Annotated in this window: 107 protein-coding genes and 1 riboswitch (2 of these 108 only partly in view); of the genes, 30 read left to right on the forward strand and 77 right to left on the reverse strand. The window is 71.7% G+C overall.

The window, feature by feature from the left end:
- Nucleotides 1-729, reverse strand: partial view of an acyl-CoA dehydrogenase family protein gene (locus J3486_RS09605; protein WP_207819781.1) — the 5' portion only. It extends 435 nt beyond the left edge of the window; only the first 729 of its 1164 coding nucleotides appear in the window; the start codon lies at nucleotides 727-729; its stop codon lies beyond the left edge, outside the window.
- Nucleotides 730-1056: 327 nt separating this feature from the next.
- Between J3486_RS09605 and J3486_RS09610 the strand changes: the two genes are divergently transcribed.
- Entirely contained in the window at nucleotides 1057-2298 is a 1242-nt protein-coding gene (locus J3486_RS09610) for a glycoside hydrolase family 18 protein (RefSeq protein WP_207819782.1), read from the forward strand.
- 88 nt (nucleotides 2299-2386) lie between these two features.
- Here J3486_RS09610 and J3486_RS09615 read toward each other — a convergent pair whose 3' ends face one another.
- Entirely contained in the window at nucleotides 2387-3019 is a 633-nt protein-coding gene (locus J3486_RS09615) for a TetR/AcrR family transcriptional regulator (protein WP_207819783.1), read from the reverse strand.
- 63 nt (nucleotides 3020-3082) lie between these two features.
- The gene (locus J3486_RS09620; protein WP_207819784.1) at nucleotides 3083-3268 is read right to left on the reverse strand and encodes an SCO1431 family membrane protein; all 186 of its coding nucleotides are present in this window, start codon (nucleotides 3266-3268) and stop codon (nucleotides 3083-3085) included.
- Between the two features lie 234 nt (nucleotides 3269-3502).
- Here J3486_RS09620 and J3486_RS09625 point away from each other — a divergent pair, with 234 nt between their 5' ends.
- Nucleotides 3503-4990 (forward strand): M1 family metallopeptidase, encoded by a 1488-nt coding sequence (locus tag J3486_RS09625; RefSeq protein ID WP_207819785.1) that lies wholly within the window; start codon nucleotides 3503-3505, stop codon nucleotides 4988-4990.
- A gap of 416 nt (nucleotides 4991-5406) precedes the next feature.
- Here J3486_RS09625 and J3486_RS09630 read toward each other — a convergent pair whose 3' ends face one another.
- From J3486_RS09630 to J3486_RS09645, 4 genes are all read right to left on the reverse strand, one after another.
- On the reverse strand, nucleotides 5407-5712 hold the full coding sequence (locus J3486_RS09630; RefSeq protein WP_207819786.1) for a putative quinol monooxygenase: 306 nt from the start codon (nucleotides 5710-5712) through the stop codon (nucleotides 5407-5409).
- 169 nt (nucleotides 5713-5881) lie between these two features.
- Nucleotides 5882-6337 carry a YdeI/OmpD-associated family protein gene (locus J3486_RS09635; protein ID WP_207819787.1) on the reverse strand — a complete coding sequence of 152 codons (456 nt, stop codon included), beginning with the start codon at nucleotides 6335-6337 and terminating at the stop codon, nucleotides 5882-5884.
- A gap of 37 nt (nucleotides 6338-6374) precedes the next feature.
- Nucleotides 6375-6995, reverse strand: a complete 621-nt coding sequence (locus tag J3486_RS09640) for a glyoxalase (RefSeq protein ID WP_207819788.1) — start codon at nucleotides 6993-6995, stop codon at nucleotides 6375-6377.
- A 116-nt stretch (nucleotides 6996-7111) separates the two neighbouring features.
- The gene (locus J3486_RS09645; protein ID WP_207819789.1) at nucleotides 7112-8491 is read right to left on the reverse strand and encodes a peptidase C39 family protein; all 1380 of its coding nucleotides are present in this window, start codon (nucleotides 8489-8491) and stop codon (nucleotides 7112-7114) included.
- Nucleotides 8492-8768: 277 nt separating this feature from the next.
- Here J3486_RS09645 and J3486_RS09650 point away from each other — a divergent pair, with 277 nt between their 5' ends.
- The 3 genes from J3486_RS09650 to J3486_RS09660 all read left to right on the forward strand — a co-directional run bounded on the left by J3486_RS09650 (nucleotide 8769) and on the right by J3486_RS09660 (nucleotide 12226).
- Nucleotides 8769-9410 carry an AAA family ATPase gene (locus tag J3486_RS09650; RefSeq protein ID WP_307804756.1) on the forward strand — a complete coding sequence of 214 codons (642 nt, stop codon included), beginning with the start codon at nucleotides 8769-8771 and terminating at the stop codon, nucleotides 9408-9410.
- Between the two features lie 433 nt (nucleotides 9411-9843).
- Complete coding sequence (locus J3486_RS09655; protein ID WP_207819790.1) at nucleotides 9844-11709, forward strand: AAA family ATPase; 1866 nt, start codon at nucleotides 9844-9846, stop codon at nucleotides 11707-11709.
- Nucleotides 11710-11815: 106 nt separating this feature from the next.
- A complete protein-coding gene (locus J3486_RS09660) occupies nucleotides 11816-12226 on the forward strand; it encodes a hypothetical protein (protein WP_207819791.1) in 411 nt (136 codons plus the stop codon).
- 53 nt (nucleotides 12227-12279) lie between these two features.
- Here the strand turns inward: J3486_RS09660 and J3486_RS09665 are convergent, their stop codons facing one another.
- The 9 genes from J3486_RS09665 to J3486_RS09705 all read right to left on the reverse strand — a co-directional run bounded on the left by J3486_RS09665 (nucleotide 12280) and on the right by J3486_RS09705 (nucleotide 19653).
- On the reverse strand, nucleotides 12280-13356 hold the full coding sequence (locus tag J3486_RS09665) for a hemolysin family protein (protein WP_207819792.1): 1077 nt from the start codon (nucleotides 13354-13356) through the stop codon (nucleotides 12280-12282).
- A complete protein-coding gene (locus J3486_RS09670) occupies nucleotides 13353-14690 on the reverse strand; it encodes a hemolysin family protein (protein WP_207819793.1) in 1338 nt (445 codons plus the stop codon). Before J3486_RS09670 ends, J3486_RS09665 begins: the two co-directional genes overlap by 4 nt.
- A gap of 243 nt (nucleotides 14691-14933) precedes the next feature.
- A complete protein-coding gene (locus J3486_RS09675) occupies nucleotides 14934-15374 on the reverse strand; it encodes a PH domain-containing protein (protein ID WP_207819794.1) in 441 nt (146 codons plus the stop codon).
- Between the two features lie 11 nt (nucleotides 15375-15385).
- Nucleotides 15386-16234, reverse strand: coding sequence for an ATP phosphoribosyltransferase (gene hisG, locus J3486_RS09680; RefSeq protein WP_207819795.1), 849 nt, complete (start codon nucleotides 16232-16234; stop codon nucleotides 15386-15388).
- A 55-nt stretch (nucleotides 16235-16289) separates the two neighbouring features.
- Nucleotides 16290-16562: a phosphoribosyl-ATP diphosphatase gene (locus tag J3486_RS09685; RefSeq protein ID WP_111665608.1), complete on the reverse strand. Its 273-nt coding sequence runs from the start codon at nucleotides 16560-16562 to the stop codon at nucleotides 16290-16292.
- A 34-nt stretch (nucleotides 16563-16596) separates the two neighbouring features.
- Nucleotides 16597-17082, reverse strand: coding sequence for a 6,7-dimethyl-8-ribityllumazine synthase (gene ribH / locus J3486_RS09690; protein WP_207819796.1), 486 nt, complete (start codon nucleotides 17080-17082; stop codon nucleotides 16597-16599).
- Between the two features lie 50 nt (nucleotides 17083-17132).
- Nucleotides 17133-18413: a bifunctional 3,4-dihydroxy-2-butanone-4-phosphate synthase/GTP cyclohydrolase II gene (locus tag J3486_RS09695; protein ID WP_207819797.1), complete on the reverse strand. Its 1281-nt coding sequence runs from the start codon at nucleotides 18411-18413 to the stop codon at nucleotides 17133-17135.
- Entirely contained in the window at nucleotides 18410-19054 is a 645-nt protein-coding gene (locus tag J3486_RS09700) for a nicotinamide mononucleotide transporter family protein (protein WP_207819798.1), read from the reverse strand. The genes J3486_RS09695 and J3486_RS09700 overlap by 4 nt, the downstream gene beginning before the upstream one ends.
- Nucleotides 19051-19653, reverse strand: coding sequence for a riboflavin synthase (locus J3486_RS09705; RefSeq protein ID WP_207819799.1), 603 nt, complete (start codon nucleotides 19651-19653; stop codon nucleotides 19051-19053). The genes J3486_RS09700 and J3486_RS09705 overlap by 4 nt, the downstream gene beginning before the upstream one ends.
- 158 nt (nucleotides 19654-19811) lie before the next feature.
- A riboswitch (FMN riboswitch) is annotated at nucleotides 19812-19942 on the reverse strand.
- A 188-nt stretch (nucleotides 19943-20130) separates the two neighbouring features.
- Between J3486_RS09705 and J3486_RS09710 the strand changes: the two genes are divergently transcribed.
- Entirely contained in the window at nucleotides 20131-21018 is an 888-nt protein-coding gene (locus J3486_RS09710; RefSeq protein ID WP_307804757.1) for an RNA polymerase sigma-70 factor, read from the forward strand.
- Nucleotides 21019-21110: 92 nt separating this feature from the next.
- The gene (locus J3486_RS09715) at nucleotides 21111-21851 is read left to right on the forward strand and encodes an SDR family oxidoreductase (protein WP_207820264.1); all 741 of its coding nucleotides are present in this window, start codon (nucleotides 21111-21113) and stop codon (nucleotides 21849-21851) included.
- A 60-nt stretch (nucleotides 21852-21911) separates the two neighbouring features.
- On the opposite strand, the gene J3486_RS09720 is transcribed toward J3486_RS09715, so the two are convergent.
- The gene (locus J3486_RS09720) at nucleotides 21912-23075 is read right to left on the reverse strand and encodes an ROK family transcriptional regulator (RefSeq protein ID WP_207819800.1); all 1164 of its coding nucleotides are present in this window, start codon (nucleotides 23073-23075) and stop codon (nucleotides 21912-21914) included.
- Nucleotides 23076-23182: 107 nt separating this feature from the next.
- Between J3486_RS09720 and J3486_RS09725 the strand changes: the two genes are divergently transcribed.
- Nucleotides 23183-24409, forward strand: a complete 1227-nt coding sequence (locus tag J3486_RS09725; RefSeq protein ID WP_207819801.1) for an MFS transporter — start codon at nucleotides 23183-23185, stop codon at nucleotides 24407-24409.
- Here the strand turns inward: J3486_RS09725 and J3486_RS09730 are convergent.
- Entirely contained in the window at nucleotides 24369-24818 is a 450-nt protein-coding gene (locus tag J3486_RS09730; protein ID WP_207819802.1) for a hotdog domain-containing protein, read from the reverse strand. The two genes, J3486_RS09725 and J3486_RS09730, sit on opposite strands and share 41 nt — an antisense overlap.
- 98 nt (nucleotides 24819-24916) lie before the next feature.
- On the reverse strand, nucleotides 24917-26188 hold the full coding sequence (locus tag J3486_RS09735) for an alginate lyase family protein (RefSeq protein WP_207819803.1): 1272 nt from the start codon (nucleotides 26186-26188) through the stop codon (nucleotides 24917-24919).
- Between the two features lie 167 nt (nucleotides 26189-26355).
- On the opposite strand from J3486_RS09735, the gene J3486_RS09740 reads away from it, so the two are divergent.
- Nucleotides 26356-27747: a uracil-xanthine permease family protein gene (locus tag J3486_RS09740; RefSeq protein WP_207819804.1), complete on the forward strand. Its 1392-nt coding sequence runs from the start codon at nucleotides 26356-26358 to the stop codon at nucleotides 27745-27747.
- Here J3486_RS09740 and J3486_RS09745 read toward each other — a convergent pair.
- The 11 genes from J3486_RS09745 to J3486_RS09795 form a co-directional block, all read right to left on the reverse strand.
- Nucleotides 27674-28453, reverse strand: coding sequence for a YafY family protein (locus tag J3486_RS09745; protein ID WP_207819805.1), 780 nt, complete (start codon nucleotides 28451-28453; stop codon nucleotides 27674-27676). The two genes, J3486_RS09740 and J3486_RS09745, sit on opposite strands and share 74 nt — an antisense overlap.
- A gap of 10 nt (nucleotides 28454-28463) precedes the next feature.
- Nucleotides 28464-29441, reverse strand: coding sequence for an alpha/beta hydrolase (locus J3486_RS09750; protein WP_207819806.1), 978 nt, complete (start codon nucleotides 29439-29441; stop codon nucleotides 28464-28466).
- 84 nt (nucleotides 29442-29525) lie between these two features.
- Nucleotides 29526-30080, reverse strand: coding sequence for a UbiX family flavin prenyltransferase (locus J3486_RS09755; RefSeq protein WP_207819807.1), 555 nt, complete (start codon nucleotides 30078-30080; stop codon nucleotides 29526-29528).
- The gene (locus tag J3486_RS09760; protein WP_207819808.1) at nucleotides 30071-31459 is read right to left on the reverse strand and encodes a UbiD family decarboxylase; all 1389 of its coding nucleotides are present in this window, start codon (nucleotides 31457-31459) and stop codon (nucleotides 30071-30073) included. Before J3486_RS09760 ends, J3486_RS09755 begins: the two co-directional genes overlap by 10 nt.
- Entirely contained in the window at nucleotides 31446-32189 is a 744-nt protein-coding gene (locus tag J3486_RS09765; RefSeq protein ID WP_207819809.1) for a hypothetical protein, read from the reverse strand. Before J3486_RS09765 ends, J3486_RS09760 begins: the two co-directional genes overlap by 14 nt.
- Before the next feature lie 84 nt (nucleotides 32190-32273).
- Entirely contained in the window at nucleotides 32274-33203 is a 930-nt protein-coding gene (locus tag J3486_RS09770) for an amidohydrolase family protein (RefSeq protein ID WP_207819810.1), read from the reverse strand.
- Between the two features lie 76 nt (nucleotides 33204-33279).
- Entirely contained in the window at nucleotides 33280-35520 is a 2241-nt protein-coding gene (locus J3486_RS09775) for a molybdopterin cofactor-binding domain-containing protein (protein WP_207819811.1), read from the reverse strand.
- 59 nt (nucleotides 35521-35579) lie between these two features.
- Nucleotides 35580-36305 (reverse strand): GntR family transcriptional regulator, encoded by a 726-nt coding sequence (locus J3486_RS09780; protein WP_207819812.1) that lies wholly within the window; start codon nucleotides 36303-36305, stop codon nucleotides 35580-35582.
- Between the two features lie 28 nt (nucleotides 36306-36333).
- Nucleotides 36334-37836 (reverse strand): nucleobase:cation symporter-2 family protein, encoded by a 1503-nt coding sequence (locus tag J3486_RS09785; protein WP_207819813.1) that lies wholly within the window; start codon nucleotides 37834-37836, stop codon nucleotides 36334-36336.
- A gap of 192 nt (nucleotides 37837-38028) precedes the next feature.
- Nucleotides 38029-39459, reverse strand: a complete 1431-nt coding sequence (locus J3486_RS09790) for an amidohydrolase family protein (RefSeq protein ID WP_207819814.1) — start codon at nucleotides 39457-39459, stop codon at nucleotides 38029-38031.
- Between the two features lie 115 nt (nucleotides 39460-39574).
- A complete protein-coding gene (locus J3486_RS09795; RefSeq protein ID WP_207820265.1) occupies nucleotides 39575-40696 on the reverse strand; it encodes a glycoside hydrolase family 6 protein in 1122 nt (373 codons plus the stop codon).
- A 169-nt stretch (nucleotides 40697-40865) separates the two neighbouring features.
- On the opposite strand from J3486_RS09795, the gene J3486_RS09800 reads away from it, so the two are divergent.
- The 3 genes from J3486_RS09800 to J3486_RS09810 all read left to right on the forward strand — a co-directional run bounded on the left by J3486_RS09800 (nucleotide 40866) and on the right by J3486_RS09810 (nucleotide 43434).
- Nucleotides 40866-41606: a DUF5995 family protein gene (locus J3486_RS09800; RefSeq protein WP_207819815.1), complete on the forward strand. Its 741-nt coding sequence runs from the start codon at nucleotides 40866-40868 to the stop codon at nucleotides 41604-41606.
- A gap of 80 nt (nucleotides 41607-41686) precedes the next feature.
- Complete coding sequence (locus J3486_RS09805; protein ID WP_207819816.1) at nucleotides 41687-42616, forward strand: LLM class F420-dependent oxidoreductase; 930 nt, start codon at nucleotides 41687-41689, stop codon at nucleotides 42614-42616.
- 149 nt (nucleotides 42617-42765) lie between these two features.
- Nucleotides 42766-43434 (forward strand): DUF4232 domain-containing protein, encoded by a 669-nt coding sequence (locus J3486_RS09810; protein ID WP_207819817.1) that lies wholly within the window; start codon nucleotides 42766-42768, stop codon nucleotides 43432-43434.
- 7 nt (nucleotides 43435-43441) lie between these two features.
- Here J3486_RS09810 and J3486_RS09815 read toward each other — a convergent pair whose 3' ends face one another.
- The gene (locus J3486_RS09815) at nucleotides 43442-45151 is read right to left on the reverse strand and encodes an NAD(P)/FAD-dependent oxidoreductase (protein WP_207819818.1); all 1710 of its coding nucleotides are present in this window, start codon (nucleotides 45149-45151) and stop codon (nucleotides 43442-43444) included.
- A gap of 395 nt (nucleotides 45152-45546) precedes the next feature.
- Here J3486_RS09815 and J3486_RS44910 point away from each other — a divergent pair, with 395 nt between their 5' ends.
- On the forward strand, nucleotides 45547-45723 hold the full coding sequence (locus tag J3486_RS44910; RefSeq protein ID WP_307804759.1) for a hypothetical protein: 177 nt from the start codon (nucleotides 45547-45549) through the stop codon (nucleotides 45721-45723).
- A 346-nt stretch (nucleotides 45724-46069) separates the two neighbouring features.
- Here the strand turns inward: J3486_RS44910 and J3486_RS09825 are convergent, their stop codons facing one another.
- Both J3486_RS09825 and J3486_RS09830 read right to left on the reverse strand, forming a co-directional pair.
- Nucleotides 46070-46522, reverse strand: a complete 453-nt coding sequence (locus J3486_RS09825) for an Lrp/AsnC family transcriptional regulator (RefSeq protein ID WP_207819819.1) — start codon at nucleotides 46520-46522, stop codon at nucleotides 46070-46072.
- Nucleotides 46523-46532: 10 nt separating this feature from the next.
- Nucleotides 46533-48029, reverse strand: coding sequence for an amino acid permease (locus J3486_RS09830; protein ID WP_374194711.1), 1497 nt, complete (start codon nucleotides 48027-48029; stop codon nucleotides 46533-46535).
- Between the two features lie 388 nt (nucleotides 48030-48417).
- Here J3486_RS09830 and J3486_RS09835 point away from each other — a divergent pair, with 388 nt between their 5' ends.
- The 7 genes from J3486_RS09835 to J3486_RS09865 are packed head-to-tail and all read left to right on the forward strand — an operon-like array spanning nucleotide 48418 to nucleotide 53136.
- Nucleotides 48418-49302 carry an STAS domain-containing protein gene (locus J3486_RS09835; protein WP_207819821.1) on the forward strand — a complete coding sequence of 295 codons (885 nt, stop codon included), beginning with the start codon at nucleotides 48418-48420 and terminating at the stop codon, nucleotides 49300-49302.
- Nucleotides 49302-49700, forward strand: a complete 399-nt coding sequence (locus J3486_RS09840) for an STAS domain-containing protein (protein WP_207820266.1) — start codon at nucleotides 49302-49304, stop codon at nucleotides 49698-49700. Before J3486_RS09835 ends, J3486_RS09840 begins: the two co-directional genes overlap by 1 nt.
- Entirely contained in the window at nucleotides 49684-50142 is a 459-nt protein-coding gene (locus J3486_RS09845; RefSeq protein ID WP_207819822.1) for an ATP-binding protein, read from the forward strand. Before J3486_RS09840 ends, J3486_RS09845 begins: the two co-directional genes overlap by 17 nt.
- Nucleotides 50139-51155: a SpoIIE family protein phosphatase gene (locus J3486_RS09850; protein WP_207819823.1), complete on the forward strand. Its 1017-nt coding sequence runs from the start codon at nucleotides 50139-50141 to the stop codon at nucleotides 51153-51155. Before J3486_RS09845 ends, J3486_RS09850 begins: the two co-directional genes overlap by 4 nt.
- Nucleotides 51152-52369, forward strand: a complete 1218-nt coding sequence (locus J3486_RS09855; RefSeq protein WP_207819824.1) for a PP2C family protein-serine/threonine phosphatase — start codon at nucleotides 51152-51154, stop codon at nucleotides 52367-52369. The genes J3486_RS09850 and J3486_RS09855 overlap by 4 nt, the downstream gene beginning before the upstream one ends.
- Nucleotides 52366-52758 carry an STAS domain-containing protein gene (locus J3486_RS09860; RefSeq protein WP_207819825.1) on the forward strand — a complete coding sequence of 131 codons (393 nt, stop codon included), beginning with the start codon at nucleotides 52366-52368 and terminating at the stop codon, nucleotides 52756-52758. Before J3486_RS09855 ends, J3486_RS09860 begins: the two co-directional genes overlap by 4 nt.
- Before the next feature lie 21 nt (nucleotides 52759-52779).
- Nucleotides 52780-53136, forward strand: coding sequence for an ATP-binding protein (locus J3486_RS09865; protein WP_229377809.1), 357 nt, complete (start codon nucleotides 52780-52782; stop codon nucleotides 53134-53136).
- 41 nt (nucleotides 53137-53177) lie between these two features.
- Here J3486_RS09865 and J3486_RS09870 read toward each other — a convergent pair whose 3' ends face one another.
- The 5 genes from J3486_RS09870 to J3486_RS09890 form a co-directional block, all read right to left on the reverse strand.
- Complete coding sequence (locus J3486_RS09870; protein ID WP_207819827.1) at nucleotides 53178-54620, reverse strand: GuaB1 family IMP dehydrogenase-related protein; 1443 nt, start codon at nucleotides 54618-54620, stop codon at nucleotides 53178-53180.
- A gap of 139 nt (nucleotides 54621-54759) precedes the next feature.
- A complete protein-coding gene (locus J3486_RS09875) occupies nucleotides 54760-55533 on the reverse strand; it encodes a DUF2877 domain-containing protein (protein WP_207819828.1) in 774 nt (257 codons plus the stop codon).
- Nucleotides 55530-56936, reverse strand: a complete 1407-nt coding sequence (locus J3486_RS09880) for a DUF1116 domain-containing protein (RefSeq protein ID WP_207819829.1) — start codon at nucleotides 56934-56936, stop codon at nucleotides 55530-55532. The genes J3486_RS09875 and J3486_RS09880 overlap by 4 nt, the downstream gene beginning before the upstream one ends.
- Nucleotides 56933-58453 (reverse strand): acyl-CoA synthetase FdrA, encoded by a 1521-nt coding sequence (fdrA, locus tag J3486_RS09885; protein ID WP_207819830.1) that lies wholly within the window; start codon nucleotides 58451-58453, stop codon nucleotides 56933-56935. The genes J3486_RS09880 and fdrA overlap by 4 nt, the downstream gene beginning before the upstream one ends.
- Nucleotides 58454-58547: 94 nt before the next feature.
- A complete protein-coding gene (locus tag J3486_RS09890) occupies nucleotides 58548-60119 on the reverse strand; it encodes a PucR family transcriptional regulator (protein WP_207819831.1) in 1572 nt (523 codons plus the stop codon).
- 169 nt (nucleotides 60120-60288) lie between these two features.
- Between J3486_RS09890 and J3486_RS09895 the strand changes: the two genes are divergently transcribed.
- The 4 genes from J3486_RS09895 to J3486_RS09910 all read left to right on the forward strand — a co-directional run bounded on the left by J3486_RS09895 (nucleotide 60289) and on the right by J3486_RS09910 (nucleotide 64263).
- Nucleotides 60289-61287 carry a carbamate kinase gene (locus tag J3486_RS09895; RefSeq protein ID WP_229377810.1) on the forward strand — a complete coding sequence of 333 codons (999 nt, stop codon included), beginning with the start codon at nucleotides 60289-60291 and terminating at the stop codon, nucleotides 61285-61287.
- Nucleotides 61284-62333, forward strand: a complete 1050-nt coding sequence (locus J3486_RS09900) for an acetamidase/formamidase family protein (protein WP_207819832.1) — start codon at nucleotides 61284-61286, stop codon at nucleotides 62331-62333. Before J3486_RS09895 ends, J3486_RS09900 begins: the two co-directional genes overlap by 4 nt.
- 16 nt (nucleotides 62334-62349) lie before the next feature.
- Complete coding sequence (locus J3486_RS09905) at nucleotides 62350-63600, forward strand: amidohydrolase family protein (protein ID WP_207819833.1); 1251 nt, start codon at nucleotides 62350-62352, stop codon at nucleotides 63598-63600.
- Between the two features lie 96 nt (nucleotides 63601-63696).
- Complete coding sequence (locus tag J3486_RS09910; RefSeq protein ID WP_207819834.1) at nucleotides 63697-64263, forward strand: DUF1097 domain-containing protein; 567 nt, start codon at nucleotides 63697-63699, stop codon at nucleotides 64261-64263.
- On the opposite strand, the gene J3486_RS09915 is transcribed toward J3486_RS09910, so the two are convergent.
- The 4 genes from J3486_RS09915 to rpe all read right to left on the reverse strand — a co-directional run bounded on the left by J3486_RS09915 (nucleotide 64220) and on the right by rpe (nucleotide 66808).
- A complete protein-coding gene (locus J3486_RS09915; protein WP_207819835.1) occupies nucleotides 64220-64537 on the reverse strand; it encodes a barstar family protein in 318 nt (105 codons plus the stop codon). The genes J3486_RS09910 and J3486_RS09915 overlap by 44 nt on opposite strands.
- Nucleotides 64534-64881: a ribonuclease domain-containing protein gene (locus J3486_RS09920; protein WP_207820268.1), complete on the reverse strand. Its 348-nt coding sequence runs from the start codon at nucleotides 64879-64881 to the stop codon at nucleotides 64534-64536. The genes J3486_RS09915 and J3486_RS09920 overlap by 4 nt, the downstream gene beginning before the upstream one ends.
- Nucleotides 64882-64931: 50 nt before the next feature.
- Nucleotides 64932-65915: a sugar-binding transcriptional regulator gene (locus J3486_RS09925; protein ID WP_207820269.1), complete on the reverse strand. Its 984-nt coding sequence runs from the start codon at nucleotides 65913-65915 to the stop codon at nucleotides 64932-64934.
- Between the two features lie 206 nt (nucleotides 65916-66121).
- A complete protein-coding gene (gene rpe, locus J3486_RS09930) occupies nucleotides 66122-66808 on the reverse strand; it encodes a ribulose-phosphate 3-epimerase (RefSeq protein ID WP_207819836.1) in 687 nt (228 codons plus the stop codon).
- A gap of 137 nt (nucleotides 66809-66945) precedes the next feature.
- On the opposite strand from rpe, the gene J3486_RS09935 reads away from it, so the two are divergent.
- Nucleotides 66946-69084 carry an MMPL family transporter gene (locus tag J3486_RS09935; RefSeq protein ID WP_207819837.1) on the forward strand — a complete coding sequence of 713 codons (2139 nt, stop codon included), beginning with the start codon at nucleotides 66946-66948 and terminating at the stop codon, nucleotides 69082-69084.
- 58 nt (nucleotides 69085-69142) lie between these two features.
- Here the strand turns inward: J3486_RS09935 and J3486_RS09940 are convergent, their stop codons facing one another.
- Both J3486_RS09940 and fmt read right to left on the reverse strand, forming a co-directional pair.
- Nucleotides 69143-70600, reverse strand: coding sequence for an RsmB/NOP family class I SAM-dependent RNA methyltransferase (locus J3486_RS09940; RefSeq protein WP_207819838.1), 1458 nt, complete (start codon nucleotides 70598-70600; stop codon nucleotides 69143-69145).
- A 103-nt stretch (nucleotides 70601-70703) separates the two neighbouring features.
- A complete protein-coding gene (gene fmt, locus J3486_RS09945; protein WP_207819839.1) occupies nucleotides 70704-71633 on the reverse strand; it encodes a methionyl-tRNA formyltransferase in 930 nt (309 codons plus the stop codon).
- Nucleotides 71634-71910: 277 nt separating this feature from the next.
- Between fmt and J3486_RS09950 the strand changes: the two genes are divergently transcribed.
- Nucleotides 71911-72459, forward strand: a complete 549-nt coding sequence (locus J3486_RS09950; RefSeq protein WP_207819840.1) for a hypothetical protein — start codon at nucleotides 71911-71913, stop codon at nucleotides 72457-72459.
- Between the two features lie 91 nt (nucleotides 72460-72550).
- Here the strand turns inward: J3486_RS09950 and J3486_RS09955 are convergent, their stop codons facing one another.
- Entirely contained in the window at nucleotides 72551-74692 is a 2142-nt protein-coding gene (locus tag J3486_RS09955; RefSeq protein WP_207819841.1) for a primosomal protein N', read from the reverse strand.
- 71 nt (nucleotides 74693-74763) lie between these two features.
- Between J3486_RS09955 and J3486_RS09960 the strand changes: the two genes are divergently transcribed.
- Nucleotides 74764-75552: a S1 RNA-binding domain-containing protein gene (locus J3486_RS09960; RefSeq protein WP_207819842.1), complete on the forward strand. Its 789-nt coding sequence runs from the start codon at nucleotides 74764-74766 to the stop codon at nucleotides 75550-75552.
- Nucleotides 75553-75618: 66 nt separating this feature from the next.
- Here the strand turns inward: J3486_RS09960 and metK are convergent, their stop codons facing one another.
- From metK to pyrR, 13 genes are all read right to left on the reverse strand, one after another.
- Nucleotides 75619-76827, reverse strand: a complete 1209-nt coding sequence (gene metK / locus J3486_RS09965) for a methionine adenosyltransferase (RefSeq protein ID WP_207819843.1) — start codon at nucleotides 76825-76827, stop codon at nucleotides 75619-75621.
- Between the two features lie 251 nt (nucleotides 76828-77078).
- Entirely contained in the window at nucleotides 77079-78299 is a 1221-nt protein-coding gene (gene coaBC, locus J3486_RS09970; protein ID WP_207819844.1) for a bifunctional phosphopantothenoylcysteine decarboxylase/phosphopantothenate--cysteine ligase CoaBC, read from the reverse strand.
- A 115-nt stretch (nucleotides 78300-78414) separates the two neighbouring features.
- Nucleotides 78415-78687: a DNA-directed RNA polymerase subunit omega gene (gene rpoZ / locus J3486_RS09975; protein WP_005319902.1), complete on the reverse strand. Its 273-nt coding sequence runs from the start codon at nucleotides 78685-78687 to the stop codon at nucleotides 78415-78417.
- Nucleotides 78688-78737: 50 nt separating this feature from the next.
- A complete protein-coding gene (gene gmk / locus J3486_RS09980) occupies nucleotides 78738-79295 on the reverse strand; it encodes a guanylate kinase (protein WP_207819845.1) in 558 nt (185 codons plus the stop codon).
- Nucleotides 79296-79356: 61 nt separating this feature from the next.
- Nucleotides 79357-79680, reverse strand: a complete 324-nt coding sequence (locus J3486_RS09985; RefSeq protein WP_026246651.1) for an integration host factor — start codon at nucleotides 79678-79680, stop codon at nucleotides 79357-79359.
- Between the two features lie 329 nt (nucleotides 79681-80009).
- Nucleotides 80010-80858 carry an orotidine-5'-phosphate decarboxylase gene (pyrF, locus tag J3486_RS09990; RefSeq protein WP_207819846.1) on the reverse strand — a complete coding sequence of 283 codons (849 nt, stop codon included), beginning with the start codon at nucleotides 80856-80858 and terminating at the stop codon, nucleotides 80010-80012.
- Nucleotides 80855-81958 (reverse strand): quinone-dependent dihydroorotate dehydrogenase, encoded by a 1104-nt coding sequence (locus J3486_RS09995; RefSeq protein WP_207819847.1) that lies wholly within the window; start codon nucleotides 81956-81958, stop codon nucleotides 80855-80857. Before J3486_RS09995 ends, pyrF begins: the two co-directional genes overlap by 4 nt.
- Nucleotides 81959-82038: 80 nt before the next feature.
- Nucleotides 82039-85347 (reverse strand): carbamoyl-phosphate synthase large subunit, encoded by a 3309-nt coding sequence (gene carB, locus J3486_RS10000; RefSeq protein WP_207819848.1) that lies wholly within the window; start codon nucleotides 85345-85347, stop codon nucleotides 82039-82041.
- Nucleotides 85340-86482 (reverse strand): glutamine-hydrolyzing carbamoyl-phosphate synthase small subunit, encoded by a 1143-nt coding sequence (gene carA, locus J3486_RS10005; protein ID WP_207819849.1) that lies wholly within the window; start codon nucleotides 86480-86482, stop codon nucleotides 85340-85342. Before carA ends, carB begins: the two co-directional genes overlap by 8 nt.
- Entirely contained in the window at nucleotides 86479-87051 is a 573-nt protein-coding gene (locus tag J3486_RS10010; RefSeq protein ID WP_229377867.1) for a hypothetical protein, read from the reverse strand. The genes carA and J3486_RS10010 overlap by 4 nt, the downstream gene beginning before the upstream one ends.
- Nucleotides 87052-87056: 5 nt before the next feature.
- Nucleotides 87057-88352: a dihydroorotase gene (locus tag J3486_RS10015; RefSeq protein WP_207819851.1), complete on the reverse strand. Its 1296-nt coding sequence runs from the start codon at nucleotides 88350-88352 to the stop codon at nucleotides 87057-87059.
- A gap of 2 nt (nucleotides 88353-88354) precedes the next feature.
- On the reverse strand, nucleotides 88355-89344 hold the full coding sequence (locus tag J3486_RS10020) for an aspartate carbamoyltransferase catalytic subunit (protein WP_207819852.1): 990 nt from the start codon (nucleotides 89342-89344) through the stop codon (nucleotides 88355-88357).
- Between the two features lie 102 nt (nucleotides 89345-89446).
- A complete protein-coding gene (gene pyrR / locus J3486_RS10025; protein WP_207819853.1) occupies nucleotides 89447-90019 on the reverse strand; it encodes a bifunctional pyr operon transcriptional regulator/uracil phosphoribosyltransferase PyrR in 573 nt (190 codons plus the stop codon).
- A 243-nt stretch (nucleotides 90020-90262) separates the two neighbouring features.
- Here pyrR and bldD point away from each other — a divergent pair, with 243 nt between their 5' ends.
- Nucleotides 90263-90763 (forward strand): transcriptional regulator BldD, encoded by a 501-nt coding sequence (bldD, locus tag J3486_RS10030; RefSeq protein ID WP_018534843.1) that lies wholly within the window; start codon nucleotides 90263-90265, stop codon nucleotides 90761-90763.
- An 87-nt stretch (nucleotides 90764-90850) separates the two neighbouring features.
- On the opposite strand, the gene J3486_RS10035 is transcribed toward bldD, so the two are convergent.
- The 15 genes from J3486_RS10035 to J3486_RS10105 all read right to left on the reverse strand — a co-directional run bounded on the left by J3486_RS10035 (nucleotide 90851) and on the right by J3486_RS10105 (nucleotide 106659).
- Nucleotides 90851-92287, reverse strand: coding sequence for an aminotransferase class V-fold PLP-dependent enzyme (locus J3486_RS10035; RefSeq protein WP_207819854.1), 1437 nt, complete (start codon nucleotides 92285-92287; stop codon nucleotides 90851-90853).
- A complete protein-coding gene (locus J3486_RS10040; protein WP_207819855.1) occupies nucleotides 92277-93686 on the reverse strand; it encodes an MFS transporter in 1410 nt (469 codons plus the stop codon). The genes J3486_RS10035 and J3486_RS10040 overlap by 11 nt, the downstream gene beginning before the upstream one ends.
- Nucleotides 93687-93788: 102 nt before the next feature.
- Entirely contained in the window at nucleotides 93789-94223 is a 435-nt protein-coding gene (gene nusB, locus J3486_RS10045) for a transcription antitermination factor NusB (protein ID WP_207819856.1), read from the reverse strand.
- A 2-nt stretch (nucleotides 94224-94225) separates the two neighbouring features.
- Entirely contained in the window at nucleotides 94226-94792 is a 567-nt protein-coding gene (gene efp / locus J3486_RS10050) for an elongation factor P (protein WP_207819857.1), read from the reverse strand.
- Nucleotides 94793-94852: 60 nt separating this feature from the next.
- Nucleotides 94853-95965: an aminopeptidase P family protein gene (locus J3486_RS10055; RefSeq protein ID WP_207819858.1), complete on the reverse strand. Its 1113-nt coding sequence runs from the start codon at nucleotides 95963-95965 to the stop codon at nucleotides 94853-94855.
- A gap of 141 nt (nucleotides 95966-96106) precedes the next feature.
- Nucleotides 96107-96964, reverse strand: coding sequence for a Pro-rich N-terminal domain-containing protein (locus J3486_RS10060; protein WP_207819859.1), 858 nt, complete (start codon nucleotides 96962-96964; stop codon nucleotides 96107-96109).
- Nucleotides 96965-97097: 133 nt separating this feature from the next.
- On the reverse strand, nucleotides 97098-98192 hold the full coding sequence (gene aroB, locus J3486_RS10065) for a 3-dehydroquinate synthase (RefSeq protein WP_207819860.1): 1095 nt from the start codon (nucleotides 98190-98192) through the stop codon (nucleotides 97098-97100).
- Nucleotides 98189-98674: a shikimate kinase gene (locus J3486_RS10070; protein WP_207820270.1), complete on the reverse strand. Its 486-nt coding sequence runs from the start codon at nucleotides 98672-98674 to the stop codon at nucleotides 98189-98191. The genes aroB and J3486_RS10070 overlap by 4 nt, the downstream gene beginning before the upstream one ends.
- A gap of 29 nt (nucleotides 98675-98703) precedes the next feature.
- Entirely contained in the window at nucleotides 98704-99888 is a 1185-nt protein-coding gene (gene aroC, locus J3486_RS10075) for a chorismate synthase (RefSeq protein WP_207819861.1), read from the reverse strand.
- A gap of 211 nt (nucleotides 99889-100099) precedes the next feature.
- Nucleotides 100100-100936, reverse strand: coding sequence for a shikimate dehydrogenase (locus J3486_RS10080; RefSeq protein ID WP_207819862.1), 837 nt, complete (start codon nucleotides 100934-100936; stop codon nucleotides 100100-100102).
- A complete protein-coding gene (gene mltG / locus J3486_RS10085) occupies nucleotides 100917-102590 on the reverse strand; it encodes an endolytic transglycosylase MltG (protein ID WP_207819863.1) in 1674 nt (557 codons plus the stop codon). Before mltG ends, J3486_RS10080 begins: the two co-directional genes overlap by 20 nt.
- Before the next feature lie 127 nt (nucleotides 102591-102717).
- Entirely contained in the window at nucleotides 102718-103182 is a 465-nt protein-coding gene (gene ruvX / locus J3486_RS10090; protein WP_207819864.1) for a Holliday junction resolvase RuvX, read from the reverse strand.
- Nucleotides 103182-105854: an alanine--tRNA ligase gene (alaS, locus tag J3486_RS10095; protein ID WP_207819865.1), complete on the reverse strand. Its 2673-nt coding sequence runs from the start codon at nucleotides 105852-105854 to the stop codon at nucleotides 103182-103184. The genes ruvX and alaS overlap by 1 nt, the downstream gene beginning before the upstream one ends.
- Complete coding sequence (locus J3486_RS10100; protein WP_207819866.1) at nucleotides 105854-106204, reverse strand: DUF6167 family protein; 351 nt, start codon at nucleotides 106202-106204, stop codon at nucleotides 105854-105856. The genes alaS and J3486_RS10100 overlap by 1 nt, the downstream gene beginning before the upstream one ends.
- A gap of 8 nt (nucleotides 106205-106212) precedes the next feature.
- Entirely contained in the window at nucleotides 106213-106659 is a 447-nt protein-coding gene (locus J3486_RS10105; RefSeq protein ID WP_207819867.1) for a DUF948 domain-containing protein, read from the reverse strand.
- A gap of 173 nt (nucleotides 106660-106832) precedes the next feature.
- Between J3486_RS10105 and J3486_RS10110 the strand changes: the two genes are divergently transcribed.
- Nucleotides 106833-109043: an AAA family ATPase gene (locus J3486_RS10110; RefSeq protein WP_207819868.1), complete on the forward strand. Its 2211-nt coding sequence runs from the start codon at nucleotides 106833-106835 to the stop codon at nucleotides 109041-109043.
- Nucleotides 109044-109082: 39 nt separating this feature from the next.
- Here the strand turns inward: J3486_RS10110 and rpsD are convergent, their stop codons facing one another.
- The 4 genes from rpsD to J3486_RS10130 form a co-directional block, all read right to left on the reverse strand.
- Nucleotides 109083-109697, reverse strand: coding sequence for a 30S ribosomal protein S4 (rpsD, locus tag J3486_RS10115; protein ID WP_207819869.1), 615 nt, complete (start codon nucleotides 109695-109697; stop codon nucleotides 109083-109085).
- Nucleotides 109698-110039: 342 nt separating this feature from the next.
- Nucleotides 110040-110744, reverse strand: a complete 705-nt coding sequence (locus J3486_RS10120; protein WP_207819870.1) for an HNH endonuclease family protein — start codon at nucleotides 110742-110744, stop codon at nucleotides 110040-110042.
- A gap of 137 nt (nucleotides 110745-110881) precedes the next feature.
- Nucleotides 110882-112240: a replication-associated recombination protein A gene (locus J3486_RS10125; protein ID WP_207819871.1), complete on the reverse strand. Its 1359-nt coding sequence runs from the start codon at nucleotides 112238-112240 to the stop codon at nucleotides 110882-110884.
- Between the two features lie 45 nt (nucleotides 112241-112285).
- The gene (locus J3486_RS10130; RefSeq protein ID WP_207819872.1) at nucleotides 112286-112933 is read right to left on the reverse strand and encodes a vitamin K epoxide reductase family protein; all 648 of its coding nucleotides are present in this window, start codon (nucleotides 112931-112933) and stop codon (nucleotides 112286-112288) included.
- Nucleotides 112934-113073: 140 nt separating this feature from the next.
- Here J3486_RS10130 and J3486_RS10135 point away from each other — a divergent pair, with 140 nt between their 5' ends.
- Nucleotides 113074-113131 carry the 5' end (the start) of an ABC transporter ATP-binding protein gene (locus J3486_RS10135; RefSeq protein WP_207819873.1) on the forward strand. The gene runs 809 nt beyond the window's last position, so only the first 58 of its 867 coding nucleotides appear in the window; the start codon lies at nucleotides 113074-113076; its stop codon lies off the right edge, out of view.

The following is a 113131-nucleotide window of genomic DNA, read 5'->3' on the forward strand; positions in this document are numbered from 1 at the left end:
GAGCGCGGACAGCGCGATCTGGAAGCCCTGCCCCTCGTCCCCGATCCGCCGCGCGTCCGGGACGCGCACTCCGTCGAAGTGGATCTGGGCCGTGGGCGAGCCCTTCATGCCCATCTTCTTCTCCGGGGCGGCCGCGCTCAGGCCCGCCGCGTCACCCGGCACCAGGAACGCCGTGATGCCGTGCGCGCCCTCGCCGCCGGTGCGGGCGAGCACCGTGTAGAAGTCGGCGACGCCGCCGTGGGTGATCCACGCCTTGGTCCCCGTCAGCACCCAGTCGTCGCCGTCCCGCAGCGCCTTCGTACGCAGCGAGGCGGCGTCCGAGCCGGACGAGGGCTCGGAGAGGCAGTACGCTCCGAGCAGGCCGCCGCCGAGCATGTCGGGCAGCAGCTCCGAACGCTGCTGCTTCGTACCGAAGTTGGCGAGTGCGTGGCAGGCCAGCGAGTGGACGCTGACGCCGAGCCCGACCGTGAGCCGGGCGGCCGCGAGCTCCTCCAGTACCTGGAGGTAGACCTCGTACGGCTGGTCACCGCCGCCGAACTCGGAGTCGTAGGGCAGTCCGAGCAGTCCCGAGGAGGACAGCAGCGCGAATGTCTCGCGCGGGAAGCGGCCCGCTTCCTCGTCCTCGGCCGCGCTCGGCGCGATCTCGCGCTGCGCGATGTCACGGACGAGCCGCAGCAGATCCTGAGCTTCGTCCGTCGGCAGCTGACGCTCTACTCCTGGCTCCGGCATGGCGACGCTCTCCTCCCTGGCGGGCGCTGCGGTGGCGGCACGGGGTCGGGCTTCGCCACCGGGTGGTCACTACCGAGCCGATGCTGCCCTTCCGGGTCTCGAAAGCGGCTGACCAGCGGCTGCGGCGTGTTGAGTATTCCCGATCCGGAGCCTCGCGTCACTAGTTAACGACCGCTTACTCCAAGTTTTTCTCGGGGCGGACGGGACGTGTGCGGAAACCGAGGAAATTGGTTCGGACCATTGACCTCACTGGTCTAGTCCTCCTACTGTCCTGTCCGCAGGTCCAGCACCATCCCCCCATGTCCCCCTCCCCCACGAGGAGACACGATGCGCAGACCGCACCTCCCCCACGCACGCCTCAAAGGGCTCGCCGCAGCGGCGTGCTGCGCCGTCCTCGGCGCCGGACTGCTCGCCTCCGCGGGCACCGCGACGGCCCAGCCGCAGCTCGGCTCCCAGGAAGCGGCGGCCGGCTCGAAGGTCGTCGGATACTTCACCGAATGGGGTGTCTACGACCGGAACTACCACGTCAAGAACGTCGAGACGTCCGGGTCCGCCGACAGGCTGACACACATCAACTACGCCTTCGGCAACGTCACCGGCGGCAAGTGCGCCATGGGCGACTCCTACGCCGCGACCGACAAGGCGTACACGGCGGACCAGTCCGTGGACGGGGTCGCCGACACCTGGGACCAGCCGCTGCGCGGCAACTTCAACCAGCTCCTCAAGCTGAAGAAGCTGCACCCGAACCTCAAGATCCTCTGGTCGTTCGGCGGCTGGACCTGGTCCGGCGGGTTCGGCGAGGCCGCGAAGGACCCGGCCGCGTTCGCCCAGTCCTGCTACGACCTGGTCGAGAACTCCAAGTGGGCCGGGCTCTTCGACGGCATCGACATCGACTGGGAGTACCCGAACGCCTGCGGGCTCAGCTGTGACACCAGCGGGTCCGAGGCGTACAAGAACGTGATGGCGGCGCTGCGCTCGAAGTTCGGCAGCGACGCCCTGGTCACCTCCGCCATCGCGGCCGACGCCTCCGACGGCGGCAAGCTGGACGCCGCCGACTACGCGGGCGCCGCCCAGTACGTCGACTGGTACAACCCGATGACGTACGACTACTTCGGCGCCTGGGACGCGCAGGGGCCGACGGCCCCGCACTCGCCGCTGACCTCGTACGACGGCATACCGAAGGCCGCGTACAACGCGGAGGCGACGATCGCCAAGCTGAAGGCGATGGGCGTCCCGGCGTCCAAGCTGCTGCTCGGCATCGGCTTCTACGGGCGCGGCTGGACCGGGGTCACGCAGGCGGCGCCGGGCGGCACGGCGACCGGACCCGCGGCCGGCACGTACGAGCAGGGCATCGACGACTACAAGGAGCTGAAGTCCACGTGTCCGGCGACGGGCACGGTCGGCGGGACCGCGTACGCGTACTGCGGCAACAACTGGTGGAGCTACGACACCCCGCAGACCATCGCGGGGAAGATGAACTACAAGAACCAGCAGGGTCTGGGCGGCACCTTCTTCTGGGAGTTGTCCGGTGACACGTCGGACGGTGAGCTGATCAAGGCCATCGACTAGCGCGTATCGCGAGGCTGTCGGGCGGGTCCGGTGCCGGGCCCGCCCTCACGCGCGTACCTGCACCGCGCGCACGCTTCACCGCGTACGTTCACGGTGTCCGCGGCGGCGCCGGGCACGACGGGGCGAACTCCTCGATCACGCGCAGGGTTTCACCGAGCAGCCGCACCAACAGCTCTCTGACGGTGTCCCGTTCGAGGTCGGGGCGGCCGATCCAGTCGAGCGTGGCGCCCTCCACCCCGCACAGCCAGCCGAGCAGTGCGAGCCTGGCGACCGGCGGCACCCGCGGCGTTCCGTACGCGCCCCGGGCGATCGTCTCGATCATCACCTCGCGCACGCCGTCTCGTATGGCCTGCACCTCGGCGTCGAAGCCCACGCCGCCCGTGATGATCGCGCGGTACGCGGCCTGGTGGCACTCGGCATAGCGCAGATAGCCGTCGACGGTGCGGTGGACGCGCTCGACCGGGTCGAGCTCGACCGAGCTGCTGGCCCGGTCGACGAGGTCTCCGACGGAGTCCTCGATGATCGCGAGGTAGTAGCCGCGCTTGGACTTGAAGTAGTAGTAGATCAGCCCCTTGGCGACGCCCGCTTGCCGGGCGATGTCGTCCATCGACAGTGCGTCGTAGGACGTGTCGGCGAACAACTTCCGTCCGATGGCGATGAGTTCGGTGCGGCGGGCGACAGAGCGGTCGGTACCGCGCGCCCGCTGTTCACTGAGATTCAATTCCGGCCCTGGTCTCCGACTGCGGCGGACTCCGCAGTATGACACCGAGCCGGGTGACTCAGCTCACATCCAGCCGAGCTGTGTGACGAACATCGCGAGGACGACGACGAAGGTCCAGCCCAGGACGTGCTCGAGCACCTTCGGACCGTCATCCTTCGGGCCGCCGGTGCGGGCGCGGGTGACGAGGGACGCGAGGGCCGCCGACACGGAGGCGGAGGCGGGCGCGCTGGTGGTGGAGCTGGCGGTCATGGGCGTCTCGCTGGGTTCGGATCAGGCACGTGGCCGGGCACGCGCTCGGGACAGGATTCCCCCCGAAGGCGACCGGATCCCCTCCGTCGCCTTCTCCACCATGCCATCGCAGCGACCGGTTTCGACCGAGACCTTGGTCACGCACAACCGACCCGGAATCCTGTGAGTCCTCTACAGAGCCGCTTCGCGCGGCGCGCCAGGAGCACGTTCCGTCCGTCCGCCCGGAGGATCCCGATGCGCACGTACCGGCCGTCCCACCGCAGCACCCGACTCACCCTCGCCGCCGCGATCACCGTCGTCGCCGCGCTCACCGGTCCCGCGGCCGTCTCCCGGGCCGCCGACACCGCCGACACCCCCAGCCCCGGCGCGCCGGGGCTGGGCGATCCGCTCTTCCCGCTCGACGGGAACGGCGGCTACACGGTCCGGCACTACACGCTGGACTTCGACTGGCAGGCACCGAGAACGCCGTTCGCGGCGTCGACCACCATCCGCGCCACCGCCACCCAGGCGCTGTCCCGCTTCAACCTCGACTTCGCGGGCAACGAGCTGCACACGGTCACCGTCGACGGCCGCGCGGCGCAGACCTCGCGCGACGGCGACGAGCTGATCGTCACGCCCAAGTCCCCCATACCCAAGGGCAGTTCGTTCACGGTGAAGGTGGGGTACACCGCCGATCCGACCCAGGTGCGCCATCGTGACGACGCCATCGAGGACTACGGCTGGATACCGACCCCGGACGGGACGGTGCTCTACCCGCAGCCCAACGGCGCGAAGATGATCTTCCCCTCGGACGACCATCCCAGCCGGCGGGCCCCGATCACCTTCCGGGTCACGACGCCCGGCGATCTCACGGCCGTCGCCAACGGCAGGCTGGTGGACCGCACCGCGCAGCCCGGCGGGCGGGTGCGCTGGACGTACGACTCGGAGCAGCCGGTGGCCACGCAGCTGGCCCAACTGGCCATCGGGAAGTTCCGGTTGATCGACAGCAAGGGGCCCGGCGGGCTGCCGCTGCGCGATGTGGTGCCGGACGATCTGGTCGCGCCGACGAAGCAGTACCGCGATCTGACGCCTGATCATCTGGCGTGGCTGGAACAGAAGTTGGGCCCCTACCCCTTCAACCGGTACGGGGTCCTCGTCGGCGACACCGATCTCGGTGTCGCCCTGGAGACGCAGACCCTGTCGCTGCTTCCCAAGGCCGATCTGCTGGGCACCAAGGTCGACGCCGAGCGCAACATGGTGCATGAGCTGGTCCATCAGTGGCTCGGCGACAGCGTCGGCATCGCCCGCTGGTCCGATCTGTGGCTGAGTGAGGGGCACGCCCGCTTCTACGAGCGGATGTACTCCGAGGAGCACGGCGGGGACAGTTTCGAGGCCGCGATGAAGACGGCGTACGAGAACCATGATCAGTGGCGGCACGACTACGGGGCTCCGGCCGAGCCCACCGAGCCGAATCTGTTCAAGCGGATGCGGTACGACGGGTCGGCGCTGGTGCTGTACGCGTTGCGGGAGGAGGTCGGTGCGGGCACGTTCCAGAAGATCGAGCGGGCCTGGATCGGGCGGTACTCGGGGAGGACGGCGTCGACGGCCGACTACATCGCGGTCGCCTCGCGGGTGGCGGGGCGGGATCTTTCCGGGTTCTTGCGGCCGTGGTTGTACGGAGGATCGACGCCGGCGATGCCGGGGCATCCGGACTGGGTGGTGAATCCGGTGGTGACTGGCTGAGGTCCTGGGTCTCGGCCGGCGGGGCCGGGACCAGCCCCGCCAGGGACGCGGGGAACCGCGCGACCGGCCCCGCCTGGCGTGCACCCGGCGACAGTGCGGTCGGGACCGGGCTGAAGGCCGGCTGGAGCGCCCGCCCCGGGCCGGGGTGCCGCCTTGCCCGCCCTGCCGCCCACGACGGCAGATTGCCCAAGGCGGGGCGGGACGGGGCGGCCGGCCGCCCGAGGCTTCGGGGCACTCCCGGCGCTGGTCAGGACGGATGCGGCCGAGGGCGCAGCCAGGTGCCGCTCGTCGCCTCACTTGCTCCGTCGCCCAAGCGAGGGGGGAGGTTCAACGAGCGCCTCGCAGGCTGTCGGCCGGGGCCGCCCGCTTGCCGAGTGTGTGGGCCGTGGTGGCGGGTCAAGGGCGCCGCCTGTTCTTCAGGGGAGTTTGTGGGCGAGGACGTCGAGACGCTCGACGGAAGGGGGCTGGGCGAACAGTTCTCCGGCTCGCTCCATCAGGGCGCTGCCCAGGCGGCCGGCGAGGTGGGCCTGGCGTGCGTCGTCGTCGGGGAAAGCGTCGAAGATGGCGAAGGTGGACGGGCTCAGGCGTACGGCGAACCAGGCCACGGTGTCGGGCTCCTCCAGCACGATGGCAAGGCCCTCGCGGAGAAAGGAGGCGACCTCTTCCTCCTTGCCGGGCAGGGCCTTGACCTGGACGTGCAGCGCAACGGTGAGGTCGGCCATGAGGTGACTCCTTTCAGATGCCCGACCGCCCGGGAGCGACCGGGCACTGCAGTGACCGGTTGGCATCGACCGGGTCCCCTGTAAAGCCGCGTCGACACATCAGCTGGAGACCGCTTTGATGCCTTTCGCAGGCATGAGAGCCCCACCACAAGATCACCCCACCACAAGATCAGTCGTGCGACACGGCCCAGGCCTCGCGGAGGTCGGTCAGGGTCTTTTCGATGCGGCGGTGTCGGGTCTCCGGCTTCTTCGCGCTGTCGACGGCCAGGACCGTCTGCCGTTTGCGGCTGGGGGACAGGCGGTCGCAGGCGGCGCGGGCGGCCGGGTCCGCGTCCAGGGCGCGGGCCAGGTCCTCGGGCTCCTCCACCGTGCGCGGCTCGGTGTCGAGAGCCAGGTCGACCTCGACCTCCTCACCGGTCTCGATGCCGGCGGCCTCCCGGTTCGCCCGGCTGAGGCCGATGAGGTTGCGGCCGCGCATGATCGCGATGCGGCTGCGCCACGTGTGCCCGTTGATCGTGATGACGATCGGCGGGCGCTTGCCGCCGCCGAGCGCGTCGACGACCTCGTCAGGTACTTCGAGCCCCTTCATGCGTTCCGGGGGCTCGACCTGGCTGCGGAACCTCATCGTCTCCTCCTGGGTCGGATCGGGAGCTCCATCCTGCTCACGCCGAGGGCACTCGCGCTTCCCAGGTGAAACCGTCCGGGTCGGTGAAGGCTCCGGCGTCGCCCCCGACGGCGATCCGGTGCGAGCCGCTGCCCTCGGGCGCGACACCGGCGACCTTGGCGAGGTTGCGGCGCTTGTACAGGGCCAGCTTCACGGCGCCCGCTCCGGCCTCGAACTCGACGTACTTGCTGCCGAAGCTCTTCGCCACGGGCACGCCCTGACCGACGTAGAACTTCTTGCTCTCCGCCATGTCCGCGACGCCCAGCAGCAGCACGATGTCGTCGACCTTCTTGCTCGCGGGCTCCTTGTTCTTCTTCGAGGAGGACGCGATCTGCCAGATCGTCCCGTCCGGCGCCTGGACGACGCCCCCGTAGCCCCACAGGGACTTCGCGGCGGGCTTGATCGCCGTGGCGCCCTCGGCGACGGCGGCCTCGAAGAGGGCGTCGACGTCGGCGGGCTGCGAGGTGATGAGGGAGAGGGTGAACCCGCGGAAGCCGGCGGAGGCCTCCTCCGCGGGCTGCACCCGCACCTGGGGGCCGAGCCCGAAGGCGCTGGCGTAGAAGTGGGCGGCGGCCTCGGTGTCGTCGGCCTCGATGATGACGGAGTCGATGGAAGTCATGGATACGACGGTAGGAGCGGCGGGCCCCCGGACGCTTCTCGATTCCTGACCGATGCCGAGGGGCCCTCGCGGACGCACCGCGCGAGGGCCCCGTGCTCCGGTTCTCCACGGTGCGGCTAGCGCACTCCGACCGCCGCGAGGGCGCGCCGCTGCGCCGGGGTCGGACGGGCCGGGAAGTACAGATAGCAGACGCCGCCGGTGCCGGAGACGACCTTGCCGGAGGCGTTGTACCGCTTGGTACGGAGCCAGATGTTTTCCCACTCGGAGCGCTTGTAGACGCGGCGCACGGCGTCGTCGCTCGGCGAGGCCGGGTCATTGGCGATCACGTCGCCGTCGGCGGTGAAGCCGATGACCGTCATCAGGTGCCCGGAGGTGCCGTACCCGGCGCCGGTCAGCTCGGTCTTCAGGAACGACTGGGACGTTATGGCCGGGATGCCGGCCGCGATCAGCGTCTCCAGGTCGGTGAGCGAGCCGAGCCGGGTGACGACGCCCTGGAGGTCCTTGTACGTCGACGCGTACGCCGCGTTGAACGGCCAGTTGCCGCAGCCCTCGTACTGGTAGTCGAACGTGTTGCGGGCCGCGAGGCAGACCTGCGGGTCGGCGTAGCTCGGGTCGACCCAGGCGAGCTGCTGGGCCGTGGGCTTCCGCCCCCAGTACTCGATGATCATCTGCGAGGAGGTGGGGCTGCACCAGGCCTCGCCGCCGTTGTCGTACTGCGGGTACTGGCCGGCGTGGATCTCCTGCGAGTAGCGCGGGACCGGCAGCTCCTTGGCGAGCCCCGGGGTGGAGGCCGGCACGGTGAAGCGGTCGGGGATGTCCGAGCCCATGGCGCCGAGCCGCCAGACGGTGGGCGCGGCCTTGGTGCCGGGCGTGCGCAGCAGGGTGAGCTTCAGCGCGTACGAGACGAGGCGCAGGCCCGACGCGGCGTCGTCGATGGAGAAGGTGTCGGTCCAGATGCTCGACTTGCCGTCGCTCTGGTCGTCGACCGAGGTGCGGCGGATGTCGACGGTCTCGTCGTCGCCCGCGGTCCAGCGGCCCATCACGTACCAGGGCGTCGTCGTGCCGTCCGAGTACGTGCCCTGGAGCTCGACCTGGATCCAGGTGCCGGCGGGGGTGTGCGCGTTCCAGGAGGCGATGACCTCGGTCGCGGGCACGCTGAGCCGGTGGACCGGGGAGGTCCAGGTCGCGTACTCCCAGTCGGCCGTCCTGTTCAGGTGCGGGTCGGTGTACGTCGTCGTACCGACGGGGGTGGCGAGGGTGACGGCGGGGCGGGCGCCGGCGACGACACGGGTGCCGCGGAGGGTGCCGGAGCGCCAGTCCGTGTACGTGGTCCAGGCGCGGTTGTCCACGAGTCGGGCGGCGGCCAGTCCCTGGGCGGCCGCCGCGGCGGGGACGGCGGAGGCGGCAGTGGCGGCGAGCGCGACGCCCGCGGCCGCGGCGAGCACGGTTCTGCGAGACGGGGAAGCGGCCGGAGTCGGCCGGTCGGGGCGGGTCATCGGGAGGAACCCCCTGTCGACGGAGCGAACGGAGTGAACGGCTTCAGCTTCGACGGAACGGAACGGAACGAAGCGAACGGACGGATCGGACAGGTCGGACGGGACGGGCGCGCGGGGTGTGTCCCTGGAGGAACAGTGCGCCAACTATGGCTTCCGGAGCGGGATTTCCACCAGCGTTTCGGGGTGACCCCGGCCCACCAATATTGGTCTTCACCACTGGCATGACCTGCGGCGGCGTCGGCGAAACCGATCCGGGCGGCGACGTACCCTTGCGGCCGTGGACTCTTCGCACGTGCCCCTCGCCCAGTACGCCGACCGGCTGCGCCGGCTGCCGCCCTTCTGCGGCCCGGTCCGCCTCGTCGGCGTCGACGGGCACGCGGGCTCCGGCAAGTCGACCTTCGCGGACCGCCTCGCGCGGGCGCTCGGCGGGGCACCGGTCCTGCACCTCGACGACATCGCGAGCCACGACGCCCTCTTCGCGTGGACCGAACGCCTGCGCGCCCAGGTCCTCGATCCGCTCTCCCGCGGCGAGACCGCGCGCTACGAGACGTACGACTGGCACGCCCGCCGGTTCGGCGAGGCGCGCCAACTGCCGCCCGCCGAGGTGGTCCTGGTCGAGGGCGTGGGTGCCGGGCGCCGGGCCGTGCGCCCCTTCCTCGCCGAACTGGTGTGGATGGATCTGCCGCGTGAGGCGGCGTGGGAGCGCGGGCGCAGCCGGGACGGAGAGGCGCAGCGAGCGTTCTGGGACGGCTGGATCCCGGCGGAACGAAAGCACTTCACCGAGGATCCTTCGCGGCCGTTCGCCAAGGAATTGGTAAGAGAGTGCCCGGAGGGATACGAGATGCGCGAAGGACCTGCTGGGACCGCACAGAATCCCGGCTTCATCACTCACCGTGAGGAACCGCCAGCGGTGCGCTGACCCAACAGAAAGCGCCTTCCGCCAGTTTCCGCGAGTGCCCCAACTCGGCTTGACCCAGGGGCCGTACAGGACTTACGTTCTCAATGTGCGGCCTTTCGGGACCGCCCGCAGACGCGAAGCCCCCGGTTGTTCCCCCGTGATCGGGGGCTTCGTTCTGCCTTCAACACCCTTTCGAGGGTGCTCCGAGGCGCTCTTCGTTCACCCTGAGTCACCCTCCGGCACCGCGCTCACCTGCGCCGAATCCCCCGCTGCCGCACCGTGCCGCCCCGATCCGACCCTGTTGCGCCCTTCGGCACGCCCTGTGCCCGCAGGTACGATGCCTCTCGGTGCGGCCTCTGGACGGCACGCTGTCCGCATCGTGGCAACTCCCGTCCATGACAGCTTGGTTCAGGGCGGATCAGGTTCATCGGGGGCACGGCTTGTGGGGGACGTGATGGACTTCGGCACTGGGGCACCACCGGCGGGCCCGGCCGACCTCGCCTGGCTGCGAGGCGTCGACGCCTACACGATGGGCGCGTATCCGCAGGCGGAGGAGGAGTTCAGGGCCGCCGTCCGGATGGACCCGGGCATGGCCGACGGCTGGCTCGGGCTGCACGCGCTGCGCATCGACACGACGACGGCGCTGCTGCGGATGTTCCGGCACCGCGACCGCTTCGGCGAGCAGCGCGGTCGGCACCGGCGCACGCTCAACTCCTGGTACTGGCTGGGCTGGTGGGTGCAGCCGGTCCTGGAGCACCCGCGCGATCTGTTACTGGCGCACGCCTCGCACTGGCTGGACGGCCGCCATGTCCCGGACCTGGACCGGGCGTTGGCGACGCTGCCGCCGGCGGACGCGGATCCGCAGGTGCGGTTCCTGCACGCCTGCCGGGCCTATCTGGTCAAGGACTGGGAGCAGTTGGTCCGGCACACGGAGCCGCTGGTCGACGATCCCATGCTCGGCATCGAGGCCGGGCTCTTCGGCGGGATGGCGCGGGTGCGCCTGGAGATGTACGGCCAGGCCGAACCGCTGCTCTCCTCGGCCCTGATGCGCTGTCGCAGCGAGCAGCCGCAGCGCAAGGAGCTGCGGTACTGGCTGGCGCGGGCGCACGAGGGCACGGGCCGCTCGGCCGCGGCGCTGCCGCTGTACCGGGCGGTGCACCGGGTCGACCCCGCGTTCATGGACACCTCGGCGCGGCTCGCGGCGATCACCGAGGGAGACGGGTACGGGGACCTCGGGGACGCCACCGATCTCGCCCCGATGTCGCTGACGGGATATCAGGACGGTTCGGAGGGCGGCGAGTCCGTCGATCCGCTCTTCGCGAGCGACGGGCGGGATCTGAAGGTCTCCGAGCCCGATCTGCCGCCGCCCGGCGGCACCCCGGACGATCCGGACATGGTGCGTGAGAAGGCCGTGGTGCCGGTGGAGCCGCCGCTGCCGCCGGGGCCCGCCGATCCGGCGCTGCTCGAAGAGGCCCTCGCCGAGCTGGAGTCGATGGTCGGCCTGGAGCCGGTGAAGCGTCAGGTGAAGGCGCTGTCGGCCCAGTTGAACATGGCGCGGCTGCGCGCCGGGCAGGGTCTGCCCGTCCAGCCGCCGAAACGACACTTCGTCTTCTCCGGCCCCTCCGGCACCGGAAAGACCACCGTGGCCCGCATTCTCGGCCGGGTCTTCTACGCGCTCGGGCTGCTCGGCGGCGACCATCTGGTGGAGGCGCAGCGGGCCGACCTGGTCGGCGAGTACCTCGGCCAGACCGCGGTGAAGGCCAATGAGCTGATCGACTCGGCGATGGGCGGGGTGCTCTTCGTCGACGAGGCGTACGCGCTCTCCAACTCCGGGTACGGCAAGGGCGACGCGTACGGCGACGAGGCGCTCCAGGTGCTGCTGAAGCGGGCCGAGGACAACCGCGACCACCTGGTGGTGATCCTCGCCGGCTACCCCGAGGGCATGGACCGGCTGCTCGCCGCCAACCCAGGACTGTCGTCGCGCTTCACGACGCGGGTCGACTTCCCCTCGTACCGCCCCCTCGAACTCACCTCGATCGGCGAGGTGCTCGCCGCGGAGAACGGGGACGTGTGGGACGAGGAGGCCCTGGAGGAGCTGCGGTCCATCGCCGGGCACGTCGTCGACCAGGGCTGGATCGACGAGCTCGGCAACGGACGCTTTCTGCGGACGCTGTACGAGAAGTCCTGCGCCTACCGTGACCTGCGGCTCACCGGGTATCTGACGGAACCGTCCCGGGACGATCTGGCGACGCTGCGGCTGCCCGATCTGATGCAGGCGTACGGCGAGGTGCTGTCGGGGCGCGGGCCGAGCGGTCCGTGACGTGGCGTGGTCCGCTACTTTCGGCGGACCGCCCCGCTACCGAAGTCGCGTCCGTACAGCCCATCGGCCGATGCGGGGCCGCGGCCCCGCGGGCGACGATCGGTGCATGAACACAGCACAGGAGTTTCCCGCCGCGGCGCCGTACATCGGCGCGACGGCGGACGAGCTGAGCCGGATGACCACGGCGGACAAGGTGGCCGGCGGCGTCAGCCAGAAGGCACTGTTCCAGCGGCGCGGGACGCTCACGCTCGACGAGCGCGGTCTCGTCCTGGGCGGCTGGGGCGACGGCGGCGACCTGGTCCTCGGGCACGGCGACGTGACCGACGTCCGGGTCGAGTTCACCGACCTGTACGGGCGCTTCATCGGGGGGCTGCTCAACGCGGGCAAACCGCTGATCCTGACGGTCGCGGGCGTCGGCGAGATCTATCTGCTGGTCGACCGCAAGGAGTTCATGGAGACGACCGACGACCGGGCGTGGGCCGAGCGCATCCGGGCCTGGCGCGCGACGGCGGGCTGAGGGGCCCCGTAGGACCCCTCAGCCCGCCGCCCGGACCGGCACTCGGCCCGTGATCAGGCCGGGACGCCCTCCCGGTTCCGGGCCGGCGGCACCGTCGGCTCGTCCCGGTGGGCCGGGTCGCGGACCTCGCCGACCAGGAGTTCCAGTACGTCCTCCAGCGCGACCAGGCCGAGCACCCGGCCGGAGGCGTCCGCCACCTGGGCCAGGTGGGTGGCCGCCCGGCGCATCACCGTGAGGGCGTCGTCCAGGGGCAGTTCGGCGCGCAGGGTCGTCATCGGGCGCCAGATGTGCTGGGGCACGGCACGGTCCGTGTCGGGCCCCTCCATCAGGTCGAGGACATCCTTGACGTGCAGGTATCCCATGAACGCGCCGGAGTCAGCGCAGATCGGGAAGCGGGAGTAGCCGGTGCGGCCCGTGAGGGCGATGACCTCGGCCGGGGTGACCGAGGGGCCGACCGTGACCAGGGACGCCTGGGCGAGCAGGACGTCCGTGACCGGGCGCGAGCCCAGCTCCAGGGCGTCCTCCAGGCGCTCCTGCTCCTCGGGGTCGAGGAGCCCCGCCTGGCCCGCGTCCTCCACCATGCGGTTGAGCTGCTCGCTGGTGAAGACCGCCTCGACCTCGTCCTTCGGTTCGACCCGGAAGAGCTTGAGGATCAGGCGGGCGCAGGCGCCGAGCGCGATCGTGATCGGCTTGCACAGACGGGCGAAGGCCACGAGACCGGGGCTGAACCACAGTGCGGTCTTCTCCGGCGCGGCCATCGCCAGGTTCTTGGGGACCATCTCGCCGATGACGAGATGGAAGAAGACGACCGCGGCGAGCGCGATCACGTACCCCAGCGGGTGGATCATGCCGTGCGGCAGGTGGATCGCCTCGAAGAGCGGTTCCAGGAGCTTGGCCACCGTGGGCTCGGCGACCGCGCCGAGCGTCAACGAGCAGACGGTGATGCCGAACTGGGCCGCCGCCATCATCTGCGGCAGGTGTTCGAGCCCGTACAGGACCTGGCGGGCGCGCTTGCCCGGGATGGGTTCGATCTGGCTGCGGCGGACCGAGACCAGGGCGAACTCGGCTCCGACGAAGAAGCCGTTGGCCAGCACCAGCAGGGCGGCGAAGAGGAGTTGCAGGGCGCTCATCGGGCCGCCTCCAGGGCAGCGGCGGGCTGCTCGGCCGTCCGTACTATGCGGACGCGTTCGGCGCGGTAGTGGTCGACCTGGCGCACGGAGAGCTTCCAGCCGGGGAGTTCGGCCTTGTCGCCGGGGGCCGGGATGCGGCCGAGGAGGTCGGCGACGAGTCCGGCCACGGTCTCGTACGGGCCCTCGGGGACGTCGAGTCCTATGCGGCGCAGGATGTCGACGCGGCAGCCGCCGTCGGCGTCCCAGGCGGGGCGGCCGTCCTCGGGCGGCGCGGCGGCCAGCTCGGGCAGGTCGAGACCGTCGTGCTCGTCGCGGACCTCGCCGACGAGTTCCTCCACGATGTCCTCCAGGGTGACGACGCCCGCGGTGCCGCCGTACTCGTCGACGACGACGGCCATCGGCTGCTCGCTGCGCAGCCGGGCGAGCAGCGGCTGGACCGGGAGGGTCTCGGGGATCAGCAGCGGGGCCTGGGCGATCCGGCTCACCGGGGTGCGCAGCCGCTCGTGCGCGGGCACGGCGAGGGCGTCCTTGAGGTGGACGACGCCGATGACCTCGTCGATCCGCTCCCGGTAGACGGGGAAGCGGGACAGGCCGGTGGCGCGGGTCAGATTGACCACGTCCTCGGCGGTCGCGGAGGCCTGGAGCGCGCTGACCTTCACGCGGGGGGTCATGACGTGCTGCGCGGTGAGCTCGGCGAGCGAGAGGGTGCGCACGAACAGGTCGGCCGTGTCCTGCTCCAGGGCGCCGGCCTGCGCGGAGTGCCGGGCCAGCGAGACGAGTTCGCCGGGGGTGCGGGCGGAGGCCAGTTCGTCGGCGGGCTCGACGCCGAGCGCGCGGACGAGCCGGTTCGCGACCGCGTTCAGCAGGGCGATCACCGGGCGGAAGAGGCGGGCGAAGACCGACTGCGGTCCGGCCACGAAACGGGCCACCTGGAGCGGCTTGGACACCGCCCAGTTCTTGGGCACGAGTTCGCCGATCACCATCTGCACGGCGGCGGCGAGCAGCATGCCGACGACCACCGAGATCCCGCTCGCCGCGCCGCCGGGGACACCGACGGCGGTGAACGGGCCGTGCAGCAGCTCGGCGAGGGCCGGCTCGGCGAGCATGCCGACGACCAGCGAGGTGATGGTGATGCCGAGCTGGGTGCCGGAGAGCTGGAAGGAGAGTTCCTTCAGGGCGCTCACGACGGTGCGGGCGCGCTTGTCGCCCGCGGCCGCGGCCTGTTCGGCGTCGGGGCGCTCCACCGTGACGAGGCCGAACTCGGCCGCCACGAAGAAGCCGTTGGCGAGGATCAGGAGAAAGGCGGCCGCGAGAAGCAGCAACGGGACTGTCATGCCGCCGCCTCCAGGGACGTACGCGCGCGAGGCGCGGTATGTCGGGAGGGGGCGGCGCAGGTACTACCGGACGATCCGTCCATCGCTGGAGGGAGTCACTCCTCGGTTAGCAGGAGCCCCGGGGCGCGTACCCCGGAGGCAGGACGGCTCTCGGCGCACGCCCTGCCACCAGATTAATCAACTCCGGGCGCCTGTCGTCAGGGGCGGCGCCCCCAAGTCGACCCGGAGCCTGTGCCGTGCGCGTCAGCCCTGCACCGTGCCCCGCGACTCCGCCAGCGCGCGCAGCGCCTTCGCGTCGCGGATCGCGCTCTTCTTGGCGAGGCCCGGCTGGATGCCCATCGCGGCCATGCTGGTGCCGTCGGTGAGGTTGAGGAACACCCACGGGTCGCCGGGGCGCAGGTTCACCTGGACGATCTCCGCCCAGGCCAGACGGCGGCTGCGGGCGATGTTGACGACCGTGACGCCCTCGTCGTCGGCGACCACCTTGGGGCGGGCCAGCAGGGCCAGGACGCCCCAGAAGAGGGCCGCGGTGAAGATGAAGCTGAACTTCTCCCCCGCGCTCATCTCGCCCAGGACCAGCGCGATGACGGTGATGGTCACGAAGGACGCGGCGCCGAGCGTGTGCAGCACCGCGCGGGTGTGCCCCGGCTGGAAGGTGACCGGCAGAGCAGGAGTGTCGGACATGGCTCGGGCTCTCAGAGGCGGCAGGCGTGGATGGCCGTGGTGAGGATGGCCCGCGCGCCCAGTGCGTACAGGTCGTCCATGATGCGCTGCGCGTCCTTGGTGGGGACCATGGCGCGGACGGCGACCCAGCCCTCGTTGTGCAGCGGGGAGACCGTCGGGGACTCCAGGCCCGGGGTCAGCGCGACGGCCTTCTCCAGGTGCTCGGCGCGGCAGTCGTAGTCCATCATCACGTACGAACGGGCGACGAGGACGCCCTGCAGGCGGCGGAGGAACTGCTGCACCTTGGGGTCGTCCTCGGCGGCGCCCTTGCGGCGCACGACGCAGGCCTCGGACTTCATGATCGGGTCGCCGAAGACCTCAAGCCCCGCGTTGCGCAGCGAGGTGCCGGTCTCGACGACGTCGGCGATGGCCTCGGCGACACCGAGCTCGATGGCGGTCTCGACGGCGCCGTCGAGGTGGACCACGGAGGCGTCGACGCCGCGCTCGGCGAGGTACTTGCCGACGATGCCCTCGTAGGACGTGGCGATCGTCTTGCCCGCGAGGTCGGCCAGGTCCTTGACGGCACCGGGGCGCGACGCGAAGCGGAAGGTGGAGCGGGCGAAGCCGAGCGGCAGGATCGCCTCGGCGTTCGCGTTCGAGTCGATCAGGAGGTCCTGGCCGGTGATGCCGATGTCGAGCTTGCCGGAGGACACGTAGATCGCGATGTCCTTCGGGCGGAGGTAGAAGAACTCCACCTCGTTGTCCGGGTCGACCGTGACGAGTTCCTTGGACTCCTTGCGCTGGCGGTATCCCGCCTCATGGAGCATCGCCGACGCAGGTCCGGACAGTGAACCCTTGTTGGGGACGGCGATGCGCAGCATGAGGCGGGATTCCTTTGCGTGATCAGGGAGTGGGGAGCAAACGGGGCGGTACGGCTCAGAGGTGGGCGTACACGTCGTCGAGGGAGATGCCGCGGGCGACCATCATCACCTGGACGTGGTAGAGCAGCTGCGAGATCTCCTCGGCGGCTGCGTCCTTGCCCTCGTACTCGGCGGCCATCCAGACTTCGGCGGCCTCCTCGACGACCTTCTTGCCGATGGCATGGACACCCTTGCCGACCAGTTCAGCGGTGCGGGAAGTGGCGGGGTCGCCGGTGGCGGCCTTCTGCTGGAGCTCGGTGAAGAGCTCCTCGAACGTCTTATTGGACATGGTGACCCCTACTTTACGCGGCCCGCCCGTGCCCCTAACGCCAGGGCTCCGCGACCGTACGCAGCGTGGTCGCGGTGGCGACCGCCGCGGTGACGGCCTCGTGTCCCTTGTCCTCGCTGGAGCCCTCGATCCCGGCGCGGTCCAGGGCCTGCTCCTCGGTGTCACAGGTGAGCACGCCGAAGCCGACGGGGACGCCGGTGTCGACGGAGACCTGGGTGAGGCCGTTGGTCACGCCCTGGCACACGTAGTCGAAGTGCGGGGTGCCGCCGCGGATGACGACACCGAGCGCGACGATCGCGTCGTAGCCGCGGCCCGCGAGGACCTTGGCGACGACCGGCAGCTCGAAGCTGCCGGGGACGCGCAGCACGGTGGGCTCGCTGATGCCCAGCTCGTTCAGGGCGCGCAGGGCGCCGTCGACCAGACCGTCCATGACCTTCTCGTGCCACTGGGCGGCGATGACGGCCACGCGCAGGTCGCCGCAGTTCTTCACGCTCAGTTCGGGTGCACCCTTGCCGCTCACGCGCTTCTCCTCGTATTTGCGGTATGTACATAAATGGGTCGACGGTCGGTTTACTGGTTGCTGCAGGCGGACGTGCGGGGCGCGTCCAGCCAGGGCAGGTCGTGGCCCATCCGGTCGCGCTTGGTGCGCAGGTACCGGAGGTTGTGCTCGCCCGCGGTGATCGGCATCGGCACGCGGGCGGTGACCGCGATGCCGTACCGGGTGAGGGCGTCGGTCTTGTCGGGGTTGTTGGTCATCAGGCGCAGGCTGTGCACGCCGAGGTCCTGGAGGATCTGGGCACCCGCGGCGTAGTCCCTGGCGTCGGCGGGCAGGCCGAGCTCCAGGTTGGCGTCGAGGGTGTCGCGGCCCTGCTCCTGCAGCTCGTAGGCGCGCAGCTTGGACAGCAGGCCGATGCCGCGGCCCTCGTGGCCGCGCAGGTAGACGATGACGCCGCGGCCGGCCTCGACGACGCGGCGCATCGACTCCTCCAGCTGGGGGCCGCAGTCGCAGCGCTGGGAGTGGAAGATGTCGCCGGTCAGGCACTCGGAGTGGACGCGGGTCAGCACGTCCGCCCCGTCACCGATCTCGCCGTGGACCAGGGCCACGTGCTCGACCCCGTCGACCGTGGAGCGGTAGCCGTACGCCGTGAAGTCGCCGAAGGCGGTGGGCAGTTGGACGGTGGCCTCGCGCTTGACGGTCGGCTCGGCCGAGCGCCGGTACGCGATCAGGTCCTCGATGGAGATGATCGTCAGGCCGTGCTTGCGGGCGAACGGGATCAGCTCGGGCAGGCGCAGCATGACGCCGTCCTCGCCGGCGATCTCCACGATGGCGCCGGCCGGGCGCAGGCCCGCGAGTCGGGCCAGGTCGACGGCAGCCTCGGTGTGGCCGTTGCGGACCAGCACGCCGCCTTCCTTGGCGCGCAGCGGGAAGATGTGGCCGGGCCGCACGAAGTCGGTGGCCTCGGCGCGGCCGGAGGCGAGGAGCCGGAGCGTGGTGGCGCGGTCGGCGGCGGAGATGCCGGTGGTCACGCCGTGCGCGCCGGAGGCGTCGACGGAGACGGTGAAGGCGGTCTTCATCGACTCCGTGTTGTTGCCGACCATCTGCGGCAGGTCGAGCCGCTCCAGTTCGGCGCCCTCCATGGGGGCGCAGATCAGGCCGCGGCACTCGCTCATCATGAAGGCGACGATCTCGGGCGTGATCTTCTCGGCGGCGACGACCAGGTCGCCCTCGTTCTCCCGGTCCTCGTCGTCGACGACCACGACGGGGCGGCCCGCCGCGATGTCGCGGACGGCCTGCTCGACCGGGTCCAGGGCGAAGTCCTCGGCGTCGTACAGAACGGTTGCCGTGCTCATGCGTGGGCTCCTTCGAGGGCGGGGGCCGCGGCCGTACGGGACCGCAGCCACCAGTCGCGCATGCCCCACAGGACGAGCGCGCCGTAGATGACGTAGACGAAGCCGGAGAAGGCGAAGCCGTTGGCGAAGTTCAGCGGGACGCCGACGGCGTCGACCAGCAGCCAGGCGAACCAGAACTCGACCATGCCGCGCGCCTGGGCGTACATGGCGACGACGGTGCCGACGAAGATGTACGCGTCCGGCCACGGGTCCCAGGACAGGGTCGGGAACGCGGTGAACAGGCCGCCCACGGCGAGCGTGCCGACGGCGGCGGCGCCGACGAGGGCACCGCGCTCGCGCCAGGTCGCGAACCGGACGGCGACGGAGCCGTCCTGCGCCTGGCTCTTGCCGCGGTTCCACTGCCACCAGCCGAAGAGGGCGACGACGATGACGACGATCTGCTTGCCCGCGCTGCCGGACAGGTGCGCGGAGGCGAAGGCGGTGAACAGGATCGCGCCGGAGATCAGCTGCGCGGGCCAGGTCCATATGGAGCGGCGCCAGCCGAGGGCGAGGGCGATCAGGCCGATGGTGTTGCCGATCATGTCGGACCAGAGGATGTGCTGGCCGAAGATCGTGAATGCCTCGGTGTTGAGCCAGTTCACTTGGATTCCCCCTGTGCCGCGAGCATCCGCTCGACGTACTTGGCGATGACGTCGACCTCGAGGTTGACCGGGTCGCCCGCCTGCTTGATGCCGAGCGTGGTCAGGGCGAGGGTGGTCGGGATGAGGCTGATGGTGAAGTAGTCGGCCGCGGCCTCGACGACGGTGAGGCTGACGCCGTCGACCGTGATGGAGCCCTTCTCGACCACGTAGCGCGAGAGCTCCGCGGGCAGCGAGATCTTGACGATCTCCCAGTGCTCGGAGGGGGTGCGCTCCAGGACCGTGCCGGTGCCGTCGACGTGGCCCTGCACGATGTGTCCGCCGAAGCGGCCGTCGGCCACCATCGGGCGTTCGAGGTTCACGCGGGAGCCGACGGCGAGGGCGCCGAGGCTGGAGCGCTTGAGGGTCTCGGCCATGACGTCGGCGGTGAACGCGTCGTCCCCGTGCTCGACGACGGTGAGGCACACGCCGTTGACGGCGATGGAGTCTCCGTGTGTGGCGCCCTCGGTGACGACGGGGCCGCGGACACGGAAGCGACATGCGTCATCGAGCGTCTCGATGGCGGTGATCTCGCCCAGCTCTTCGACGATTCCGGTGAACACGACCCGGGTCCTCCCTCTAGGGGCCTGGACTCCGGGGCACTGTCGTACGACGACGACAGAACGTACGGACGATGACACCGGGAGCGACAACGCCGGATGCAGGACACCGCTCGCGGTGCCCGAAACAGTCGGCGACGCGCACACTGGGTGCCCGCCCGCCGCGCACTGCCTCCCATCCGGACTTTAACCGTCGGTCCAGGAATTTCACCTGGTCAACCGGTCACTGGACGTGACCGGGTCGCGGACTGTAACCGCCGGTTCGGACTTTCACCGACCCCGGAGTGCGCTGCTTCTGGTACAGGGCCAGTGTGCCACGTCCGATCGATGTGCATGCATGAGATCGCTGTGGGGTGACTCACAGGGCGCGCCCATGGTTTCCGCTCCCCTTCGGGAATATGTGCGCCAACTGGCGCGGCGGGGCCGTTGGTTGAGCGGATCCCTCGCCGGCCTCGGCGCGCGCTCTGGCACGCTGGTGCGGTGACGACCGACCGGATCGCCGTGTTCGAGCAGCTGCGCCCGCGGATGGTGGGACTCGCCTATCGCATGCTGGGCTCCGTCCAGGAGGCGCAGGACACCGTGCAGGACGCGTATCTGCGGCTGCACGCCACCGAGCCGGACGCGGTGCTGAACCTGGGGGCCTGGCTCGCCAAGGTCGTCACCAACCTCTGTCTCAACCGCCTCACCTCGGCCCGCGTGCAGCGGGAGCAGTACGTGGGTCCATGGCTGCCCGAGCCCGTGCTCACGGCGGACGGCACGCTGGGGCCGCTGGACTCGGCCGAGCAGCGGGACTCGGTCTCGGCCGCGCTGCTCGTCCTGCTGGAACGCCTCACGCCGACCGAGCGGGCGGTGTACGTGCTGCGGGAGGCGTTCGCGTACGGGTATCGCGAGATCGCCGACGTGATCGATCTCAGCGAGGCCAACTGCCGCCAGCTGTACCGGCGCGCGCGGGCGCGTGTGGTCGCCGACGAGGCCCGGTTCGAGCCGTCGCCACAGGTGCGGCACGACCTGGTGGAGGCGTTCGTGGACGCGGCCCGCGAGGGCGACCTGGCGGGCCTGGAGAAGCTGCTCGCCGCCGATGTGACCTGGTGGGGCGACGGTGGCGGCAAGGCGTCCGCGGCGCGCAGGCCCGTCGAGGGGCGCGAGAAGGTGCTGCGGTTCCTGGCGGGCACCTGGGAGCGGTTCGGCGCGGGCGTGGACCTCTTCGTCGCCGAGGTCAACGGCGCGCCGGGGATGGTGGCGCGGCGCGGGGACACCCTCTTCTGCGTCGTCACGTTCGATGTGCGCGACGGGGCGCTGGCCACCGCGCGGGCCGTGCTCAACCCGGACAAGCTGGAGTACCTGGAGCGGCAGCTGGCCGCGCTCTGACGGCCGTGTCACAAACGCGCGGGCTCGCCGGTTCTCTGTGGTGACGGGCGCCCCACGAGGGGGCGTCCGCGCAGAAGGGGCTGATGAGAGCGATGACCACGATCCTGGTGACCGGCGGGACCGGAACGCTCGGCCGGCTCGTCACCGAGCGGCTGCGGGGCGAGGGGCACGAGGTGCGGGTACTGAGCAGGCACGCCGAGCCGTACGCCGTGGACCTGCGCGCGGGCGGGCCCGCGCTCGACCGGGCCGTCGAGGGCGTGGACGTGATCGTGCACTGCGCCTCGTCCACGCGGGGCGGCGACGAGGAGGCGGCGCGGCATCTGATCGACGCCGCGCGCCGGGCGGGCGTCGCGCATCTCGTCTACATCTCCATCGTCGGCGTGGACCGGGTGCCGTTCGGCTACTACAAGGCGAAGCTCGCGGTGGAGCGGCTGGTGACGGAGTCGGGGCTCGGCTGGACCGTGCTGCGCACCACGCAGTTCCACGATCTCGTCCGTACGGTTGTGGCGGCGTCGGCGCGGCTGCCGGTGATGGTGCTGCCGTCGGGCGTCGCCGACCAGCCGATCGAGGTGGCCGAAGTCGCGGACCGGCTGGCCGAGTTGGCGGGCGGGCCCCCCGCGGGGCGGGTGGCGGACATGGGCGGACCGGAGGTGCGGGGCCTCGCCGACCTGGCCCGGGAGTATCTGCGGGCCGCAGGGAAGCGGCGGGCCGTGGTGTCGGTGCCGCTGTTCGGGCGGACGTACCGGGCGTTCCGGGACGGGGGGCATCTGGCGCCGGAACAGGCCGTGGGGAAGGGCACGTTCGGGGAGTTCCTGGAGCGCCGTTCGTCCTGAGGGACGTGGGCTCGTGCGGGTGCGCGGGTGGTGGCCGAACGGTTCCTCGCGCCCCCGAAGCTACGACGCGAACACCGCCTCCTGCGCCGCCTCCTGGGCCATCAGAAGGGCCCCGCGCAGCACCGCCCCACCGCCGAGTTGTCCGGGCCGCACCTCGGTGACCAGCGGGGACATCCACCGGAGCCGGGCGGCGACCCGTTCGGCGAGTACGTCGCCGCCCGCCCGGCCGACCTCACCGGCGAGGACGACGCAGCCCGGGTCGAGGACGGCGACGACGGCCGCCGCCCCGAGGACGACCCGGTCGGCGAGCGCGTCCAGGAACGGGTCCGCGCCGTCGGCCACCGCCTCCCGTACGACCTCCGCGGCCCGCTCGACCGGCGCCCCGGGCCCCACGAGCCCGTGCGCCACGGCGAGTTCGAGGATCGCCGCCGAGCCGGCGAGCGAGTGGAAGCCCCCGTCGCAGGCGGTCGCCGAGGGCAGTCCGGCCGTGCCGGGCACGGGCAGGAACCCGACCTCGCCGGCGCCGCCGGAGGCCCCGCGGCGCAGCTTCCCGTTCAGGACGACGGCCGCGCCGATGCCGAGTCCGAGCCAGAGCAGGACGAACTCGTCCCGGTCCCGGGTGGCGCCGTCGCGCTGTTCGGCGAGGGCGGCGAGGTTCGTCTCGTTCTCCACCAGCACCCGCGCGGGGAGCCGTTCCTGCAGGGCGGCGACCAGGCGGCGGTGCCACTCGGGCAGGCCGGAGGAGTCGCGCAGTTCGCCGGTCGCGGGGTCGATGAGGCCGGGCGCGCCGATGCCGACGGTGTGCAGCGGCTCGGCGCCGGCCTCCTTCGCCGTGCGTTCGACGAGCGCGACGGCCCGCTCGACGGCGGCCCCCGTCGGCTCCCCCACGTCGACGGGGACCGACGCCTCGGCGAGCACGGCGCCCAGCAGGTCGCAGACGGCCACCCGGACGCCCTCGGTGCGCACGTCGAGGGCGGCGAGATGGGCGCGGCCGGCGACGATCCCGTACAGCTTGGCGTTCGGGCCGCGCCGCTGGGCGCCCGCCTCCCCGACGACCGCGATCAGGCCGGAGGCCGTGAGGCGTTCCACGAGGTCGGCGACGGTGGGCCGGGACAGCCCGGTGAGCTCCTTCAGCTGCGTCGCGGTGAGCGGGCCCTCTGTCTGCAGGAAGCGCAGGGCGAGCCGGTCGTTGATGGCTCGGGCGGTCCTCGGCGATGCGGGCATGGCGGGATCCTACGCGGAAACGGGTTAACTATCAGGCAGGGTTCCTGATAGTTTACGCCAGCACCGTGAGGGACGAGCGTGGAGATGGACCGGGAGGGGCCCGCGGGATGAGCGAAATGACGTACGGGACAAGGGAGTTGAGGCGGGCGCGCTATGCCGTCGCGGCCGTCTTCTGTGTCCATGGGGCCGTGACGGGTTCGTTCGCGACCCGGGTGCCCTGGATCCAGGAGCACGCGGGGATCGGCGCGGGCCAGCTCGGGCTCGCGCTCGCCTTTCCCGCGATCGGCGCGTCGGTGGCGATGCCGCTGGCGGGGAGCATCAGCCACCGGTTCGGGGCGCGGACCGCGCTGCGCGGACTGCTGGCCCTGTGGACGCTGGCGCTGACCCTGCCCTCGCTCGCCCCGAACCTGCTGACGCTCTGCGCGGCCCTCTTCGTCTACGGTGCCTCGGCCGGCATGGCGGACGTGGCGATGAACGCGCTCGGCGTCGAGGTCGAGAACCGCCTCGACAAGTCGATCATGTCGGGCCTGCACGGCATGTGGAGCGCCGGCGCCCTGATCGGTTCGGCGGGCGGCACGCTCGCCGCGCATCTGGGCGCGGACGCCCGGCTGCACCATCTGCTGGCCTCGGCCGTGCTGACCGTCGTCGGGTTCACGGCCTGCCGGTGGGTGCTCGATCTGCGGCCGGCGGAGGACGAGGAGCCGCCGCCGCGGTTCGCGCTGCCGCCCAGGTCGGCGCTGCTGATCGGCGCGGTCGGGTTCTGCGCGGTCTTCGCGGAGGGCGCGAGCCTGGACTGGTCGGCGGTCTACCTCAAGGACGTGCTGGACACGTCGGCCGGGCTCGCGGCCGCCTGCACCACCGGCTTCACGCTCACCATGGCGATCGCGCGGATCGCGGGCGACAAGGTGGTGGACCGCTACGGGGCCGTGCGCACCGTCCGGGTCAGCGGGGTCGGCGCCGCGCTCGGCGCCCTGCTCGTGGTGGTGGCCCCGAACCCGGTCGTCGCGATGGCCGGATTCGGACTGCTCGGCCTCGGTATCGCGGTGGTCGTGCCGCTGGCCTTCGCGGCGGCCGGGCGCAGCGGCCCGAACCCGAGCCTGGCGATCGCCGGAGTCGCCACGATCACGTACACCTCAGGACTGGTCGCGCCCTCGGCGATCGGCACGATCGCCCAGGCGACGAGCCTGGTGGTGTCGTTCGGCCTGGTCACCGTGCTCGCGTGCGGGCTCGCGGTGTTCGCGGGGGTGCTGCGGGCCGGTGACCGGAAGGCCGGCGGGAGGGTGCCGGAGCAGCTCAGTCCCGCGGCAGCAGCAGATCCTGCGCGGAAGCCCTGAGGGTGTCGCTCCAGCGCGCGGGGCGCAGCGTCGCCGGGTCGAGCCGGACCAGGACGCGCGTCCCGCGGGCGTACGTGGTCGCGCCGTCCGCGGAGCAGAAGCGGAAACCGTAGGTCAGGCCGGTGTTCCCGAGCCGCTCGATCCACAGGTGGACGGCGTAGCCGCCGGGGCGCAGGACCGGGGCCTCGTAGCTGATGGAGAGTTCCTTGACGGCGTTGCAGAAGTCGCCCGCCGCGTCCCAGTCACCCTCGAAGACCAGGCCGCGCTCGTTCCACAGCGCGGTCCAGGCGCGCTCGACGAGCACGGGGTAACGGGCGTTGTGCAGCATGCCGAGCGCGTCGAGGTCGTCGAAGTGGACGTCGACGGGGACAAGACGGCCGATGAGTCGGTCGGGGGCGACGGCGGTCACGGATGGGGCTCCCGGTGCGGTGCGTGATGGAGCCCCATCGTAAGTGGCCTGACTAAGCAAACGCTCATCAGAACGGCGTGACCTGCGCCTCAGCCCGGTCAGCCGGCGATCGAGTCCAGTTGCTCGGCCGCGGGCCGCAGCGCCCACAGGTCACCGCCGGGCGGTTCCTCCAGGTGCGGCACGGCCGCCTGCGCGGCCCGGTCCCCCGCGTCGGCCGCCGCGTGCACGACGTCGCTCGCCGCGAACCGCTTGAACTCCAGCTCCGGGTGCGGCCACGCGGCCTGTCCGGTCGCCGCGGGCAGCAGATAGTCCACGGCCTTGAACAGGCTCTGTCCGTCCGGCCCCTGATACGCCCACAGGTCGACACCGACGTGCCGTCCGATGGCGGCGAGCCGGGTGTAGGCCACGAGGTCGAAGGTCGAGTAGTGCCAGCTGCGGGTGCGCGCGAGCTCCTGCGGCTGGGTGCCGTCGCCGGCGATCTGGGAGTCGATGCGCTTCGTACGGGCGTCGAGGACGGTGCGGCGGGCGAGGGCGGTGTCGCCGGTGGCGTAGGCGAGGGCGGCGACCTGCATGTCGTAGAAGGTGCCGTGGTTGTTGTCGGCCGCGCCCTCCTGCCGGCCGAAGTCGCTGTTCACGAGCCAGTCCAGGAAGTCCTTGTTCCAGTCGGCCATGCCCGCGCGGTCGCCCTTCGACCAGCCCGGGGCCCCGCCGGCGAGCAGCGCGACCGCGTCGACGACGCTCGTGTACGACTGCGAGAAGTCGATGATGCCGATGGCACGGCCGTCGTACTTGCACGGGATGAACTGGGCGTGGTTCAGATTCGGGTTCATCTTGGTGCCCGGGTCGAGGAACCAGGTGCGCAGCACCTGCCCGGCCTTGACCGCGTACTTCTTCTCGCCCGTGTAGTACCAGGCGAGCGCCAGGTCGTACGTCGAGTCGAAGACCTTCTCGACGTCCTGGCGGTCGGTGCCGGTGTCGACCTCGGGATTGCGCTGTCCGTCCTTCTGAACGTAGGGGCAGCCCCAGGGGTTGTCGGCGGTCGGGGTGGTGGAGGGCCACCAGTAGGGGGCCTGGCTCAGATAGTCGTGGACGTCGCCGCCGGGGGCGGGCTTCGGTTTGTCGACGACGGTCCAGGGGCCCTGATCCAGCCATGCGTCGGCGCGTCCGGCCAACGCCCTCACGGACGCGCGCAGTTGAGGGTCACCGTGGGCGTACCTGAGCTTGGCCCGCTGGAGGCGTTCGCCGTCCAGGACAGCGGTCCGTGGGGCGGATTCACGGGCGGCCGCCCCGGCGGCGGGGACGAGGACGGCGGCCAGGGCCGCGGCGGCCGCGACCAGGGCACCGAGGCGGGTCCGGGTTCTTGCGTGCATGGCACACTCCCGTCATGACAGTTCACGAGTATGAACGTCGTTCGTCATTCAGACCGGGCGAGCGTAGATCCGTAGCTTCCTCCAGGCAACGGGCACGGCAAGAACTCGTACTTACGTCGCATTAACATGAGGCGATCGATTCAGGCCACAGAAAGCAGAGTGCGCGCATGGACCTCGGTGTCCGCTGGAAACTTCACGGCGACGGGCGCACCCCGGCACCCGGCGCCGTCGTCCGTCCCGACGAGCGGCTGTCGTGGCCGCGCACGATCGGGCTCGGCGCCCAGCACGTGGTGGCCATGTTCGGCGCGAGTTTCGTCGCGCCCGTGCTGATGGGTCTCGACCCGAACCTCGCCATCATGATGTCCGGTGTCGCGACGGTCATCTTCCTGCTGGCCACGCGCGGCCGGGTGCCCAGCTACCTGGGCTGTTCGCTTTCCTTCGTGGGTGTCGCGGCCGTCATCCGGGCCTCGGGCGGCGACAGCGCGACCGTCACCGGCGCGGTCTTCGTCGTCGGTGTCGTGCTCTTCCTCGTCGGTGTCGCGGTGCAGAAGTTCGGGGCGCGGATCATCCACGCCGCGATGCCGCCGATCGTCACCGGCGCGGTCGTCATGCTGATCGGCTTCAACCTGGCTCCGGTGACCGCCTCCACGTACTGGCCGACGGACCAGTGGACGGCTCTGCTGGTGATGCTGTTCACCGGTTTGGCCGTGGTGTGCCTGCGCGGTTTCTGGTCCCGGATCGCGATCTTCCTGGGCCTGATCTTCGGTTACGCGATCTCGTGGCTCTTCGACCAGGTCTTCGGCAAGATCCACTCGACGAACGGCGGCACCGAGGCCGTCGACCACTGGCGTCTTGACCTCTCCGGCGTCGGCAAGGCCGACTGGATCGGTCTGCCGTCCTTCCACGCCCCGTCGTTCCAGTGGTCGGCGATCCTCGTCGCGCTGCCCGTCGTCATCGCCCTGATCGCGGAGAACGCCGGTCATGTGAAGGCCGTCGGCGAGATGACCGGCGACAACCTCGACGACAAGCTCGGCACCGCGATCTCCGCGGACGGCGTCGCGTCCATGCTCTCCACCGCGGTCGGCGGCCCGCCCAACACCACGTACTCCGAGAACATCGGCGTCATGGCCGCGACCCGCGTCTACTCCACGGCGGCGTACTGGGCCGCGGCCGGTTTCGCCCTCCTCTTCGGTCTGTGCCCGAAGTTCGGCGCGATCGTCGCCGCGATCCCCGGCGGTGTCCTCGGCGGCATCACGGTCATCCTCTACGGCATGATCGGCCTGCTCGGTGCCCAGATCTGGATCAACGCCAAGGTCGATCTGCGCAACCCGCTGAACCTGGTCCCGGCCGCCGCGGGCATCATCATCGGCGTCGGCAACGTGTCGCTGAAGTTCACCGACAACTTCTCGCTGAGCGGGATCGCCCTCGGCACGATCGTCGTCATCACCGGCTATCACGCGCTGCGGGCGATGGCCCCCGCGCACCTCAAGACGCAGGAGCCGCTCCTCGACTCGGGGACGTCGACGTACGACGAGACCGCGGCGGGGAAGCAGCAGTAGCGAGGTCCGCCAGGGCGCCGGGCGGCGCCGCGCCCGCCCCGGCCGAGCCGAGCAGCAGTCCGGACAGGTCGTGCGGGCGGGCGGCCTCGTCGACCGGGGCCGCGGCCGTGATCCGGTCGAGCCGGAAGCCGCGCCCGGCCCGCCGGGTGCGGCACCAGGCGATGAGGTACCAGCGGCCCTCGGCGGTGAGCAGCCCGGCCGGTTCGACGTCGCGCTCGCTCTCCTGGCCGGCCGCGTCGGTGTAGGTCAGGCGGAGCACGCACTGCTCGGCGAGGGCCCGTTCCACCGCGCCCCGGATCCCGCCGTCGTGGCGCGGCGGCAGGGCCACGATCCGCTCGGCGAGCTCCCGCGCGGCGACCGCCCCCGGCCCGGACAGGGCGGCGGCGATCTTCTGGGCCGCGGTGCGGGCCGCGTCCGCGTAGGGCGTGGCGGCGTCGACCGTGGCGAGCGCGGCGGTCAGCGCCGACGCCTCGTCGGCGGTGAGCCGGATCGGCGGCAGCGTGGTCCGCGGGTCGACGGCCCAGCCGCCGCCCCGCCCGGTCACCGCGCGCACCGGCACCCCGCTGTGCATCAGGGCCTGGAGGTCGCGCTGCACGGTACGCGCGCTGACCTCGAAGCGGGCGGCGAGCGCGGCGACGGTCACCGGCCGGGGCGCCGCCGCGCGCAACTCCTCGACGAGGGCGTAGAGCCGGGCGGTTCGGTCCATGCGCGGGACGCTACCGGCCCGCCGCGGCGAGGTACTCCTCCTGCCGCCGCTGTTCCCGTTCGGTGATCGTCAGCGGGAACAGGGTGAAGCCGTGCATCGCCCCGGCGACGACACCGAGTTCCACCGGCGCCTGCCAGCGCGCCGCCAGGAACAGCGAGTCGTCGAGCAGCGGGTCCTCGGTGCCGACGACCAGCCGGACGGGCGGCAGCCCGGACAGGTCCGCGTAGAGCGGCGAGATCCCGGGGCTGCGCCGCCGCTCCTCCCCCGTCCCGGGGATCAGCCGTTCGTACGCGGCGCGCAGCGACTCCGTGTCGGTGAGCAGCCGGCGGACGCCGAACCTGCGCTGGCTCGGTGTCATCGACAGGTCGTACGCGCCGAAGAGCAGGTTCGCCGCGCGGAACGCGCCGGTGATGCCGTCCTCGTCGCGCAGCCGCAGCAGGGTCAGGACACTGAGGTGGGCGCCGGCCGACTCGCCGCCGATGAGCAGCCTTTCGGTGCCGAACTCGGCGGCGGCGTGCCGCACCAGCCAGCGGGCGGCGGCCGCGCAGTCGTCGGGCCCGGCCGGGAACGGGTGCTCGGGCGCGAGCCGGTAGTCGACGCTCACCACGGCCAGGCGCGCCGCGCGGGCGAGCCGCCACAGCCGCTCGTCCTGCCCGTCCGCGGAGCCGAACGCCCAGCCGCCGCCGTGCAGATGGAGGTACACGCCCTCGACGCACTCCGGCACGAAGACCCGGACCGGGACGCCGCCCGCCACGATCCGGTCCCGTCCCTGCGGCAGCCGCACGGGCGGGGTGTCGCCGCCGAGCCGGTTGCGGCGCAGCCGGGCGAGCGCGTCCGCGTCGAGGTCCGTCCGGGGCGCGGCGGGCGCCGCGGCCGCGAAGTCCTCGTTGAACTTCAGGGTCTCGGCGAGGCAGTCCTGGTCGGTGCGCAAGGTGCGCAGGGTGGTCGTCGTGGTCGTCGCGCGTCTCGTCGTGCGTGTCGTCGTCATGCCCCTGACGGTCGCAGGGGCCCGCGACCACGTCGTGTCACCCTTTTCCGGGATTCCCGCGGCGGCCGCGGTGACCTGTGTCACCTACGCCCAGCGCGCCACCTCGGGGCCGGGGAGCCCCAGCTGGTCGAGGATCCGGGCGACCGTGTGGTCCACCAGGTCGTCGACGGTGCGCGGACGCCCGTAGAAGGCGGGCATCGGCGGCACGATCCGTACGCCCATGCGCGCGAGGGCGAGCATGTTCTCCAGGTGGATCTCGTGCAACGGGCTCTCGCGCGGGACGAGGACCAGCGGGCGGCGCTCCTTGAGCACGACGTCGGCGGCCCGGCCGACGAGCCCGTCGGCGTATCCGGCGCGGATCCCGGCGAGGGTCTTCATGCTGCACGGGGCGACCACCATGCCGTCCGTGCGGTACGAGCCCGAGGAGACCGCCGCCGCCTGGTCGCCGGGGCGGTGCACGACGTCGGCGAGTCCGTGCACGTCGGCGACGGTGCGGTCGGTTTCGAGCTCGATGGTCGTACGGGCCCACCGGGTCAGGATCAGATGGGTCTCGACGCCGGGCGCGGCGCGCAGCGCCTCCAGGAGACGGATGCCGTAGACCGCGCCGGTGGCGCCGGTGAGGGCGACGATCAGCCGCACGGTCCGCTCCGGTCGAGCAGGGCGCGGGCGCGCGCGTGGCGGGCCGGGTCGGTACGGATGCGGACGGCGTCGAAGTGCGGGCCCCGGGTGGCGTCCAGGCCCATCCGGGACGTCGTGCCGTCCGGTGTGGACGACGGGTCGAGGGGGCTGCCGGGCAGACCGTCGACCATGAACACGTCGGCGTGCGGCTGGAGATGGGTGGCCATGGCCCACAGGACGTCCTCGTCACGGGTCACGTCCACGTCCTCGTCCACCGCGACGGCCGTCTTCAGGTACGGGTCCCAGCCGAGCAGCGCGAGCAGGATCTGCCGGGCCTGTCCGGGACGGGTGCGGCGCAGCGCGACGTAGGCGTGGAAGTGGGTGCCCGATGTCGGGTAGTGCAGGGCGGTGACCTCGGGGAAGCGGGCCTTGAGCCGCGCGGCCGTCTCGGACTCGCGCGGGATGCGGGCGAGGTTGAGGTGGTCGGCACTGTTGCCGCCCACCACGTCGAGGAGGACGGCGTCGCGGCGGCGCAGGACGCTGTGGACGGTGAGGACGTCGTTGGTGGAGCGGTCCGACGAGTAGCCGGAGAACTCGCCGAACGGGCCCTCGGGCGCGTGCCGCGCCGGATCGATGACGCCTTCGAGGACCAGCTCGGCGTGGGCGGGGACGCGGATGCCGTGGCGCGGTGTGCGGACGACGTCCAGCGGGCGGCCCAACAGACCGCCGGCGAGGGTGCGTTCGTCGATGTCGGGGCCGACGCGGGCGGACGCGGCGAGCTGGAAGAGCGGGTGGGCGCCGACCACCATCGCGACCGGCAGCACCTCGCCGCGCTCCTCGGCCATCCGCAGCAGCTGCCACAGGTGGCCGCGCGAGTGGAGGCTGGTGGCAAGTTCGGTGCGGCTGTGCACGAGGGCGCGGTGGTAGCTGAGGTTGCCCGCGCGGCCGGGGACGCCCTCGGGGGCCTCGGCGGTGATGACGCCGCTGGTGAGGTACGGGCCGCGGTCGGAGTCGAAGTGCCGGAGCAGCGGCAGTGTCGTCAGGTCGATCGCGGCGCCCTGCGCGACGGTCTCCAGGACCGGCCCGTCGGCGACGAGCGCGGGTTCCGTGCGGCGGGCCGTGGCCCGCTCGTACGCGGCGTGCAGTCCGGCGGGGTCGGTGCCCAGGAGCCGGGCGACGCGGCGCCGGGAGGCGAACACGTTCGTGACGAGCGTCGTGCCGTGGAGGTCCTTCACGTGCGGGCAGACGAGCAGCTCGGTGCGGCCACGGTCGGCCAACTCGGCGACGAGGGCGGCCACTTCGGGCCCTTCGAGCGCGTCGTCGACGGTCAGCACGTCCTCCGGGTGGGCGGCGCGGTACTGCTCGACGTAGGCGCGCACTCCCGGGTCAGTGGCTGTCACAGCACACCCCCGCGTGCACCCCGCCGGTGAACAGGGCGCCCCACGAGGGCGCTTCGACGTCGAGGCCGAGCAGGTCGAGGCCCGTGCGGACGGCGACCCGCGCCCCGTCGTGCACCGGCTTGCCCAGCTCGCGCTCCACCAGGGCCGCCACGGGTGCGACGGGCAGCTCCGTGCCGGCCACCACGAGGCACTGGGCGTCGGCGGAGTCGGCGGCGAGGAGCACCCGGCGCACCTTCGCGACGGGCAGTTCGGCGGCCTCGCGCGGGGTGGCGAGGCCGAGGGCGGTGACGGACGCGATGCGCAGCCCGGCCGCGAGGTAGGTGTCCGCCAGACGTCCGGCCGCGCGCTCGGAACCGGCGGTGACCAGGGCGAGCGAGTGGATGCCCGCGCGGGCCAGCAGATCGAGCTGGCCGAGGGTGACCGTGGAGGCACGTACCCCTGCCGTCCGCTCGACGACCCGGGCGACGGCGCGGGCGTGCGCGGCGCCGTCGAGCCCGCCCGACGTGCCGTGCCAGACGATCGCGTCGACGCCGGCCTGCGCCAACTGGTCGGCGCCCCGCTCCAGTTCGACGGTGTGGGAGGGGGCGAGCCCGGGACCGTACTGGATCTCGGGCAGGGACGCGCGGGCGCCCGGGTGTGCGGTCTCGACCTGGACCGGTGCACAGATCTGGGCGGTCCAGCGGTCGGCGCCGAGCGAGGTGGCGGGCAGGAGGTGTCCGATGCGCTGCATGAAGACTCCGCGGTGAGGGGCGGGTACGGGCGGCGGGTGGGTGGCCGGTCCCCCGAACCGGCCACCCACCTCAGGACGGGCGGATCAGGTCCGCGCGATCGTGTCGAGCGACGCGTACGTGTCCTTCAGGCGCAGCTGCGCCTCCTCCTGATTGCGCGGGGGCGGGGTCGGCTTCAGGCCGAGGAGCTTGGCCATGTTGTTGCCGAGGTAGCCTTCCAGGTGTTCCTCGGAGAGGTTCATGCCCTGCGGCGGCGGGCCGCACAGGACCTCCAGCTCCCGTGCCCACATGCCGGGTTCGTTGGGCGGCGAGTCGGTGCCGAAGACGAGCTGGTGCTTCTCCATCTGCTGCGCGAACTCGACGATCCGGGACTGGAGGAGCCAGCCGGACTCGCCGTACACGTTCGGCGAGTCGAGGATCATGTAGAGCGCCTCGAAGCAGTAGACGCCGCCCGTCTGCACGCCGAAGTGGGCGAGGATGAAGTTGACGTCCTTGAACTCGCGGATGATCGGGTAGAACTGCGTCGGGATGGAGTACGGCCCGTCGCCGGTGTGGATGAGGACGACGACACCCAGTTCGTCGCAGACCCGCAGGACCGGGCGGAGCCAGTCGAGGGCCCGGTCGGGACGGTACGCGTGCATGTTGGCATGCAGCTTGACCATCTTGTAGCCGTACTCCTTGACGTGGAACTCCAGCTCCTTCGCGCCGTTCTCGGGCCCGAAGCGCGGGTTGTACATGAAGTTCCCGATGAACCGGTCGGGGTACGCCTGGACCAGTTCGGTGATGTACGCCATGTAGTCGCGGATGCCCTCGCGGCCGGTCCGCATCCCGTCCTGCCAGACGGAGTTGCCGGGCGGCGGCATGATGCAGCCGTAGTCGATGCGGCGGGGCTTTCCGTTGATCATGTACGGGCCGTTCATCATCTCCAGGGTGCGCTCACCGGTGAACGGGGAGCCGTCGTGCCGCCACGCCTGGTCGACGATGTTCGTCGGGTGCATATGGGTGTCGATGATCAAGGTGGTGCTTCCTTCCCAGCTGGTGCCAACCGTGTTGATGTGGTGGACCGTTGGGGGACCCAGGGCAGGGCCCGCCTCACCTCCCTTCGCTGTCGGCGACGATGTCCTCGGGCCGCACCGGCACCCTCGCCAGCTCACGGCCGGTCGCGGCGCGCAGCGCGTTCGCGATGGCCGGGGTGGAGGAAAGGGTGGGCGGTTCGCCGACGCCGTTGAGGCCGTACGGCGCATCCGGATGCGGGAGTTCGAGCAGGTCGATGGGGACGGGCGGCATGTCGGCGATGGTGGGGATCAGGTAGTCGGTGAAGGACGGGTTGCGGACCCGGCCGTTCTCGACGCGCAGTTCCTCCATCACGGCGAGGCCGAGCCCCTGGGCGCTGCCGCCCTCGATCTGGCCCTCCACGGCGAGCGGATTCATCGCCTTTCCGACGTCCTGCGCCGTCGCCAGCTCGACCACCTTCACCAGGCCGAGCTCGGTGTCGACGTCGACGACGGCGCGGTGCGCGGCGAACGCGAACGCGATGTGGGCGTCGCCCTGGCCGTACTCGTCGTCGATCGGATGGGTGCGGCGGTGCGCGTACTCGTACTCCGCCTCCAACGGGCCGTGCGCGGCGAGGAGTTCGGGCAGCGGGCCGTCGCCCAGCGCGGCGACGCGTGCCCGCAGGGCCTTGCAGGCGCCCTGGACCGCTCCCCCGCTCATCCAGGTGATGCGGGACGCGGAGGACGATCCGGCGTCGCCGACCCGGGTGTCGGCGGGCAGCACCACGACCTGTTCGACACCGAGCTCGGTGCGGGCGATCTGAGCCTGCACGGTGACGATGCCCTGGCCGCACTCGGCGGCGGCGGTGTGCACCTCGGCGACGGGTTCGCCGCCGCTCAGAAAGAGCCGCACCCGGGCCACGGAGCGGTCGTCGACGCCGCCGGAGAAGCCGATGGCCTTGACGCCGATCGCATAGCCGACCCCGCGCCGCACGCCTTCGCCGTGGCTGGTGTTGTTGAGTCCGCCGGGCAGCCCGAACGGGCCGTCGGGGACGGGCGGCAAGGGGCGCGCCCGCAGTCGTTCGAGGAGTTCGGCCGCGGGGGCCGGGCCGTCGACGGCCTGTCCGGTCGGCAGCACGGTGCCGGTCGTCATCGCGTTGCGGATCCGCAGCTCGACCGGGTCCATGCCGAGTTCCCGCGCCAGTCTGTCGAGGTTGGACTCGACGCCGTAGCAGGACTGGACGGCGCCGAAGCCGCGCATCGCGCCGCACGGCGGGTTGTTGGTGAAGACGGAGTAGCCGTCGATCTCGGCGTGCGGCACGTCGTAGGCGCCGGCGGCGAAGTACGAGCCGTTGGCGATCACGACCTGCGAGGTGGAGGTGTAGGCGCCGCCGTCGAAGAGCAGCCGGGCCTTCACATAGCGGATGCGGCCGTCCAGGGTGGCGCCGTGCTCGAACCACATGCGGGCCGGGTGGCGGTGCACGTGCCCGTAGAAGGACTCCTCGCGGTGGTAGCTCATCTTGACCGGGCGCCCGGTGTGCAGGGCGAGCATCGCCGCGTGGATCTGGACGGAGACGTCCTCGCGCCCGCCGAACGCGCCGCCCACTCCGGACAGCGTCAGCCGCACCTTCTCCGGCGGCAGGCCGAGGGCCGCGCACATCTGGTGCCGGTCGTCGTGGAGCCACTGGGTGGAGACGTAGACGTCGACGCCACCGTCCTCGGCGGGGATCGCGAGGCCCGACTCGGGGCCGAGGAACGCCTGGTCCTGCATGCCGACCTCGTACGTGCCGCTGACGACGACGTCGGCCTCGCGGCGGGCGCGCTCCGGGTCGCCGTGGCGGATGCGGACGTGCCGGACGACGTTGCCGTGTCCGCCGTCGACGCGGTCGGCGTGGACGAGCGGGCCGAGGCCGCTCACCGCCTGCTCGGGGTCGGTGAGGGCGGGCAGTTCCTCGTACGCGACGTCGATGAGGGCGAGGGCGCGACGGCAGGTCTCGGGGTGGTCGGCGGCGACGAGGGCCACCGGCTCGCCCTGGTAGCGGACCCGGTCGGCGGCGAGCACCGGCTGGTCGGCGACCTTCATGCCGTACAGCGGGCTGCCGGGCACGTCCTCGTGGGTGAGCACCGCCACCACACCGGGCAGCCGCAGCGCGCGGGACGCGTCGAGGCGGACGATGCGGGCGCTGGGGTGCGGCGAGCGCAGGGTCGCGCCCCACACCATGCCGTCGGCCTGGAGATCGGAGGAGTACGCGAAGTCGCCCTTGACCTTCAGGCGTCCGTCGGGGCGGCGCACGCTGGCGCCCACGCCGTCGCGGACCTGGTGCTCGGTGGCGGTGCTCACGGTCGTCTGTTTCCCTTCTGCCTTGCGACGTGCGGGAGTCGAGCGTCGTACCGGTGGCGCTACTGCACGCGGCGCACCGCGCCGCCACCCTCCGCGGAGGGCCCCGCGGCGACGGCCTGGGACAGCCGGATCCGCAGTTTGCGGATGTGGTCGCGGGCCGCGCGGTCGGCCGCGTCCGGGTCGCCGGACGTCATCGCCTCGAAGATCCTGCGGTGCTCGGCGACGGCGAGCCGGGGCGCCTCCTGGCCGCGCCACAGCTGGTGCAGCGCCAGGTGGGCCTTGCCCTGGATCGCGTCGAGGGCGTCCGTCAGGTGAGCGTTGCCCGCGACCTCGCGGATCGTGCGGTGATAGGCCATGTCCATCTCGATGTGGGTGCGCTCGTCGACGCCACTGGTGACCTCGCGCTCGTGGCGCTCCAGGAGGTCGCGCAGCTCCGCGACGCGGGTGGCGTCGAGCCGCTCGGTGGCGAGGCGGGCGGCGAGGCCCTCCATCACCTCGCGGACCACGTACAGCTGGCGTACGTCCTCGACGTCGACGGTGGCGACGACGGCGCCCTTGTGCGCGACATGGGTGGCGAGGCCGTCATGGATGAGCCGCTGCACCGCTTCCCGTACGGGACTGCGGCTGATGCCCATCTGGGCGGCGAGCGCCGGGACGGAGAGGGCGTCGCCGGGCCGCAGCCGGTTGGCGAGAACCGCGCTCTTGAGCTCCTCGTAGGCCCGGTCGGCGAGGAGGCTGCCGGCCGCGACCGGGTTCACCGCCCGGGTCGCCCGCTCCGCGTTCATCCTCAACTCCCCCTCACTGCAAGGCAGTTCATTGTTCACTCGTTGGACTTACATGTTGCATGTAATGTTCGGGCGGGTCAATGGACGCGTCGGCCCGCGCGCGCTTCCTCCGCGACCGGAGTCCGGGCGTCCACAGCCGCAGATGGTGGAAGAAGAGGTTCAGCAGCACCGCCGTGAGGGTGCCGAGGATGATGCCGCTCTCGAAGAGCGCGTGCAGCTGCCGGCCCGGCATCTGCTCGGCGAACTGCGGGAACGCGGTGGGCAGGAAGCCGATGCCCATGCTGGCGGCGACCAGGATCGTGTTGCGCTGGTCGGTGAGGTCGGCCTGGACGAGGATCTGCACGCCGACCACGGCGATCGTGGAGAACAGCACGATGGTGGCGCCGCCGAGCACGGACGGGGGCATGGCGGCGACGACGGCCCCCACCTTCGGCACGAGTCCGAGCAGCATCATGATCACGCCGGACGAGGCGACGATCCAGCGGGACTTGACGCGGGTGAGCCGGATCAGCCCGATGTTCTGCGAATACACCGTGCTGGGGAAGGAGTTGAGGAACCCGGCGGCGGCCGTGGCGAGCCCGTCGGCGCGCAGCGCGCGTGTGACGTCCCGTCCCTGGACCGCACGGCCGACGATCTCCCCCACGGCGAAGAACTGACCGATGGACTCCACCGCGATGATGACCATGACGAGCACGATCGACAGGACGGCGATGATGTCGAACCGCGGCGCCCCGTAGTGCAGCGGCGCCGCCGCGCCGACCCAGGGCGCCGACCCGATCCGCGAGAAGTCGGTGAAGCCGGCGAACGCCGCGACCACCGTCCCCGCCACGAGCCCCACGAGCACCGCGACCGTGGCGACGAACCCTCGCGACAGCTTGTGCAGCAGCAGGATCACGACCAGCGTGACGGCGGCGAGTCCGAGGTGCGCGGGCGAGCCGAACGAGCCCTGGCTCGGATCGCCGCCGCCGACCTGGCGTGCGGCGACGGCGAGCAGCGTGATCCCGACGATGGTCACGATGGTGCCGGTGACCAGCGGCGGGAAGAACCGCACCAGCTTGCTGAAGACGGGCGCGATGACGAACAGGGCGAGCCCCGCCGCGATCACCGCCCCGAACACGGTGGGCAGTCCCGCTCGGGCGCCGCCCGCCGCGAGCCCCACCGACACCAGCGAGGGCACGGCCGTGGTGGAGGTGCCCTGCACCACCGGCAGCCGGATCCCGATGCCCGGCAGCCCCACGGACTGGAGCAGCGTGGCGAGGCCGCAGGTGAGCAGCGAGGCGTTGACCAGCAGCGCGATGTCGTCGCCCTTGAGGCCGATGCCCTCGGCGACGAGCAGCGGCATCACGACCGCGCCGGCGTAGAAGGCGAGCACGTGCTGGAACCCGTACACGACGAGCCGCCAGACGGAGGGCACCGCCTCCACCGGGTCCGCCGCCCCGGGGGCGGGGGCCGTGCCCGGCACCCCGCGCCCGGCCCCCTGGTCCGGCTCGTGCCGGACGCCCCTGTCGTCCTGGACTTCCCTGTCGGACATGTGCGTTCTCCCTCCACCCGTTCCGTACGGGTGTTGTCTCGTGCGCGCACGTACCGGGGCCGCGGACGGACGGCCGATCCCGACGGGCTCATTGCCTGTCTTTGAACCCCCGTCGTCCGCCCGGAGGGCGGGCGCAGCGGCGAGCGTGCGTGCCGGGCGTCGCTGCGCAGGCGGGGGTTCAAAGACAGGCTCTCAGTGCCGCCAGGGTGTGGTGAGGGGGCCGAACCCGGCCCTGTTCACGAGGCGTTCGGCGCGTTCCTGCGCCTCGGCGAGGAGTGCGTCCTCGTCGACGAGCGTGCAGCGGCCGTGCTCGACGACGACGCGGCCGCCCACGACCGTCGTCTCCACGTCGCCGCCGCGCGCGGAGTAGACGAGCGCGGCCACCGCGCGGTGCAGGGGCCGCAGATGGGGCCGGTCGAGGTCGACGACGGCCAGGTCGGCCCGGGCGCCGGGCGCGAGCGTCCCGGCGCCCGAGCCGACGTACCGGCCGCCTTCGCGCGTCGCCAGCTCCAGGGCCTCCTCGCAGCGCGCGACGGCGGGGTCGAGGGTGTCGAGGCGTTGCGCGAACAGCGTCTGCTTCATCGTCTCGAACATGTCCTGGCGGTGGCCCGCGCTCGGCCCGTCGGTGCCGAGCGCGACCACGGCCCCCGCGTCCCGCAGCCGGCGCAGCGGCATCACGCCGGAGGCCAGATAGGCGTTGGACGACGGGTTGTGCGCGATGCCCGCGCCGCGCTCGCCGACCGCCTTGACCTCGTCGTCGTCCAGCCAGATCGCGTGCGCGAGGGTGGCCCGCTCGTCCAGCAGACCCTCCGCGGCCAGCCAGGTGACGGGCCGGATCCCGTACGCGTCGAGATAGCTCGCCGGATCCTTGGCGCCCTCGCTGCAGTGCGTGTGCCAGCGCGTGTCGTGCGTGCGCGCCAGCTCGACGGCGCCGCGCACCAGTTCCTGGTCGACGTAGCTCAGGTTGAGCGGCGCGGGCCAGATCTCGACCGCGGAACCGCGCGGCCTGCGTTGCATGCAATCCCGAGTGATGTCCAGTTCCTCGGCCACCGAGTGGCGGAACAGCGCGTCGGGCAGCCCACGGGCGGCGGCCACGGCCGTCTTGTGGCCGATCATGCCGCGCGCCACGACGCCGCGCAGGCCGGCGGCCTCGATGGCGTCGGCCACCGAGAGAACCGTTTCCGCGTCGGTGGGCGCGTAGTGGTGGTCGACGACCGTGGTGATGCCCGCGCGCAGCGCCTCGACGGCGCCGAGGGTGGCGGCCACCCGGGCGTCATCGGGGTCGACGGCGATCGAGTACGGCCACATGAACGCGCACAGCCACGGCCAGATCGACTGCCCCTCGCCCAGGCCCCTGGCCAGCGCCTGGAACAGATGGTTGTGCCCGTCGACGAAGCCGGGCAGGACGGCGCGGCCACGGCAGTCCAGGGTGCGCGCGCCCTGCCAGGCCGCCTCGATCACGGCGGCGGGGCCGACGGCGGCGATCCGCCCGTCGAGGACGGCGACGGCCCCCGGCTCGTACACGTTCCGGTCGTCGTCCACGGTGACGACGTGGCCACCGGTGAGGAGCAGATCGCAGCGCCGCGGCGGACGCGGTCGGTCGGTCGCATGCACGGAGTCCATGGAGCCTCCAAGGTCTCGGCCGGACTTCATATTGCATGCAACATATTCTGGCCAGTTGAACTGTCAACCCCTCGCGTCGGTACGGGACTTGCGCGGGCGGCGGGTGCCGTCGGCCTCAGTCGGCCAGTTCGTAGGCGTAGTCGGGGGTGAAGGTGCCGGGGCTGCCCTTGCAGCCGTCCGACTCGCCGGGCAGCTTCACCCACAGGTAGGCGTCGATCCCGGCCTCCCCGGTGCGCAGGGTGGGCGCCCGGCCGATCTTGCGACCGTCGGGGTCGCACCACGCGCCGTCCGCCGGGGCGCCGTTGCCGTTGCGGCTGGTGTCGATGACGGCGCCCATGGAGTCCGGGGCGCCCATCGCGGAGAGCACCGTGCGGGCGTACGCGATCTCGGCCGACGTCCGGTTGAAGTTGGAGACGTTGGTGAAGATGCCGTCGGAGGAGGCGGACGAGGCGGCGCCCGCGGCCCGCAGACGCGCGGCCTGGTTCCCGGCCGGGTTCCAGTCGGAGTGGCCCGCGTCGTAGTAGACACGGGCGTTCGGGTTCGCCGCCTTCATGACACGGCCCGCGCGGGCGAGCGCCGCATAGCGGTCGGCCCGTTGGCCGTCGCTGAGGCAGTCCGTCTGGGACACGGCGTCGGGCTCCAGGATCACGATGACCTCGTGGGAGCCGAGCCCGGCCGCGAACCGGTCGATCCAGTCGTCGTACGCGGCGATGTCGGGCGCCCCGCCGTCGGAGGCGCCGCCGCAGTCGCGCTGGGGTATCGCGTACGCGACGACCACCGGCACCCGGTCCGCGTCCGCGGCGCCGGAGGTCACCGCCCGCACCCGGGAAGTGAGGGTGTCCGGCGTGAAGTCGGCGAACCAGACGGCGGCCGGCTGGTCCGCTATCCGCGACTCGATGAGCGGGCGCCGCGGGTCGGAGCGGTTGGCGCGCACCCAGTCGAGGACCTGGGAGTCGGTGTGGCGGTAGAGGCCGGCGGGCGCGGGGGCGACGGGGCTGCGCGTCGCCGTCCGCTTCGGCGCCGGATCCGGCTTCGGTGCCGGCTTCTTCGACGTCTTCGAGGGGGAGGGCGAGTCGGTGGACCGGGTGGCGCTCGGCACGGCCGGGAGCGGCATCAGGCTCGGTGACGTGCTGACGGTGGGCCGTGCCCGGTCGCCGCCGTCGGACTCCTGGTCCAGCGCGGACACCAGGCCCGCGACGGTTCCGACGGCGGCCACGACCGACGCCGCCGCGACCATCGCGCCGCGGCGCGCCGCACGTCGCCGCGCCGCCCTGCGCTCGGCGAGCCGACGCGCTCGTAACCCTGACACCGCGCTCTCCCCCGCATCCCGGTGGCCGTTCCCTCGTTTCGGGGAAGCCATCGGCCAGCCGACACGCGCGCCAGCCTACGGCTGGGACCCTTCGTGCATGGCGCAGTTGGAACGCATCACAGGGCCGCGCATCCCGGCCCAAGGAGTCGATTCGGTGATCGCGCGGATGCGCGCGCTCGCCGCGCATCTGCCGCCGAAGGACGGCGTGGCCGTCTTCAACCGGGTCTATCTCACCGTCACGGAGACGGTGGACCGTGCCATCGACGACGGCCGGTTCCGGGACCGCGCGGCCGCCGTCACGCTGGACGTCCGCTTCGCCGAGCGCTATCTGACGGCGGTCGACGCGGCGGCGTGCGGGCTGCGTCCGCCGGCCTGCTGGGGGCCGCTGCTCCAGTTCCGCCGCCATCCCGGCGTACGTCCGTTGCAGTTCGCGCTCGCGGGCATCAACGCGCACATCGGGCACGATCTGGCGCTGGCCGTCGTGGACACCTGTCGTACGCTCGGCTGCGAACCGGACGCCCTGGAGGACGAGTTCGACCGCGTGGGCGATCTCCTCGTGTCGCTGGAGGAGCGGATCCGCGAAGAGCTGATGCCGGGTCCCGATCTCCTCCAGATCGCCGATCCGCTCACCCACCTGCTCGGCTCCTGGAGCCTGGAGCGGGCCCGGGACGGCGCCTGGGCAGCGGCACGCGCCCTGTGGGTCCTGCGGGAACTGCCTTCCCTGGCAGCCGAGTTCGCCCACCGCCTGGACACCTCGGTCGGACTGGTGGGCCGCATGCTGCTCACCCCCCTCCCCGACGTCTCGTACCTCCCGGAGATCACGGGCATCGTCGACTGACGGAACTCCCGTCACGCATCTGTACGTTGAAGCCATCGGCACCCGGTGCCTTCGACCCGTATGCGACGAAGGAGTTCTGCATGACGACCCGACTCGGTCTCGGCCTCCCGCAGATGAGGCAGTACGCCATCGGCCGCGACATCCCGGACGTGGCGCGCGCCGCCGAGGCGACCGGGTACGAGAGCCTGTGGGCCTTCGAGCGGATCCTGTTCCCCGAGCCGGCCCGGCAGGGGCTCTACGGGATGCCGGGCGTGCCCTGGCCCGACCAGTACCGCTCGGTCGCCGATCCGCTGGTCGCGCTGACCCTCGCGGCGTCGACCACGTCCACGGCCCGCCTCGGCACCAGCGTGCTCGTGGCGCCGCTGCACGTCCCGTTCCAGCTCGCCCGTTCGCTGGCCTCGCTGGACGCGGCGAGCGGCGGCCGGGTGGTGGCCGGGATCGGCACGGGCTGGTCGCACGACGAGTACGCGGCGGCGGCCGTGGCTCCGTTCGAGAAGCGCGGCCGCGTGCTCGACGAGCTGATCGACGTGTGCCGTGCCGTGTGGGGGCCCGACCCGGTCACGTACGAGGGCGAGTTGACCACGATCGCGCCGGCCGTCGTCGGGCCCAAGCCGACCGGGCCGGTCCCGATCCTGCTGCCCGCGAACAGCCCGCGGGCCTCCCGTCGCGTCGTCGACCGGGCCGACGGCTGGATGCCGGTGGGCATGGGCGCCGAGGCGCTGAAGCAACAGTGGGCGGCGCTGCGGGAGCTGGCCGAGGAGCGGGGCCGCACCGAGCCGCTGCAGAGCGTGCTGCGGGTGAACACGGCGTACACGCGCGAGCCGTACACCGGCGACGACCGCAGGCCGTTCCAGGGCAGCCTCGACCAGATCGTGGAGGACCTGGTGGCGCACGACGAGGTGGGCCTGGAGGAGATCCTCATCGACATCCAGGGCCTGGTCAGGGACGCCGAGGAGCTCAAGGACGTGGCGGCGGAGCTGTACGCGAAGGCGCGGGCCGCGGGGATCTGAGCCCGTGCCGCACCGCTTGACGCGGTCACGTAACACGGCCAACTCGAATGTAACAGCCACGTAGTGACGGGCGGCCGGGCGGAACGTTCCGCCCGGCCCTGGGGTCTTGGTGATCAGCAACCGCCGATCACGAAGGAAGACAGGACCCCATGCGCGCCCAGAAGCTCACGATCGCCGCCGTCGCCCTCGCCGCGGGCCTCTCCCTCACGGCCTGCCAGGGCCATGACGACTCCGCCTCCGGATCGGACGACGCGGGCTCGGGCGCGCCGTCGTCCGCCTCGTCACCGGCGGCCTCGGGATCCTCGTCGAGCGCGTCCGGCTCGTCCGGCTCGTCGGGTTCTTCGTCTTCGGGCTCTTCGTCGGCCGGTGGCTCCACCGGAGGCGGCAGCAACGACGGCAGCGGCGGCGGCCAGATCAACACCGGCCCCTGCAAGACCGCGAACCTCTCCTTCACCACCTCGCACGGCATGGGCGAGGGCGACTTCATGGTCGCCATGAAGAACACCTCCGACGCCTGCTCCCTCAAGGGCTTCCCCGGCGTCGACCTCAAGGGCGAGGGAGCCCCGGAGGGCACCAGCGCCGTCCGCAGCAAGGTCGCCCCGGTGACCGTGGTCCTCAAGTCCGGCGAGCAGACCCGCTTCCACCTGCACTACGAGCCCAACACCTCGGGCGGCTCCGGCTTCACCTTCACCACCCTCGTGGTCACCCCGCCGAACGAGACCCACTCCACGTCGCTGCCGGTCTCCATCAACGTACCGATCTCCGAGGACGGCACCGGCAACTTGACCGTGGACCCCGTCGGCACCGGCAAGCAGTGAACGACCGCTAGTCCTCGGGGAGTTCGACCGGGGCGATCTCGTCGTACACGTCACCGGGACCGGGGTTCGACGCGTCGGTCTCCCCGCCCAGGTGGTGCATGACGCCCCACACCGCGTTGAGCGCGGTCTGCACCGCTCCCTCGGCCCAGCCGGCCGTCCAGGAGATGTCGTCACCGGCGAGGAAGATGCCACGCCGGTCCGCGGGCAGCGCGTCCTGCATGAAGTGCGTGAACAGGCGGCGCTGGTAGCGGTAGTGGCCGGGCAGGTTCGCCTTGAACGCGCCCATGAAGTAAGGCTCGTTCTCCCAGGAGACGGTCACCGGGTTGCCGATGATGTGCTTCCTGATGTCGACCTTCGGATAGATCTCGCCGAGCGACTTCAGCATCACTTCGAGGCGCTCGCCCGCGGACAGCGGCAGCCACTTCAGGCTGTCGTCGCACCAGGTGTAGGAGAGACAGATGACGGCAGGCTTGTCCGGGCCGTCGTCCAGCAGGTAAGTACCGCGCGTCATACGGTCCGTGAGCGTCATCGACATGACGTCCCGCCCGGTCGGATGTCCGTTGTCGTCGACGGCCTTGTCGAGCCAGAACGGCCGGTCCACGGGCACGAAGAGCTTGCTGGACTCCATGTAGTGGGTGCGCTCGATGGCGGTCCAGTGGTCGATCGGGAACAGCTCGTCGTCGCACGCGACCTTCGAGAGCAGCATCCAGGACTGGGCGGTGAAGATCGCCGCCGGGTACGTGCGGATGTCGCCGTCGGCGTCGGTCACGGTGATGCGGTTGCCCGCGGTGCGGGACAGCCGGGTCACGGCGGGACGCGGATTCCCTTCCGTGTGCAGCGACTTGAGGGACGTCCCCGGCGCCCAGTGCACGATCTTCTCGGGCTCGCGCTCCCACAGCCGCAGCGGCAGCTGCTGCGAACCGCCGACGATGCCGCGGTGGTGGTCGTCGGCCTCGGTGTAGACGACGCGCAGGATCTCCAGGATGGAGTTGGGGAAGTCGGTATCCCAGCCGCCGGTGCCGAAGCCGACCTGGCCGAAGATCTCCCGGTGCCGGAACGACTTGAACGCCTCCGACTCGCACAGGAACCCGTAGAAGGTCTGGTTGTCGAGCTTCTCGACGAGCTTCGCCCAGATCTCCCGGATGCGCGGCACGTCCCGCTCGCGCATCGCCCGGTTCATGTCGGAGAAGTCGGCGCCCTCGTCGAGGCAGGCGTTCCAGGCGGCGGCGACGTCGCGGTAGACCTGCGGCAGGTCGTCGATCGTCTCCGCGTAGTGCGACTCGCCCTTGAGGTCGACGACGGTCGAAGGGGTGGCCTCGGCGAGCGGGTTGGGGAACGGCCGGGTCTCCAGACCCACCAGGTCGATGTAGTGCTGGAGCGCGGTCGAGGACGGCGGAAAGCGCATCGCGCCCATCTCGGCGGTGAGCGACGGGTCGCAGCCGTCGAAGCCCACGGTCCGCAGCCGCCCACCGATCTCGTCGGCCTCGTAGACGACGGGCTTGAGGCCCATCTTCATCAGCTCGTACGCGGCGACGATCCCGGACAGGCCGCCACCGATGACGGCGACCTCGGTGCCGTGCCCGGTCGCCGGTATCTGGCCGAGGCCGGCCGGGTGCGCCAGGAAGTCGTCGTACGCGTACGGGAAGTCCGGGCCGAACATGGTGATCGGCGGCTGACCGTCGGTGTGCTGGACAGCGGTGGGCACCGTGGACGTCATGGGGTGCGGACTCCTCGCGGACGCAGGCGGTTGAGGCAGGGGGCGGCTCGGCGGGAGCACGCGGAGGGGGAGGCCCACTAGGACCACGAAGACCGTACGTTTTCGCTGGTCAGCGAGGGAAGACGGGACTGTTGCGTCTGCGGGTGCGATTCGTTGCGCGCGTGACGTGGAAAACGGCGATTCGTTGCGCCCTCGGGTGACACCCCGGTCGCACTCCGTACGCGAACGTCTGCCCCGTGCGGCGGAGGCGGTGCCGACCGTGGTCCGACGTGTCCGGCGTCACGGTCACGGGAGGCTGATCACACCCGGACAGACCGGGCCCGCTCAGTGATCGCAGGGGGCGTCCCACGGCCCGTACGCGCATCCTGTCGGCGGCCGCGACGGCGCTGCTCGTCGTGGCGACCGGTGCGGCCGCGGCCACCGCCGAGCAGGGCGGCGGACCGGAGCGGCCCTGCGAGGCAGCGGCGCTCACCGGCTCGGCGAAGCTGTACCGGCCGCTCGGCGACGACATCACGTTCACGTTCGACGCGCAGCCGGCGGCGCAGCACACCATGAAGCCGGAGAAGGCGTAGGGCACCTTCTCCTTCAGCCACTACCTGCACGGCAAGGGCGGCTGGGCGAAGGGCCGGGTCGACTGCCCGGTGACCGGCGGGAGGACGGCGGTGCCGACCGGGATCGTCACGGACTCGGACAGGCCGTTCACGGGGAAGCGGTCGGCATCACGGTCACCGACGACGGGAAGCGCGACCGGCTCGGCCACAGCCGGCCGAGCCCAGGCACCGCGGGACCGTGAGAGGAACACCGTCCCGCGGTGCCTGGGCTCGGCGCCGTTCGAGACGGTGAAGATCGGCAGCGGCCGCTTCCACGTCCTCCCGTGAAAGCCCGTCCACCCGACGCAACAGGGCGGGCCGGACGGCTTCAGGCGGGTGAACCCGAGGTGAAGCGGCGCATCAGCGGGGACAGGACGAGGACCGACTTGGTGCGCTCCACGAACGGCTCGCCCGCGATCCGCTCCAGGACCCGCTCGAAGTGCCGCATGTCGGAGGCGAAGACCTGGACGAGCGCGTCCGCGTCCCCGGTGACGGTGGACGCGGACACGATCTCCGGGTACCGCTCCAGACCCCGCCGGATCGCGTCCGGCGAGGTGTTGCGGCGGCAGTAGACCTCGATGAACCCCTCGGTCTCCCAGCCGAGCGCGGCCGGGTCGACGCGCACCGTGAACCCGGTGATGGCACCCGTGGCCCGCAGCCGGTCCACGCGCCGCTTGACCGCGGGCGCGGACAGGCCGACGAGCTGGCCGATGTCCGCGTAGGAGCGGCGGGCGTCCTCGGCGAGGGCGTGCACGATGCGTTCGTCGAGATCGTTCAGCAAGGCAGGGGGTTCACTTCTGGGCGGCGGGGGCGTTGAGACGGGAGCGACGCATCCCGTAGCAGAAGTAGAACACGAGGCCGACGGCCATCCAGACACCGAAGACGATCCAGGTGATCGTGGACAAGCTGCCCATCATCCACACGCAGAAGCCGAAGCCGAGGATCGGCAGAACCGGCGAGAGCGGCACGCGGAAGGTGCGCTTCATGTCGGGACGGGTCCGGCGCAGCACCACGACGGCGATGTTGACCAGGGCGAACGCGAAGAGCGTGCCGATGCTGGTGGCGTCGGCGAGCTGCCCGAGCGGGATCGCGGCGGCGAGCACACCGCAGAACAGGGAGACGATGACGGTGTTGGCGCGGGGCGCGCCGGTCTTCGGGTGGACCTTGGCGAAGGTCTTCGGGACGAGGCCGTCGCGGGCCATGGCGAACAGGATGCGGGTCTGGCCGTAGAGCACGGTCAGCACCACGGACGCGATGGCGATGACGGCGCCGGCGGCGAGCAGCGTCGCCCAGAACGACTGGCCGGTGACGTCCTTCATGATCCCGGCGAGGGTCGCCTCGGTGTCGTCGAACTGCTTCCAGGGCCGCGCGCCGACGGCGACGGCGGCGACGAGCACGTACAGCGCGGTGACGATGACGAGGGAGAGCATGATCGCCCGGGGCAGGTCGCGCTGCGCGTTCTTGGCCTCCTCGCCGGCGGTGGAGGCGGCGTCGAAGCCGATGTACGAGAAGAAGAGCGTGGCACCGGCGGCGCTGACGCCCGCCATGCCGAGCGGCATGAAGTGCTCGTAGTTGCCGGACTGGAAGCCCTTGAGGCCGATCGCGCAGAACAGCAGCAGCGAGACGATCTTCACGACGACCATGATCGTGTTGGCGCGGGCCGACTCACGGGCGCCGCCGAGCAGGAACGCCATCGCGAGCAGTACGACGATCAGGGCCGGCAGGTTGAAGATGCCGCCGTCACCGGGCGGCGCGGACAGTGCGTCCGGGAGGGTGACGCCGATGGTGCCGTCGAGCAGTTCGTTGAGGTACTCGCCCCAGCCGACGGCGACGGCCGCGACCGAGACGCCGTACTCCAGGATCAGGCACCAGCCGCAGACCCAGGCGACGAGTTCGCCCATCGTTGCGTATGCGTACGAGTACGAGGATCCGGCGACCGGGATGGTGCCGGCCAGCTCCGCGTACGAGAGGGCCGAGAAGAGCGCCGTCAGACCGGCGATCACAAAGGAGAGGGTGACCGCGGGGCCCGCCTTGGGAACCGCCTCGCCCAGCACGACGAAGATGCCGGTGCCGAGCGTGGCACCGATGCTGATCATGGTCAGCTGCCAGAGGCCGAGCGAGCGCCGCAGCGTGCCGCCCTCTCCCTGGCCGCCCTCCGCGACCAGGCGTTCCACGGGCTTGCGCCGCAGAAGTCGGGCCCCGAACCCCACGGGGGCGGTCGCTGCGGACGGTGTGCGCTGGTCGAGCACGGGCTGGCTCCTTGATCGCTGCCGACTGAGAGCGGCCATGACAAGGGGATCCATGGCGGTCCACACCCTGACCGGGGACCGCCGAGCAAGGCCGTCCCCCGCCACGCCACGTACAGCGGATGACTTTAGAGGACGCTCGTTCCCGTCTGTAATGCAGCAACCTTGCGCACACCCGGATGATCGTTGCGCGTACCGCGAGGACCCGGGTGTTCATTGCGTCGCCCGTTCCCTCCGTTGCGCCGGATGTGTCCGGGACCACACCTCACACCGGGGAGTGAAAACCCGGGACCCGGGTATTCGGTACGGCCGCCCCTGTCGTGGCGCCGGCGAGACCACCTGACGTCAACCCGGGCTGCGACAGGGGCAGTTCGGGCCGGGCATCATGTGCACGGCGCATCCGTCCGCAGAAGCGAAATGAGAGGGGCTTGTGAGTACCAGCGAGACCGATATCCGCACCCTGTTGCTCGAGGCGCTCAGGGACCAGGAGGAGCAGATCGCCGCCCGCTGGACGGCGCTCCAGCTCGAACAGGCGGCGCTCGGCACCGACATGACCGAGGGCGAGCTGCGCGAGGAGGCGCTCACCCTCGTCGACGCGCTCATCGAGGCGTTGGCCGGTGACACCCCGGTCGAGCGTGTGGTGACCTCGCACCACAATCTGCGCACGACGGTGACCGAGCTGTCGCTGCGCCGGGTGCGGGCGGGGGCCACCCCCACCGACACCTCCCTGGCCGTGCTCTCCCTCAAGGAGGCGATCCTCGCGGCCGTGCAGCACACCACCCGCGACACCCGGGAGCTGTACTCGGCGGCGATCCTCGTGAACCGGATGCTGGACGCGGCCGGCGCGCTCTCCTTCGAGACGTACGTCGAGGGCCGCGAGGAGATCATCCAGCGGCAGAGCCGGCAGCTGATGGAACTCTCCACGCCCGTCGTACGGCTGTGGAAGCACGTGCTGGCCGTGCCGCTGATCGGCACGCTCGACACGGCACGCACGCAGATCGTCATGGAATCGCTGCTCCAGGCCATCCAGGACCACGAGGCGAAGGTCGCCATCATCGACATCACCGGGGTGCTGACCGTCGACACGGCGGTCGCGCAGCACCTCATGCACACCGTCAACGCGGTCCGCCTGATGGGCGCGGACTGTGTCATCAGCGGGATCCGGCCGCCCATCGCCCAGACCATCGCCCAGTTGGGGATCGACCTGTCCACCATCCTGACCCGCGCCACGCTGGCCGACGCGCTGTCCGCCGCGGTCAAGCTCACGGACCAGCCCGCCGTCGGGTTCGCCGTCACCGAGTCGGCACCACGGTGATCGAGCCGCGCCCGCAGGGCGTTCCCATTCTGCGGCTCGGCGACGTCCTGGTGACGGGCCTGCTCAACGAGCTGGACGACCGCTCCGCCCTGATGTTCACGGACGAGCTCACCGAGCGGATCGCGTCCGACGGGGCCCGCGGGGTGCTGATCGACATCTCCCGCCTGGAGATCATCGACTCCTTCGTGGCCCGCACCCTCATGGAGCTGACCACGATGGCCCGGCTGCTGGGCGCCCGGGTGATCGTCGCCGGGATGCGTCCCGCCGTCGCCATCACCCTGGTCGAGCTCGGCATCCGGCTGACGGGTGTGGAGACCGCGCTCAACGCGGAGCAGGGCCTGACCGCGCTCGGCTGGCAGCGGACACTGGAGGCTCCCGGCCATGACCATGTCCGATGAGCACACGGCGCCCGCGTCCCTTGCCCCCGGAGCGCAGGTGACCGTTCGGCGTTCGTACGAAGTCCGCTCCGACGACGACCTGCTGACGGTGCGTCATGCCGTGCGCGCGGCCACCGTGGAGTGCGGTTTCGGTCTCGTCGACCAGACCCGGGTGGTGACGGCGGCGAGCGAACTCGCCCGCAACGCCTACGTCCACGGCAAGGGCGGCACCCTCACCGTGGAGCTGCTGACCCGGCCCGGCGGGTCCGGCATCCGCCTGGTGATCCGCGACGAAGGGCCCGGCATCGCGGACGTCGCCACCGCCCTCGTCGACGGTTTCACCACCGGCGGCGGGCTCGGCCACGGACTGGGCGGTGCCCGGCGCCTGATGGACGAGTTCCGGGTGGACACCCGGCCCGGCGCGGGAACGACGGTGACCGTCGCGCGGTGGACGCTGCGATGACACAGGCCCCTCCCGACCGTGCGGTGACCGCGCACGTGGTCGTCGACCATGCCAGCGCCGTGCACCACGCGGCGACGCTGGCCCGGCGCACCGCGCGCGTCAGCGGGCTCGACGCCGCCGCGGCCGAGCGGGCCGCGGTGCTCACCACCGAGCTCGCCGGGAACCTGCTGCGGCACGCGGTGGGCGGCGCCGTGTACGTGCAGTGCCATCCGCTGGGCGGCGGCGTCGACGTGGTCGCCGTCGACCGGGGCCCCGGCATGGCGAGCCCGGACCGGGCCATGGTCGACGGGTTCAGCACCGCAGGCACGCTCGGCTCGGGCATGGGCGCGGCCCGCCGGCTCGCCGACGAGCTGACGCTGCGCACGCTGCCCGGCATCGGCACGCTGATCTGCGCCCGCCTGCGGGCCGCGGACTCCGCGCCGGCCCGCGCCGACCTCGGTCTGCTGTGCCTGCCGGTGCGCGGCGAGTCGGCGTGCGGGGACAGCGCGGCCGTGGTGGACGCTCCGGGCGGGCGCACCGCGATGGTCGTGGACGGGCTCGGGCACGGGGTGGCGGCGGCCGAGGCGGCCGCCGCCGCGGTGGCCGCGTTCCGGGCCGCGCCGGAACGCCCGCTGCCCGAGCTGCTTTCGGCCATGGACCGGGCCCTGCGCTCGGGCCGCGGCGCGGCGGTCGGCCTGGTCCGGCTGCGCCCCGGCTCGGTGGAGCACTGCGGGATCGGCAACGTACGGATGCTGCTGGTCGCCCAGGACGGGGTACGGTCCCGGGCGCTCGGTCAGCCGGGTGTGGTCGGCTGGAACATGCCGCGGCCGCTGGCCCGTACGCTGCCGATGCCGCAGGAGTGCGCGGCGGTCGTGCACAGCGACGGCATCGCGGCGCGCTGGGCGGACGACGCGCCTCCGTTCCTGCTGGGGATGCCGCCCCGGCTGCTGGCCGCCGCCCTCGGGCACGGCCACCGCAGTGCCCGCGACGACGCGACCGCCCTGGTCTCCGGGGCGGCAAGGAGGAGCACATGACGGACAAGGCGGCCGCGCACCACCGGACGACGCACAGGTCCCTGCCCGAACTGCGTTCCGCGGTGAGGGCGCTGGCGGCCCGGCTGCGGCTGCCGGCCGAGCTGCGCACCCGCCTGGCCCAGTCCGTGTCCCGGGTGGCCGAGACCGAACTGCGGGCGGGTCGCCTCGTCACGCTGGAGGCGGCGCCGGAACAGGCGGCCGCCGAGCGGCAGTTGACACTGCGGCTGCGGGCGCCGTCGGCCACGGCCGTGGAGAGCCTGCCGCTGCCCGCGCACCGGGAGGCGGACACCACGGTGTGGCGCATCCCGCTGCCCGCGCAGGCGGTCGTCGGCCGCGGCGCCGCCTCGACCGTGGAGCTCCTGGAAGAAGAGCTGCGGGTGGCGGTGGCCAGGGCCGAGACCCTGGAGGCCGACCGGCGCCGCGTCACCCACGAGCTGGACGAGACGAACAGCGGCGTCCTCGCCCTGTACGTGCAGCTGGAGGAGCGCGACGAGCAACTGCGGCGCGCCCACGGCCAGATGCTGCGCGAGCTGGAGGACGCGCTGCGGCCCGCGCCGATAAAGGTCGACGGTCTCGAACTGGCGATCCACTACGCTCCGGCCGGCACCGACGCGCCCACCGGCGGCGACCTCTACGACTGGTTCCAGCTGCCGGACGGCACGGTCCACATCACGGTCGTCGACGCCCTCGGGCACGGGGTGGCCAGTACCCGCAGCGCCCTGAACGTGACGCACGCCGTGCGCACCCTCACCCTGGAGGGCCACTCCCTGGAGTCGATCGTGGGGCGCACGGACGAGATCCTGCTGCCCTACGACCGTGAGCTGATGGCAACGGTGCAACTGGTCAGGATCGACCCGGTCTCGGGCCGGCTCGCGCTGGCCAACGGCAGCCATCCGCCGCCGCTGCTGGTGCACGAGGACGGCAGTGCCCGCTTCCTGGAAGTGCGCGGCCGGGGCATCGGCTACCCGATGGCGGGCAGTGAGGGACTGCGGCACGAACAACTCGCCCCCGACGACCTGCTGGTCCTGTACACGGACGGCCTGACCGAGAGCCGCCGCGACCCCTACGAGGGCGAGCGGCGGCTGACCGCGGCGGCGGTGCGCCACCGGCACCGCCCCACCGAAGAGATCCCCGGCGCCCTCGCGGAGGAGATGCACACCGTGATCCTGCACCCGGACGACACCCTCGCCCTGACCGTACGGAGAAGCCGATGAACCGTCCCGCGCCCGGGGCGATACCCGACGACGCGTCCCACGAGCTGCGGCTCGTCACCTCGCAGGGCCCGCACGGCCCCGTCGTCGCCCTCACCGGCGACCTCGACTACGAGAGCGCGCCGCAGTTGCTGGAAGCGCTGCCGAAGATCGACGTACCGGACGGGGGCGGGATCACCCTCGACCTGGCGGACGTACGGTTCTTCGACTCGGGCGGTATCAACGCGCTGCTGCGGGCCCGCACCGCGCTCCAGGACCGGGGCGCCGACCTGGCGGTGCGCCGGCTCTCCCCGGTCGTCGAGCGGATCTTCCGGATCACCGGGCTCGACACGGTGCTGATCCCCGACGAACCGCCCGGAACCGGTACCGGTACGGATCCGGCGGCGGGGTAGCCGGACACCATGGAGATCGTGATGGACGGTCCCCTCACGGGGACACAGGCCCGGCACACCGCCGCCCGGTTTCTCGCCGAGCACTGTCCGTGGGCCGACACGGACGCGGTGCTGCTGGTCGTCTCGGAGCTGGTCACCAACGCGGCACGGCACACCGGCGCCCTGGGCAGGCTCCGGCTGCGCGCGGACGCGGGCGGGCTCGCGGTGGCGGTGGAGGACGCCGACCCGCGGGCCCCGGTGCCCCGCCCCCCGGATCTCGGCGGCGGGGGCGGTTTCGGCTGGCACATGGTGGAGCGGCTCGCCGAGCGTCTCTCGGTACGGCCCGCGGCGGACGGCAAATGCATCGAGGCCGCGTGGACGGCGCCGGTGACGGCGTGACCACGCGGCCTCGACGGCCGTGAGCCCGGGGCTCGTACGGACTAGCTCCAGCTGGCGTGCAGCGGCTTGCCCTCGGCGTAACCGGCGGCGGACTGGATGCCGACGGTGGCCTTCTCCTCGAACTCGGCGAGCGAGTTGGCACCGGCGTAGGTGCAGGAGGAGCGGACGCCCGCGATGATCGAGTCGATCAGGTCCTCGACGCCCGGACGCTGCGGGTCCAGGAACATCCGCGAGGTGGAGATGCCCTCCTCGAACAGCGCCTTGCGGGCACGGTCGTAGGCGGACTCGTCGGAGGTCCGGTTCTTCACGGCGCGCGCGGACGCCATGCCGAAGGACTCCTTGTACAGGCGGCCGTTGGCGTCGGCCTGGAGGTCGCCCGGGGACTCGTACGTCCCGGCGAACCAGGAACCGATCATGACGTTGGAGGCACCGGCGGCGAGCGCCATGGCGACGTCGCGCGGGTGGCGGACACCGCCGTCGGCCCACACGTGCTTGCCGTACTTCTTGGCCTCGGCGGCGCACTCCAGGACGGCGGAGAACTGCGGCCGGCCGACGCCGGTCATCATGCGGGTGGTGCACATGGCGCCGGGGCCCACACCGACCTTGATGATGTCCGCACCGGCCTCGATGAGGTCCTTGACGCCCTCGGCGGCGACGATGTTGCCCGCGACGATCGGGACCTGCGGGTCGAGCGCGCGCACCGTCCTGATCGCGGCGATCATCGACTCCTGGTGCCCGTGGGCGGTGTCGATGACGAGCGTGTCCACGCCCGCGTCGAGCAGCTGCTTGGCCTTGCCGGCCACGTCGCCGTTGATGCCGACGGCGGCGGCGATGCGCAGCTTGCCGTTGGCGTCGACGGCCGGGGTGTAGAGGGTCGCGCGCAGGGCGCCGGTGCGGGTCAGGATGCCGGCGAGCTTGCCGTTCCTGTCCACGGCCGGGGCGTAGCGGCGGTTGGCGCCGTCCAGCTTGTTGAAGGCGTCGCGCGGGTCGATGTCCGCGTCGAGCAGCAGCAGGTCCTTGGACATGACCTCGGACAGCTGGGTGAAGCGGTCGACGCCGGTCAGGTCCTGGTCGGTGACGACACCGACGGGACGCTGCTCGTCGTCGACGACGACACCGGCGTTGTGCGCGCGCTTGTTGAGCAGCGCGAGCGCGTCGGCGACGGTCTGCGTCGGGGCCAGCACGATCGGGGTGTCGAGGACCAGGTGACGGGTCTTGACCCAGGAGATGACCTCGGTGACGACCTCGATCGGGATGTCTTGAGGAATGACGACGATGCCACCGCGACGGGCGACGGTCTCGGCCATCCGGCGACCGGCGATCGCGGTCATGTTGGCGACGACCAGCGGGATCGTGGTGCCCGTGCCGTCCGGGGAGGACAGGTCGACGGCCTGACGGGAGCCGACGGCGCTCCGGCTCGGCACCATGAAGACGTCGTCGTACGTCAGGTCGTACGCGGGCTTGATGTCATTGAGGAAACGCACGTGCGCAGATCCCGATCGCTAGAAGGGAGCCCCGGAAGGATGCCGCCGGGGCACAAAGCACGTACTTCATTTTCCCACGCGGCCCCTCATCACGTCTTCGGGGCGAACGTCCCAAGGTCGAGGGACGTGCCTTGGATGATCATCCGAGGGCGGCGGCGACGCCCCTGGCCAGGTCGCCGCCGGAGTGGTGGCCGACGGTGAGCAGGGCGCGCAGCGCGGTCCGCGGGTCGGTGGTGCCGGTCAGCAGGGCGTGGGCGGGGGCGACGCACTCGCCGCGGGCGGCGTGCCGGACGAGCGCGGCCGAGAGCAGCGTCGTACGGCGTGGGGCGTGCGCCACCGCGGCCCGCAGCGGGGCGAGCGGTCCGCCCCAGGCGCGGCGGGCGAGAAGCAGTCCGCACAGGATGTCGTCGCCGGAGGGGGTCAGCCCCGGGCCGAGGCCGAGCAGCGCGTGGGCGGCGTCCCCGGTCGCGGCATCGTCGCCGGCGCGCAGGGCGGCCCGCAGCCGGCCGAGGGCGACGGCGACGGGCCGGGGCGGTGGCGGCGCCCACTGGTCGATGAGGCGGTCGAGGGCGGGTCCGTCGAGGCGCGGGCGGCCGGGCAGGACCCGGGGCGGGGTCCACTGCCCGGCCGTCCGCACCGTCCGGGGACCGACGCGGACGGTACCGGCGCCGAGCACGGCGTCCGTACCGGGGCGTACGGCGGCGAACGACAGCTCGGCGCAGGTGTGCGGGACGACCACCGCGTTCGGCAGCCTGATCGCGTCCCGCGTCACGACGGCGAGCGCGGGCAGCTCCGGGTCGCCGGTGGCGAGATGCACGGCGTACCGGGTGGCGGCGACGACGCGGGCGGCCCGCTCGGGCCCGTCGAGCAGCCGCGCCACGGAGCTGCTGACGAGCCCCTCCAGTGTGGTCATTCGGGGAACGCGTCCAGCGCGCCGGTGAAGCAGGCCATGGGGGCGTGGGTGAGTCCGGCGCCGATCTGGCCGATGCCGGGTTCGCGGTGGGCGATGCCGGTGGTGACGACGGGTTCGAGTCCGGTGTCCACGACCTTCCGTACGTCGATGCCGACCGGGCTGCCCGCGAAGTCGAGCCCGGAGAGCCGGTAGTCGCGGTGCCTGCCGAGGGTGATGGTGGCCATCTCCTCGCTGATCCGGCGGGCCCGCTGCGGGGTGCCGCCGACGAAGCCGACGATCGCGGGCGCGGCGGCGAGGGCGAAGCCGCCGAGCCCGTGGGTCTCGGTGATGGCGCTGTCGCCGATGTCGGGGTTGGCGTCGTCCGGCCCGTACCCGGCGAAGTAGAGCCCGTCGACGGGGGCGGCGGGCGCCGTGAACCAGGCGTCGCCGAGGCCGCTGACGCGGATCCCGACGTCGACGCCGTTGCGGGCGAACGCGGTGACGAGCGTGGAACGCGGCACGCCGTGCCCGGCCATGAGCGCCAACTTGCTGGCTGCCATGGAGAAGTTGAGGAACCAGTAGTTGTTGTCGCTCAGGAAGTCGAGCGCCTCGATGCCGCCGAGGTCGGCGTGGCGGGCGAGCGCGGGGGCGAGTTCGCGGGTGAGCAGGGCGCTGGCGGCGGTGTTGCGGCTGTGGCACTCGTCGCCCATCTGGAGCGCCTGAGCGGTGACGGTACGCAGGTTGACCGGTTCGGGCAGCGACCGCAGGGCCGCGCGCAGGGCGGGCCCGAGCCGCTCCCCCATCCACCGCAGCCGTCGCATCACGTCGTCGCCGAGGGCCCCGTAGCGCAGACAACGCCCTTGTCCCTCATTGAGGTTGGAGTACGCGCGCAGGCCGCTCGCCCGGTCCTCGACGACCATCAGCGGCATGGACGCGGAGACGATCCCCGCCATCGGGCCGACCGCGTCGTGGTGGTGGCAGGGCGCGAAGCGGATCGCTCCGCAGTCGGCGAGCCGGGTCGCCTCCTCCTCGGTCGCGGCCCAGCCTTCGAGGAGGGCCGCGCCGACGACGGCGGCCCGCATGGGCCCGCACATGCGCTCCCAGGCGATGGGCGGCCCGGCGTGCAACAGCATTCGCTCCTCGGCGAGTCGGGGTATCAGTTCCCCCGCTGTCCTGACATCGGTCCACAGTGGCTGTACGTCGAGGACGCGGGCCAGCGCGGTCGCGTTGGCGGCCTCGATGCCGGGTTCGGCGGTGAGCCGGGCGAGCTTGGCGGCGAGGCGGGCGTCCCCGCCGGCGGGCGGCCGCCAGTCGATGTGGGTGACGGTGGCCCCGGCGGCGCGCGGCGCGGCGGCGAACTCCTCGACTCCTACGTTGACGATGCGCGGCGCGGCACCGAGGAGCGGGCGGGCGGGCAGGGTCATGCGGGGCCTCCGATCGTGGCGGGGTGCGTGCGCCGGGACACCGACTCGTCCGTATCGCCGATCAGTCGGGCGGCTTGGAGCGCTGCCTGCGTACTGCTTCCTGCCACCAGGGCACCCGCCTCGCGCAGCACCTTCCGTTGGGCGCTCGCCCGCTGCGGGTCCTCGTCGGTGCCGACGACGAAGCAGAGCACGGCCGGGCGGTCGTCCCCCGCGCCGGCCAGCGTCTCGGCGACGGCCCCGGCCGGATCGGGGGCGGCCCCGTACCCGATGACGACGTCGAGCACGATCACCGCCGTCGCCGGGTCGGCCAGCGCCGCCCGCAGGTACGCGGTGCGCACGCCCGGGTCGATCATCGGGTGCGGGCGGCCCGCGGTGAACGCGTCGTCGCCCAGGTCGAGGACGAGGTGGCGGGGCGGCAGCGCGGGCGGCGACCCGGTGCGGTCGATCGCGCCGAGGGCGGGGCCGAGCAGCAGGCTCGCCTCGTGGGCGAAGGTGCCGCCCGCGTACAGGCCCCGCAGCAGGCGGCGGCCGGGCGGCGGCGCGGGGAGCCGGGGCGCGGGTTCGGCGGGGACCGGTCGCCGCAGCGCCTGCGCGGCGGCGGCGCGGGCGGCCTCGTACAGGGTCGGCGCGAGGACGACTCCGGGCGGCGGGGAGACGCCCGCCGGGTCCCAGCCGAGGAAGCAGACGACGGCGGGCTTCCCCGACGCGCCGACGTGCGCGAGGAGTCGCTCGGCGACGCGCGGCGCGGGCGGCTTGGAGACGAGGACGAGGGAGTCGGTCGCCGGGTCGGCGGCGAGGGCGTCCAGGGCCGCGCGCATCGTCAGCCCGCCGACCTCCTCGGTGACGTCGCGGCTGCCGGTGCCGACGATGTGGCTGATGCCCGCGCCCAGGGCGTGCAGCAGGGTCGAGACCTGCTGCAGTCCGGTGCCGGACGCGCCGACGAGGCCGATGCCGCCTCGGCGTACGGCGTTGGCGAAGCCCAGCGGGACGCCGCCGATGACGGCGGTGCCGCAGTCGGGGCCCATCACGAGCAGGCCCCGCGCGGCGGCCTCCCGCTTGAGCGCGACCTCGTCGGCGAGCGGCACGTGGTCGCTGAAGACGAAGGCGTGCATCCCGCGGCGCAGCGCCTTGCGGGCCTCGGCCGCCGCGTAGGGGCCGGGGGTGGAGATGAGGGCGAGGTCGGTGTCGGTGGGCGCGGCGGCGAGCGAGCGCGGGGCGGGCCCGGAGTCCTCCTCGGGCGGCGCGTCGCCCTCGCGCAGGGCGTCCGGGACCGCGGTGAGGGCTTCCTCGACGGCGTCGGCGGTTCCGCGGACGGCGACGATCAGGTCGTTGGGGGCGGCCGACCTGCCCTCGTCCGCCAACATCCCGGTGTCGGCGAGGACTTCACGGTTGGCGGGGGTGCCCATGACGAGGCTCACCGCGTCCACGCCGGGCTGTCCGGCGAGGCGCTCGGCCACTCTCATCAGGGCGACGGAGTCGGCGTACAGGTCCTTGTGCACGGCGTTTCGCAGCACCATGAGGCCGACTGTAGGCAGCACGCACCGGTGCGGGACATGGCTCCCGCTGCCAGTGCCCGTGGGGAGTTACCGGCACCAGGTGACAGTGCCCGCCTCAGCCGCGGTCCCACACCGCGAGCAACCGCAGCGCGTACACGGCGAGTTCGGTCTGCAGCCGGGCCATCGCGTGCCGCTCCAGGCCGCCGGTGAGCCGTTCGATCTGGCGCAGCCGGTAGCGCAGGGTGTTGTAGTGGATGTGCAGGCGTTCGGCGGTGGTCACGCCGTTGCGGTCGTGGAGGAGATAGACGCCGAGGGTCTCGACGAGCGCGCCGTCGCCGCGCCGGTCGTGCTCGATGAGCGGGCCGAGCGCGTCGTCGACCATACGGCGCAGTTCGTCGCTGGGCACCTGGCCGAGCAGCCGGTACACGCCCATGTCGGCGTAGGTGCGCACGAAGTCGTCGCCGTGCACCTCCCGGCCGAGGCCGAGGGTCTGCACGGCCTCCTCGTAACTGCGGTGGTAGGCGCCGAAGTCGGCCTGGGCGGTGCCGGCGGCGACGACCACGTTCCAGTCGGGGTGCGCGGCGGTGACGGCGGCGTGCAGGGCCTGGCAGCGGGCGGGGAGCGAATCGCCGGGTTCGAGGAGTGCGGCGACGCCCGCCTGGTTGCCCCACAGCAGGGCCTGGTCCCCCGCCGCGCCGCGCACCAGGCTCAACAGCCTCTCCTCGAAGTGGGGTTGGGGCAGCGGCGCGACGCCGTCGGGCCCGGTGGCCTCCAGGAGGACGGCGGCGCGCGGCAGCCGCAGGTTCCAGCCGAGCGCGGCGGCCCGGCCGAGGGTGTCGGCGCGGTCGCGCGGGGCGCGGGACACCAGGTCCATCAACAGCGTGGTCCGGTACCGCTGCTGTCGGCTGGCGACCGCCTGCTCCTGCGCGGCGATCATGCAGGCGACGGTGGTGGCGTGGTCGAGCGCCATCCGCTGGTGCGGAGTGAGTTCGGTACCGCCCTCGGCCCACAGTGCGACGGCGCCGCCGTGCCGGATGCCGGTGTCGATGGGCCGGGTGGCAGTCGCGGGCACGTCGCACGGCGGGGCGCCGGCCGAGGCGAGCACGCCGCCCTGCCGGTCGTGGACGGCGACGGCGCAGCCGGACAGTTCCAGGAGTACGTTCATGAGTTCCTGGTAGGAGCCGCCGTCGACGGCGACCGCGGTGAGCCGCTCGTGCAGGGCGCGGGACTGCTCCAGCTCCAGGGCATGCCGGTTGAGGACGGTGCCGAGGACCTCGGAGAGGATGTCGTTGAACATCACGTCGCCGGGCAGCGCGATCACCGGGAAGCCGAGCGCGTCGCCCAACGCCAGCATCTTCGGCGGGAGTTCGGGCAGGTAGGGGCCGACCTTGACGCCGAGCGCGGCGAGTCCGCGCCCGGCGAGGGTGGGCACGAGGGCGGTGAGAGCGGCCTCGTCGTCGCGCACGGCGTAGGCGGTGGTCAGGAGCAGTTCCCCGCCGCGCATCCAGCGCACGATGTCGGGGACCTCCATGATGTTGACGACACGGATGCGGCGCGCGGCGCCGTGGGCGCCGGCGACGAGCCGGGCCCCGCCGAGGCACGGCAGGTCGAGCGCCTCGCGCACGGTGAGTCCGGAGGAGAGGTCGTAGCCGCGGGCCTGGCCGGTACCGGTGCCGATGCCTGTCATGTCCAGCCACTATGCGACCATGCGATGCCGTCCGTAAGACGCCGTGCGTTACTTCCGTGTGTCCCGTCCCGGCATCTCGGATGCCTTGTCATCCGGTGTCAGCGCGGGGCCCGCCTTCCTGGCGTCCGCTGCCCATGACGCCCCGCCGTGCCGCGCCTACCTTGACGGCATGATCTCGCCAACCGCTCACCGGACCGTGGTCGTCGCCATCGGCGGCAACGCCCTGCTGCGCGGCGGGCCGCACGCCACCATCGCCGAACAGATGGACGCGGCACAGGAGTTGGCGGTCTGCGTGACCGCTCTCCTGGACGCCGGGTGGCAGGTCGTGGTGACCCACGGCAACGGCCCGCAGGTCGGTTTCATCAAGCGCCGCGCCGACCTCGTCAGGGACCTCGCGCCCGAACTCCCCTCCCTGGACCTCGACATGTGCGTGGCCGACTCGCAGGGCAGCCTCGGCTACATCCTGGCCGTGGCGATCGCGGGCCGGCTGCGGCTGCTCGGCCGCGACCCCGGCCGGGTGGCGGCGCTCCTCACGCACACCCTGGTGGACGCCGCCGACCCGGCGTTCCGCCGTCCCACCAAGCCGATCGGCGCGTACTACGACGAGGCGACGGCCCGCAGGCTCGCCGCCGCGCACCAGTGGTCGGTGGCGCCCGAGCCGGGCCGGGGCTGGCGCCGTGTGGTGCCCTCGCCGCGGCCCCGCCGGATCCTGGAGACGGCGTCCGTGCGCACCCTGTCGGCCAGTGGCTGCACGGTCATCGCGGGCGGTGGCGGCGGGATCCCGCTGGTGGAGTCGGCGGACGGCGGCCTCAGGGGCGTGGAGGCCGTCATCGACAAGGACCTCACATCGGCGCTGCTCGCCGCCGAACTGGACGCCGGGCTCCTGGTGATCACCACGGGCGTGGAGCGGGTCGCGGTCGACTTCGGCCTGCCGACCCAGCGCTTCCTGGACCGGCTCGCGCCCGGCGAGGCCCAACTGCTGCTCGCACAGGGCCAGTTCCCCGAGGGCAGCATGGGCCCGAAGATCCGTGCCGCGCTGGACTTCGTCGCAGGCGCGCCGCACCGCCGTGTCCTCATCACCTCGCCGCACGGCCTGCCCGCCGCCCTCGAAGGGCGGGGCGGCACCTGGCTGGAACACGAAACCTCGACGGTCGGGAGGCCGCAGTGACGCTGGAACCCGGACAGGGCCCGATCGACGGCACGCACTATCTGGAGGCCACCCCGGAGAACGTGCTGTGGGGCCGCCTGCCCTGCCGTGCCACGCCGCCGGCGCTCACCGTCGACCCGGGCTGCACCGTCACCTTCGACACGGTGTCCCACGAGGGCATCCTGGCGGACCAGGGCTCGGACCCGGTGGAGTTCTTCGGCCGGTTCGGGGTCGCCGCGGCCGACGTCCTGTCCGACGCCCGGCTCCTCGCCAAGACGCCGGGGCTGCGTCCCACGGACGCCGACGGCCCGCACGTCGTCTCGGCGCCGGTGCACGTGCGCGGCGCCGCACCCGGCGACCTGCTCCGTGTCGACATCCTGTCGCTGCACCGCCGCGCCGACTACGGCCTGGTCTCCAGCCGCCACGGCCGCGGCGCGCTCCCGGATCAATTCGCTGTCCAGGGACCGGAGTTCACGTTCTGCTCGGTCGAGAACGAGCAGGGTGTCATCCGGTACGGGACGGACGCGGCGGCCCGGTTCCCCCTCCGGCCGTTCCTGGGGATCATGGGCGTCGCCACGGACACCGACACGCCCGCGCACAGCGTCCCGCCGGGCCGGCACGGCGGCAACATCGACGTGAAGCACCTCGGCACCGGCACCAGCCTCTACCTGCCCGTGCAGACCGAGGGCGCTGGCTTCCACACCGGTGACCCGCACTACGCGCAGGGCAACGGCGAGGTCGCCCTCACCGCGTTCGAGGCCCCGCTGCGCGCCACGTTGCGGCTCACCGTCCTCAAGGGCGCACGGGCCCGCGCGGCGGCCGCGACCCTCGCGGAACCGTTCGGCGAGACCGACCGCCACTGGATCCCGATCGGCCTGCACGAGGATCTGAACCTCGCGATGAAGGCGGCCGTGCGCTCCGCCCTCGCCTTCCTCACCGACCGCTTCGGCATGCCGCCGCACGCCGCCTACGCCTATCTGAGCGCCGCCGCCGACTTCGAGGTCTCCCAGGTCGTCGACCGTGTCCAGGGCGTGCACTGCCTGATCCGCAAGTCCGACTTCAGCTGACCGAGGAGCGCTCCGCATGCACCGCCTGATCCTGCGCAGGGCCCGCGTCGAGCACGCGGCGGCCCCCTGCGACGTCCTCATCACGGACGGAGTCGTCCGCACCGTGGGCACCGTCCCCGACGCGGAGCCCGGCCGGAGCATCGACTGCGCGGGCCGCATCGTCCTGCCCGGCTTCGTGGAGCCCCATCTGCACCTGGACAAGGCCCTGCTGGACGGCGTCCGGCCGAACCCCGACGGCACCCTGGCCGGCGCCATCGCCGTCACCGGCGAACTGAAGCGGGCCTTCACCCACGCCGACGTACGCGACCGCTCCCGCACCGTCCTCGAAACGGCGATCCGCAACGGCACGACCCTGATCCGCGCCCACCCCGACGTCGATCCCGTCGCGGGTCTCCTCGGCGTCGAGGTGCTGCTCGAACTGCGCGAGGAGTACCGGCAGTTGGTGGACCTCCAGATCGTGGCGTTCCCGCAGGAGGGCGTCTTCCGCTCCCCCGGTACGGAGAAGCTCCTGACCGCCGCGCTCGCCGCGGGCGCGGACGTCGTCGGCGGCTGCCCCTACAACGAGGACTCACTCGCCGATTCCCACCGCCACGTCGAGCTCGTCCTGGACCTGGCCGCCGCGCACGGTCTCCCGGCGGATCTGCACGCCGACTTCGCGGACGACGCGAGCGATCCCCGGTACGCGCTCGCCGAGTTCATCGCCGAGCAGACCGTGCGCCGCGGCCTGTCGGGGCGGGTGACCCTGGGCCACGCCACCTCGCTCGCGGGCCGCCCGCCGGCCGACCGGGCCCGCGCGCTCACCGCGCTCGCCGAGGCGGGCGTCGCCGTCGTCCCGCTGCCCGCCACGGACCTGCACCTGGGCGGCCGCCACGACACCACGGCCACCCGCCGCGGCATCGCACCGGTCCGCGAACTCTGGGACGCGGGGGTGCTCGTCTCCTGCTCCTCGAACAACATCCGCAACGCGTTCACCCCGTACGGCAGCGCCGACGCCCTGGACACGGCGCTGCTGCTCGCCCAGACCGGCCATCTGTCGGGTCCCGCCGACCTGTCCCGCGTCCTGCGCATGATCACGTACGACGCGGCCCGCGTGACCGGCGCCGACGGCGACTACGGCGTCCGGCCCGGCGCCCGCGCCGACCTGGTGGTCCTGGACTCGACGACGTACGACGACATCGTGCTCGACCGCCCCGACCGCGCCTACGTGATCAAGGCGGGCCGGGTGGTGGCCCGCACCACCCGCACGACCGAACTCCTGCACCCGTAGCGCCACCCGCCCCGTCCGCACCTCCCGTACTCCCGCACCCGCACCCGCACGGCACCCGCGCACCCATCCACCCCTCCCCTCCGCCAAGGAGTCCCCATGCGCGAACGCCTCCCGCACGAAATCGTCGCCTCCGTACTCGCCGGTCTCACGGCGTTCATCGGTGGCAACGCGCTCCATCTGCCGCCCTGGGCGATCTTCATCTCCTGGGCGGGCACGTTCCTGCTGGGCGGTCCGAGCCTGGCCAACGCGAAGAAGCTCTGGTTCGCGATGCCCGCGGGCTCGACGTTCGCGCTGGTCATCGTGGTGATCGAGAACCACGCGGGCACGGCGTTCGGCGACGGCCAGTGGGCCCGCAACGCGTTCCAGGCGCTGGTCATCCTGGTCGTCAACAGCGCCCTGATGTACGCGGGCCGGCTCAAGGCCCTCGCCCTGATCCCGGGCATGTTCTTCGGCTTCGCCAGCTACTTCGCCACGTACTACGGCGGCTTCGGCCACAACCCCGGAAATGTCTGGGTGGCCTGGCTGAGCGTCGTCGCCATGAACGCCCTGGGCCCGGTCTTCGCCTATCTGTCGACGAAGCTGACGTTCGCGACGGCGGCGGCCACCGACGCGGACGCGGCTACGGCAGGTCAGGAAGCGCGCCGAGCGCCAGCGCCACAGTGACCGCGTCGGCCTGCTCAAAGATCTCCTGGGCGATCTCCCACTGTTCGGGCGCCCGCCTGGCGTACTCCCGCCATCCGCCGACGACGAGCACCAGCCGCTCGGCGCCCTGGGGCAACTGCCCGGGGTCGCCGAGTGCGTCGGCGAGCGCGTCCCAGTTCCGCCCGAACCAGTCGGGCAGGTCGAGGGCGGCGGCGCAGCGGTCCATGAAGGCGGCCTTGTCGGCGACCCCTTCGAGGTCGAGGACCCGCATCGCCCAGTCGCCGGTCCCGCTCATCGCAGCACTTCCTTGAACGACTCGTAGTGGTCGGCGGTGTAGTACGTCTCGTCGCCTTCCCCGGTGACGATGCGCCGCGCACCTCGGTCGCGCGAGCCCGGGGTCGGCACGGTGTACTCGTGGTAGTACCCGCGCCGGTGCTGGGGCAGTTTCCGCTCGTAGTTGCCGAAGACGCTGCCGTCCTTCTCGTACGGGAACGGACCGCCCTTGTCGATCAGAGCGAGCGTGCGCCGCGCCTCGACGGGCAGCCGGCTCTCCCGCACGGTGGCCATGCCGGAGTCGGCGCACCCGACGAGCAGCGCACCACAGACGAGCAGCAGACACAGCAGACGACGCACCACGATCAAGCCCCTCGAACGTCAGCCGGCGGGGTCCGGGGCGGAGCCCCGCGATCTCACACCCCGTCCGGGTCGGCCCTCTGCAGCGCGGGTTTCGGCGTGGGCCCGGCGGTCAACAGGAAATCCGCGGCCGACGTGTCGGTGACCAGGCTGGTCACGAGACCCGACCGCAGCACGGCGTCGATGGCGGCGGCCTTGCGCTGCCCGCCCGCGATCGCCACGACCTCCGGTATCCGCCGCAGCCGGTCCGCCTCGACCGTGATGCAGCGCTCGCCCAGGTCACGCCCGACCCGGCGGCCCTGCGCGTCGAAGAGGTGGGCCGACATCTCGGCGGCGACACCGAGCGACGCGTAGTGCGCGCGCTCCTCGTCGCTGAGCATGTCGTGCACCGTGGAGATGCCCGGCTCCCAGGAGCCGATGGACACGCAGGCCACGGTGACCTTGTCGAAGTACTCGAAGGCGCGGGCGATCCCGGTCTGGTTGCGCAGCGCCTCCGCGGTCGCGGCGTCCGGGAGCAGCATCGGTGCGTAGATCGGGTGCGCGTCGCCGCCGGAGACCTGCGCGGCACGCCGCACGGCCTCCACGGAGCCGCGCTCCGCCGTCCCGGCGTCGTACACACCGGTCAGCTGCACGACGGTGCACGGCGGGAGCCGGTCGAGCGCCGCCGCCATGTGGATGGTGGAGCGACCCCAGGCGAGGCCGAGCACATCGCCCTCGGTGACGAGCTCGCCGAGCAGGTCGGCGGCGACCTCGCCGAGGTTCTCGGGGTCGGGCGACTCCTCGGCCTCGGCAGGCGACTCCACGACCACCACGTGCCGCAGGCCGTAGCGGGCACGCAGCGCGTCGGAGCGCTCGGCGTCCAGTTCGGCCGGGACCCGGATCTCGATGCGCACGAGATCCCGCTCCAGGGCCGTCTCCAGGACCCGGGCCACCTTGAAGCGGCTGACGCCGAACTCCTCGGCGATCTGGATCTTGGACTTGCCCTCGAGGTAGAAGCGACGGGCCATGGCCGCCGCCTGCATCAGCTCCGCGGGTCCCATCCGCAGGGCTGCGCGTCCCGCCGACGTTGCGGACACGGCGATCTCCTCACTGCTCTTCTTCACGACTCACACGACAACACTGGACACAAGCACGCGTACCGCGCCCACTGCACACACTTCTGTTCACAACCTGGATACGCCGTTCATCCTTGCAGATCCGGCGGGCTTGATCAGCCCTGATGGGACGGCGTTCATGTATCCGTGGCTCAGTGGTCGCACGCCCAGCTCGCGGACGTGGTCGCCCCCGTCGCCTGGTCGCGCAGCGCACGGACCGCCTCGGCCGGGTCCTTCGCCCCGTATACGGCCGAACCGGCGACGAACACGTCGGCGCCGGCTTCCGCGCACCGCTCGATGGTGGACGCGGAGACACCGCCGTCGACCTGCAGCCACAGCTCAAGCCCGTGCTTGGAGATCAACTCACGCGTCCGACGGATCTTCGGCAGCATGATGTCGAGGAACGCCTGCCCACCGAAACCGGGCTCAACCGTCATGATCAGCAGCATGTCGAGCTCGGGGAGCAGGTCCTCGTACGGCTCGATGGGCGTCGCCGGCTTGAGCGCCATGGAGGCGCGGGCGCCCTTGGCGCGGATCTCCCGGGCGAGACGGACCGGCGCGTGGGCGGCCTCCGCGTGGAAGGTGACGGATCCGGCCCCCGCTTCGACGTACTGCGGTGCCCAGCGATCGGGGTCCTCGATCATCAGGTGGCAGTCCAGCGGGGTGTCCGTCGCCCGCGCCAGCGACTCTACGATCGGCACGCCCAGCGTGAGGTTCGGGACGAAGTGGTTGTCCATGACGTCGACGTGGAGCCAGTCGGCGCCTTCGACAGCCTTCGCCTCGTCGGCGAGGCGGGCGAAGTCCGCGGAGAGGATGCTGGGGTTGATCTGAACGGCCATGCCCCAAGACTGCCATGCCCACGGCCGCTTTCCCGCCTCGGTCTGGACCAGTCCCGCATACCGATGCCGAGCCGTGCCCTGCCGTGCCATTCTGGGCGGCCACGACAGGTACCGCGCACGACGCAGCGGGGGGCGCCATGGCGGACGTACCGGACACCGGGGCACGGCGGCACGGGGTGGCCCGGCTGGTGTGCGGACGGCGCAGCAAGTGGCTGGTGCTCGTGCTGTGGCTGGTGATCATCGTCGGTACATCCCCGTTCGCCCGGAAACTCACGGACGCGCAGGACAACGACGCGCAGTCGTGGCTGCCCGGCTCCGCCGAGTCCACCCAGGTCCTCGACCTCTCGAAGGACTTCAGGCCGGAGACGATCCCGGCCGTGGTGATCTACGCGCGCGAGGGCGGCCTCACCGCGGCCGACCGGGCCCGGATCGTCACGGACGCGCGCGAGATCAGGCAGCTCAGCGATCACGGGCTGCGCGGTTCGCAGACCCAGGGACCGGTCTTCGACCAGAAGGTGCGGCCGTCGGCGGCGCAGATCTACGTGCCCGTGACCATGGACGCGAAGGGCTGGGAGCGGATCGCGCCCGCGGTGGACTCGATCCGTGACCGCACGGGCCGGTCGACGGCCGGACTCGCCGTTCACATCACCGGACCCGGCGGCACCTCGGCCGACTTCTCCAAGGCGTTCGAGGGCATCGACTCCACCCTGCTGCTGTCGGCACTCGGCATCGTGATCGTGATCCTGCTGTTCACGTACCGCAGTCCCACGTTGCTGCTGGTGCCCGTGGTGAGCGTGGTGGCTGCGCTGTTCACGGCGCAGGCGCTGATCTATCTGCTGGCCAAGCACGCGGGGTTGACCGTGAACGGCCAGAGCGCGGGCATCCTCACCGTCCTCGTCTTCGGCGCGGGGACGGACTACGCCCTGCTCCTCGTCGCCCGCTACCGGGAGGAGCTGCGCCGGCACGAGGACCGGCACGCGGCGATGGCGCTCGCGCTGCACCGGGCGGGCCCGGCCGTCCTCGCCTCGGGCGCCACGGTGGTCCTGAGCATGCTGGTGCTGCTGACGGCCGACATGAACTCGACGCGCGGCCTCGGCCCGGTCGCCGCGATCGGGGTCGCCGTCGGCCTGTCCGCGATGCTGACGCTCTTCCCGGCCCTGCTGGTGATCTTCGGGCGCTGGATCTTCTGGCCGGCGATCCCGCACATGGGGAGCGAGGAGCCCACGGTGCGCGGCTTCTGGGCGCGCACGGGACGCCGTATCGCGCGCCGCCCGCGGTTGGTGTGGAGCGCGACGGCCCTGGCGCTCGCGCTGCTCTCGCTGGGCCTGATCCAGTTGCGGGCGGCGGGGATCAGCAACGCCGACTCGTTCACGAACAAGCCGGACTCGATCGTGGGCCAGGAGGTGTCGGCGCGGTACTTCCCCGCGGGCACCGGCGACCCGCTCGTCATCGTCGCGAACCAGGGACGGGCCGGCCAGGTCAAGCGTGCCGTCGCCGGTACCGACGGCGTCGTACGACGGAGCGTGACCGTGCCGCCGAACACCAAGCCCGTGGCCGGCGGCCGGGTCCTGTTCGAGGCGACGACCAGCGCCCCCTCCGACAGCCAGGCGGCCCGTGACACCGTCTCCCGGGTGCGCGACGCGGTGCACGCCGTGCCGGGCGCGGACGCCGAGGTGGGCGGCGGGCCCGCGGCCCTGCTCGACATGGACCGTGCCACGACGCACGACAACAAGCTGGTGATCCCGCTGGTCCTGGCGGTCGTCCTGCTGATCCTGGGGCTGCTGCTGCGTGCCCTGATCGCGCCGCTGCTGCTGATCGGGACGGTCGTGCTGTCCTTCGCGGCGGCGCTCGGCATCAGTGCGCTCGCCTTCCGCCACGTCTTCGACTACGCGGGCGAGGGCACGGACTTCCCGCTGTTCGTCTTCGTGTTCCTGGTGGCGCTCGGCATCGACTACAACATCTTCCTCACGACCCGCATCCGCGAGGAGGCGATCCGGCAGGGCACACGCCCCGGCGTCGTCACGGGCCTGGCCGCGACCGGTGCGGTGATCACCTCGGCGGGCCTGGTCCTGGCGGGCACGTTCGCGGCCCTCGGCACACTGCCGATGGTGGCCTTCGCCGAGATCGGCTTCGCGGTGGCGCTCGGCGTGCTGCTCGACACGTTCGTGGTGCGGTCGATCCTGGTGACGTCGCTGTTCCTGGACGCGGGGCGCAGGGTGTGGTGGCCGCACGCGCTGTCGCGGCCGGACCATGAAGCAAGCCCGTCCGGCGATTGAGGACCGGGCCCGGGACAGAGCCCCGGAACGCTTCGGCCACCCACGCCCCGCACGCCCGCTACGAGGTCCGCCGGATCAACGCCAGATACATCGCATCGGTCCCGTGCAGATGCGGCCACAACTGCACATCGGGCCCGTCCCCGAGCCCCGGCACACCCTCCAACATCGGCCGCGCGTCGATGAGTTCGGCCCCGCCGAACGCCTTCAGCGCGTCGTCGACGACGGCCCGCGTCTCGGCGAGGTGCGGCGAGCACGTCGCGTACCCCACGACACCGCCGACCCGCACCGACTCAAGTGCCGTACGCAGCAAGGACCGTTGCAGCGGACCGAACCCGTCGAGGTCCTCGGGCCGCCGCCGCCAGCGCGCCTCGGGCCGGCGCCGCAGCGCGCCAAGTCCCGTACAGGGAACGTCCATCAGCACCCGGTCGAAGGAGCCGGGACGCCACGGCGGCCGCGTCCCGTCCGCCGCGATCACCTGGTACGGGCCCGGGTTGCCGTCGAGCGCCTTGGCGACGAGCCCGGCCCGGTGCGGCTGCTTCTCGGAGGCGAGCAGCACGGCCCCGCGCTCGGAGGCGAGCCCGGCCAGCATCGCGGCCTTGCCGCCCGGCCCCGCGCACCCGTCGAGCCACTTCTCGTCGGGGCCCTCCAGCGGAGCGTTCGCCAGCGCAAGCGCGACCAGCTGGCTGCCCTCGTCCTGCACACCCGCACGCCCGGTCCGCACGATGTCGAGCGCCCCCGGCTCACCGCCCTCGGCGAGCCGCACCGCGTACGGGGACCAGCGCCCCGGCAGCCCGGAATCCTCGCCCACCTCGGCGAGGACGGCCTCGGCCGTGGTCCGCCCGGGACGCGCGACGAGCGTCACCTCCGGCCGCTCGTTGTCGGCCTCCAGCAGGTCCTCGATGCCGGCACGCCCGCCGCCGAGCGCGTCCCACAGCGCGGACACGACCCATCGCGGATGCGAATGAACCACGGCCAGGTGGTCCTCGGGATCCTCGTCGTAGGGCGGCGCGACCCGCTCCAGCCAGCCGTCGAGATCGTCCTGCGAGACCTTGCGCAGCACCGCGTTGACGAACTTGGCCCGCCCGTCACCGAGCACGACCCGCGCCAGCTCGACGGAGGCGGACACGGCGGCGTGCGTCGGGATCCGCGTGCCGAGCAGCTGGTGCACACCGAGGTTCAGCACGTCCAGGACCGGCGGGTCGACCTCGCGCAGCGGCCGGTCGATGCAGGCCGCGACGATCGCGTCGTACGTGCCCTGGCGGCGCAGCGTCCCGTAGACGAGCTCGGTGGCGAGCGCCGCGTCCCGCCCGTCGAACTTGTCGGGCCCCTCCTTCTCCCGGGCCTTGCGCAGCAGCGGGGGCAGCACGAGGTTCGCGTACGCGTCCCGCTCGTCGACCGCGCGCAGCGCCTCGAAGGCGAGGATGCGCACGGGGTCCTTCTTCGGGCGACGGTGGGGCTTGCCGGGCTTACCGCTCTGACCGGGGTTCCGGGAAGGCCGCTTGGGCTGGTCGTTCAAAGGTGCTCCGCTGGTGGGGTCGTACGGGCGCTACGCGAAGGACGCACGCCGGAATGAACCCTCCCAGCGTACGTCCCGGCACCGTCACGGACCCTCGCGGGCCTCAGCCGAGGCGCTCGCCCGCGGCGATCCGCACGCCGCGCGCCCAGTCGGCAGCGGCCATCGGCTTCTTGCCCTGGGCCTGCACCCACAGCAGCTCCACGGCGTGCGAGCCGGTGCCCACGTGCAGATTCTTCTTGCCGACGCTCAGCTCGCCGGGCGCCAGATCCGTGCGGTCCGGGGCCGGGACGGCCGAGCGCACCTTGAGCCGCTCACCGCGGAACTCGGTCCACGCGCCGGGCGCGGGCGTGCAGCCGCGCACCACGCGGTCGACGCGCAGCGCGGGCGCGGCCCAGTCGATGCGGGCGTCCTCGACGGTGATCTTCGGCGCGAGGGAGATGCCGTCGGCGGGCTGCGGCACGGCCTGGAGGGAGCCGTCCGCGATGCCGTCCATGGTCGCGACGAGCAGCCCGGCGCCCGCGAACGCGAGCCGGGTCAGCAGGTCACCGCTGGTGTCGGTGGACCGGACCGCTTCGGTCACCGTGCCGTAGACGGGACCGGAGTCGAGTCCCTCCTCGATCAGGAAGGTGGAGGCACCCGTGATCTCGTCGCCGGCCATGACCGCGTGCTGCACCGGCGCCGCCCCGCGCCAGGCGGGCAGCAGCGAGAAGTGCAGATTGACCCAGCCGCGGGCGGGCACGTCGAGCGCGATCTTCGGAAGCAGCGCGCCGTAGGCGACGACCGGGCAGCAGTCCGGGCCGATCTCGCGCAGCCGCGCCAGGAAGTCCTCGTCGCGCGGCTTGGCGGGCTTGAGCACCTCGATGCCCGCCTCCTCGGCCCGCTCGGCGACCGGGCTCGCGACCAGGCGACGGCCGCGCCCCGCGGGGGCGTCGGGCCGGGTGACGACCGCGGCGACCTCGTGCTTGTCGGAGGCGATCAGGGCGTCCAGGGCGGGAACGGCGACCTCGGGGGTGCCGGCGAAGACGAGCTTCATCGGTGACTGACAGCCTCTCGGGGCGGGGTGACGGGCAGCGCACCAGTCTATGGCGGTCGCGCCGCGGCCACGCATGGGGCGCACGCCCGAACGTGCGCCCTGCGCATATGCGGATACGCCCGAACAGCGTGACCCCTCACCGTATGGCGCGTTGGTCAAGAAAGAGTTGACCAGTCAACGGGCCGCAATCACTCGATCGTCGTCACAACCAGTCGCCGTTCGGTGCATGACCGGCCCCATCCTTTTCATTTTCATCGCCGGTTCGAGAGGCTTGTAAATGGCCGACCACGCAACCCACGACGCCCAGGCACGGGCCAGCCTGCACCTGCTGGTGCGGGACATCGAGCGGGTCCGACGGCAGGTGGACGCACTGCGCACCCTCACCGCACAGCTCGGCAACGTGTACCGCCCGCGCCGCTCCGGCCCCTCCGCGGGCTTCGTCGTCTACGGCAGGGCGCCCGCCCCGACCGTCCGTCTCGCCCAGGAACTGCGGGACAGCGTCGAGACTCTGGTGACAGCAGCCGTGGACTTCGACCGCTCGCTGGGGTTCTCGTGGGACGCGGTGGGCTCCGCGCTCGGAGTCACCAAGCAGGCGGTGCACCGCCGTTACGGGGCGCGCAGGGCCGCCACCCAGGCCGCCGCCGAGGCCGAGCGGGGTGCCGAGGCCCAGGCGGCCACCGCGGCGCGGCCGCCGCTGCCGATGGGCACGGGCCCGCTGCCTTCGGTGCCCGCCGCCCGCTCCATGCCGACGCAGCCGACGGCGGGCAGCTCCGTCCTGCGCGAGGAGGTGCGCCCCAGCGCGTTCCCCGGACCGCGCAACGGCTGAGCCGAGCCGCGTCCGCTGCCTCCCCGCGCGTCAAGTGCGGGGAGGCAGCGGCATGTTGACGCTCCCGCGTCAGGGGACGCTTGACGCCGGGTCACCCGATGTCGAGGGGATCCACCCGTACTCGTACGGGTTCGGTCCCGCCCTTGGCCATCCGCGCGGCCTGCGCCTGCTTCAGGGCGCCGGCGAGAGCGGCGCCACGGCCCGGCGGGACGCGCACCAGCGCACGCTCCCAGTGCTCACCCGGGGGCGGCGCCCCGGGCCGCCGGGTCCCGCCCCCGCCGCTCTCCGGCACCGGCACGGGCCCCAACACCTCGGCCTCGACCGGCAGTTCAACGGCTCCGAGGAACCCGGCGAGCGCCTCCGGCGTCCCGCTGACCGCCGCCATCCGCGACACCGGCGGGAACCCGAGCTCGGCCCGGTCGGCGAGTTCGCGCACGGCGTGCCCCACCGGGTCCCAACGGACGAGCGCCTGCACGGGGCGCAGGGTCGGCTCGGCCACGACGACGACGGTGCCGCCCACTTCCTGGGGCCGGACGAGCGCGGACGCGGCGATCCACCGCCGCAGCGCGTCCTCACCGGCCCGCAGATCGGGCCGGCCCAGCATCGCCCAGCCGTCAAGCAGCAGCGCGGCGGCGTATCCGCCCTCGGCGACGGGCTCGGCCCCCGGTGTACTGACGACAAGAGCCGGAGCTCCCGCGACCGTGTCGAGAACCTGCTCCCGCCCGGACGTCCGTACGGGCACGGCGGGAAACGCCCGCCCGAGCTCCTCGGCGGTCCGCCGCGCGCCCACCACCTGGGCCCGCAGCCGCGTCCCCCCGCACTCGGCGCACTGCCACGCCGCCTCCTCGCGCCCGCACCAGCCACAGGCGAGCACCCCGGTGGCCTCGCGCGCCTCCAGCGGCCCGGCGCACGTCCGGCAGCGTGCGGGCTCCCGGCAGCGCTGGCAGGCGAGCCGGGGCACGTAGCCGCGGCGCGGCACCTGTACGAGCACGGGCCCTTCCCGCAGCGCCTTGCGCGCCACCTCCCAGGCCACGCTCGGCAAACGGGCGGCCCGGGCGGCTTCGTCGCGGGCGAGATCGAGATCGCCCACGGTCCGCACCAGCGGAGCGACGCGCCGCACTTCCTCCCTCGGGGCGGCGATGGCGGCGGCCCATCCACTGCGCACGAGCTGCGCGGCCTCGACAGTGCAGCTCCAACTCCCGGCGAGGAAGGCGCACTTGTCGCGGGCGGACCGCAGCTCCAGCACCTCCCGCACATGCGGGAAAGGAGCATGGTCGTCGCTGTGATGACTGTCCCCGTCGTCCCACACGACCACGAGCCCGAGGTTCCGTACGGGCGCGAACATGGCGGCCCGGGTCCCGACGACGGCCCGTACGGCCCCGCGCCGCACGGCGAGCCACTCCGAGTACCGCCGCTGCTGTCCTGCCTCGGCGGTGAGCAGCGCATGCTGCCCCTCCCCCAGCACCTCCCGCAACGCCTGATCGACCCGCGCGGCAAGCCGCACCGTGGGCACGACGACCAGGGCCCCACGGCCGGACGCCAAGGTGGCCCGCACGGCAACGGCGATCTCCTGGGCCCACTCGGGCCCCGGCAACGCGGTCCACACGGCACGCGGCGCGCCCCCCGCCGCCAGCGAGGCGACGAAGTCGGCCCCCCGCTCGTACCGCCGCCACGACCCGGGCTCCGGCGCGCTCGGCGGTACGGGCGGCGGCGGGAACTCCCGTGCCTCGGCCTTCGCGTGCCGCGGCGGCACGGCCAGCTGCAGCACATCGGCGAGGCTCCCGGCATACCGGTCGGCGACGGCCCGCGTCAGCCCGAGAAGTTCCGCATCGAGCACGGGCTCGGGGGACAGCACCTGGGCGAGGGCAGCAAGCGGGCCCTGATACTCGGCCTCGGCCACCCGCTCGACGAGGAACCCGTCGATGAGCCCACCGCCCTCACGGCGCCCGTCCCGGACATTCTTGTTCCCCGCCCCGAACCGCACGCGAACCCGCACCCCGGGCTGCGCGACGGCATCCAGCTCCTGCGGCACCGCGTACTCGAAGTACCGGTCGAGATGCAGCACCCCCTTGTCCACGAGCACCCGCGCCACCGGCAACTCCTTGGCCAGCGCGGCCCCCCGCCAGGTCCGCGGCTTGGCCTTCGGCACCTTGGCCCGCCGCACGCTCTCCCGGATCAACGCCAGCTGCTCAGGCTCCTCGGGGGTGTCGTTCTCGCCGTTCTCGCTGCTCACAGGTGCATTCCTACCAGAGGGGACTGACAAGAGGCTGGGCCGCGAACGCGGCCGCGCCTAGGCTCCGGGCCATGTCCTCCGAAGCCACCCGACCCTTCTTGACCGGCATCACCGCCGGCGACCTCGTGACGACCACCGTCTGCGGCCTCGACGACCACGACGTGCTCGTCCGCCTGGACGGCGACCGCGCCGAGGAGGTGCTCGGCCGAATCTCCGCCCACGAACTGTCCTGGCACCGCATCGACGACGTCCCCGCTTTCGCCGTTTCGGGCCGGCGTCTCACAGCCGAGGTTCTGGGCGTCGACCGCGACAAGGGCGTGGCCCACCTGTCGTCCAAGCGCTGCGAGTACCCCGAACATCGCGACTACGTCCGTCAGGTGGAACCGGGCAGCCGACTGCACGGCTCGATCGCCAGCGTGGAGAGCTTCGGGGTCTTCGTCCGCCTGAACGGCGAGGTCCCGCACCCGGTCTTCCCGGCCACCGGCTTCATCCGCATCCCTGACCTCTCCTGGACCCACTTCGACCGCGCGGAGGACGTGGTCCGGCCGGGACAACGCGTCCACGTCGAGGTCGTCGGGCCGGATCGGTCCAACGGCGAGGTCGTCGTCTCTCTCCGCGCTCTGAAAGAAGACCCCTTGATCCGCTTCGCCGACCGCACGGGAGAGACCGTGCGCGGCCGGGTCACCAAGATCGTGCCCTTCGGCGTCTTCGTCCGCGTCTCGGACGAGGGCGTCGAGGGCCTGGTCCATGCCTCCGCCCTCACCGGCTTCCCCGGCGAGGGCGACACCCTGCACGTCAGGATCGACGAGGTCGACCTCGCGCGCCGCCGCGTGCGCCTCTCCCTCGCGTCCGCCCCTTGAGAACATCTGTGGGCCCGGCCCTCCCTAAGGAGAACCGGGCCCACAGAGCATTCCGAACCCGGGGAGCTACAGCCCCGCGGCCTTGCGCAGCGCGTCCACGCGGTCCGTCTTCTCCCACGTGAAGTCGGGCAGCGCACGCCCGAAGTGGCCGTAGGCGGCCGTCTGGGAGTAGATCGGGCGGAGCAGGTCGAGGTCGCGGATGATCGCGGCCGGACGCAGGTCGAAGACCTCGGAGATCGCGGTCTCGATCTTGTCGGTGTCGACCGTGTTCGTACCGAAGGTCTCGACGAACAGACCCACCGGCTCGGCCTTGCCGATCGCGTACGCGACCTGGACCTCGCAGCGCGCGGCGAGACCCGCGGCGACGACGTTCTTGGCGACCCAGCGCATGGCGTAGGCGGCCGAGCGGTCGACCTTGGACGGGTCCTTGCCCGAGAAGGCGCCGCCACCGTGGCGGGCGTAGCCGCCGTACGTGTCGATGATGATCTTGCGGCCGGTGAGGCCCGCGTCGCCCATCGGGCCGCCGATCTCGAAGCGGCCGGTCGGGTTCACCAGGAGGCGGTAGCCCTCGGTCTCCAGCTTGATGCCGTCCTCGACGAGCGCCTTGAGCTCCGGCTCCACGACGAACTCGCGGATGTCGGGGGCGAGGAGGGAGTCCAGGTCGATGTCCGACGCGTGCTGCGAGGAGACGACGACGGTGTCGAGGCGGACGGCCTTGTCGCCGTCGTACTCGATGGTGACCTGGGTCTTGCCGTCGGGGCGCAGGTACGGGATCGTCCCGTTCTTGCGGACCTCGGACAGGCGGCGCGACAGACGGTGCGCGAGGTGGATCGGGAGCGGCATCAGCTCCGGGGTCTCGTCGCACGCGTAGCCGAACATCAGGCCCTGGTCGCCCGCGCCCTGCTTGTCGAGCTCGTCGTCGTCGCCTTCGACACGCTTCTCGTACGCCGTGTCGACGCCCTGCGCGATGTCGGGCGACTGCGAGCCGATGGAGACCGAGACGCCGCAGGACGCGCCGTCGAAGCCCTTCTTCGACGAGTCGTAGCCGATCTCGAGGATCTTGTCGCGCACGAGCTGCGCGATCGGCGCGTACGCCTTGGTGGTCACCTCGCCGGCCACATGCACGAGGCCGGTGGTGATCAGCGTCTCGACGGCGACGCGGGACGTGGGGTCCTCGCGCAGCAGCGCGTCGAGAATGGTGTCGCTGATCTGGTCAGCGATCTTGTCGGGGTGACCCTCGGTCACGGACTCCGAGGTGAACAGGCGACGGGACACAACGCTCCCTGTGGTTGCAGCGGCTGCTGGCTGATCATTGACGGACGGTACGGGGGCTGCGCCCGACGACATCCGGAGACAGTTTATCGGTCGTGCTCGGTCGACGGACCACGCGTCTCGCCAACTGGGAGGCCTGTGACCTGCGACACCGCATTCTCCGATACGACGATCGCTCTCCGGAAGAGTACCGGGCGCCCGAAATTCCCGGGTTTCCGGGGGTTGTAGGCGGCCAATGGGGGGAATGCGGTTTTTCACCCCTGGTGCGGCAGACGAGGGACGACCTCGTCCCAGATCCGGTCGGCGAGGGCCTCCTTGGGGCCGTACGGGACCGGGGTCTCCCCGCCGTCGGAGCCGAGGATCACGGCCTCGTTCTCCTCCGCCCCGAACGTCTTGCGCTCCCCGACCTCATTGACGACCAGCAGGTCACAGCCCTTGCGGGCGAGCTTGGTGCGGCCGTTGGCGAGGACGTCGTCGGTCTCGGCGGCGAACCCGACGACCACCTGGCCGGGGCGCGGGCGGTCCGCGGAGATCTCCGCAAGGATGTCCGGATTACGGACCAGCACGATCGGCGCCGGTTCCTCACCGTCCTTCTTCTTGATCTTGCCGGTGGCGTACGTCTCGGGCCGGAAGTCGGCCACGGCCGCGGCCATGACGACCGCGTCGGCGTCCGCGGCGGCCTTCAGGACCGCCTCCCGCAGCTGCGTCGCCGTGCCTACGTGGACGACGTCGACGCCCGCCGGGTCCGGCAGGGAGGCGTTGGCCGAGAGCAGCGTGACGCGGGCGCCGCGGGCCGCCGCCGTGCGGGCCAGCGCGTAGCCCTGCTTGCCCGAGGAACGGTTGCCGAGGAAGCGGACCGGGTCGAGGGGCTCTCGGGTGCCGCCCGCGCTGACGACGACATGCCGGCCGGTGAGGTCGGGCGCGGCGGAGGCGGCGCCGCGGGCCAGGACCCGGCGCACGTACTCGAAGATCTCGACCGGGTCGGGGAAGCGGCCCTTGCCCGTGTCGACGCCGGTCAGCCGGCCGACCGCGGGTTCGATGACGAGGGCGCCGCGGCGGCGCAGCGTGGCGACGTTCTCCTGCGTCGCCGGGTGCTCCCACATCTCGGTGTGCATCGCGGGCGCGAAGATCACCGGACAGCGGGCGGTGAGCAGCGTGTTCGTCAGGAGGTCGTCGGCCAGGCCGTGGGCCGCCTTCGCGAGCATGTCGGCGGTGGCGGGGGCGACGACCACGACGTCCGCGTGCTGGCCGATGCGCACGTGCGGGACCTCGTGGACGGAGTCCCAGACCTCGGTGGACACCGGGTTGCCGGAGAGGGCGGACCAGGTCGCGGCGCCGACGAAGTGCAGCGCGGAGTCGGTGGGGACGACGCGTACGTCGTGGCCGGACTCCGTCAGCCGGCGCAGCAGCTCGCACGCCTTGTAGGCGGCGATGCCGCCACTGACCCCCAGAACGACCTTCGGCTTCGACGACACCGTCTCTCCCCTACGACCTAGACCTGGAAAACGTATGGCTCCATGACACACCACAGGCCCGACAGCAGCGCTGCCGGGCCTGTGGTGACGTGAATCTCAGCGATCCAGCGGAGCGTTACTGCGCCGGGCCCTCGATGGCCTCGGACGTCAGCAGACCCGCGTTGATCTCACGAAGGGCGATCGAGAGCGGCTTCTCGTGGACGTGCGTGTCCACCAGCGGGCCGACGTACTCGAGCAGACCCTCACCGAGCTGCGAGTAGTACGCGTTGATCTGACGCGCGCGCTTGGCGGCGTAGATGACCAGGCTGTACTTCGAGTCGGTGGCTTCGAGCAGCTCATCAATCGGCGGGTTGATGATGCCCTCGGGCGCGGTGATGGAAGAGGACACTCTCTGCCTTCCGATGGGGGCCGGGACCGAGAGTCCCGACAGGGTAAAGATCAAAGAACCTTCGTCAAGGCTAGCAGCTCACGGGCCACGTCCTCGACGGAGGTGTTGACAAGGGTGGTGTCGAACTCGGCCTCGGCGGCCAGCTCCACCTTGGCGGCGTCGAGCCTGCGCGCGATGACCTCGGGCGACTCGGTGCCCCGGCCGGTGAGCCGGCGCACCAGCTCGTCCCAGCTCGGCGGGGCGAGGAAGACCAGCTGCGCCTCGGGCATCGACTCCCGCACCAGGCGAGCGCCCTGGAGGTCGATCTCGAGGAGCACCGGCTCGCCCGCCTCCAGGCGGTCGAGAACGGCACTGCGCGGGGTGCCGTAGCGGTTCCCCGCGAACTCGGCCCACTCGAGGAGCTCGCCGTTGGCGATCAGCTTGTCCATCTCCTCGTCGGTGACGAAGAAGTACTGGACTCCGTGCTTCTCGCCCGGGCGCGGCTTGCGGGTCGTCGCCGACACCGAGAGCCAGACCTCGGGGTGTTCCTTGCGCATATGGGCGACGACCGTGCTCTTGCCGACCCCTGAGGGGCCGGAGAGCACGGTCAGCCGCGGACGTTCACTCATGCAGCGATTATTCCAGTTGTTCCGGAGTGCCCGGACCAGCCCTGGGGCCGGCCGGTGTCACTCAGGCGCCGGTGCTGCCGAACTCGCGCTCCAGGGAGGCGATCTGGTTGGAACCGAGACCGCGCACCCGGCGGGATTCGGAGATCCCGAGGCGCTCCATGATCTGCTTGGCGCGGACCTTGCCCACGCCCGGCAGGGACTCGAGCAGGGCGGAGACCTTCATCTTGCCGATGACGTCGTTCTCCTGGCCCTGCTTGATGACCTCGTGCAAGGAGGCGCCGGAGTGCTTGAGTCGATTCTTGACCTCGGCCCGCTCCCGGCGAGCCGCGGCGGCCTTTTCGAGCGCGGCTGCGCGCTGTTCAGGGGTAAGGGGCGGAAGAGCCACGCCTACGTCACCTCGGATGTCGAACTGTCGGATACGGACCGGTGAGGAACCTAGTCGCCCCACACCTGGGGAGCAACGAGCAACGCGTTTGCCTGCGCTGGCCCTTCGCTCTCGTCGGAGACTAGCGGCCAAGGCCGCCTGAGTCAGCGAGAACAGAGGAAAAGTCCAGGTCAGCCTTGCTCAGGAGGTGCATTTAGGGCAAATCGACCGGTAAATCGGTCAGGATTCGGACGCGCGGCCCAAGGTCGGCACGGAGTGCCACCCCCGATAAACCCCCGATCAACCTCCGACTCACCCCCGATGAGCCCCCGAGACGGCCCGAAGGTCCATCATTGCGCGGCCTCGACCGCCTCACGCACCTCGTCCGCGAACCGCACGGCCGCGTCCCGCAGCGCGGACACGGAGGGCCCCGCCCTGAGCACCCCACGGCTCACATTCGGTACGACGTTGCGCACGGCCGGGCCGAAAACGGTCGGCAGATCGGCCGCGGTGGCGCCCTGCGCGCCGATCCCGGGCGCGAGGAGCGGACCGTTGATGTCGAGCTCGTACGAGGACAGGTCGCCCAGCGTCGCGCCGACGACCGCGCCGAAGGAGCCCATCGGGCTCTCCCCCGCGTTCTCCGCGGCGAGGTGGGCGAGCATCGTGGCGCCCACGTTCTTGCCGTCGGCGCGCACGGCGTGCTGGACCTCGCCGCCCTCGGGGTTGGAGGTGAGGGCGAGCACGAAGAGGCCCGCGCCGGTCTCGCGCGCGAGGTCCACGGCGGGCTTCAGCGAGCCGTAGCCGAGGTACGGCGAGACGGTCAGGGCGTCCACGAACAGCGGGGAGTCCTTGTGCAGGTAGGTCTCCGCGTACGCGGCCATGGTCGAGCCGATGTCGCCGCGCTTGGCGTCCATGACGACGAGGGTGCCCGCGGCGCGCAGGTCGGCGACGGCCTTCTCCAGGACCGCGACGCCGCGCGAGCCGAACCGCTCGAAGAACGCCATCTGGGGCTTCACGACCGCGACCGTGTCGGCCAGGGCCTCGACGGACGTGCGCGTGAAGGACTCCAGGCCGGCGATGTCGTCCGTCAGGCCCCAGGAGGAGAGCAGAGCGGCGTGCGGGTCGATGCCGACGCAGAGCGGGCCGCGCTCGTCCATGACGCGGCGGAGGCGGGCACCGAAGGGTTCGAGGACTGTCATGCGGCAACCTTCTTCACATCGGCGCCGACGGCGTCGGCGAGGGTGGTGTACGGGCTCGTGCGGAGGCGGGCGGCGAGGCCCTTGTGGATCGCGCGGGCGTAGAACGGGCCCTCGTAGATGAAGGCCGAGTAGCCCTGGACGAGCGTGGCACCCGCGAGGATGCGCTGCCAGGCGTCCTCGGCGTTCTCGATGCCCCCGACGCCCACGAGGGTGATCCGGTCGCCCACGCGCGCGTACAGGCGCCTGAGGACCTCCAGGGAGCGTTCCTTGAGGGGCGCGCCGGACAGGCCGCCCGTCTCGTTCACGACGTCGCCCGTGGTCTTCAGGCCCTCGCGGGAGATCGTCGTGTTGGTGGCGATGATGCCGTCCAGGCCCAGCTCGACGGCCAGGTCGGCGACGGCGTCGACGTCCTCGTCGGCGAGGTCGGGCGCGATCTTGACGAGGAGCGGGACGCGACGGGCCTTCACGGTGCGGTCGGCGGCCTCGCGCACGGCGGTCAGCAGCGGACGCAGCGCCTCGGTGGCCTGGAGGTTGCGCAGGCCGGGCGTGTTCGGCGAGGAGACGTTCACGACGAGGTAGTCGGCGAAGGCGGCCAGGCGCTCGGTCGACTTCACGTAGTCGGCGGCGGCCTCGGCCTCGGGGACGACCTTGGTCTTGCCGATGTTCACGCCGACCGTCGTCTTGAAGACGGGGTTGCGGGAGGCCAGGCGCGCGGCGACGGCGAGGGAGCCCTCGTTGTTGAAGCCCATGCGGTTGATCAGCGCGCGGTCCGGGATCAGGCGGAAGAGGCGCTTCTTGGGGTTGCCGGGCTGCGCCTCGCCGGTGACCGTGCCGATCTCGATGTGGTCGAAGCCGAGCATGGCCATGCCGTCGATCGCGACGGCGTTCTTGTCGAAGCCGGCGGCGAGGCCGAAGGGGCCGTGCATGCGCAGGCCGAGGGCCTCGGTGCGCAGCTCCTTGTAGCGCGGCGCCAGGGCGGCCGCCACGAAGGTGCGCAGGACCGGGGTGCGGGCCGCGAGGCGGATCCAGCGGAAGGCCAGGTAGTGGGCCTTCTCGGGGTCCATGTGCTGGAAGACGAGGTGGAAGAACAGCTTGTACATGGCTGAAGTCCTATAGGTGTCCATGAGGCGGTGGGCTCATGAAGAGGGGGACACCGTTTCGGTGTCCCCCTCTTGGGCTGCTAGTCGCGGGCCGCGGTCAGGTGCTCCGCGTGTTCCTGCAGTGAGCGCACGCCCACGTCACCGTGGTTGAGCGCGTCGATGCCCTGGACGGCCGCGGCGAGCGCCTGGACCGTGGTCAGGCAGGGCACGGAGCGGGCCACCGCCGCCGTACGGATCTCGTAGCCGTCGAGACGGCCGCCGGTGCCGTACGGCGTGTTGACGATGAGGTCGACCTCGCCGTCGTGGATCAGCTGGACGATCGTCTTCTCGCCGCCCGGGCCCTCGCCCTCGGACTGCTTGCGCACGACCGTGGCGTTGATGCCGTTGCGCTTGAGGACCTCGGCCGTGCCGGACGTGGCCATCAGCTCGAAGCCGTGGGCGACGAGCTCGCGCGCCGGGAAGATCATCGAGCGCTTGTCGCGGTTGGCGACGGAGATGAACGCCCGGCCCTTCGTCGGCAGCGGACCGTAGGCGCCGGCCTGCGACTTGGCGTACGCCGTGCCGAAGACCGCGTCGATGCCCATGACCTCGCCGGTGGAGCGCATCTCCGGGCCGAGGACCGTGTCGACGCCGCGGCCGTGCACGTCGCGGAAGCGCGACCACGGCATGACGGCCTCCTTGACGGAGATCGGCGCGTCCAGCGGCAGGGTGCCGCCGTCGCCGGTCTTCGGGAGCAGGCCCTCGGCGCGCAGCTCGGCGACGGTGGCGCCCAGCGAGATGCGGGCGGCGGCCTTCGCGAGCGGCACCGCGGTCGCCTTCGAGGTGAAGGGGACGGTGCGCGAGGCGCGCGGGTTGGCCTCCAGGACGTAGAGGATGTCACCCGCCATCGCGAACTGGATGTTGATCAGGCCGCGGACGCCGACGCCCTTGGCGATGGCCTCCGTGGAGGCCTTCAGGCGCTTGATGTCGTAGCCGCCCAGCGTGATCGGGGGCAGGGCGCACGCCGAGTCGCCGGAGTGGATGCCGGCCTCCTCGATGTGCTCCATGACGCCGCCGAGGTAGAGCTCCTCGCCGTCGTAGAGGGCGTCCACGTCGATCTCGATCGCGTCGTCCAGGAAGCGGTCCACGAGGACCGGCCGGGACGGGCTGATCTCGGTCGACTCCTCGATGTACGAGGACAGGCGGGTCTCGTCGTAGACAATCTCCATGCCGCGGCCGCCGAGCACGTAGGACGGACGGACCAGGACCGGGTAGCCGATCTCGTCGGCGATGGCCTTGGCCTCGGAGAAGGTCGTGGCCGTGCCGTGCTTGGGCGCGGGCAGACCGGCCTCGGCCAGGACGCGGCCGAAGGCGCCGCGGTCCTCGGCGGCGTGGATCGCCTCCGGGGAGGTGCCGACGACCGGCACGCCGTTGTCCTTCAGCGCCTGCGACAGACCCAGCGGGGTCTGGCCGCCGAGCTGGACGACGACACCGGCGATCGGCCCCGCGAGGGACTCGGCGTGGACGATCTCCAGGACGTCTTCGAGCGTCAGCGGCTCGAAGTACAGGCGGTCGGACGTGTCGTAGTCCGTGGAGACGGTCTCGGGGTTGCAGTTGACCATCACGGTCTCGTAGCCCGCGTCGCTCAGCGCGAAGGAGGCGTGGACGCAGGAGTAGTCGAACTCGATGCCCTGGCCGATGCGGTTCGGGCCCGAGCCCAGGATGATCACGGCGGGCTTGGTGCGCTGCGCGACCTCGGTCTCCTCGTCGTACGAGGAGTAGAAGTACGGCGTCTTGGCGGCGAACTCGGCGGCGCAGGTGTCGACCGTCTTGTAGACCGGGCGGACGCCGAGCGCGTGCCGGACCTCGCGGACGACGTCCTCGCGCAGGCCGCGGATCTCACCGATCTGCTGGTCGGAGAAGCCGTGACGCTTGGCCTCCGCGATGAGCTCGCGGGTCAGCTCGGGCGCGGCGGCCAGCTCGTCGGCGGTCTCCTTGATCAGGAAGAGCTGGTCGACGAACCACGGGTCGATCTTCGTGTACGCGAAGATCTCCTCGGGGGTGGCACCGGCGCGGATCGCCTCCATGACGGTGTTGATGCGCCCGTCGGTCGGACGGACCGACGCCTCCAGGAGCTCCTTCTTGTCGCCGACCTCGCCGACGAAGGAGAACTGCGAGCCCTTCTTCTCCAGGGAGCGCAGGGCCTTCTGGAACGCCTCGGTGAAGTTACGGCCGATGGCCATGGCCTCGCCGACCGACTTCATGGTCGTGGTGAGGGTGGAGTCGGCCGACGGGAACTTCTCGAAGGCGAAGCGCGGGGCCTTGACGACCACGTAGTCGAGTGTCGGCTCGAAGGACGCCGGCGTCTTCTCGGTGATGTCGTTGGGGATCTCGTCCAGCGTGTAGCCGACGGCCAGCTTCGCGGCGATCTTCGCGATCGGGAAGCCGGTGGCCTTCGAGGCGAGGGCCGAGGAGCGCGACACGCGCGGGTTCATCTCGATGACGATGATGCGGCCGTCGTCGGGGTTGACCGCGAACTGGATGTTGCAGCCGCCGGTGTCGACGCCGACCTCGCGGATGATCGCGATGCCGATGTCACGCAGCCGCTGGTACTCGCGGTCGGTGAGGGTCATCGACGGGGCGACGGTGATCGAGTCGCCGGTGTGCACGCCCATCGGGTCGAAGTTCTCGATGGAGCAGACGACCACGACGTTGTCGTTCTTGTCGCGCATCAGCTCCAGCTCGTACTCCTTCCAGCCGAGGATGGACTCCTCCAGGAGCACCTCGGTGGTCGGGGAGAGCGTGAGGCCCTGACCGGCGATGCGGCGCAGCTCCTCCTCGTCGTGCGCGAAGCCGGACCCGGCGCCGCCCATGGTGAAGGAGGGGCGGACGACGACGGGGTAGCCGCCGAGCGTGTCGACGCCCTTGAGCACGTCGTCCATCGAGTGGCAGATCACGGACCGGGCGGACTCGCCGTGGCCGATCTTCTTGCGGACCTCTTCGACGACGCCCTTGAAGAGGTCGCGGTCCTCGCCCTTGTTGATCGCCTCGACGTTGGCGCCGATGAGCTCGACGCCGTACTTCTCCAGCACACCCTGCTCGTGCATGGAGATCGCGGTGTTGAGCGCGGTCTGGCCGCCGAGGGTCGGCAGCAGGGCGTCGGGGCGCTCCTTCGCGATGATCTTCTCGACGAACTCGGGGGTGATCGGCTCGACGTACGTGGCGTCGGCGATCTCCGGGTCGGTCATGATCGTCGCCGGGTTGGAGTTCACGAGGATGACCCGCAGGCCCTCGGACTTCAGGACGCGGCACGCCTGGGTACCGGAGTAGTCGAACTCGGCGGCCTGGCCGATGACGATCGGGCCGGAGCCGATGACCAGGACGGACTGGATATCGGTGCGCTTAGGCACGCTGGCCCTCCATCAGGGAAACGAAGCGGTCGAACAGGTAGGCGGCGTCGTGGGGACCGGCGGCCGCCTCCGGGTGGTACTGGACGGAGAAGCCCGGCTGGTCGAGCAGCTGGAGCCCCTCCACGACGTTGTCGTTGAGGCACACGTGGGAGACCTCGGCGCGGCCGAACTTGGTCTCGCTCACCTTGTCCAGCGGCGCGTCCACGGCGAAGCCGTGGTTGTGGGCGGTGACCTCGACCTTGCCGGTGGTGCGGTCCTGCACCGGCTGGTTGATGCCGCGGTGGCCGTACTTCAGCTTGTACGTGCCGAAGCCGAGGGCGCGGCCGAGGATCTGGTTGCCGAAGCAGATGCCGAACAGCGGCGTCTTCTTCTCCAGGACGGCGGTCATCAGCGCGACCGGGCCCTCGGCGGTGGCGGGGTCGCCCGGGCCGTTGGAGAAGAACACCCCGTCGGGGTCCACGGCGTAGACGTCGTCGGCGGTGGCGGTCGCCGGCAGGACGTGCACCTCGATGCCGCGCTCGGCCATCCGGTGCGGGGTCATGCCCTTGATGCCCAGGTCGATCGCGGCGACGGTGAACTTCTTCTCACCGATGGCCTCGACGACGTAGGCCTCCTTGGTGGCGACCTCCTCGTAGAGGGAGGCGCCCTTCATGTGGGGCTGCGCCTGGACCTTCTCGACGAGCTCGGCGTCGGTGGCCAGCGCCTCGCCGGAGAAGATGCCCGAGCGCATGGAGCCGCGCTCGCGCAGGTGGCGGGTGAGGGCGCGGGTGTCGATGCCGGAGATGCCGACGATCCCCTGTGCGACGAGCTCGTCGTCGAGCGAGCGCTTGGCGCGCCAGTTGGAGGGGATGCGTGCGGGGTCGCGCACGACGTAGCCCGAGACCCAGATGCGGCTCGACTCGTCGTCCTCGTCGTTCCAGCCCGTGTTGCCGATCTGCGGGGCGGTGGCGACCACGATCTGGCGGTCGTACGACGGGTCGGTGAGGGTCTCCTGGTAGCCGGTCATGCCGGTGGAGAACACGGCCTCGCCGAAGGTCTCCCCCACGGCCCCGTAGGCGCGGCCGCGGAACACGCGACCGTCCTCCAGGACGAGTACGGCGGGAACCTTGCTGGTTCCCCTGGTGGAGGTGGTCATCGTGCGGCGCCTTCCGTCGTGTTCTTCATGTCGATCATGTGGTTGATGGTGGTGACCCAGTCCGCCTGCTCGGCGGCGTGGTCGGAGCGGAACCCGGAGTCGATCAGCTTGTCGCCGTGCGCCCAGGTGACGATCAGGAGACCGCCCTCGGTGAGCACCTTGCCCGCGATGCCCTTGTCGAGCCGGGCCTCGCGCAGCGCGTCCGCGGGGACGAAGAAGTCGTTCGCTCCCGGTCGTACGACGCTCAGCCCCTGGTCGGTCAGGGTCAGCTCGACGCGGCTGCGGGTGCCGAGGCCGTGCGCCACGATGCGGTCGAGCCACTGCCCGGCCGTGGTGGATCCGTGGTACCGACCGCTGAGCTCCAGTTTCGCCGGGCCTTGCTCAGTCGGCGCGCTGGGCAGTGGCGGCACATCGCCCTGGAGCGTGCCGCGCCACTTCCAGCCCTGGCGCATCAGCCAGTAGACGAGCGCGATGAAGAGCAGCAGTCCGACGATCCAGCCGATCCGGTCGGGCCAGTCGGTCACGTCCGCCGACTTCTGTTCGGCGGCCAGGCTGACCAGTGGTTGCAGTGGAGTCACGCGAGCTTCCCGTCGGCGAGGGTGGCCTTGCCCCGCAGCCAGGTGTGGGTGACGCGCCCCGGCAGCTCACGGCCCTCGTAGGGGGTGTTGCGGCTGCGGGAGGCGAAGCCCGCGGGGTCAACGGCTCCACGGTAGTCGGCGTCGACGAGGACGAGGTTGGCAGGCTCACCTGCCGAGACGGGACGTCCATGGCCGCCCGCCCGCCCGATCTCGGCGGGCTTGAAGGACATGCGGTCGGCGACGCCGGCCCAGTCCAGGAGGCCCGTCTCGACCATCGTCTGCTGGACCACGCTCAGCGCGGTCTCCAGGCCGACCATGCCCATGGCGGCCGCGGCCCACTCGCAGTCCTTGTCCTCGTGCGGGTGCGGGGCGTGGTCCGTGGCGACGATGTCGATGGTGCCGTCGGCGAGCGCCTCGCGCAGCGCCATGACGTCCTTCTCCGTGCGGAGCGGCGGGTTCACCTTGTAGACCGGGTTGTACGAGCGCACCAGCTCGTCGGTGAGGAGCAGGTGGTGCGGGGTGACCTCGGCGGTGACGTCGATGCCGCGGGACTTGGCCCAGCGCACGATCTCGACGGACCCGGCGGTCGACAGGTGGCAGATGTGCACGCGGGAGCCGACGTGCTCGGCGAGCAGCACGTCGCGGGCGATGATCGACTCCTCGGCGACGGCCGGCCAGCCGCCCAGGCCCAGCTCGGCGGAGACGGTGCCCTCGTTCATCTGGGCGCCCTCGGTCAGGCGGGGCTCCTGCGCGTGCTGGGCGACGACGCCGCCGAAGGCCTTCACGTACTCCAGGGCGCGGCGCATGATCACGGCGTCGTGGACGCACTTGCCGTCGTCGGAGAAGACGGTGACGCCGGCGGCGGACTCGTGCATGGCTCCGAGCTCGGCGAGCTTCTGGCCCTCCAGGCCGACGGTGACGGCGCCGATGGGCTGCACGTCGCAGTAGCCGTGCTCCTGGCCGAGCCGGTAGACCTGCTCGACGACACCGGCGGTGTCGGCGACGGGGAACGTGTTGGCCATGGCGAACACGGCGGTGTAGCCACCGGAGGCGGCGGCCTGCGTACCGGTCAGGACGGTCTCGGAGTCCTCGCGGCCCGGCTCGCGCAGGTGGGTGTGGAGGTCGACGAGGCCCGGGAGCAGGATCTTGCCCTCGGCCTCGACCACCTCGGCGCCCTCGGCGGAGAGCCCGGTCCCGACCTCGGCGATGACGCCGCCGTCGATCAGCACGTCCTGCGGCTCGCCACCGAGCACCTTCGCACCGCGGATCAGCGTCTTCTGCGTCTCGCTCATGATTACTTGCTCTCCTCGGAACCGGTGGGGCGGGTGTGGCTGACGGCGGGCTCGTTGCCGCCGAGAAGCAGATAGAGGACGGCCATCCGGGTGTGAACACCGTTGGCCACCTGCTCGATGACCGTGCAGCGGTCGGAGTCGGCGACCTCGGCGGTGATCTCCATGCCGCGGACCATCGGTCCGGGGTGCATCACGATGGCGTGCTCGGGCATCTTCGCCATGCGGTCGCCGTCGAGGCCGTAGCGGCGCGAGTACTCGCGCTCGGTCGGGAAGAAGGCGGCGTTCATGCGCTCGCGCTGCACGCGGAGCATCATCACGGCGTCGGCCTTCGGCAGCGTGCTGTCCAGGTCGTAGCTGACCTCGCACGGCCAGGACTCGACGCCGACCGGGAGCAGGGTGGGCGGCGCGACGAGGGTGACCTCGGCGCCGAGGGTGTGCAGCAGGTCGACGTTGGAGCGGGCGACACGGCTGTGCAGGATGTCACCGACGAGCGTGACGCGCTTGCCGTCGAGGCCCTTGCCGAGCCCGGCGTCGCGGCCGACGAGGCGGCGGCGCATCGTGAACGCGTCGAGCAGCGCCTGGGTGGGGTGCTGGTGGGTGCCGTCACCGGCGTTGATCACCGGGGCGTCGATCCAGCCCGAGGTCGCGAGCCGGAAGGGGGCGCCGGAGGCGCTGTGCCGGATGACGACGGCGTCGACGCCCATGGCCTCCAGGGTCTGCGCGGTGTCCTTGAGGGACTCGCCCTTGGAGACGCTGGAGCCCTTGGCGGCGAAGTTGATGACGTCGGCGGAGAGGCGCTTCTCGGCGGCCTCGAAGGAGATCCGGGTCCGCGTCGAGTCCTCGAAGAAGAGGTTGCAGATGGTCCGGCCGCGCAGGGCCGGCAGCTTCTTGATGGGCCGGTCGGCGACGCGGGCCATCTCCTCGGCGGTGTCGAGGATGAGAACGGCGTCGTCGCGGGAGAGGTCGGCGGCCGAGATGAGGTGTCGCATCATCGGGGGTGCTCCGTAAGGAAGTTCAGGACATTCAGGGCATACGGGGGCGCGAGGGCACACCTGAGCACGCACACGCCGTGAGGGACGTGCGCGGTGCGGTGGCTACTGCTCGGCCGCCTCGGCGTCCGGCTTGGCACCGAGCAGCACGGCGTCGCGGCCGTCCTCCTCGGCGAGCTGGACCTTGACCGTCTCCCGCAGCGACGTGGGGAGGTTCTTGCCGACGTAGTCGGCGCGGATCGGGAGTTCGCGGTGGCCGCGGTCGACGAGGACGGCGAGCTGCACGGCACGCGGGCGCCCGATGTCGTTCAGGGCGTCGAGGGCGGCGCGGATGGTGCGGCCGGAGAACAGGACGTCGTCGACGAGGACGACGAGGCGGCCGTCGATGCCGTCACCGGGGATCTCGGTGCGGGCCAGCGCACGCGGCGGGTGCATCCGCAGGTCGTCGCGGTACATCGTGATGTCGAGCGAGCCGACGGGGATGGCGCGGCCGGTGATCTCTTCGAGCTTGTCGGCCAGGCGGCGGGCGAGGAAGACGCCTCGCGTGGGGATACCGAGGAGCACCACGTCCTCGGCGCCCTTGGCGCGCTCCACGATCTCGTGGGCGATGCGGGTCAGCACCCGCGCGATGTCAGGGCCTTCGAGAACAGACCGGGCATCGGGATTCTGCGTGTCCATAAAAAACGGACCCCCTTCTCCGCCTCACGGGACGGACCTTAAAGGACGTCGGAATTGCGCCATCCAGACTACCAGCCCTTCAACATCGCTGATCACCCGCCTGGAGGTGCGGGAACGCCGTTTTCGCGAGAAGGTCGGTACGGACCATTCGGCTTGACGCGGCCAAGTAACGCTGCGTAACCTCACAGTGAGTTACCAGCCACGCGGCGCAGCCGCTAAGTGATGCAGTGTCCGGGGAGCTATATGTCCAGCGAATACGCCAAACAGCTCGGGGCGAAGCTCCGCGCGATCCGTACCCAGCAGGGCCTTTCCCTCCACGGTGTCGAGGAGAAGTCCCAGGGACGCTGGAAGGCGGTCGTGGTCGGTTCGTACGAGCGCGGCGACCGCGCCGTGACCGTGCAGCGCCTCGCCGAACTGGCGGACTTCTACGGCGTGCCGGTGCAGGAGCTGCTGCCGGGCACCACCCCTGGCGGCGCCGCCGAGCCCCCGCCGAAGCTGGTCCTCGACCTGGAGCGCCTGGCCCACGTGCCGCCGGAGAAGGCGGGCCCGCTGCAGCGTTACGCGGCCACGATCCAGTCGCAGCGCGGTGACTACAACGGCAAGGTGCTGTCGATCCGCCAGGACGACCTGCGCACCCTCGCCGTCATCTACGACCAGTCGCCCTCGGTCCTGACCGAGCAGCTGATCAGCTGGGGCGTTCTCGACGCGGACGCGCGCCGCGCCGTGGCGCACGACGAGGCCTGATCGGAAAGCCTGCCAACGGGCCGGTACAGCAGAAACGTCACATCCGAAGGGGCGGAGCCGCGAGGCTCCGCCCCTTCGGCGCTCTCCCTACCGCACCCGGTAGAGCCGCCCGATGACCTCCGGCAGCAGTCGCTCGCTCAGCCTCGGCGGCAGCGCCTGGAGGACCGCCAGGACCGGCGCCATCCGCTCGGGCAGCGCGCCGCCCTCGCCCACGCCCGCGAGGGCCAGCGCGATCTCGACCTCCTCCGGGGTCAGCGCGTCCGGGTCGAGCGCACCCGCCGCCTCGACGATCGCCGGGTCGATCCGCACCGGTCCGGCCGCGCGGGCCCGCGCCACCGCCTTCTCCCATGCGTCCAGAAGCAGCCGCACGGTCTCCTCGTCCGCGACCGCCGCCGTCACCGTCAGATGGAGATTGGCGGGCGAGGCGCCGAAGGCCGGCTGCGGCTGCAGATACCAGCCGCTCCCCCGCATCTCGTCCGCGACGACGAACACATCGAGCTCCGGGTCGTCCGAGGCGACCGCGATCAGGGACGCCTCGGGCCGGGCGAGCAGTCGCAGTCCGTCGATGCGCTCGATACCGTCGGCGAGCGCCAGGGTCGTCCGGTGTACGCGCGTCGACAGCGCGGTGTAACCGTCGGTTCCCACCTGCTCGGTCACGGCCCAGGCCGCCGCGAGCGGTCCGGCCGACTTGGTGCCCTGGAGCGTGGAGTTGACGACGGGGTAGCCGGGCCAGGACGCGTGCGCGAACCAGCCGTGCCGGCGCAGCTCCGCGTCCTCGAACAGCAGCAGCGAGGCACCCTTGGCCGTGTACCCGTACTTGTGCAGATCGACGGAGAGCGACGTGACGCCCGGCACGGTGAGCCCGAACTCCGGGATGTGCGCACCCTCGTCGGCCCGCTTGAGGTGCCCCAGGTACCAGCCGCCGATGCAGGCGTCGACATGGCAGAGCACCCCGCGTCGCGCGGCCTCCGCCGCCACCTCTGCGACGGGGTCGATGACCCCGTGCGCGTACGAAGGCGCGGAGACCACGACGAGAGCGGTGCGCTCGGTGAGGGCGGCGGCGACGTCGGCCGGGCGCACCCTGAAGGTCTCCGGGTCGACGGGGACGCTGACGACGGTGAGCCCGAAGAGCTCGGCCGCCTTGTGGAACGCGGCGTGCGCGGTCTCCGGCAGCACCAGCTCGGGAGCGGTGATCCCCCGCGCCCTGCGGGCATGTTGACGAGCCGTCAGGACCGCCAGCAGGCAGCTCTCGGTGCCGCCGCTGGTGAAGGTGCCCGCCGTGCCGCCGAGCAGCGCGGTGGCCCGCCGCACGAGGTCGTTCTCCAGTTCCACCACGCTCGGGAAGGCCGTCATGTCGAGCCCGTTGACCCCGGCGAAAGCGGCCTGCGCGGCGTTCGCGAGCTCTTCGAGACCGTCGAGCCCGGAGTCGTAGACGTACGCCATCGTGCGTCCGCCGTGCACCGGGAGGTCGTCCGCGCGCAGTTCGGCGAGGCGCGCCAGGATCGGGGCGTGGTCAGTGGTCATGCGGGGCACTCCTCGTCGTACCGGATGGGTCATGCCGCGAAGGGGCGTCGGCCGCGTCCCTCAGGCGGGTCAGTTCGGCCTCGGTGAGCCGGTAGCGGGCCAGCAGCGGCAGGCTGATCAGCAGCAGGGCGGCGGGCAGCACGCCGAAGCCGACGACGATCGCGGTGAGCGCCGAGCCCGGCTGGGCCACACGGTGGTCGGCGTCGGAGGAGGCGAAGTCGCCGAGCGCGAGCACCAGACCGAACAGGCCGGGTCCCAGGGCGAGCCCGAGCGTCTCGCCCGCGGTCCACAGCCCGGTGAAGACCCCGGCCCTGCGCCGTCCGCTCGTGTAGGCGTCGGCGGCGATCGTGTCGCCGAGCATGGCGAGCGGCAGCATCTGCATCCCCGCGTACCCGACACCGGCCACGGCCACGGCGCCGTAGATCAGGGCGGGCGGCAGCTCACGCCCCGCCGCCGCGCCCACCGCGCCGACGAGAAAGCAGAGCGAGGCGCCGATCGCCGCGTCGCGCTTGCCCGTGCGGCGGCCGACGGCCAGCCAGAGCGGCATCGCGAGCAGCGAGGGGACGATCAGACAGGCGAAGAGGTACGTCGTGGCGCTCGGCTCGTCGAGGATGTACGTGGCGAAGTACTGGGTGCCGGCGAGCATCAGGCCGGTCGCGGTGGCCTGCGCCACGAAGGCGCCGAGCAGCCGGGCGAAGGGCGCGTTGCCGCGGGCGGCCCGCAGCTGGGCGCGCAGGCTCGGCTCGCTGGTCGTCCGGATGACGGTGCGCGTCCCGGACGTGGCGGCCACGGCGGCGACCGTCCCGAGGGCCAGCACGGCGCCCACGACGCAGCCCATCAGCCGGTAGCCGCCCGCGCTGCCCCGGTCGTCGCCCGTGGCCCCGGCGAGCACCGGGGCGACGGCGCCCGCGAGGAGGATCGCCACGGCGAGGAAGGCGACGCGCCAGGACATGATGCGGGCCCGCTCGTCGGGATCGTCGGTGAGCTCGGCGGGCAGCGCGACGTACGGGACCTGGAAGCAGGCGTACGCGGAGGCGGTGAGCAGGAAGAGCACGGCGACGTAGGCCGCGGCGGGTCCGCCTTCGAGGCCGCCGGGCGCCGCGAACATGGCGGCGAAGCAGAACGGCATGGTGACGGCGCCGAGCAGCATCCAGGAGCGGCGCGGTCCCCAGCGCAGGCCCGAGCTGCGGTCGGAGAGGCTGCCGATCCAGGGGTTGAGCAGGACGTCCCACGCCTTGGGCAGGAACACCAGGAGTCCGGCCAGGCCCGCGGCCACCCCGAGCACGTCGGTCAGGTAGTAGAGCAGGAGCAGACCGGGGACAGTGCCGAAGGTGCCGGTGGCGAAGGAGCCGAGGCCGTAGCCGACGCGGACCCTCGCGGGGAGACCTCTGGGGGACATGGCCCGAACCTAGTGAAGATCCCCGGGAACGCACCAGGCCCGAAGCGGAACATTGTTCAAGTTCCGCTTCGGGCCTGCGAGGTTGCTCAGCGACTGCGGCTTTTATGCCTCGTCGCGGCGCAGCGTCGGCTTCAGGTCCTTCAGTCGGGCCAGAAGACCGTTGATGAACGCCGGGGACTCGTCGGTGGAGAACTCCTTGGCCAGCGAGACGGCCTCGTCGAGCACCACGGCGTCCGGCGTCCCGTCGACCCAGATCAGCTCGTAGGCGCCGAGTCGCAGAATGTTGCGGTCGACGACCGGCATCCGGTCCAGGGTCCAGTCGACGGCGTACTGCGAGATCAGCTCGTCGATGCGGCGGGCCTTGGGGGCGTACCCCTCGACCAGCTCCATCGTGTACTCGCTGACGGGCGGCTGCTGCGGGTCGCTGTGCGAGTTCTTGACCCAGTCCGCGAGGACCGTCACGACGTCGGCGCCGCGCTGGTCGGCCTCGAAGAGGATCTGGAAGGCTCGCTTGCGGGCCGTGTTACGGGCGGCCACGGTTAGCTGTTCACCCGGCCGAGGTAGCTGCTGTCACGCGTGTCGACCTTGATCTTCTCACCGGTGGTGATGAAGAGCGGGACCTGGATCTGGTGGCCGGTCTCCAGCGTGGCGGGCTTGGTGCCACCGGTGGAGCGGTCGCCCTGGACGCCCGGCTCGGTCTCCTGGATGACGAGCTCGACGGCGGCCGGCAGCTCGACGAAGAGCACCTCGCCCTCGTGCTGCGCGACGGTGGCGGTGAAGCCCTCGATCAGGAAGTTGGCGGCGTCGCCGACGGCCTTCTTGTCGACGTGCAGCTGGTCGTAGGTCTCCATGTCCATGAAGACGAAGTACTCGCCGTCCATGTACGAGAACTGCATGTCGCGCTTGTCGATCGTGGCCGTCTCGACCTTGACGCCGGCGTTGAACGTCTTGTCGACGACCTTGCCGGAGAGCACGTTCTTGAGCTTGGTGCGCACGAAGGCCGGGCCCTTGCCGGGCTTGACGTGCTGGAACTCGACGACGGACCAGAGCTGGCCCCCGTCGAGCTTGAGCACCAGGCCGTTCTTGAGGTCGTTCGTGGAAGCCACGGTTGCGGAATCTCCTGGACTGACGTGGACGACCCTGGGGCACGCGCGCCGCCGCGAGGGCTACAGCGCGAGCAGCTCCTTGGTCGTGATGGTGAGTAGCTCGGGTCCGCCGTCCGCCTCGGGGCGGACGACGAGCGTGTCATCGATCCGGACGCCGCCCCGGCCCGGGAGGTGGACCCCCGGTTCGACGGTGACCGGCACACAAGCGTCAAGTTTACCCATGGCCGCGGGGGCCAACTGCGGGTCCTCGTCGATTTCGAGTCCCACACCGTGTCCGGTCAGCTGCGGAAGCCCGTCACCATACCCTGCCGCGTCCAGTACGTGCCGGGCGGCCCGGTCCACCTCGCGGTGCTCGACGCCGGGCCGCAGGCTCTCGCGCCCGGCGCGCTGAGCGGCGAAGACCAGGTCGTAGAGCTCGATCTGCCAGTCGGCGGGCGAGGTCCCGATGACGAACGTACGGCCGATCTCACAGCGGTAGCCGCGGTACGTGGCTCCCAGGCAGACGGAGAGGAAATCGCCCTCCTCCACGCGCCGGTCGCTGGGCCGGTGGCCGCCGCGCCCCGAGTTCGGTCCGGTGGCGACCGAGGTGGGGAAGGCGGGCCCGTCGGCACCGTGGTCGACAAGTCGACGTTCCAGTTCCAGGGCCAGGTGGCGCTCGGTGCGGCCCACGAGGATGGACTCCAGGAGCTCACCGAGGGCCTGGTCGGCGATCTCGGCGGCGATCCGCAGGCAGGAGATCTCCTCCTCGTCCTTGACCAGGCGCAGCTGCTCGACGCCGCGGTTGAGGTCGGCGAGGCGCAGCCGCGGGGCGACGGAGGCGAGGGCCCGGTGCCGGGCGACCGTCAGATGGTGCTCCTCGACGGCGAGGGAGTCGGCGCCCTGGGCCGCCGCCACGTCCGCGGCGGCCACGGCCGGGTCGCCGGCGGGCGCGGGCAGCACCTGGACGCGCAGTTCCTCGTCGGCCCGGCCCTCGGCGACGGTGCCGCTCGGCGGGCGCGGGCACAGCAGTACGTCGCCGCCGCCGTCGCGCCCCAGCAGGAGCACGGCGCCGTGCGGCGCCGCTCCGGCGAGATAGCGCACATTGGCGGGCCGCGAGACGAGGGCGGCCGCGCTGCCGCCCACCGTCGCACGCTCTCTGAGCCGGTCCCGTCGGGCCGCGTACACCTCTGGCATGAGGCCGAGCGTACGAGCGGGAGCGCGATGCGGCCGGTTCAGCGCGTCCGGACGGGCGTCGGGACGTGCGTTCCCCGGGGTGGCGGGGTGGATCTGACGTGACGCTTCACCGCTGGAGCGGGGTGGATCTGAAGTGACGCTTCACCACTGGGGCGGGCTCGCGATGGCCCGCGCCAGCACCTCGTCCAGAACCTGCGCGGTGCCCGCCACGTCCAGCTGCGAGTTGTCGATGATCGGCAGTCCCGAGCCGTACCAGCCCGCCATCCGGCCGTGGATGCGGGCGACCTCTTCGTCGGTCAGGCGGCGGTTGCCGCTGCGTCGGGCGTTGCGCTCCAGGACGATCTCCAGGCCGGGCAGCAGGACGACGGGCAGCAGCCCGGGGCCCACGTGCCGCTTCCAGCCGCCGAGGCCGACCACCGGGCGGTCGGGGAAGACGGCGTCGTCGAGGATGCAGGAGATCCCGTTCGCCAAGAAGTTCCGGGCGGCGAAGCCGCAGGTGCGGCGGGCCAGCCGGTACTGCGCCTCGCTGTTGTCGTTCCACCCCGTCTGCGGGTCGGCGAATCCGGAACGGACCCATTCCCGTACGTCGTCGAGGCTGATGTGGGCCGTGGGGACGCGGCGGCGCTCCGCCCAGTACTTGGCGACGCTGGTCTTGCCCGCGCCGGCGGGGCCGATGAGCAGGACGGCGAGCGTGGTGGCCGTCGGATCGACGGGGGCCTGCGCGGGCGGCGGGCTCGGCACGGCGACGGGGCCGCCGGGCGGCAGCTGGACGTGGCCGGTGGTGTCGCGGCGCGGGGGCGCCGGGTGGGCCTGCGGCGGGGGCGGGGCCTGTGGATGCTGTGGCGCCTGGGGGTGGTGCGGGGCCTGCGGGTGGTGCGGGACGCCGGTGAATCCGGGCGCTCCGGGCGGCTGCTGCGCCTGGCTCCAGGCGCCCGCCGGGCCAGGTCCCTGCCCCGGCCGATGGGGCGGTGGCAGCGGAGATCCCACTGCGTGCTGCATCCGGTGCCACTCCGTCTCGTACAGGCGTCGTCTGGACGCCGGTGAACAGGCGCTACCGAACGGTACCGTCCCCGGCCGTCGTTGTGTGAACGGCCGGGGCAGGCGCAAAGTGCCCGAATCTCAACGAGCGGTGCTATTCGGCCACTTCACCGTAGGCGGCGAGGAGCACGGCCGGGTCGGGGCCCTCCAGGACGGTGGGCTTGCCGAGGCCGTCGAGGACGATGAAGCGCAGCAGGTTGCCCCGCGACTTCTTGTCGACCTTCATCGTCTCCAGGAGCTTGGGCCACTGGTCGTAGCGGTACGACAGCGGCAGCCCCACGGACTCCAGGACGGTGCGGTGCCGGTCGGCGGTCGCGTCGTCCAGGCGCCCGGCGAGGCGGCCGAGTTCGGCGGCGAAGTGCATGCCGACGGAGACGGCGGCGCCGTGGCGCCACTTGTAGCGCTCGTTCTTCTCGATGGCGTGGGCGAGGGTGTGCCCGTAGTTGAGGATCTCGCGCAGGCCGGACTCCTTGAGGTCGGACGAGACGACCTCGGCCTTGACCTTGATGGCGCGCTCGATCAGCTCGGCGGTGTGCGGCCCCTCGGGGCTGCGGGCCGCCTGCGGGTCCTCCTCGATGAGCTCCAGGATCCGCTCGTCGGCGATGAACCCGGCCTTGATGACCTCCGCCAGGCCCGACACGAAGTCGTTGACCGGCAGGGAGTCGAGGGCAGCCAGGTCGCAGAGCACGCCGGCGGGCGGGTGGAAGGCGCCCACCAGGTTCTTGCCCTCTGCGGTGTTGATGCCGGTCTTGCCGCCGACCGCCGCGTCCACCATGGCGAGCACGGTGGTCGGGATCGCGATCCAGCGCACACCGCGCAGCCATGTCGCGGCCACGAAACCGGCGAGGTCCGTGGTCGCGCCGCCGCCGACGCCGACGATGACGTCGGAGCGGGTGAAGTTGGACTGGCCGAGCGCCTTCCAGCAGTAGGCGGCGACCTCGGCGGTCTTGGCCTCCTCCGCGTTGGGCACCTGGATGGCGACGGCCTCGAAGCCCTGGTCGGCGAGGTCGGCGCGGAGCGCCTCACCGGTCTCGGCGAGCGCCTCGGGGTGGACGATCGCCACCCGCTTGGCCCCGTCGCCGATCAACTGGCCGAGCTCGCCCAGGAGTTGGCGTCCGACGAGCACCTCGTACGGGTCGGTTCCCGCGGTGCCGCCGACCTGGATCCGGGTGACCTGCTGCTCGCTCATGCCTGCTTCAACTCCAGTGCGTCGAGGACCGCTTCGGTGACCTCGTCGGGACTACGGCCGTCGGTGGCCACGACCACCCGGGCGACCTCGGTGTACAGATGACGCCGCGCCTCCATCAACTCCCGCCACTGCTTACGCGGGTTGACGGCCAGCAACGGCCGGGCCGCGTTCAGCCCGGTCCGCTTGACGGCCTCCTCCACATCCATCGACAGATAGACCACCGCCGGATGGGCGGCGAGCAGCGCGCGGGTGCCGGCGTCCAGGACCGCGCCGCCACCCAGCGCGAGGACACCCTCGTGCCCGGCCAGCGCCGCGGCCACCGCCGCCTTCTCGATCGCCCGGAACGCCTCCTCGCCCTCGTCGACGAAGATGTCCGCGACGGTGCGCCCTTGCGCGGCCACGATGTCGTCGTCCGTGTCCCGGTACGCACAGCCCAGCCGCTCGGCGAGCATGCTGCCCACCGTCGACTTGCCCACCCCCATCGGACCGACCAGGACGACCTGCGGCCCGGTCACCGGATGTGCAGGTTCTCGAGGTACGACCGCACGTTGCGACGGGTCTCCGGCACGCTGTCGCCGCCGAACTTCTCCGCGACGGCGTCCGCGAGGACCAGCGCGACCATGGCCTCGGCGACGATGCCGGCGGCCGGCACCGCGGAGACGTCGGAGCGCTGGTGGTGGGCCTGGGTGGCCTCGCCCGTCGTCACGTCCACCGTCTTCAGCGCGCGCGGCACGGTCGCGATCGGCTTCATCGCGGCCCGTACGCGCAACAGCTCACCCGTGGACAGACCGCCCTCGGTGCCGCCGGCGCGCCCGGAGACGCGGCGGATGCCCTCGGGGGTGTTCACGATCTCGTCGTGCGCCTGCGAACCCGGCACCCGCGCCAGCTCGAAGCCGTCGCCGATCTCGACGCCCTTGATCGCCTGGATGCCCATCAGGGCACCCGCCAGCCGGGCATCCAGCTTGCGGTCCCAGTGCACGTGCGACCCCAGACCCACCGGCACGTCGTAGGCCAGCACCTCGACCACACCCCCCAGGGTGTCGCCGTCCTTGTGCGCCTGGTCGACCTCGGCCACCATCGCCTTCGACGCGTCCGCGTCGAGGCAGCGCAGCGGATCCGCGTCCAGCTTCTCCACGTCGGCCGGCGTCGGGTACACGCCCTGCGGCGCCTTCACCGAGCACAGCTCGACCACGTGCGAGACGATCTCGATCCCGGTCGTCTCCTTCAGGTACGAGCGGGCGATGGCGCCCAGCGCGACCCGCGCCGCGGTCTCGCGCGCCGAGGCGCGCTCCAGGATCGGCCGGGCCTCCTCGAACCCGTACTTCTGCATCCCCGCCAGATCCGCATGACCCGGCCGCGGCCGGGTCAACGGCGCATTACGCGCCAGCCCCGCCAGCACCTCCGGATCGACCGGATCGGCAGCCATGACCTGCTCCCACTTCGGCCACTCGGTGTTACCCACCATCACCGCGACCGGCGACCCCAGCGACAGACCATGGCGCACCCCGCCGAGGAAGGTCACCTCGTCCCGCTCGAACTTCATCCGCGCCCCGCGGCCATAACCGAGGCGCCGCCGTGCCAGGTGGTCCGCCACCATCTCCGTGGTGACCGGAACGCCGGCGGGAAGACCCTCCAGCGTCGCCACCAGTGCGGGGCCGTGCGACTCCCCCGCGGTCAGCCAGCGCAACCTGCTCAACGGTGCTCCTCATGCTCGCGCTCTGCGTATCGGCTCAGCGGGCGGCACGCGGGTGCGCGGCCCGGCCCACCGTGTATCCCCTGATCCTCCCATGTCCGGCCGGGCCCGCGTCGCGGTGTCCGGCTTACGGACTGCGCGTGAGACGGGGAACACGGAAGCGGTGGGGCCGTACGGATCCGGTCCGTACGGCCCCACCGCCTACGAGGGAGCGTCAGCCGAACGCCTTCAGCGCCGCGTCGCGCATCGCCGGGAACACCGGCCGGGTGTCCCCCGTGAACTGCTCGAACTGGAAGACCGCCTGGTGGACCAGGAGGTCGAGGCCGCTGAGCACCGGCCCGCCGCGCTTCTGCCAGCCCGCGGCGAGGGGCGTCGGCCACGGGTCGTAGATCACGTCGAAGAGCGTGCCCACGCGCTCGGGGATCCGGTCGACCAGGTGGTCGGTGCCGCCCTTGGGCGTCGTCGATATGACCAGGGGTGCCTCGAAGGCGTCGGCCGCGTCGTCCCAGGCGGCCGGGCGCACGGCGACGCCGAGCCGCTCGCCCCAGCCGCGCATCTCGTCGGCCCGCTGCTCGCTGCGTACGTAGACGACGACCTCGCCCGAGCAGATCCGGGCGAGCGCGGCGAGCGCCGACGACGCGGTGGCACCGGCGCCGAGGATCGCGGCGGAATCGACCTTCTCCACGCCCTCGGCCCGCAGTGCCGCGACGAGACCCGGGATGTCGGTGTTGTCGCCGGTCCTGCGCCCGTCGGCGTGGAAAACCACGGTGTTCACGGCCTCGACCGACGCCGCGGTGTCGGTGATCTCGTCGAGCAGCGGGATCACCGCGCGCTTCAGGGGCATGGTGAGCGAGAGGCCGGCCCACTCGGCGGCGTCGAGCCCGGCGAAGAACCCGGGCAACGCCGCCTCGTCCACATCGAACCGTTCGTACGTCCACTCGCTCAGGCCGAGCGCCTCGTACGCCGCGGTGTGCAGCTGGGGCGAGAGCGAGTGGGCGATGGGGGAACCGAGAACTGCCGCTCTGTGCGCGTCAGTTGCCCTGGCTGGCATTGAATTTGTCCTTCAGCTTCTGGAACTCGGCGAGAGTCTTGGCGAACTCGGTCTTGTCCATACCGTCGGTCGCCACGAAGTACATCCAGCCGTCGTCCGTCGGGTTGAGCGTCGCGGCCAGGGCCTGGTCGCCGGGGTTGCTGATCGGTCCGGGCGGAAGACCCCGGTGATAGTACGTGTTGTACGGGTCCGGGTTGCTGTTGATCTCGGACACGCCAATGTTGATCTTGCTCTGACCCCTGAGGTAGTTGAACGTCGAGTCGAACTGGAGCTTCTGGTTCGTCTCGGTGTTGTTGGTCTTCAGGCGGTTGTAGACCACTTCCGCCATCTTGCGGAAGTCCTCGTGGGTCTTGCCCTCGGCCTGCACGAGGCTCGCGACCGTGAGGACCTGCCACGGGTTGTCGAGGTTGAGCTTCTTGGCCTGGCCCTCCAGGTCGAGTCCCTCGTACTTCTCGTTGGCGCGCTCGACCATCTGCTTGAGGACGTCGTCGGGCTTCATGCCCTTGGCGACCGCGTAGCTCGACGGGTAGAGGAACCCTTCCAGCGGGTCCTTCAGCTTCGGGTGGTTCTTCGCCCACGACGGCAGCCCGAGGTTCTTGTACTCCGCCTTGGCGACCTTCGCCGTCGTGCCCTCGTCGACCTTGAGCTTGTCGTCGATCAGCTTGTAGATCCTGGCATTGCGCCAGCCCTCGGGGATCGTCATGTTGGCGTGGCTCTTCGGGCTCAGCATGAGGTCGACGGCGCTCGCCCCCGACATCTCCTTCTCCAGCACGTACGCGCCCGCCTGGATCGTCTTGCCCTGCGGGTTCGAGGACTGGGCCGCGACGAAGGCGTCGACGCTCTGTACGACACCCGCCGCCTTGAGCTTGCGCCCGATGGTGTAGCCGTCGGAGCCCTTGTCGATGACGACACTGACCGTCTCGCCGTTGCCCTCGCCCGCGTAGTCCGGCGCCGACCCGAAACGGTCCTGGTAGAACTGGTAGCCGAAATAGCCGACGCCGCCGACACCGCCGGCGAAGATCACGGTGAGCACGAGGCAGGCACAGCCGCTGCGCCGTTTCTTCGGTTTTCGGCCGCCCCGGCGAGGACCTCTGTCGTCGTCCTCGTCGTCGTCACCGCCACCGTTGAAGAACGCGTCCTCGCCCTGATCGGGGCCCGCGTCCCACTCGGTCTGCGGCTCGGGCGCGCGGCGGCGGCCCGGCGGCTCCGGCGGCGGGTACGCCTCGGGGGTGCTGTAGAAGTCCGGCTGATCGCCGCCGTTGTACGCGGCGGTCTGGCCGGTGTGGTACGGATCCGTGGGGTCGGCGCCGTACGGAACCTGGCCCTGGCCGCCGGTCTCCCAGCCGTCCTGACCCTGGCCCTGCGAGCCGCCGTACCCCTGCTGGCCGTAACCGGGGTTCTGACCGTAACCGGGATCCTGGCCGTAACCGGGGTCCTGCCCGTAGCCGGGGTCCTGGCCGTAGCCGTACCCCTGCTGCTGGCCCGTGCCCCAGTCACCACCGTAGGCCTGCTGCGGCTGCTGCGGGTCGTACTGCCCCTGGCCGCCGTAGGCAGGCTGGCCGTGTCCGGCCTGCTGCCCCCACCCCTGGTCCCCGTACAACGGGTCCGCGGGGTGCCACGGTTCGGAGCCTTGGCCCCGGCCATAATCAGTCATCGGTCCCCTACAAGCCGCGAGGCGGGGACGGGTCGTTTCCGGTCAGGAGGGCAACCGTTCCGCCTCTTGATGCTGTGCGGCAGCTGTTCGAACGCTGCCGATCGCGCGGAACGTTACCGTATCGCGATCAGACAACCACTTCGACGCCCTCGCCAGGAGCGGTTCCTGACGCCCGTTCGGACTCCAGCGCCTGCTGAAGGATGATGACGGCGGCCGCCTGGTCGATGACAGACCGGCCTTTTTTGGACTTTACGCCGCTGGCACGCAGGCCCTGGCTGGCCGTGACTGTGGTCATCCTCTCGTCGAGGAGCCTCACCGGAACGGGTGCGATGCCGCGCGCCAGCTCCTGGGCGAAGCCGCGGACCTTGGCGGCCGCCGGGCCCTCGCCCCCCTTGAGGGAGCGAGGGAGCCCGACGACGACCTCGATCGGCTCGTACTCCTCGACCAGCTGCTTCAACCGCCGGTGGGCGGCCGGGACATCGCGTCCCGGCACGGTCTCCACCGGAGTGGCGAGGATCCCGTCGGGGTCGCAGGACGCGACCCCGATCCGGGCGTCCCCTACGTCGATCGCCAACCGGCGGCCCCTGCGCATCAGTTCGCGGTCTCCCCGACGAGGCGCTCGACGGCGTCGATGGCGTCGCCGATCGCGGCCGGGTTCTGACCGCCGCCCTGCGCGACGTCCGGCTTGCCGCCGCCACCGCCGCCGAGGGTCTTGGCGGCCGTGCGGACCAGGTCGCCGGCCTTGAGGCCGCGGTCACGGGCGGCGTCGTTGGTGGCGATGACCGTGAGCGGCTTGCCGTTGGCCGTCGTGAAGAGCGCGACCACGGCGGCGCGGCCGCCCTGGATGCGGCCCCGGACGTCGAGGACCAGCTTGCGCAGGTCGTCGGCGGTCGTGCCGTCCGGCACCTGGCCGGTGACGAGCGCGACACCGCGGACGTCCTTGGCGGAGTCGGCGAGACCGGCGGCGGCCTGGAGGACCTTCTCCGCGCGGAACTTCTCGATCTCCTTCTCGGCGTCCTTGAGCTTGGCGAGCATGCCCGAGATCTTCTCCGGCAGCTCCTCGGAGCGGCCCTTGACCAGCTCCTGGAGCTGGGCGACGACCGTGTGCTCCTTGGCGAGGAAGTTGTACGCGTCGACGCCGACCAGGGCCTCGATGCGGCGCACGCCGGAGCCGATGGACGACTCGCCGAGCAGCTTCACCAGACCCAGCTGGGCGGTGTTGTGCACGTGCGTGCCGCCGCACAGCTCCTTGGAGAAGTCGCCGATGGTGACGACGCGCACGCGCTCGCCGTACTTCTCGCCGAACTCGGCGATGGCGCCCTGCTTCTTGGCCTCGTCGATCGACATGACCTCGGCCTGGACGTCCAGCTCGCGCGAGAGGACCTCGTTGATCTTCTGCTCGACGTCCGTCATCACGGCCGTGGGCACGGCGGACGGCGAACCGAAGTCGAAGCGGAAACGGCCCGGCTGGTTCTCCGAACCGGCCTGCGCGGCCGTCGGGCCGAGCGCGTCACGCAGCGCCTGGTGCGTCAGGTGCGTGGCGGAGTGGGCCCGCGCGATGGCGCGGCGGCGGGTGATGTCGATGGTGGCCTGCGCCGAGGCGCCGACGGTGACCTCGCCGACCTGGACGGTGCCCTTGTGGACGTAGACGCCCGGGACCGGCTTCTGGCAGTCGCGGATCTCGATCACCGCGCCGTTGTCGAGCTTGATGCGGCCGGTGTCGCCGATCTGGCCGCCGCCCTCGGCGTAGAACGGGGTGCGGTCGAGGACGACCTCGACCTCGTCGCCCTCGGTCGCGGCCGGGGAGGAGACGCCGTCGACGAGGAGGCCGACGATCGTGGACTCGCCGTCCGTCGACGTGTAGCCGATGAAGTCCGTGGCACCGGCGGCGTCCGCGATCTCGCGGTACGCGCCGACGTTGGCGTGGCCGGTCTTCTTGGCCTGCGCGTCGGCCTTGGCCCGCTCGCGCTGCTCCTTCATGAGGCGGCGGAAGCCGTCCTCGTCCACGGCCAGGCCCTGCTCGGCGGCCATCTCCAGGGTGAGGTCGATCGGGAAGCCCCACGTGTCGTGGAGCAGGAACGCCTTGTCGCCGGAGAGCACCGTGCCGCCCGCGGCCTTGGTCTCGGTGACGGCGGTGTCGAGGATGTTCGTGCCGCCCTTGAGGGCCTTGAGGAACGCGGCCTCCTCGGCGAGCGCGACCTGCTCGATGCGCTTGCGGTCGGTGACCAGCTCCGGGTACTGCAGGCCCATCGTGTCGATCACGACGTCGAGCAGCTCCTGGACGACCGGGCCGGTCGCGCCGAGGATGCGCATGTTGCGGATCGCGCGGCGCATGATGCGGCGCAGCACATAGCCGCGGCCCTCGTTGCCGGGCGTGACGCCGTCGCCGATGAGCATCGTCGACGTACGCATGTGGTCGGCGACGACGCGCAGCGAGACGTCCGAGTCGTGCTTCGCGCCGTAGGCGACACCGGTCAGCTCGGTGGCCTTGTCGATGACGACACGGAGGGTGTCCGTCTCGTACATGTTCTGCACGCCCTGCAGGATCATGGCGAGACGCTCAAGACCGAGACCCGTGTCGATGTTCTTCGACGGCAGGTCGCCGAGGATCTCGAAGTCCTCCTTGCCGATACCCTGGCCTCGCTCGTACTGCATGAAGACCAGGTTCCAGATCTCCACGTACCGCTCGTCGTTGACGGCCGGGCCGCCCTCGACGCCGAACTCGGGGCCGCGGTCGTAGTTGATCTCGGAGCACGGGCCGCACGGGCCCGGGACGCCCATGGACCAGAAGTTGTCCTTCTTGCCCAGGCGCTGGATGCGCTCCTTCGGGACACCGACGACCTCGTGCCAGATGCGCTCGGCCTCGTCGTCGTCGAGGTAGACGGTGATCCAGAGCTTCTCCGGCTCCAGGCCGTAGCCGCCGTCCGCCACGGAGCTGGTGAGCAGCTCCCAGGCGTACTTGATGGCGCCTTCCTTGAAGTAGTCGCCGAAGGAGAAGTTGCCGCACATCTGGAAGAACGTGCCGTGGCGGGTCGTCTTGCCGACCTCTTCGATGTCCGGCGTGCGCACGCACTTCTGGACGGAGGTGGCGCGCGGCGCGGGCGGCTTGACCTCACCCAGGAAGTAGGGCTTGAAGGGGACCATGCCGGCGGGGACGAGCAGCAGAGTCGGGTCGTCCGCGATGAGCGACGCCGAGGGCACGACCTTGTGGCCACGCTCCTCGAAGAAGCTCAGCCAGCGGCGGCGGATTTCAGCCGACTCCATCAGTGGTCCTCATTCCGGTTGTCGATCGAGTACCGCGTGTTCCCGAGGTACTTGGGTTGCTTGTCGGTGGCGGTGTTCTGGATGACCGCGAAGCGGCGCTGCGCGGGAAGTTCACGGTCCACCGGGTCGTTCAGGCCCAGCGCGTCGCCGAGTTGGGCCTCGCGCTCGGCCATGTTGTCGCGGACGTCGAGGGCGAAGTCCTTGAGCTTGTGGCCCGCTTCGACCGCCTTGTTCGCGGCCTGGGCGGCGAGGCTCTCCGGTGACAGCTGCTTGAGCTTCCGGTTGACCTTGGTGGTGGCCCACACGCCGGCGGCTGCGCCCGCGGTGAACCAGAACGTACGGCGGAACATGGATACGGTCAGTCCCTCTTGCTCCGGTTGGCCCGCTTGGCGCGGCGCGACTCCGGGATCGCGCGGCCCACGATCACGGTACGACGGGTCTGCTTGGCGGGCACGTCCTTGCCGCGGCCGCCCATGGCCCGGCGCACCCCGTAGCCGAACGCGGCCACCTTGACGAGCGGGCCGCCGAAGGTGGAGGCCACGGTCGAGGAGAGCGCCGACGCGTTCGACGTGACTTCCTGGACGTCCGAGGCGATCGCGTCGACCCGGTCGATCTGGGTCTGCGCGGAGCGCACCGCGGTGGAGGCGTCGGCGAGGAGCGGGACGGCCTGCTCGGTCACGTCCGCGACCAGCTTGGTGGTCGCCCTGAGCGTCTGGGCCAGCCTCGCGAGCGCCACCGCGAGGAAGGAGACCAGGATCGCCCAGAAGACAGCCACCAGGATCCCGGCCACTTCTCCACCGGACACTTGGCACCGCTCCCTGATTGTGTGCTGAATCGCCGCTGCTGAACATCGAAAAAGTCGTCCCCCGAGCCTATCGCGCCCCGCCCCGCGCTCCGTACCGCATTCCCCTCTGCCGCGGGTCTGTTCGATCGAACCGATTGTACGGAGTGCGTACGGATGAGTACGCTCCGTACCTCATGCGACGCACCCCGCGCCCCGATCACTCCCCCGACGCTCCCCCGCGCCCCGGCAACCTCCCCCATGAACTGAACCGTTTCGTCGGCCGGGCCGCCGAACTCGCCGCCCTCCAGGGAGCCCTGGAGACCGGCCGCCTGGTCACCGTCACCGGGGTCGGCGGCGTCGGCAAGTCCCGGTTCGCCGCGCACGCGGCCGCCCTCACCCCGCAGGACCTGCGCCCCGACGGCGTGTGGCGGGTGGAACTCGCCGCGGTGCGCCGGGAGGAGCTCGTCGAGTACGCGCTCGCCGAGACCCTCGGCCTCACCGACCACACGACCAGGCCGCCGCGCCAGGTCCTGGTCGACCACCTCGCCGAGCGGTCGCTCGTCCTGGTCCTGGACGGGTTCGAGCAGCTCGTCGACGCCTGTGCCTCGCTCGTGCGGGACCTGCTGCGCGCGGCGCCCGGTCTGCGGGTGGTCGCGGTGGGCCGCAGGCCGCTCGCGCTCGACGGCGAGCGGCTCTTCCCGCTGGCCCCGCTGACGGCCGAGGACGCGGCGGAGCTGTTCACCGAGCGGGCCGCGGCGCTGCTGCCCGACTTCGCCCTGGACGACGGCAACCGGGGCGTCGTCCTGGAGGTGTGCAAGCGCCTTGACTGTCTGCCGCTCGCGATGGAGCTGGCGGCCGGACGGCTGCGGGCGCTGTCGCCCGCCCAGCTGGTGGAGCGGCTCGACGACCGGTTCCGGCTGCTGACCGGCGGCGGCCGCGACGCGCTGCCGCGCCACCAGACGCTGCGTACGACGATCGGCTGGAGCCACGAGCTGTGCACCCCGCAGGAGCGGCTGCTGTGGGCGCGGCTCTCCGCCTTCTCCGGCTCCTTCGACCTGGAGGCCGCCGAATACATCTGCAGCGGCGACGGACTGCACGCCGACGACGTCCTCGACGTGCTGCACGAACTGCTCGACCAGTCCGTCGTGACCCGCGAGGAGTCGGCGAGCGGGGTGCGCTACTGGATGCTGGACACGGTGCGCGCGTACGGCGCCGAGTGGCTGGACGGGCTCGGCGACACCGAGCGGATGCGGCGCCGGCACCGCGACTGGTACATGGGCCTGGCCACCTGGTGCGAGCTGGACTGGTTCTCGCCGCGCCAGTGCGAGGTGGCGGCGCGGACCGACGCGGAGCTGCCGAATCTGCGGGCGGCCCTGGAGTTCTGCCTGACCGAGCCCGGCGAGACGCATCTGGGCCAGTATCTGGCGGGCACGCTCTGGTTCTTCTGGGCGGGCTGCGGTCGGCTCGCCGAGGGCCGGCACTGGCTGGACCGCAGCGTCGAACTGGACACGCCGGGTGCGGAGTCCGCAGACACCGCGTCCCGGGACTCCCGGCTGAAGGCGCTGTGGGTGCTCGGTTATGTGGCGATCCTCCAGGGCGACGCGGTACCCGCCCTCGCGGCGCTGCAGGAGTGCCGTGACGCGGCGGAGGACTCCGGCGACATGACGGCGCTCGCCTACGCCGTGCACCGCACCGGCTGTCTGGCCCTGGTCACGGACGACATGCCGCGCGCCGAGCATCTGCTGCGGGACTCGCTCGCCCGGTACCGCGAGATCGGCGAGCTGAACAGCAACGTGCTGATGGGCCAGGTCGAGCTGGCGATGACGCTGGCGTTCCAGGGCGAGCTGGCGCAGGCCGTGGCGCTGTGCGACGAGGTACGGCAGGTGTGCGAGGACCACGGTGAGCGGTGGACCCGTGCCTACGCGCTCTATGTGCTGGCGTACGCGCGGTGGACGCAGGACGATGCGGCGGCGGCACGGTTGCTGCTCGAGGAGTGCCTGATCATCGGCCACGAGTTCCACGACCTGCTCGGCACGGTGCTGGCGATGGAGCTGCTCGCGCTGGTCACGGCCGTGGAGGGGGACGCCGACGAGGCGGCGGTGCTGCAGGGTGCGGCCGCCAGGATCTGGCCTTCGGTGGGGCTGCCGCTGTTCGGCTCGGCGTATTACAACGAGCCGCACGAGGTGTGCGAGGCGCGTGCCCGCGAGGCGCTGGGCGACGTCCGTTTCGAGGAACTCGCGCGCGTGGGCGAGCGGTTGGGCCACGACGAGGCGGTGGCGCGGGCGCTGCGCGGCGGGGCGCGGAAGGCCGCTGTCACGGTGGTGCGGCCGGCCCGTGCCGTCTCCCCGGAAAAGCGCGAACCCGCCGCCTCCCCCACCGCGAACGGCGGGGAGACGACGGGCTGAAACGCAGAGAGTCCTACGCCTGCTTGCCCAGAAGAGGGGTCAGCGGGCGTAGTACTCGACGACGAGCTGCTCGTCGCAGATCACGGGGATCTCCTTGCGGTTCGGGTCACGGTCCAGGCGGAAGGCCAGGGCCTTCAGGTTGACCTGGAGGTAACGCGGGGTCTCGCCCTCGGGGGCGAAGCCACCCTCACGCGCGACCTGGAACAGCGGCTTCTCGCGGCTGCGCTCGCGGACCATCACGACGTCGTCGGGACGGACGCGGAACGACGGCTTGTCGACCTTGCCACCGTTGACCTCGATGTGGCCGTGGACGACCATCTGGCGGGCCTGGTAGATGGTGCGGGCGATGCCCGAACGCAGGACCAGGGCGTCGAGGCGACGCTCGAGCTCGACGACCAGCGCCTCGCCCGTCTTGCCCTCGACCTTCTTGGCGCGGTCGTAGGCGCGCGCAAGCTGCTTCTCGCTGATGTCGTACTGGGCGCGCAGACGCTGCTTCTCGAGCAGACGGACCTTGTAGTCCGAGTTCTGCTTGCGGCCACGGCCGTGCTCGCCCGGCGGGTAGGGGCGGGCCTCGAAGTACTTGACGGCCTTCGGGGTCAGCGCGATGCCGAGGGCACGCGACTTCTTGACCTTGGGGCGGGACTGGTTCGCCATGAACCAAACACCTCATGTTTCTGATGCGAATACGGCTTCACCAGGGTTTGGGGAGGTCGCATCCGCAGCCCGGGAAACCCGTTCCCCGCACGGGCGGGGGGTGGGCAGCCGATCCCGGAACTGGGCACATACGTGCAGCACGCGAGTGGCCCACCGACCTTGTCCGGAGCTCCGGGAGGTGGTGGGCTGCCCGCGACACCTTCGAAGGTGCGCGACGCTCCTGGATCCCCTGTGCCTTGCGGTTCGGGGGATCCGGCTTGATGTCCCGCTCTGGTGGCGCCGGTCTCCCTTTCGGGTTTCCGGACACGGGACACAGCACTTCGCAGAAGTCTACCGGATCGATCAGGCGCAGGCCGCCAGCAGGTCCTGCAGGGCCAGCTTCTCCGGCGCGGTCACCGTGAGCCGGTACTTGTGCTTGATCCCGGTGTAGCGCCGCCCGTACTCGCACCAGAACGCCTTGTTCGACGGCTTCCACTTGTCGGCGGTCTTGCTGCTCTTCTCGTAGTTCGTCGTCTTGTCGACGGCGAGCAGGACGTCGAGGTCGTTGGCGTACGTGAGCCGCTTCTCGGGGGTCCACGCCCAGGCCCCGGCCCGCCAGGCGGCACCCAACGCCACGACGTGGTCGGTCTGGATCTGGGAGGCGCGGCGGTAGTAGTAGGGCAGGTCCTTGCCGGTGTACGGGTCGTGCAGCGTTCCGGAGATCACCACGCACGGGTTCCGGTCGCCCTCGCGCAGGTCCTTCAGGTCGCGGCGCAGCACATCGTCACGGGTGTCGCAGCCGTTGCGCCCGCCCGGGGCGTCGACGTCGTCGCTCCAGCCGTCCCCGAACTCGCTCCTCTGGTACGTGTGCCAGTTCTTGCCCCACGCGACGGTGAGCCCGGCGAGCTGCGCCTTCGCCTGCGCGGCGGTGGGCGGGAAGCCCGCGCCGACCAGATGCCGGGGGCTGGGGGTCGCGCGGGGCGGGTGCGCTGACGACGCACACGCGACCGCGCCGAGCAGCAGAACGCCCACGCCCCCGATGCCGATCCCGCGCGATGCCGCACCCATGGGCCGAGCCTAGGCGGGGCGGGGCCGGGCCGCTTGTCGAGGAAGGCTGCGCGCAGCGCATGCCTTCAGGGGCGCGGGGAACTGCGCGAGAAGCCCCACCGGGCCGCACCCAGCGACGCACCCGGACCCGGCAGAGCTCAGCCGCCCCCATCGCCCCGCAGCCGCTCACGGACCCGCTCCACGACATCCGCGTACCGGGCCTCCGCCCCGTACCGGGTCGGCTGGTAGTACTGCCGCCCGGCGATCGCGTCCGGTGCGTACTGCTGTGCCGCGATCCCGCCGGGCACGTCGTGCGGGTACACGTATCCCTGCGCGTGCCCCAGCTTGGCGGCGCCCTTGTAGTGCCCGTCGCGCAGATGCGGCGGCACCGGCCCGGCCAGGCCGCCTCTGACGTCCTCCATGGCGGCGCCGATCGCCGTCGTCGCCGCGTTCGACTTCGGGGCCAGGGCCAGGGCGATCGTGGCGTGGCTCAGGGTGAGCGCGGCCTCCGGGAAGCCGATCATGGCGACGGCCTGGGCCGCGGCGACCGCCGTGGGCAGCGCCGTCGGGTCCGCGAGCCCGATGTCCTCGCTGGCGGAGATCATCAGGCGGCGCGCGATGAACCGCGGGTCCTCGCCGGCCTCGATCATGCGGGCCAGATAGTGCAGCGCCGCGTCGACGTCCGAGCCGCGGATGGACTTGATGAGGGCGCTCGCGACGTCGTAGTGCTGGTCGCCGTCACGGTCGTACTTCACCGCCGCCCTGTTCACCGTCTCCTCGACGCTTTCGAGGGTGATGGTCTCCTCGTGCTTGGCGAGGGCGGCGCCGGCCGCGGCCTCCAGGGCCGTCAGCGCGCGGCGCGCGTCCCCGCCCGCGACGCGCAGCAGGTGCTCCTCCGCGTCCTCGGCGAGGGTGACGGCGCCGCCGAGCCCGCGCTCCTCGGTGAGCGCCCGCGCGAGCAGCCCGCGCAGGTCGTCGTCGGTCAGCGGCTCCAGGGTGAGCAGCAGGGAGCGGGAGAGGAGCGGGGAGATCACCGAGAAGTACGGGTTCTCGGTGGTCGCCGCGATCAGTGTCACCCAGCGGTTCTCCACCGCGGGCAGCAGGGAGTCCTGCTGGGCCTTGCTGAAGCGGTGGATCTCGTCGAGGAAGAGGACGGTCTCCTTGCCGTGCCCGCCCAGCGCGCGGCGGGCGCCCTCGATGACGGCCCGGACCTCCTTGACGCCCGCGGTGATCGCGGAGAGCTCCACGAACCGCTTGTTGGTCGCCTTCGAGACCACGTAGGCGAGCGTCGTCTTGCCGATGCCCGGCGGGCCCCAGAGGATCACCGACGAGGCACCGGCCGGGCCTCCCCCGCCCTCCCCGACCAGGCGGCGCAGCGGCGAGCCCTGCTTGAGCAGGTGCCGCTGGCCGACGACTTCGTCGAGGGTGCGCGGGCGCATCCGGACGGCCAGGGGGCTCGCGGACGGGTCCTTCTCCTGGCGTTCTTCGGCTGCGGCGGTGAAGAGGTCGGGTTCCACGCACAAAACCCTAAGTCACGGCACTGACAACGCCGCCGGGACGGGTCAGGCCCAGAGCTTGTCGCCCCAGCGCGTGAAGATCAGGACGGCGATGATGCCGACGTGCACGACCGGCAGCGCCCAGGTGAAGTCCTCGAAGAACGACTTGAGCCAGCGCGGCACCGGCAGGAAGTCGTTGCGGATGTTCGACGACGTCACGTACCAGAACATGATGATCGTGGCGACCCATGCCAGGCAGCACCACAGGCACAGCGCGTTGATCCGGTACAGGGACTGGAACTGCAGCCAGGTCACGAAGCCGACGCCGAACAGGCAGCCGGCGTTGAAGGTGAGCCAGTACCAGCGCGGGAAGGTGGCCCGGGCCAGCAGGCTCATGCCGACGCAGATCACGACGGCGTAGGCGGCCAGGCCCAGCATCGGGTTCGGGAAACCGAAGACCGACGCCTGGTCGCTCTTCATGATGCTGCCGCAGGAGATGACCGGGTTGATCGAGCAGCCCGGTGTGAAGTTCGGGTCCTCCAGCAGCTTGAACTTGTCGAGCGTGATGACCCAGGCCGCCAGCAGCCCGGCGGCGCCCGTGATCACCAGAAGCAGCCCGAACGCACGACTGCCCCCGACCGTGCGCGGGGCACTCGCGCTGTCGATGTCGCGGGACACGCTGCCGCTGTCGCTTGCTGTCGTCGTCTTGCTCATCACGCCGATCCGTAAGTGAGTGGTGGGGCCTGCGGGCACGCTCATTCTGCCGTACGGGCCGCGGTGTCCACCGTTCGATGGACATAAGCATGTACGTCCGAAGGTCCCGGAAGGTTCGCTTCGGCGGGACGCTCCTTCGTATGACGACACACACCGCGGAACGGGCCGTGGACGTACGGGGGCTGCGCAAGCAGTACG

It is taken from the genome of Streptomyces sp. VRA16 Mangrove soil (assembly GCF_017377775.1).
Lineage (GTDB): Bacteria > Actinomycetota > Actinomycetes > Streptomycetales > Streptomycetaceae > Streptomyces.

Bases quoted from the DNA above. Each gene is read 5' to 3' on its own strand.
- J3486_RS09910 (WP_207819834.1), top strand. From the start codon at position 63,697: ATGCGCGAACGCCTCCCGCACGAAATCGTCGCCTCCGTACTCGCCGGT.
- J3486_RS10100 (WP_207819866.1), bottom strand. From the start codon at position 106,204: ATGTTCCGCCGTACGTTCTGGTTCACCGCGGGCGCAGCCGCCGGCGTG.
- J3486_RS09675 (WP_207819794.1), bottom strand. From the start codon at position 15,374: ATGTCCGACACTCCTGCTCTGCCGGTCACCTTCCAGCCGGGGCACACC.
- bldD (WP_018534843.1), top strand. From the start codon at position 90,263: ATGTCCAGCGAATACGCCAAACAGCTCGGGGCGAAGCTCCGCGCGATC.
- fmt (WP_207819839.1), bottom strand. From the start codon at position 71,633: ATGAAGCTCGTCTTCGCCGGCACCCCCGAGGTCGCCGTTCCCGCCCTG.
- J3486_RS09950 (WP_207819840.1), top strand. From the start codon at position 71,911: ATGGCCGACCACGCAACCCACGACGCCCAGGCACGGGCCAGCCTGCAC.
- J3486_RS09815 (WP_207819818.1), bottom strand. From the start codon at position 45,151: ATGACGTCCACGGTGCCCACCGCTGTCCAGCACACCGACGGTCAGCCG.
- J3486_RS10060 (WP_207819859.1), bottom strand. From the start codon at position 96,964: ATGCAGCACGCAGTGGGATCTCCGCTGCCACCGCCCCATCGGCCGGGG.
- J3486_RS09805 (WP_207819816.1), top strand. From the start codon at position 41,687: ATGACGACCCGACTCGGTCTCGGCCTCCCGCAGATGAGGCAGTACGCC.
- J3486_RS09625 (WP_207819785.1), top strand. From the start codon at position 3,503: ATGCGCACGTACCGGCCGTCCCACCGCAGCACCCGACTCACCCTCGCC.
- mltG (WP_207819863.1), bottom strand. From the start codon at position 102,590: ATGACTGATTATGGCCGGGGCCAAGGCTCCGAACCGTGGCACCCCGCG.
- J3486_RS09855 (WP_207819824.1), top strand. From the start codon at position 51,152: ATGACGGACAAGGCGGCCGCGCACCACCGGACGACGCACAGGTCCCTG.
- J3486_RS10130 (WP_207819872.1), bottom strand. From the start codon at position 112,933: ATGAGCAAGACGACGACAGCAAGCGACAGCGGCAGCGTGTCCCGCGAC.
- J3486_RS09685 (WP_111665608.1), bottom strand. From the start codon at position 16,562: ATGTCCAATAAGACGTTCGAGGAGCTCTTCACCGAGCTCCAGCAGAAG.
- J3486_RS09880 (WP_207819829.1), bottom strand. From the start codon at position 56,936: ATGACCCTGCCCGCCCGCCCGCTCCTCGGTGCCGCGCCGCGCATCGTC.
- J3486_RS09610 (WP_207819782.1), top strand. From the start codon at position 1,057: ATGCGCAGACCGCACCTCCCCCACGCACGCCTCAAAGGGCTCGCCGCA.
- pyrR (WP_207819853.1), bottom strand. From the start codon at position 90,019: ATGGACACGCAGAATCCCGATGCCCGGTCTGTTCTCGAAGGCCCTGAC.
- J3486_RS09785 (WP_207819813.1), bottom strand. From the start codon at position 37,836: ATGTCCGACAGGGAAGTCCAGGACGACAGGGGCGTCCGGCACGAGCCG.
- hisG (WP_207819795.1), bottom strand. From the start codon at position 16,234: ATGCTGCGCATCGCCGTCCCCAACAAGGGTTCACTGTCCGGACCTGCG.
- J3486_RS09935 (WP_207819837.1), top strand. From the start codon at position 66,946: ATGGCGGACGTACCGGACACCGGGGCACGGCGGCACGGGGTGGCCCGG.
- J3486_RS09655 (WP_207819790.1), top strand. From the start codon at position 9,844: ATGGACTTCGGCACTGGGGCACCACCGGCGGGCCCGGCCGACCTCGCC.
- J3486_RS09960 (WP_207819842.1), top strand. From the start codon at position 74,764: ATGTCCTCCGAAGCCACCCGACCCTTCTTGACCGGCATCACCGCCGGC.
- J3486_RS09865 (WP_229377809.1), top strand. From the start codon at position 52,780: ATGGACGGTCCCCTCACGGGGACACAGGCCCGGCACACCGCCGCCCGG.
- J3486_RS09765 (WP_207819809.1), bottom strand. From the start codon at position 32,189: ATGCAGCGCATCGGACACCTCCTGCCCGCCACCTCGCTCGGCGCCGAC.
- J3486_RS09860 (WP_207819825.1), top strand. From the start codon at position 52,366: ATGAACCGTCCCGCGCCCGGGGCGATACCCGACGACGCGTCCCACGAG.
- J3486_RS09895 (WP_229377810.1), top strand. From the start codon at position 60,289: ATGATCTCGCCAACCGCTCACCGGACCGTGGTCGTCGCCATCGGCGGC.
- J3486_RS09645 (WP_207819789.1), bottom strand. From the start codon at position 8,491: ATGACCCGCCCCGACCGGCCGACTCCGGCCGCTTCCCCGTCTCGCAGA.
- J3486_RS09810 (WP_207819817.1), top strand. From the start codon at position 42,766: ATGCGCGCCCAGAAGCTCACGATCGCCGCCGTCGCCCTCGCCGCGGGC.
- J3486_RS09720 (WP_207819800.1), bottom strand. From the start codon at position 23,075: ATGCCCGCATCGCCGAGGACCGCCCGAGCCATCAACGACCGGCTCGCC.
- rpe (WP_207819836.1), bottom strand. From the start codon at position 66,808: ATGGCCGTTCAGATCAACCCCAGCATCCTCTCCGCGGACTTCGCCCGC.
- J3486_RS10015 (WP_207819851.1), bottom strand. From the start codon at position 88,352: ATGAGCGAGACGCAGAAGACGCTGATCCGCGGTGCGAAGGTGCTCGGT.
- J3486_RS09735 (WP_207819803.1), bottom strand. From the start codon at position 26,188: ATGCACGCAAGAACCCGGACCCGCCTCGGTGCCCTGGTCGCGGCCGCC.
- J3486_RS09745 (WP_207819805.1), bottom strand. From the start codon at position 28,453: ATGGACCGAACCGCCCGGCTCTACGCCCTCGTCGAGGAGTTGCGCGCG.
- fdrA (WP_207819830.1), bottom strand. From the start codon at position 58,453: ATGGTGCTGCGAAACGCCGTGCACAAGGACCTGTACGCCGACTCCGTC.
- gmk (WP_207819845.1), bottom strand. From the start codon at position 79,295: ATGAGTGAACGTCCGCGGCTGACCGTGCTCTCCGGCCCCTCAGGGGTC.
- J3486_RS10080 (WP_207819862.1), bottom strand. From the start codon at position 100,936: ATGCCAGCCAGGGCAACTGACGCGCACAGAGCGGCAGTTCTCGGTTCC.
- J3486_RS09875 (WP_207819828.1), bottom strand. From the start codon at position 55,533: ATGACCACACTGGAGGGGCTCGTCAGCAGCTCCGTGGCGCGGCTGCTC.
- aroB (WP_207819860.1), bottom strand. From the start codon at position 98,192: ATGAGCGAGCAGCAGGTCACCCGGATCCAGGTCGGCGGCACCGCGGGA.
- J3486_RS10020 (WP_207819852.1), bottom strand. From the start codon at position 89,344: ATGATGCGACACCTCATCTCGGCCGCCGACCTCTCCCGCGACGACGCC.
- J3486_RS09620 (WP_207819784.1), bottom strand. From the start codon at position 3,268: ATGACCGCCAGCTCCACCACCAGCGCGCCCGCCTCCGCCTCCGTGTCG.
- J3486_RS09890 (WP_207819831.1), bottom strand. From the start codon at position 60,119: ATGACAGGCATCGGCACCGGTACCGGCCAGGCCCGCGGCTACGACCTC.
- J3486_RS09695 (WP_207819797.1), bottom strand. From the start codon at position 18,413: ATGAGCACGGCAACCGTTCTGTACGACGCCGAGGACTTCGCCCTGGAC.
- J3486_RS09790 (WP_207819814.1), bottom strand. From the start codon at position 39,459: ATGGACTCCGTGCATGCGACCGACCGACCGCGTCCGCCGCGGCGCTGC.
- J3486_RS09640 (WP_207819788.1), bottom strand. From the start codon at position 6,995: ATGACTTCCATCGACTCCGTCATCATCGAGGCCGACGACACCGAGGCC.
- rpsD (WP_207819869.1), bottom strand. From the start codon at position 109,697: ATGGCGAACCAGTCCCGCCCCAAGGTCAAGAAGTCGCGTGCCCTCGGC.
- J3486_RS09670 (WP_207819793.1), bottom strand. From the start codon at position 14,690: ATGACAGTCCCGTTGCTGCTTCTCGCGGCCGCCTTTCTCCTGATCCTC.
- J3486_RS09995 (WP_207819847.1), bottom strand. From the start codon at position 81,958: ATGTACAAGCTGTTCTTCCACCTCGTCTTCCAGCACATGGACCCCGAG.
- J3486_RS09665 (WP_207819792.1), bottom strand. From the start codon at position 13,356: ATGAGCGCCCTGCAACTCCTCTTCGCCGCCCTGCTGGTGCTGGCCAAC.
- J3486_RS09845 (WP_207819822.1), top strand. From the start codon at position 49,684: ATGACCATGTCCGATGAGCACACGGCGCCCGCGTCCCTTGCCCCCGGA.
- J3486_RS09740 (WP_207819804.1), top strand. From the start codon at position 26,356: ATGGACCTCGGTGTCCGCTGGAAACTTCACGGCGACGGGCGCACCCCG.
- J3486_RS10120 (WP_207819870.1), bottom strand. From the start codon at position 110,744: ATGGGTGCGGCATCGCGCGGGATCGGCATCGGGGGCGTGGGCGTTCTG.
- J3486_RS10110 (WP_207819868.1), top strand. From the start codon at position 106,833: ATGCGACGCACCCCGCGCCCCGATCACTCCCCCGACGCTCCCCCGCGC.
- J3486_RS10070 (WP_207820270.1), bottom strand. From the start codon at position 98,674: ATGGGGGTGGGCAAGTCGACGGTGGGCAGCATGCTCGCCGAGCGGCTG.
- J3486_RS09850 (WP_207819823.1), top strand. From the start codon at position 50,139: ATGACACAGGCCCCTCCCGACCGTGCGGTGACCGCGCACGTGGTCGTC.
- J3486_RS09725 (WP_207819801.1), top strand. From the start codon at position 23,183: ATGAGCGAAATGACGTACGGGACAAGGGAGTTGAGGCGGGCGCGCTAT.
- J3486_RS09800 (WP_207819815.1), top strand. From the start codon at position 40,866: ATGGCGCAGTTGGAACGCATCACAGGGCCGCGCATCCCGGCCCAAGGA.
- J3486_RS09925 (WP_207820269.1), bottom strand. From the start codon at position 65,915: ATGGGACCCGCGGAGCTGATGCAGGCGGCGGCCATGGCCCGTCGCTTC.
- pyrF (WP_207819846.1), bottom strand. From the start codon at position 80,858: ATGACAGTCCTCGAACCCTTCGGTGCCCGCCTCCGCCGCGTCATGGAC.
- J3486_RS09750 (WP_207819806.1), bottom strand. From the start codon at position 29,441: ATGACGACGACACGCACGACGAGACGCGCGACGACCACGACGACCACC.
- ruvX (WP_207819864.1), bottom strand. From the start codon at position 103,182: ATGCGCAGGGGCCGCCGGTTGGCGATCGACGTAGGGGACGCCCGGATC.
- J3486_RS10035 (WP_207819854.1), bottom strand. From the start codon at position 92,287: ATGACCACTGACCACGCCCCGATCCTGGCGCGCCTCGCCGAACTGCGC.
- J3486_RS09905 (WP_207819833.1), top strand. From the start codon at position 62,350: ATGCACCGCCTGATCCTGCGCAGGGCCCGCGTCGAGCACGCGGCGGCC.
- J3486_RS09795 (WP_207820265.1), bottom strand. From the start codon at position 40,696: ATGGTCGCGGCGGCGTCGGTCGTGGCCGCCGTCGGAACCGTCGCGGGC.
- J3486_RS09635 (WP_207819787.1), bottom strand. From the start codon at position 6,337: ATGAGGTTCCGCAGCCAGGTCGAGCCCCCGGAACGCATGAAGGGGCTC.
- carA (WP_207819849.1), bottom strand. From the start codon at position 86,482: ATGACCACCTCCACCAGGGGAACCAGCAAGGTTCCCGCCGTACTCGTC.
- J3486_RS10055 (WP_207819858.1), bottom strand. From the start codon at position 95,965: ATGCCAGAGGTGTACGCGGCCCGACGGGACCGGCTCAGAGAGCGTGCG.
- J3486_RS09715 (WP_207820264.1), top strand. From the start codon at position 21,111: ATGACCACGATCCTGGTGACCGGCGGGACCGGAACGCTCGGCCGGCTC.
- J3486_RS09915 (WP_207819835.1), bottom strand. From the start codon at position 64,537: ATGAGCGGGACCGGCGACTGGGCGATGCGGGTCCTCGACCTCGAAGGG.
- J3486_RS09780 (WP_207819812.1), bottom strand. From the start codon at position 36,305: ATGAACGCGGAGCGGGCGACCCGGGCGGTGAACCCGGTCGCGGCCGGC.
- J3486_RS09630 (WP_207819786.1), bottom strand. From the start codon at position 5,712: ATGGCCGACCTCACCGTTGCGCTGCACGTCCAGGTCAAGGCCCTGCCC.
- J3486_RS10040 (WP_207819855.1), bottom strand. From the start codon at position 93,686: ATGTCCCCCAGAGGTCTCCCCGCGAGGGTCCGCGTCGGCTACGGCCTC.
- J3486_RS09660 (WP_207819791.1), top strand. From the start codon at position 11,816: ATGAACACAGCACAGGAGTTTCCCGCCGCGGCGCCGTACATCGGCGCG.
- alaS (WP_207819865.1), bottom strand. From the start codon at position 105,854: ATGGAGTCGGCTGAAATCCGCCGCCGCTGGCTGAGCTTCTTCGAGGAG.
- J3486_RS09830 (WP_374194711.1), bottom strand. From the start codon at position 48,029: ATGGCCGCTCTCAGTCGGCAGCGATCAAGGAGCCAGCCCGTGCTCGAC.